This is a genomic window from Streptomyces sp. NPDC031100, from assembly GCF_055570785.1.
On sequence record NZ_JBVIGN010000003.1, the window covers coordinates 172,166 to 285,496 of the forward strand.

The following is a 113,331-nucleotide window of genomic DNA, read 5'->3' on the forward strand; positions in this document are numbered from 1 at the left end:
AGCAGCCGGCCGCTCGCGCAGAGCAGGAACAGTGAGTACGGAAAGCCCCACGGCCGCAGCGGCAGCGTGGCCTCCAGGACGCCCATGCCCGGCACGATCACCACGTCGTGCCGGCGCACCCAGGCGGCGGTCCGGAAGACGTCGACGAGTTTGCCCAGCCCCTTCGCCGCGATCGCGCCCGCACGTGACGCGGTCCGGTACTCCGCGCGGTTCCAGTGCAGCCGCGTGGCGGGGATCCCGAACCGGGTCGTCACGGCCTCGGGCCCGCCGCACAGCGCGTCCACGACCGCCTCCGGGTGCTCGGCGCGGAGGTACCCGAGGACGGCCTCGAGCGACCCGTCGTTGCCTAGGTTGCCGGAGCCGAGCAGGCCGAACACCCCCACACGTGTCGCGGCCTTCATGCCCGCCGCCCCTCTCGGCCCGCGACGAGGGCGTCGACGGAGACCGTGAGCCCGCTCGGGTCGACCGGGGCGCGGTCCTCGACGCGTTCACCGGCGCCGGGCCGGGCCCGGCTGGTCATCCAGGCGGCCAGGTGGCGGTAGCACGCGCGCCGGTCGGCCGCGGACAGCGGCGCCCGCCGGATCGCCGAGGCGAAGCCCCAGATGTACTCGGCGAGCAGCCGGGGTGTCGGGTGCATCGGGCCGGCCCGGCGCGGGTCGAGGTTGACGCACCGGGCGCGCTTGGAAGGGTTCGCCCGCTCGGCGCGGGTGGGGTGGTCGCGGCGGAAGTACAGCAGCTCCGGCACCTGGTGGAAGCGCCCGTGCAGGGTGATCTCGGCGACGTACGTGCGGTCCGCGTGGTGGTAGCTGTCCATCGGCTTCACCCGGCGCAGCATGTCGGCCCGCATCACCCCGTAGAAGTCGTCGCCCCCCGGCTCGAACAGCAGGCTGCGGAAGCGCTCCGGCGCGTGCGGCGAGTCGGTCGCGAGCCCGTACTCGTAGGGGACCTTCACCTGGCCTTCGCCGTCGATGACTGCCTGGTCGGTGTGTGCGAGGATCACGTCCGGCCGTTCGTCCAGCGCCTCCACGCAGCGCCGCAGCAGGTCGCGGCCGTAAAGGTCGTCGTGCGAGGCCCACTTGAACAACTCGCCGCGGGACTCGGCGAACACATGGTTGTGGTTCGGCGTGGCGCCGATGTTCCGGGACAGCCGGAGGTACCGGATGCGTGAGTCCTGCGCGGCGTACTTGCGGCAGATGTCCTGGGTCCCGTCGGTCGAGGCGTTGTCGGAGATGACCAGCTCGAAGTCCTCGTAGGTCTGGCCGAGCAGGGCGTCGAGCGACTCGGCGAGGTACTCCTCGCCGTTGTACACGGGCAGGCCGATGCTCAGCCTGGGTTGGGCGGTCATGGGGTCCTCACTTCGGGGATGGGGTTGTGGTGGCGCTCGCGCAGGGCGGGCCGCAGCTGCAGCCACCACACGGCCGAGCCGCTGACGGTCGCGGTGGCGACGCCCCAGGCCGAGCCGACCGTGCCTGCCATGGCCGCCCCGCCGAGCCCGCCGCCGACGTAGCAGGCGGAGGCGAACAGCTGGCAGCGCAGGCTGCGCCGGGCCGCGCCGAGCGCGCGCAGCCCGGCCGCCGCGCCGGTGCCGAGCCCCGCGCCCGCGACGCCGAGGGTGATCGGCACGATGAGCTGTGCGGAGGAGTGCCAGACGTCGCCGAGGGCGAGTTCGCCGAGCCGGTCCGGCATCAGCAGCAGCGCCGCGCCCCACAGCAGCGCGGCACCGGCCTGCCCGCCGCCGAGGATGAGGCAGAACCTGCCGAGTCGGTGCGGGGCCCGCCGCAGCACGCGTGCCGCTTCCGGGACGGTGACCAGCGAGAGCCCCATGAGCACGGCGAGGAAGGGACCCATCAGGAGCTCGGCGCCCCGCACCGCACCCACCGCACCGAGCCCGACGATCGCGCCGAGCCCGTAGGCCCGCAGCTGGCTGGCGCCGCTCAGGCTGACGTTCTCGAACAGGTAGCGGTAGCCGAGATCGCGCTGTTCGCGCAGCCACCCGCGCGCCTCGCTCACCCGGGGCCCGATGTCGGCCTGGAAGTAGCCGTACCCCGCCGCCACCGTGGCGGACGCGCCCCAGGCGAGCACGAACGCGGCCACGCTGCCCGCGCGGGCCGCCACGACCATGGCGGGGACGAGCGCGACGCCCCACACGACGTCGTTGACGAACGCCTTCCGCCCGGTGCCGGCGGCGAAGAACGCAAACCGCCAGGCGTCCTGGAGCAGCAGCCCCGGCAGCATGACGCCGAGGCAGACGAACGCGGGTCCCACGCGGCCGCCGAGACCGAGCCCGACCACCAGAGACACCGCGCCGAGGGTGGCACCGACGCCGAGCGCGGTACCCGTCGACCGGGCCACCGCCCCGCGCCAGGACGCCTCCGACACGCCGCTGAAGCGCACCACGAGCGGGTCGGTGGCAAGGCCGCGGGATACGTTGAGCACCACGCCGTACGTCACCCAGGCCAGGCTGAACACGCCGAACGCGGTGACCCCCAGCGAGCGGGCCACGTAGATGCCCACCGCGAAGTTGCTGATGCTGGAGGCCGCCTGGTCGGCCAGTCCCCAGGACAGCCGGCCGACGAGGGCCCGCTTGGCGGACCCGGCCGGTGGCGCCGTTGTCTGCGGATTCTCCCCCTGGGTGGTCATCGGCGTCATGCCTTGATCAGCCCGGCGCCGTGCAGGGCGCCGGCCGCGACGGCGACGGTGTCGAACGGCAGCCCGGACCGCTCGGCGACGTCCAGCAGACTGTGCTCGCCGTCGGAGAGGTTGAGCACCCAGAGCATGGCCATCTGGGCCTGCTTGGTGTCGCTGCGGCCGCCGAGCGCGTCGTACAACCCGCGCCGGCCCAGCTGTGGTTCGCCGTAAGGGCTGAGGTTCAGGTACGTGCGGTTGCGGTCGAGGACGGCGAACGCCTCGCGGCAGACCGCAAGGGTGTCCGCCATCGCCTCCGGGGAGACGAAGTCCGGGTTGTCCGCCGAGGTGTGGTACTCGGGGTACCCGGCGTACGGGGTCCGGCTGAGCGAGCCCACGCCGAGGTTGAACCCGGGTGAGCAGTACTGCCGCTCGTCGTAGCCGTACGGGGTGAACTCGTCGACGTGGTGCGGCCGTTCGGAGGCGGACAGCACGTGCCGCATCACCCGGTCGATCTCCGCGTCGCCGCGTCTGCTCTGTTTGTACGTCAGTTGACCTCGGTCACCGGCGCAGGCCAGCACGAGGCCGTGCTTGACCCGTTCCACCCGCTCCGCGTTGCGGGCCAGCCAGGTGATCGCGCCGATGGTGCCGGGCGCGTAGATGAACCGATAGGTGTAGTACGGCGTTTCCTGGGCCAGCGCCCGGGCCAGGAACGTCGCCACAGCGATGCCGGCCAGGTTGTCGTTGGCCAGCGACGGGTGGCAGACGTGGCAGGAGACGATCACCTCGTCGGGGACCTGCCCGGGGACCACGTGCTCGGCGTAGGTGAGGTGGCCGTCCGCGAGTGTGGAGTCGATGCGCACCTCGTACTCGCCGTCCGGCAGCACGTCCAAGGTCTCCTGGGCCAGGCAGAACCCCCATTCCGGCTTGTAGTAGCTGGTGCGGTACGGCACCCAGGACGGGTGGTCCGGCAGGGTGTGCAGGTGTTCACGCAGTTCGGTCAGCGGCATGGTCGCCGACACCGGCACGCTGTAGCCGAGCACGTGCAGGCTGGACGCGGCGAAGTCGACGACCCGGTGGCCGGCGGTGTCGGCGATGTACGCGTCGCGGATGTTCCACTCCTGCGGCACCGTCCAGTCGAGCACCTGCGTCCCGGTCGGCACCTCGTGCACCTGCAGCGGGACGTACTCGCCGACGATGTCCAGGGTGGCGCGCACGCCGTCGCCGGTGATGCTCCGGCACAGCGGGTACAGCCGCTGCACCAGAGCGTGCATCTCTTCGCCGACTGCGGTCACCGGCGCCACCGCAGGGTGTCGTCGACGGTGCCGGCGTCGGACGCCGCGCGCAGCACGGCGAGACGGGTGAAGCGCTGCTCGAAGTTCTCCCGGGTCAGGTCGAACTTCCGGTAGGCGTCGGCGAGTTCGAGCGCGCCCTGCTTCACCGTCCACTCGCATTCGAAGCCGGGGATCGCGGCGCGGAACCGGGAGAAGTCCACGCGGTACGAGCGCGGGTCGGCGCCGTTCTCCCCGGTGATCCTCACCTTCGCGCCGGACACCGCCTCGGCGACCTGCTCGGCGATCTCGGCGACCGTGACGTTGTTGGTCTCGCTGCCGATGTTGAACGCCCGGTCGTGCACCGCCTCGCGCGGCGCGACCATCGCGGCCGCGAAGGCCCGTGCGATGTCGGCGGCGTGCACCAGCGGGCGCCAGGGGGTGCCGTCGGAGAGCACCAGCACCTCGCCGGACAGGAGGGCGTGGCCCACCAGGTTGTTCAGCACGATGTCGGCGCGCAGCCGGGGTGAGTAGCCGAAGGCGGTGGCGTTGCGCATGAACACCGGGCTGAAGTCGCCGTCGGCCAGCGCGTGCAGGTCGTCCTCGACCCGCACCTTGGACTCGGCGTACGGCGTCACCGGGCGCAGCGGGGCGTCCTCGGCCACCAGGTCGTCGCCGCCGGCGGCGCCGTAGACCGAGCAGGTGGACGCGTACAGGAAGCGCCGCACTCCGGCGTCGCGGGCCAGCCGGGCCAGCCGTACGGACGCGTGGTGGTTGATGTCGTAGGTGAGCTCCGGCGCAAGCGATCCCAGCGGGTCGTTGGAGAGCGCGGCCAGGTGGATCACGGCGTCCACCCCGGCCAGGTGTTCGGCCGTGACGTCGCGCAGGTCCACCCGGTGCCCCGGCGGGTCCGCGGGGGCCGGGCCCAGCACGCAGTCGGCGAACAGGCCGGCGTCCAGGCCGACGACCTCGTGCCCGGCGGCCGCAAGGACCGGGGCCATCACGGTGCCCAGGTAGCCCTGGTGTCCGGTGAGCAGTACGCGCAAGGTTCATTCCCCCAGGTCGAGAGTGAGTTTGGTGACGGCGAACGCCTCGGCGTAGCGCGCGTGGCATTCGATGCCGCGGATCCGGGCAAGACCGAGGAAGGCCTCCCGGTCGTACCAGGGCCGGTGCCGCTGCGAGGGGTAGTGCTCCTGCAGCAGCCGCACCTTCTGTTCGGCGATCTCCGGCGACAGCGGCTGGTACGCAGCCGGACGGCCGAGATCACCGTCCCACTTGACGATCTCGTAGCCGAGGACCAGGTGGTCGCGGAATGCGGTGGGTATCAGCTTCGCCAGGCCGCGGTGATCCTGGTGCGCGTCATCAGTACGCGGGGCCAGCACGAGATCCGGCTCGGTCTGCGCGCGCAGTTCCTCGACTGCAGCCTTGGCCTCCTCCCAGTGCGCGGGCAGCCGGCCGTCCGGCAGCTTGTGCACGGTCAGCCGCAGGTCGGCGCCCGGGCAGAAGGCGGCGAGCGCGGCCTGCTCCTCCTGCTCCCGCTCGCTGCCGCCGCCGGAGAGCACCAGCGCGTCGACGCGGATACCCGGCCGCGCGTGACACAGCGTCAGCAGTGTGCCGCCGGCGCCGATGGCGATGTCGTCGCAGTGCGCGGCCACCGCGACGATCCGGTCCAGGGGCCCGCCCCCGAGGCGGATCACGCGCTGACCCCGGCGTTGTCCCGTTCCCACACGGCCCACGGGCGGTCGCCCCGGGCGTAGGCCTCGTCGAGCGCGGCCCGTTCCTTCACGGTGTCGGTCGGCTTCCAGAAGCCGCGGTGCCGGTGCGCCACCAGCCGCCCGCGCTTGGCCAGTTGGGCGCATCCGTCGGCGACCAGGTCCCCGTTCTCCGGTATGTGGTCGAAGACCTCCTGGCGGAGCACGAAGTAGCCGCCGTTCTCCCACAGCGGCAGTTCGCTCACCGCGGTGATGCCCCCCACCAGGCCGTCCTCGCCCAGGTCCACGCAGTGGAACGAGGACTGCGGCGGCACCACCATCATCGACGCACCCGCGTCCCGCCGGGCGAAGGAGTCGATCATCTCCGGCAGCGGGGCGTCGGTGAGCACGTCGGCGTAGTTGGCGAGGAACATCTCGTCGCCGTCCAGGTGGTGCCGCACCCGGCGCAGCCGCTCCCCGATCGGCGACTCGATGCCGGTCTGCGCGAACGTGATCGTCCAGTCGGCGATGTCGGTGGACAGCAGCTCGGTCCGCCCGCCCCGGAGCACGAAGTCGTTGGACGTCGTCTCCTCGTAGTTGAGGAAGAAGTCCTTGATGTGGTGAGCCCCGTAGCCGAGGCACAGGATGAACTCCCTGTGCCCGAAGTGCGCGTAGTAGCGCATGACATGCCAGATCAGCGGTCGCGGGCCGACCATCGCCATCGGCTTGGGCACGTCGTCCGCGGCACCGCTCCGCATCCGCATCCCGTAACCGCCGCAGAACAGAACGACCTTCATGCTGTGCCCTTTCTAGACGCGACCTCGACAATGCTCAGTTCCGGGATGGGAAAGACCAGCCGGCCGCCCCAGTCGTGCACGAAGGACAGCTGCTCGACCAGCTCGGCCCGCAGGTTCCACGGGAGGACGAGGACGTAGTCCGGTCGGTCGGCGGCTATCTGCTCGGGCGGCAGGATCGGGATGCGGGTGCCCGGGGTGAACCTGCCGTGCTTGTAGGGGTTGCGGTCGACCGTGTACGGGAGCAGGTCGGGCCGGATGCCGCAGTGGTTGAGCAGGGTGTTGCCCTTGCCCGGGGCGCCGTAGCCGACGACCGTCTCGCCCCGCTCGGCCGCCTCGATGAGGAACCGCAGCAGGTCCCGGCGAACCTTGGCCACCCGGGCGGAGAACTCGGTGTACCCGGACAGCTCCTGCAGCCTGGCGGCCTTCTCCCGGGCCAGCACGTCGGTCACCCGCCGGGTCGGCTCGCCGGCCACCTCGGTGGGCCGGGCCCACAGCCGGATGGAGCCGCCGTGCGTGGGCAGCAGCTCGACGTCCACGAGCGCGAGTCCGCCGCTCGCGAGGGCCCGGATCGCGGACGCGACCGTGTAGTACTGGAAGTGCTCGTGGTAGATCGTGTCGTACTGGTTCTCCTCGATCAGGGTCAGCAGGTGCTGCACCTCGATGGAGACCCAGCCGTCGTCGGCGACCAGGGCGCGCAGACCCTGGGTGAACCCGACGACGTCGGGGATGTGCGCGTACACGTTGTTGGCCACGACCAGGTTCGCCGGGCCGTGTTCGGCGCGGACGGCCGAGCCGGTGTCCGGGGACAGGAACTCCGTGAACGTGGGCACACCCGCCTCGCGCGCCGCGGCGCCGACGTTCACCGACGGCTCGATGCCGAGGCAGCGGATCCCCCGGTCCACCACGTGCCTGAGCAGGTACCCGTCGTTGCTGGCCACCTCGACCACGAAGGCGTCCGGGCCGAGGGCAAGGCGCTCCACGGCGTCGGCGACGAACGTGCGCGCGTGCTCCACCCAGGAGGTCGAGTACGAGGAGAAGTACGCGTACTCCTTGAACGTCTCCTCCGGCGTGATCAGCGGAGGGATCTGCGCCAGCCAGCAGTCGGTGCAGACCCGCAGGTGCAGCGGGTACGCGGGCTCCGGCTGGTCCAGTCGGTCCGCGGCGAGAAAGCTCTCGCAGGGCGGTGTCGCCCCGAGATCGACGACGCTCGCCAGCGCCGCCGAGCCGCAGAGTCGGCATCGTGTCATTTACTGCCCCCCATTGATTCGGTCCCCCATTGCTTCCGTCCGCCCCGCGATCGCGGTGCGGTACCCCTCCACCAGGCGCTCCAGCCCGACGGCCGGACTGAAACCCTGTTCGTAACGGAGCCGGGCCGCCTGGCCCATCTCCCGGTTGCGGGCCGGCTCGGCCGCGATCCGGCGTATGCAGGACGCGAGCGAGGCCGTCTCGCCGGGCCGGTGCAGCAACCCGGTCACGCCGTCCTCGACGAGTTCGACGAAGGCGCCGTGACCGGCGGCGACGACCGGGACCGCGGCAGCCATGGCCTCCACGACCACCAGGCCGAACGCCTCCAGCCACGTCGAGGGAGCCACCACGGCGACCGACCGCGCGATGGCCTGACGGCACTGAGCCGGGTCGTACAGACCGACGTAGCGCACGTCGTCCCGGCCCGCCGCCCAGTCGGTCACCTCTCGCTCCAGCGGCCCCGTGCCGGCGATCACGAGCGGAACGCCGACGCCGCCGCTCGCTGCGATCTCGTCCCACGCGGCCATGAGCAGCCGTACGCCCTTGGCTTCCGCGAGCCGGCCGAGATAGAGCAGGTGCTCGCCGGCGCCCGCTCGGCGGGCGTCCGGGTCCGGCACGAAGTTGTGCTTCACCGCCAGCCGTTCGGCCGGCATGCCGGATCGCACCAGGACGTCGCGCTGCGCCGCGGAGATGCAGAAGAACCGCTCCACGCCGGACCACCACCGCCGCCGGTTGACCGACAGGCTCACCGCGAGCGGCACCGTCGCAAGGCGGGAGCTGCGGTAGCAGCCGTGCCGGACGGCGGGCAGCGGCGCCGCCGACCCGACGCACTCGGTGCACGGCCGGCCGTCCCGCTGCAGCGTGCCGGGCGGGCAGACCTGGGTGTAGTTGTGCAGCGTGGCGACGGCGGGCACGCCGGCGTCGGCGCAGGCGGCAAGGACCGCGGGCGACAGGAGCGGGAAGACGTTGTGGACGTGGACCACGTCCGGCCGCTCGGTGCGCAGCCGGGCGGCGAGTTCCGTGCGGACCGCCGGGTTCCACGGCACCAGCAGCGGTACCGCGACCTTGCCCAGCAGGGACCGGGCGGCGATGTCGTCGCTGCGCCGCTCGAACACCTCGACCCGGTGGCCGGCCGCGCGCAGCAGCTCCACCTCCTGGTCGACGACCTTGTTCTCCCCGCTCGGCTGCGCCGAGGCGTAGCGGTTGTGCACCACGAGGACGTGCATGCTCAGATCACCTCCGATCTACGGGCCCAGCGCGGGATGTGTCGTCGAGGGACTTCGGGCGTCGAGAGGGGAGTCGCCGCGGCGGGTGCAGCCAACAGCGAGGCGGCCAGGGCCAGATGCAGCAGATACGGCGAGGCGTCGCCAAGACCGGCCTCGGTGTACGACGCGATCGCGCAGTAGCTGATCAGGAAGATCGCGCAGGCCCTCTGCAGCGACGGTGGCCGCAGCAACGCGACGCCGCCCAGCACGATGATGATCGCCGCGACGAGGGTGACGCCGATCAGACCCTGCTCGTTGTAGACGGCCAGCCAGCTGTTGTCGATCGGCAGCCCGCCGAACGACTTGTCGCCCAGGCCCACGCCGAACAACTGCTCCGAGGTCGACCGGGGCGCAGCCAGCAGGGCGTCCCAGACCTTGGCCCGACCGGTGAGGCTGGAGAAGTTCTCCTTGCTCTGTCCGCGCAGGAACCACGCCTGGAGTACGGAGGCGAACCCCACCGCGGCCACCACGGCGCACAGTACCGCCCAGGTGAAGAACCGGCGGGCTGCGGCGCTGGTCAGGATGAGCGAGCCGATCGCCAACACCAGCCCGATGAGCAGGCCGAGCGTGGCCGTCCGGGTGTGGGTGAGCGCGAGCAGGACGAGTGACGGCACGATGACCACCACGGCGCTGGTCCTGTCGGTCCGGCGGCCCAGTACGAGCAGCACGGTGAGTCCGGTGATCACCGCTGCGTACTGCCCGATCTGCGGCGGGGTGAGCGGCCACAACGCGCCGACAAGCCGTCCGCCGTAGAGGTCGGGCAGGGCCGCGCCCGGTGAGACGACCAGGCCGGCGGCCACCGACCCGAGCACCGCGAAGTACATCCGGATGTGGTGCCGGACGAACGTCAGGCCGCCGTCCCACCAGCGGCTGAGCAGCCACAGCGTGCCGACGAAGAGAGCCAGGCGGAAGCAGCGGAACAGCGCGCCGAACCCGGACTCCAGGTTCGCGCTGGAGATCACGCTCGCCACCAGCAGCAGGGTGAGCAGAAGCACGTAGGCGCTGGCTCGGATGCGCAGCCGGAGATTGACCGCGAGCGCCAGCGCGAACGCGGTGACCAGCGCGCCCATGGTGACCATCTGGATGAGGGAGCGGGGCAGCGGGACGATGGTCTTCGCCCCGGCGGAGCCGAGCGTGTTGAGGACCAGCAGCCCCCAGACTGTCCCGACGATCTTCGGTGTGTGGTCCGTGCTCATCTCAACCACCGTCCCCTGCGCGGAAGGTGCTGCCCGCGTCCTGCTGGTACGGCGTGCCCTGCCACTGCACGAAGTCGAGGATCCGGCTCGGGTCGTGGACGACGAACGTCCATGGTCCGAGGTAGACGTTGTCGTGCCAGCGGTTGTGCTGCTTGTGGGTGATCGCCTCGGCCACCCGCTCGCCCTGGTACGGCGACCAGCCCGGATAGGTGCCGTAGTTGGCCAGCACCGCCATGCGGTCGCACTTCTCCGTGCACTTGACGACGGACGTGTCGAGCACGAAGCGGTTGTCGTGGATGTCCACCCGCTGGGTCTTCCACCGGCAGTCGGCGTACAGCGGTGCGGTGGCGATCGCCGGCCTCGCGCAGCGGTCGGTGTCCCGCACCAGCAAGGTGCAGTCACCGGACGAGGTGTTGGCCGGGCTGTTGCAGAACCGGTCGGCGTTCTCCCACAGGGTGATCCCGGACCAGTTGTTCTCCAGCACGTTCCGGTAGATCTCGATCTTGTCGGTGCGGGCTCGGATCCGTGGTTCGCCGCCGGACTCGGACACGTAGATGGTCGCGAACGGGAAGCTGTCGCCGCGGTCGGCGTACTTGCGGCCCTCGACCCAGTTGTTCCGCCGGATCGTGTTGTTCCGTATGACCGCGTTGTAGCTGGTCTCGTAGATCAGCGCGGCACCGTCGTTGGCCTCGAATACGTTGTCCTCGATGCGGAAGTCGTTGTTGTTGGTGTCCGCCCACAACCCGGCTCCGCGGTTGTCGTGCACCCAATTACCGCGTATATCGGCGCCGTTGACGGCCCAGAACTTCACGCCCCCGGTGCAGCCGCAGCCCTTTTGCCGCCGCTCCCAGTCGGCTGTGTTGTTGCCCGCGATCTCGTTGCCCTCGACCACCAGGCCGCGGATAGGGTCGCCGTCCTTGTACGCGTTCATTCCGTACTGTCCGTTGCCGCGCAGGCAACTGGCGCGGACCTGCTGGTGGGCACCCGCCATCAGCCCGGCGCCGGAGTTGTGCTGGATCGTCGCGTGCTCGATCACCCACCCGTCGGCCGAGTCATGGTTGACCACGCCCTCGTTCTGCGGCGCGACGAAACCCTGCACGGTCAGGTAGCGGATGGTGACGTTGCGGGCGGTGCCGCCGAACGCGTACTGGTTGGTCTTCCCGCCGTCGAGCACCGCACCTGGCGCACCGAGGTAGCGGTCCCCCTTCTTGGGGATGACCTGGGCGTAGCGGTCCCGTTCGAGCCTGTGCTTGCCCGGCCGAAGCCAGAACGTGGTGTTCGGGGGGTTGCTCTTGGTCTTCGCTGCCAGGTCACCGACCACGGCAGGGTCGACCGTCACCGCGCCCGCCGGCGCCTTCGCCGGCCCGGCCGCGGGCTTGTCGCACACCCGGGCCACGGACCGGACCGCGGACGTGGAGGGCGCAGCGGCCGGCGCCGCTGCCGGGGCGCCCGGCGCGCTCTCGCAGCCGGTCGCCGCCAGCAGGGCCAGCGCCGGCAGTGCCGCCGCCAACGCCCAGTGCCGTCTCTTGATCCCCACGCGCCCCCCTAGCCGCGGAACCTGAGCACGGTGGTGAACCCCGCCGCGCCGACCGCGAAGCCGGTGCCGACCAGCGTGGTGGTGGGTTCCTTGCGCCCGAAGCCGGCGGAGTACCAGCCCAGCGGCGGGTCGGTCTCGCCGCGATGCGCCCGCCAGGACAGCTGCCCGGGCAGGTCGAGCACCGCGGAGCGGTCCTCGCCGTCCCGGGTCCAGGTGAGCTGTGCCCGGTTCCCCACCAGGTCCGCGGCGATCGCCGGGCCGAGGTGGAACGCCAGCTGCACGGCCCGGCGCGGGCTGTGTTGGCCGTGGACCTCGTCGACCACCCTCAGCTCCTGGCTCGCGGCCGTCAGCTCCACCCGGCGGCGGTGCACGGAACGCTGGTAACCGTCGTGCTCGGCGCACCAGCGGGCCACACCCTCGTCGGATGTGTCTGCGGCCAGGACGCGGCTCCTGGCCTGCCGGGTCCACAGGAACGGGCCGCCGGAGACGGACTGGTCACCGCCGTCCAGTTGCAGGGTGTTGTGGCCGAGGGTCGACCGGAAGTACTGCCGCCACTCGGGCTGCCCGTGGTAGCAGAACGTCCCCGGGTCGGCGAGCACGTCGACCCCGTCGTGCCGGACCTCCACGGACAGCGCGTCCGCGTGGGCATGCGCGGCGATGGACAGGAAGCCGTGCGGACCACCGTCGCAACGGCACCAGATCTCTCCCGGACCGCGCAGGATGGTCATGCCCGCGTCGGCGAAATGGGCCGGTCGGCTCGCCGGGCGGGTCACCGCCGGTGCAGTTCCCATTGCCGGTGTACTTCCCATTTTCGCGTACGGCCGGATGAGCGCGGCCAGCAGCGGGGTGCGCACATCGGTGCCGGTCACCGCCGGCCACCAGGCGAGCCGGCCGAACACGGCGTCCCCGGTGGCCAGCAGCGAGGCCCAGCGGTCGGTGCCCGCGCCGTCCACGACCAGACCGTGCCCGTCGTCCGCGTCCCCCTGGCGCGGTGGCCGTAACCGGCTGTCCACGACGGCAGCGAGCGCGTCGGTCATCCGCAGCAGCACCAGCCGGATCGACGCGGGGACCGGCACGCCTGCGGCATCCGCCTCAGCCACCGCGGCCAGGCCGAGTTCCAGCACGAGTCCGTGGTACTCGGTGGCCAGCTCGCGGTTGAGGCCGGAGCCGAAGGTGTTGCTGCGCAGGTGCCGCTCCAGCGACCGCAGCGCGTCGGCCCGCCAACGCGCCGAGGAGGGGAACCACCCGAACGCGCAGGCTGCGGCGAACTGCCCGGCGGCCTCGGCGATGATGTGGTTGTTCGCCGAAGACCCCCTGCTGGGGAAGGCGGCCAGCCAGCGCTGGTGGTGCCAGATCTGGTTCAGCGCCACCGGGTTGCCCTCGAACAGCCCGGCCACGCCCGGCCAGCCGTCGAGCAGCCGGCGGATCCACACCCAGGACAGCAGCCGGATCCCCAGCTCGATGCCGCTGGTCCAGTGCACTCCGCGCAGCGGCGCGTTGCCCGCCCACCACGACCGCAGGTGCTCGGCCACGCGCTCGGCGTACCGCTCGTCCCCGGTGATCGCGTAGGCGGCGGCGAGCACGGTGAGGTACTGGTGCCGGGACAGCTCCCAGATCTGCTTGATGTCCCCGACCGCGTCCTCGTTGCGGTACGGCACGTCGAAGGCGTAGCCCCACGGAGCCCGGCGCCCGGTCTTCGGGTCGTACCACCAGTCCGGGTCGGCCAGGTCGTCGCGGACCACCCCGAAATACTCGGCGTGCCCGGCCATCAGCCGGTCCGCCTCGGCGATGAGACGTTTCGCGGCGTCCGGTGGCACCGCGGCGATCGTCCCTGCGGGCAGGACCGCGGTGAACCGGGCGCCGGTCACGCTCGGGCAGTTCGGCCGCGTCGACCGCCACCGCCGCCTGCGCACCGTGTCGCCCACCCGGCCCGCGACCTCCTGCGGTCCCATCCGGGACAGCCGCCGCAGGTACCAGCCCGCGCTCATGGTCATCGCGCTCTCGCCAACGTCACCGGCGCGCCACCGGCCGGGCCGGACTGCACGGCGAGCGTGGCCGCCGTGGTGGCGACCAGCGACTGAAGCGGCACCGGCATCGGCGCGCCGGTCCGGACGGCCTTGATGAACGCGGCCAGCTCGGCGTTCTGGCCCTTGTCCCGGGCCTTGGGCAGCCGCGAACTGACCCACCGCTTGCGGCGGCCATCGTAGACAGCGGCGCGGACGAAGTCGTCGAGCCGCAGCGCACGGCCGTCCGCGACCAGGTCCAGCGTCTCCTTGGGGAAGCCGGCCGGGCCGGTGGTGACGTAGCTGATGGTGGCGGTGGACCCGTCCGGGTAGCGCAGCACGACCTGCAGGTCCTCGTTGCCGGACGTGGCGACCGCGTACACCGAGACCGGGTCGGCCTCGAGCAGCCAGCTCGCCGTGTCGATGAAGTGCCCGCCCTCGCCGGCGAACCGCGAGCCCTCGGTGCCCTGTTGGAGGTACCAGCTGCCGTGCTGCAGCCGGCCCGCGTTGACCAGGTAGCGCAGGCTCGCCGGACCGGTCCGGGCGCCGAACTGCTTCCTGGCCTCCTGCAGCAGTGGCGCGAACCGGCGGTTGAAGCCCACCTGCAGCCGGTCGTTGCCGGACTCCTCCACCGCCGCGAGCACGCCGGCCAGCTCGTCCTCGGTGAGGGCCAGGGGCTTCTCCACGAACACCGTCTTGCCGGCCAGCAGTGCTCTTCGGGTCAGTTCGGCGTGCGAGCTGTGCCGGGTGACCACGAACACCGCGTCGACGGACTTGTCGCCGAGCACGGCGTCGAGGTCGGTGGTCGCCTCGGCGAAGCCGAACTTCCGCTGCGCGTTGGCCGCGGACAGCGCCGTCGTGGTGACGACGGTCGACAACTGCACACCCTCGCGCTGTGCCAGGTGCGGCAGCAGCATCGACGTCGCGTAATTGCCGGCGCCGACGAACGCGAGGCGCACCGGCGTCTTGGCGGCCCGGGCCGGACTCCGCTGCATGCTTTTAGTGGACACAGCCACCGCGGGCACGGCCACCGCCGGGGCCGCCGCTTCCTCAGCCTTCTCCTCCTGCCCGGGGTACTGGAACAGCACGGCGACGGCCTTCAAGTCGCCGTCCTTCAGGCGCCGGTACGTCTCGACGGCGTCGTCGAAGTCGGCGACGTGGGAGATCAAGGGCTCGACGTCGACGCTGCCGCGGGCGAGGAGGTCGAGGAAGCACGCCAGGTTGCGGCGCTCGGTCCAGCGCACGTAGCCGATCGGGTAGTCCCGCCCCTCCAGCTCGTACTCCGGGTCGTAGCGCCCGGGGCCGTAGCTGCGGGAGAACCGGACGTCGAGTTCCTTCTCGTAGTACGCGTTCCACGGCAGGTCCAGGCGGCACTTGCCGATGTCGACGACCCGGCCCCGGTCCCGGCTCAACTTGGCGGCCAGCTCGACGGGTTGGTTGCTGCCGCCGCCGGCGGCCAGGTACACCTGGTCCACGCCGTGGCCGCCGGTGAGCTCGGCGACGGCGGATTCCACGGCCGCGGACGCGGGATCGCCGCAGGCCGCGGCGCCCTGGCGCTCGGCGAGTTCGCAGCGCACCGGGTCGGGGTCGACGCCGACGACTCGGACTCCCGAGGCGGCCAGAAGCTGCACGACCAGCTGCCCGATCAGGCCGAGGCCGATGACCAGCGCCACCTCGCCGAGCTGCGGCTCGCCCTGGCGGACGCCCTGCAACGCGATCGACCCGACGGTGCCGAAGGCCGCGTGCCGGGGCGCGAGGCCGTCCGGCAACGGGGCGTAGAGGTTCTTCGGCACCCAGTTGAGCTCGGCGTGCAACGCGTGCTCGTTGCCGGCGCAGGCCACGAGGTCGCCGATCTTCACATCGTCGATCCCGGCGCCGACCTGCTCGACCACCCCGCACAGCGAGTAGCCCAGCGGCGTGTAGGAGTCCAGCTTGCCCATCACCTTGCGGTAGGTGGCGGGCACCCCGTTGGTGGCCACGCTCTGCATGACCTTGGCCACCTGGTCCGGCCGGGAGCGGGCCTTGCCCAGCATCGACATGCCGGCCTCGGACACCTTCATCAGCTCGGTCCCGGTGGATATCAGCGAGTAGGCGCTGCGGACCAGCACACCGCCCGGCTTGCACCCCGGCACCGGAACGTCGAGCACCGCCAGCTCGCCGCTCTTGTAGTTCTGTACAACCTGCTTCACTCGAACTCCCCTGATTCCTAAGCCGTTTGCCGAGTGCTCTGGCGGGACCCAGAGGTCGCGTCGCGATACCAGTACTCGAGGGTCAGTACGTGCCACAGATGCTTGGAGAAGTCCTGCTGCCCGGCGGCGTCCTCGGCGACCATCCGCTTCAGGGCGTCGCGGCGCAGGATCCCGGAGCGGACGAGCTCGCCGTCGTTGACCACCTCGCGCACCAGCGGTGCCAGGTCCCGGCTCATCCAGGCCCGCAGCGGAGCGCTGAACAGGCCCTTGGGCCGGTACACGATCTCCCGGGGCAGGATCGAGGTGGCCGCTTCCTTCAGGACGGCCTTGCCCTGTCGTCCGGCGATCTTGCGGTCGCCGGGCACGGCGAACGCCGCCTTGACCACCTCGACGTCCACGTACGGCACCCGCACCTCGGTCGACGCGGCCATGCTGGAGCGGTCCGTGTACGTGAGGTTCAGGCCCGGCAGGAACATCCGGGCGTCGCCCAGGCACATGCGGTTGACGAAGTCGTCGAGGTCGTTGTCCTGGTAGATGTCCGCGTGCTCGGTCAGCACGTCCTCGACCGTCCCGGCCAGGTCCGGATCGAGAAGGGCGAGCAGCTCGTCCTGGTCGTACATGGTGTAGCTGCGCCGGAACGCGGTCTCCTCCGGCAGATCGGCGAAGGAGAGGAACCGCTTCGCGAAGCGCACCGACCGGTACCCGCGGCGGGACGTGGCGACCGGCAGCCGGTCCACGGCCGCGGAAACCCCGCGCCGAAGGAGGCGCGGGACGCGCTGGTAGCGCAGCGCGATCAGGTTGGCCAGGTGCTTGCGGTACCCGGCGAACAGCTCGTCGGCTCCCATCCCCGAGAGCATCACCTTGACCCCGGCCTCCCGGGCGGCCGAGCAGATCAGGAACGTGTTGATCGCGGCAGGGTCGCCGATCGGCTCGTCCAGGTGGTACGTCATCTGCGGCAGCAGGTCGAGCACGTTCGGGGCGATCTCGATCTCCTGCAGGTCGACGCCGAACCGCTCGGCCACCCGCCGGGCATAGCGCAGATCGTCGGGCATCGCCTCGAACTTGGCGTCCTCGGCGCGGAACCCGATCGTGTAAGCGGAGATCCCGGGTTGGTGGCGGGCCGCCAGCGCGGTCAGGTAGCTGGAGTCGAGGCCGCCGGAGAGGAACGTCGCCACGGGTACGTCGGAGAGCAGGTGGCGCCGAGTGGACTCCTCGACGAGGGCAGCGACATCCGGCCGCTCGCCGGCCCGGGCCTGCTCCCGGCCCTCGGCGGCGACGTCCTTCAGGTTCCAGAACCGGCCGCGCTCCACCCGACCGTAGGGCCGGCACCTCAGCCAGCTCCCCGGCGGCAGCTTCTCCGCCTCGCGGAACGCGCACCGTGAGTCCGGCACCCAGTAGTACAGCAGCGAGGCCACCAGCGCCGCATGGTCCACCTCCAGCGATCCGCCGGTCGCGGCGGCGAGCGCCTTGAGCTCGGAGGCGAACACCAGGCCCGCACCGCGCCGGAGCAGGAACAGCGGCTTGATGCCGAGCTGGTCGCGGGCGAGCACCAGGTCACCGGTGCGCTCGTCGAAGATCCCGAACGCGAACATGCCGCGCAGCCGGGGCAGGCAGTCCGTGCCCCAGCGCCGCCAGGCCTCCAGCAGCACCTCGGTGTCGGAGGTACCACGGAAGCGCACCCCGGCGGCTGCCAGCTCGGCACGCAGCTCGGGCGCGTTGTACAGCTCGCCGTTGTACGTCAGGACGAGGCCGCCCGAGACCATCGGCTGGGCGCCGGTCTCGGACAGGTCGATGATGGCCAGCCGGCGGTGCCCGAGGTGCACTTCGCCGTCACCGGCGGGGTGGCTGTACCGGCCCGCCCCGTCCGGACCGCGGTGGGCGAGGGTATCGGTGAGCCGGTCGGTCACGACCTTCCCGTCCGGCCATCGGTAAGTGCCTGCGATGCCACACATGTCCTACTGCGCCTCCTGGTCGCTGTCCGGGACCCGTGCGGCCCACATCGGCAGCCGCTCCGTCCGCCGCCGGCCCGTCCCCTTCTGCCGGGCCAGCCGCTCGCTATGGCCCCGCAGCGCGATGTGCAGCCCGTCCCACAGCGTGCCGTCGGTCCGGTCACGCGGATCGGGGTCGATCAGCACCACACCGATCGCCGGAATGCGCTGGTCCGCGAGCTGCCGCGCCACGGTGTGCAGCCATGCGGCGCTGCCGTGCCCGGCACGCACGACGAGCACGGTCTGGGTGCCGAGGTACTGCAGGTCGGTCCACGCCGTGCCGGGCGCCACCGAGCCGACGCCGATCCTGCGCTCCTCGGGCGACACGGCCGCGGCACGCTCGCCGCTGACCACGGTGGGGTCTCCTGGCTTCGGGCGTCGGCGTGCGAGCTGCGGGCCGGGCAGACCATCGATGATGACCACTGGCCCGTCCGCCGCCAGTGCCCTGGCGACGTTCAGGGCGATCACGCTCGTGCTGCGCGCACAGCCCAGTTCCAGCAGCGACACCGGTTCCGCGGAGCCGCGCACGGTGCGGGCCAGGGTCGCGGTGAGCCGTTCGCGTGCCGTCCGGGTCCGTCGGCGCTGCCACAGCCTGCCCGACCGGCGGGGCAGCTCCGCGATGACCGAGGCGCCCAGGTTCGCCGCGATGTCCCGGCGCAGCACGGGGCGGTCCGCCACCACCGTGCCGACCGCGGCCAGCGCGAGCCCGAGGACGAGCCCGAGGACGAGCCCGATCCCGGCGTTGGTGACAGCGGCCCTGGGCAGGGAGTGCCGCATCGCGCGCGGGGCGTCCACGATCTGCGTGCCGGCGATGATCTGGGGCGTGCCGACGCGCGCCTCTTCGGCGCGCTGGTCGAAGTCGGCGATCCGCGAAGTGAGCTCGGCCCGGCGGGCGAAGAGCGACTCCGTGCTCGCCGACGCCTTCGGGCCGCTCTCCGGCGGTCCGTCTCCGATCACCTTGTTGACCTCGGCGAGTTCCTTCCGCATGCGGTCACGCTGGTCGAGCAGGGCCTTGGCCTCGGCCTTCGCGGTCTCCTGCATCCGCCTCACATGGTCCGCGACGAACGCGTCGGCCAGCGCCTTGGCCCGGGCCACCGCTTCCGCGTCGCTGTCACCTGTCACCTCGATCTGCAGCAGGTTGTTGGTCAAGCCGGTACCGCGGTAGTCCCGCATGAAGTCTTCCGGGTTTTCCGGGGACTTGAGGGACTGCAGGGCCTTGTCGGCGATCCGCGTGGTGTGCAGCAGGGCGACGTCGGTGCGGATCAACGTTCCGGTGTCGTTCGGCTGGTCCTCCTTGTGCGTGACCAGCACCTTGGTCACCGCGGTCGGTGGCGGCGGCAGCAGGACCGCCACCGCCCCGCCGACCAGCAGCCCCAGCAGCGCCAAGGAGCACCAGAGGCGGCGGCGCCTGCGCACCGCCACGACCAGCGCCTGCAGATCCAGCAGCGGAGCGGCGGCCGACGACTCCGATGTCGTGCTCGTCGTCACACCGAACCTCCCGTCGCGTGGCCGCGAACCGCGAGCGCCAGAGTGGCCTTGTCCGGAGGGTGGTCGGCAGACCGCGTCGGACGGGCCCGGACCGTGCCGGCGACGACGATGCCGACGACCTCGTGCCCCGCGTCCGCACACGCCTCGGCGATGCCGGCGAGCTCCCCTGCGGTCCAGCTGCCCGCGCTGAGCACCACCAGGGCACCGGACTCGGTGTCGCGGTCCGGCACCAGCGGCTGGGACACCGAAACTCCCACCACGCGCAGCAGCAGATCACTCTCGGCCTCGGCGACGAGCTGCCCGGCGGCCCGGCGGGCGATCTCGTCGCGGTCCGGTACGACAACCAGCAGCCGCCGGGGAGCGGGCAGTTGGTCCCGGAGGCGAGCGCACACCCGCCGGTAGCGGATCCGCCTGTCGGCCTCGTCGCCGGACCTCTGCGGGGTCGGTATGTCCCACCGGGTGTCGACGCCGAGAAGGCGGCGGATCCAAGCCCGTGAGTCACGGCTTTCCGTCCGGTGCGCGCGCTGTTCATCCGGCACGTCGACGGTGCCGAGGAGCGCCGAGCCCAGCGCCGCGGCGATCTCCGGTTCGGTGCGCAGTCGGCGACTCACCCGGGCGGCGGCGAGATGGCCGACGACCGCGAGCAGGAAGAACAGCAGCGCCCCGGCGACGATGAGCTGCATCCTCGTCGGCGCTGCCGCGCCGGTCGGCCGGGGTGCCGGCCCCATGACGACCATGCTGGCCTTGTTGGTCGCCGGGGCGGCCTCGTCCAGCTTCTTCATGGCCTCCTGCAGCGCGGTGCGCAGCTTCTCGAGCTCGGTGCGGGCCTGCACGCTCTCCACGGTCTGCCCCGGATCGGCCGCATTGGCCAGGTCGGTGATGCGGCGGTTGGTCTCCGCCACCTTCTTCCGCAGCGCCTCGGTCCCCGTAGCCGTTTCGGGGTCGGTACTGCCGCCAGCGATCCGCGCGGCGAAGGTGACGAATTGCTGGGCCACCTGGTCGGAGAGCCGCTGCGCGCGCTCCGGGGTGTCGGCCGTACCCGAGATGTTGATGATGTTCCCGTCGGCGGCCTTGGCGCTCAGTTGATCCCGCAGCTCGGCGCCGCTGACGCCCTTCCAGCCGAGCGTGGCGGCCGCGCGGTCGACCACCGCCGAACTGGTCGCGATGTCCACCTGGGTGAGCAGTTCGCGCTCCTCCCACTGCCCCGGCAGCAGTACCGATGCCGACGCCGTGTACCGCGGCGGAAACAGCAGCACCGAGGTGCCGTAGCCGACGAGCGCGCCCACCACGGCGAGGGCGGCGAGAAGCCGCCACCGCCGACGGAGAATCCGTCCGATCGTGGCCAGGCGGATCGTGTCATCACTCAATGGCGCGGCCTCTTCCCCGTACGGACCGGCCCACCTGCCGACACCGGAGCTTGGTCCCGGCAGGCAGCGGCGTAGGCGGCGAGCAGCGAGGCTTGCGAGTTCCGCCAGGAGAGCGGCCCGCTGATCCGCTCCTGGCCGATCTTGCCCATCCGGGCCCGCTGTTCCGGATCGTCCAGCAGCAGCGCGATGAGCCCCGCGAACTCGGCCTCGTCGTCGGCGGACGCGTAGACGGCCGCGTCACCGGCGGAGACGCGCGCCTCCTTCAGGTCGAACGAGACGATCGGCCGCCCCATCGCCATGTACTCCAGGACCTTGTTCATGGTCGACACGTCGTTGAGCGGATTGCGCGGGTCGGGGGAAAGGCACACGTCCGCGGTGGACAGGTAGCGCACCAGGTCGGCGTCCGGAATGCGCCCGGTGAACTGCACCTGCTCGGAGAGACCGAGCCGCCGGGACAGCTCCACCATCGCGTCGAAGGCGTCGCCGGCGCCCACGAACACGGCATGCCAGTCGGTCCGCCCGAGCTCGTCGCGCAGCTTCGCAAGGGCCCGCAAGGCGTAGTCGACGCCGTCCTGAGGGCCCATGACACCGAGGTAGCACAGCAGATGAGGCTTGCCGCGCTTCAACTCCGGCTCGGGCGGTACCGGTTGGAACCGCTCGATCGCGGGCGCGCTGCGCACCACGAACACGTCCTCCGGCCGCAGGCCGCCACGGCGCAGCGCGACGTCCCGGTAGCTCTCGTTCGTGGCGAGCACGACGTCCGCGGCCCGGTAGGTCCGCCGTTCCAGCGCGCACACGGCGCGGTAGAGCAGGTCTTCGCCGCGGTCGAACCGGGAGAGGTACAGCTCGGGTACCAGGTCGTGCTGGTCGAAGACGAACCGTGCGCCGTGCCGCTTCAGCCACAGTGCCGGCAGGAACAGCAGGTCGGGCGGGTTGCAGGCGTGGACCACGTCGACCGGGCCGACCTTGCGGGCCAGCCGGACCGTGTGCCACAACGCCGATCCGTACTCCCGCAGGTAGCCGGCCGGACCTCCGGTCGCCGCGCGCAACGGGTAGCGGTGAATCCGCACCCCGTCGATCACCGCCTCCGGCTCCCTGTCCCGCTTCTCCCCCCGGGGACAGATGACGTTCACCTCCCAGCCCGCGTCGCGCAGCGTCGTGCACTCCTGCCACACCCGCCGGTCGAACGGCACCGACAGGTTCTCCACCAGGATCAGCGCGCGCCGGTTGGGCCCGTCGCCGCCGGTTGTGTCACCGAGCGATGTGTTACCAAGCAAGGCCTATGTACCCCGGTTCGGTCCGGCGCGCCTCGGCGTCGGGAAGGCGGATGAGGTCGACGATCACCGGGCTGTCTCCATGGGGCAGCGCCGACAGCACGGCCGGATCCCGGGTCCCGACCAGGCACGCCTCGGCGTGTTCGAGCACCTCGTCGACGGAGTCCGCGAGCAGCTGCGCAAGGTGCGGCAGCCGGCTCTCGATGTACTCGCGGTTCGCGCCGAGCAGCCGGGAGAGGCTCACATTGGCGTCGTAGATCTTGAGGTCGTAGCCCTTGCCGAAGAGCCTCTCCGCCAGCTCGACGAGCGGGCTCTCGCGGAGGTCGTCGGTGCCGGGTTTGAAGGACAGCCCGAACAGGCCCACCCGGCGCTTGCCGGTGCGCTCGACCAGGTCCACCGCGCGCTGCAGATGGTCGGAGTTGGAGGCCAGCACGTGGGAGAGGATGGGCACCGAGACGTCGGCCCGCTGTGCCGCGTGGACCAGGCTGCGCAGGTCCTTGGGCAGGCAGGAGCCGCCGAAGGCGAAGCCGGGCCGCAGGTAGGCGGGGCTGATGTTCAGCTTGCGGTCGGCCAGGAACACGTCCATCACCTGGTGCGAGTCCACCCCGAGCGCCTGGCACACCGCGCCCAGCTCGTTCGCGAAGCCGATCTTGAGGCCGTGGAACGCGTTGTCCGCGTACTTGATCGCCTCGGCGGTCGGGACCGGCACCCGGAACACCTCGCCGGGCAAGCCGTCGTACAGCTCCATCACCGCATTGCCGCTTGCCGGGTCGAGCTCGCCGATGACGGTCTTGGGCGGGTCGAAGAAGTCCCGCACGCTCGTGCCCTCGCGCAGGAACTCCGGGTTGACCGCGACCCCGATGTCCACCCCGGCCGTGCCGCCGACGTTCTTCTCCAGGATCGGCACCAGCAGGTTCAGGCAGGTGCCCGGGAGCATGGTGCTGCGGAACACGACGGTGTGCCGCCCACCCCGCTCGGCCAGCGCTGCGCCGATCTCCTCGGTGACCCGCTCCAAGTACGTGGTGCACAGGCTGCCGTTGGGCTCCGACGGCGTGCCCACGCAGACCAGCGACACCTCGCTGCCCATGATCGCCTCACGGACGTCGCCGGTGGCGCGCAACGCTCCGGTCCGCACGACCTCGGCGATGAGCTCGCCGATCCGCTCCTCGACCACCGGGGCCTTGCCGCCGTTGACCAGGTCGACCTTCACCTGGTTCACGTCCACCCCGATGACCTCGTGCCCCATGCTGGCCAGGCACGCGGCCGACACACAGCCCACGTAGCCGAGCCCGAAAACGCTGACTCTCATGACCCGTTCCTCCCCCCAGGCAGGCCCTTGCGGCCTGCGGTCCGCGCGTCGGCTGTACGACGACGCCACCCCCCGCGCATCAGTAGGCCCCCTGCCCCTGGAGCACCGCACGCAGCGTCTTCCACAAGATCACTGTGTCCAGGGCGAGCGACCAGTCCTCCACGTACCGCAGGTCGAGGCGGACCGCCTCCTCCCACGGCAGGTCGCTGCGTCCGCTGATCTGCCACAGCCCGGTGAGCCCGGGCTTGACCAGCAGCCGCCGCCGGATGTCCGGGTCGTACGCGGCGCACTCCTCCGGTAACGGAGGCCGCGGTCCGACGAGGGACATCGATCCGGTGAGCACGTTGAAGAGCTGCGGGAGCTCGTCGAGCGAGTACCGGCGCAGCACTGCTCCCACCCGGGTCACCCGCGGATCCCGGCGGAGCTTGAACAGCAGGCCTGCGCCCTCGTTGCGGTCGGCCAGCTCCGCACGTGCCCCGTGGGCCCCGGCGGCCATGGTGCGGAACTTGAGAATGGTGAACTCGCGGCCGTCCTTGCCGACCCTGCGCTGGCGGTAGAACGCCCCGCCCCGACTGTCCACCAGCACGAGCAGCCCGACGAGCACCATCAGCGGCGCGAACAGCACCAGCAGGACCGCCGCGCCCACCCGGTCGACGACCCCCTTGATCGCCCGGCGGCCCCCGGTGAAGGTCGGCATGCTGACCCGCAGCAGCGGGATCCCGAGCACCGCGTCGACGTGCAGCCGCGGGCCGGCCACCTCCATCAGCACGGGGGCCACGACCATCTCGGCGTCGCTGCCTTCGAGGTTCCAGGCCAGCCGCTGCAGCCGGTCCGGTGACCAGTGCGGGTCCGGTGTGACCGCGACGACACGGTAGCCGTCGTGGCGGACGTGCTTGGCGACGTCCCCCAGTCGACCGACGACCGGCACTCCGTCCAGGTGGTCACCGTCGAGCCCGCGACCGTCCGTCGTGCACACCGCCTCCACCCGCCAGCCGATGTGCGGGAACTTGCGGGTCCGGGTGATCAGGTCGCGTACGGTGTCCGGGCTCCCGGCAGCGAGCACCGGTCTAAGGCACTGCCCTTCGTTCCGCTGCTTGTGCAGCCACAGGCGCAGCAGATACCGCGCGGTCATGGTGACGAGCGCGATCGCGGGGATCGCGACGAATATCCAGAGCTTGATGTTGCGCGAGGTCAGGGCGATCCCGCCGAGCGCCAGGACGACGGTCGCCGTGAACAGTGAGCGTCCGAGCCGGCGGAATTCCTCGGCGCCCTGGCCCAGCACGGCCGGAGCCCACGACCGGCTCACCGCAAGCGCCCCCAGCACCAGCAGCTCGGTGCCGAATGCGAGAATTCCCCATTTCTCGTGCCAGTTGGCCGCGTCCCGGGCCCCGAAGAAGTTGCCGATCGCCGCCACCACCAAGGCGGTGGCCGCGGTATCGCTGATGATCACGGTACGGCGGTACCGCTGCTCCCAGTCGTTCGCGGGCTGGCTGATTGCCCCATTCGCCAGACGCCCGCGCTCCGACGGAAAAGGGCCGACTAATCCCCCCTGCCGCACAGAACCCCCCTGGTTCCCAGTGGTTCGACGTGTTCGCCTAACACTGTTCCTCCCCTCGGGAGGCCCCCGCCCCCCGCATGCTTCCTCCCCTCGGGAGGCCCCCCGCCCCCCGCGCCGCGCTGTTCCTCCCCGCGGGAGGCTCCCGCCCTCCCGCGCATGACATCCCGGCTACTTCAGCGCTACGTGAACAACCCGCCCCGGCCGCAGCGGACTCGCATGTCCTGCCAGACTTCCGAGGTGCGCGGGAACCCGTCGAAACCTCGGGTGCTCCCCGCACCCGAAGCCCCCTCGCGGGCTCCAGGAATTGATCACCCCCACGTCTGGCGCCGGAGACGCAGCTGCTGGCTGTCCGTAGCACCAGACCCATAGATCATCATTTGTCGCCTGGTGTCCCAGCATGTGAAGCACGGTCAATCTAGACCATCGGGGGCTGTCTGGAGAGAGGGATGTGTGGAATTTGTGCCCACGATTTGAAGCCGGGTCCACGGATCAGTGACCGCCTGCGGGTGCCTCGGCGACGAATGCGTGCCGTGTGACCTGTGATGACGGGAGTTCTCCGGGTCTGCCGGCTGGGCCGAGCACAGGGCCTGTCCGGGACCACTTCCACAGTTCTTTGGCCCGATTGCGGGTGCCCAGGCGGATCGGCCGCCCCGGTGCAGTGGTGCCGCAACCGGCCGATCAGATCGCCGAACACTGCACACCAGGCCGTCCCCGAACTGAGGAACCGCCGCCGGGGCCGGCCCGGCCAGGGTTCCTCGCTCAGGACCGGGATCGGGCGATGAGCAGCGCGACGTCGTCCTCACCACCGGGTGTGCGCAGAACTCCCAGGATGCGGTCGCAGGTGTCTTCCAGATCGTGGCCACGTGTCGCGGTGAGGGCGTCGAGGAGGGTGTCCAGGCGAGCGTCGATGGGTTCGCTTCGGGTTTCGACCAGGCCATCGGTGTAGAGGGCCAGCACATCGCCGGGGCGGAAGGCAATGGTGGTGGCCTCGAAGGGGACCCCGCCGACGCCCAGCGGTGCGCCGGTGGGCAGGTCGAGCAGCTGTGCCGCGTGGCCGAGACGCATCAGGGCCGGGGGCAGGTGGCCGGCGAGGCAGATCTCGCACTGATCCTGATGAGGGTCGTAGACACAGTAGATGCAGGTGGTGATGGTCTGCTCGACACCCTCGGTCAGGTGGTCGAGGTGACGAAGCGCCTCGGCGGGGGCGAGGCCGAGCTCGGCGAAGGCCCGGGCAGCGCTGCGGAGTTGCCCCATGGTGGCGGCGGCATTGATGCCGCTGCCCATGACGTCCCCTACCACCAAGGCGGTCCTGTTGCCCTGGAGAGGTATGGCGTCGTACCAGTCGCCGCCGATCTCGCTCGTGGCGCCGGCGGGCTGATAGCGGCAGGCAACCTCCAAGCCGGACAGGTGGGATGGGGGCTCGGGCAGCAGGCTGCGCTGGAGGGTGAGGGCCGCATGGCGCTGGGCCTGGTATCCGCGGGCGTTGTCGATGCAGACCGCGGCTCGGGCGGCCAACTCACCAGCGAGGAACGTGTCGTCGTCATCGAATGGTGCGGGATTTCGGGTGCGTTTGAGGTCGAGAACGCCGAGAACTTCACCCCGGGCCAGGAGGGGTACGGCCAGGTAGGAGTGCACCCCGGCCGCCGAGAGAAGAGCGGCGGCCTCGCGATGTCGGGCGATGCGCTCCAGATCCGCCGGGGTGGTGTGGGGCACCAGCACTGGTTGACGGGTGCGCACGCACTGGGTGATCAGGCGGTCGCTGCCGTACGAGGCGAGTCCCCCTAGTGGGTCGGCCGCGCGGACCGCTTCGGTGGAGTCGGTGGCGCTGACGGCGAGGGCACGGAAGAAGGCCGGGCCCTCGTGTGTCGCGATCCGGCCGTCAAGTGCGCTGTCGAGTACGTCCACGGCGGCCACATCGGCCAGGACCGGTACGACGACGTCGGCAAGCTCGCGCGCTGTCGTCTCCAGATCGAGAGTGGTACCCACGCAGGCGGAAGCCTTGGCGATCAGTGCCAGCCGTTGCCGGGCCTGGGCCGCCTCCGCATTGGCGCGATGACGTTCAGTGACGTCGATGACGGAGTAGGCGAGGCCCAGCACCCGCCCACCGGAGTCCTCCAGCCGGTAGTACGAGACGGACCAGGCGTGCTCGTGGTCCGGGTCGACGGGCGGACGACAGACGATGTCCCGGTCCACGACCGACTCACCCGTCTCCAGGACACGGCGCAGACGTGCCTCGGGGTCCGTGTCCAGGAAGGTCAGGACCTCGCCGACCGGCCGGCCGAGACGCTCGGTGGCGGACTGACCGGTGATGCGTTCGAGAGCGGGGTTCACGGCCAGATACCGCAGGTCCGGGTCCAGAATGGCCAGCCCGACCGGGGACTGGGACACCAGACACATGGCCAGGGCGGCATCTCGCTCGACCCGCTCCACAGCCGCCTGGTCCGCGGCAAGGCCCAGGACATAGGTGTCCCCGAGGGCGTCCAGCAGCCGCATGTTGCGGAACTCCACCAGGCGGGTGCTGCCGTCCTTGTGCCGGATCGGGTAGGCCCCGGCCCAGTCGACGCCGGATTCCATGACCTCGGCGAACTGCTTGATCACCTCGTCGCGGTGCTCCTCGTGGACCGTCAGCGGAGCCGCGTACTGACCCAGCGCTTCTGCTGCGGTGTAGCCGAACAGTTCCTCGGCCTTCGGGCTCCAGAAGACCACCTGGCCCGTCGCATTCAGCACCACTGCGGCGACGCCGAGCAGATCCAGCAGGCCAGTTGGCGGCGTGGCCGGACCCGCCGCTGACCGGCCGTCGCCTGCTCGGGGGGAATCCGTCGTGCCCATGTCTCATTTCCCTTCCCGCTCGGCGCCTTGGCTCGTGCCGTACCGGCGGGCGTACTGCCTTCATCCATGGTCGTCCCAGATCGAGGCGGCACACACCTGGACCGACTGCTGACACACCGGCCGGCCGCGGGTGATCGAGCGGGTGCGCAGAGGCAGCGCGGCGATACCTCGAGTGGCCAGGCCGGGGCCCGCTCGCCGACTCGGATTGGCATCTATCCGGTCCGCCCCGAACTGCCCAGCGTCATCGGCAGTCGTCCGTTGGATGTCCGAGTTCTCCCCCGAGAGGCCCCTGGTAGCGGCCACTCCCCGGACGGGCCCATGGTGCGACCACCGGCTGCTGGGGTCCTCTGCTCGGTCAGTGAACGGTCGGCGTCGGCCCCTCCGGAGCGTCGAGCTTGAACCTCCGTCGGATGTCCGGACGGTCGAGCAGTCTGGGCGGGTCCCGTGATGCGGCGGTGCGGTGCGCGCGAGATCATGAACGGGGTTCGGGGCGCCTCTGCAGCTACGTCTCGCTGCCCTGACTGTCCAGGCTGTGCAGGGGTGAAAGCCTTGGAATGAGGTGTCGGAGCATGGAGATCAAGGGATCGGTCGCGCTGGTGACCGGCGCGAACCGGGGAATCGGACTGGCGTTCACGCGCGCTCTGCTGGCCCGGGGTGCCGCCAAGGTGTACGCGGGTGTCCGCCGCCCCGAGGACTTCGGTGAGCCCGGCGCGGAACCCCTGCGCCTCGACGTCACCGACCCCGACCAGATCGCGGCCGCCGCTGCGACGGCGTCCGACGTGACCATCGTGATCAACAACGCCGGTATCCAGGCCGGTCCTGGCCTCCTGGAGGGGTCTTTGGAGGGGGCCCGGAAGGAGCTGGAGGTGAACTATCTGGGCACCTGGGCCGTCTCGCGGGCCTTCGCACCCGTCCTCGCCGCGAACGGTGGCGGAGCCCTGGTGAACATGCTGTCGGTGGCCTCGTGGCGAGCCAACAACCGGTTCCCCGGTTACGCGGCCTCGAAGGCCGCCCAGTGGTCGCTGACCAATGCACTGCGCATGGGGCTGCGGGAGCAGGGCACGCTGGTCGTCGGCGTGCATGTGGGCTTCGTCGACACCGATGCGACCGTGACGATCGACGCTCCCAAGGTGGAGGCTGCGGACGTGGCCGCGAAGACCATGGACGCGATCAGCCACGACGAGCCGGAGGTTCTCGTCGACGAGACGGCCCGCCGGGTGCGCGCTGCGTTGTCGGGCCCGTTGGAGCTGCTCTATCCCACCCCCTGACGATGCGCGCGCCGGATCGCGGAGGCCGACTGCATCCGAGAGCAACCGTGAGGTGGAGGGATGAGCACGGACAGTGACTTCGACGTCGTGGTTCTGGGAGCCGGCCCCGGCGGATACGTGGCCGCCATCCGCTGCGCGCAGCTGGGACTGCGCACGGCCGTCGTGGAGGGCCGGTTCTGGGGCGGTGTCTGCCTGAACATCGGCTGCATCCCCGCGAAAGCTCTGCTGCGCAACGCCGAGGTCGCGCAGTTGTTCCTGCACGACGCGGAGAAGTTCGGGGTGAAGATCAGCGGAGACGTCACCCTGGACTACCGGGCCGCCCACGAGCGGAGCCGGGTGGTGGCCGAGGGACGCTCGAAGGGCGTCACCTACCTCATGCGCAAGAACAAGATCACCCAGTTCGAGGGCAAGGGCACCTTCCTCGATCCGCACACGCTGCAGGTGCGGATGAGCGACAGCGAGGCGACGCTCTCCTTCCGCTCCTGCATCATCGCGACCGGTGCGATCGTGAAGCTGCTGCCCGGAACGGTGCCGGGCAGGCGCGTGGTCACCTACGAGGAGCAGATCCTCGCCGACAGCCTTCCGGCCAGCCTGATCATCGCCGGCGCCGGCGCCATCGGGGTCGAGTTCGCCTACCTGCTCCGCTCCTACGGCGTGGAGGTCACGCTGGTCGAGTTCCTCGACCGTATCGCGCCGCTGGAGGACGAGGAGGTCTCGGCCGAGCTCGCCAGACGCTTCAAGCGACAGGGCATCCGCGTGCTGACCTCCGCGCGCGTGCAGTCCATCGAGGAGGCCGAGGACAGGGTCCGCGTGATGGTCGAGCAGGGGGGCCGACAGCAGGTCCTGGAGGCCGAGAAGGTGCTGCAGGCCACGGGTTTCCAGCCACGGACGGGTGGCTATGGGCTGTCCAGCACCGGTGTACGGCTCACCGACCGCGGAGCCATCGACGTCGACGGGCACTGCCGGACCAGCAAGTCGCACATCTACGCGATCGGCGACGTCACGGCGAAGCTGATGCTGGCCCACACCGCCGAGGCGATGGGCATCGTGGCCGCCGAGAGCATCGCCGGCGCGGAAACCATGGAGCTGGACTATCGCATGATCCCGCGCGCCACGTTCTGCCGGCCCCAGATCGCCAGCTTCGGCTGGACCGAAACCGAGGCACGCGCCCAGGGCTTCGACGTCCGGGTGGCGAAGTTCCCCTTCACGGCCAACGCCAAGGCACACGGCTTCGGCGACACCGCCGGGTTCGTGAAGCTGGTCGGTGACGGCCGTGACGGCGAACTGCTCGGCGCCCACCTGATCGGTCCCGACGTCACCGAGCTGCTGCCGGAGTTGACCCTGGCGCAGAAGTGGGACCTGACGGTCAACGAGCTCATCAGGAATGTCCACGCGCATCCGACGCTCAGCGAGTCGGTGCAGGACGCCCTGCACGGACTTGCGGGACACATGATCAATCTCTGAGGACGTCTCCGCAGGTACGTCCACAAGGCAAAACCGTTGAAACAGGCCCGGCCCCTGCCCGACCCCGTCAGGTCAAAGCGTGTGCCGAGGCACCAGGACGCGTGTAAGCCTGTCGCGGGTCGAGAGGCTCGTGATCGGCCGTGCAGACGACGACGGCTTCCACCTGTTCGCCGCAGTCACGGTGACGTACCTCCAAGGGCGGCCCCTCCGGGTCCGCGGTGTAGCGGTCGCCCCACTGTTTGAGGGCGATCATCACGGGCCACAGATCCCAGCCCTTGCGGGTGAGCCGGTACTCGTGGCGAGTGCGGTGGCCCTGCTCGCGGTACGGGACGGTTTCCAGGATCCCGGCGGCGACCAGTTTGCGCAGCCGGTCCGCCAGCACCGCCTCGGACAGTCCCACGTGCCGGCGGAAGTCATCGAAACGGTGCACGCCGTTCATGGCGTCGCGCAGCACCAGCAGCGACCACTTCTCGCCGATCAGGTCGAGGGTGCGCTGCACCGTGCAGTTCTCGGTGCTGGTCTCCAGCCAGGTCATGCAGCCATCGTAGGCTGGCTTCGACATTGACAGCCAGAGGTCCTGCTGGCTAGCTTCGGATACTGAAGCCAGTCAGGGGAGGAAGAGGCCGATGACGAGGTCACGCACGTTCGAGTGGCAGGATCCGAGCATCTCTGCTGCCGCTGTCGGCCAGGAGAACGGTCTCGACTTCCTGCGGAGTGTGCTGAGCGGACGTCTGCCTGCCGCGCCCATCGCCGCGACCCTCGGATTCACCCTGGAACAAGTCGAGTTCGGCCGCGCCGTCTTCGCCCTGGAACCGGGAGAGGAGCACTACAACCCCATCGGCAGCGTCCATGGCGGCGTCTACGCCACCCTCCTCGACTCCGCCGCGGGCTGTGCCGTGCAGTCCGTTCTTCCGGCGGGCATGGGATACACCTCGCTCGACCTGAATGTGAAGTTCCTGCGCCCGATCACCGTCGACAGCGGCAAGGTCCGTGCCGTCGGCACCGTCCTCAACCACGGCCGCCGCACCGCCCTGGCGCAGGCCGAGCTGCTCGATTCCGAGGACCGCCTGCTCGCCCATGCCACCAGCAGCTGCATGCTCTTCCCCGTCTCTCGGAGCTAGGCAACGGCAACCGCGAGCCGCCACCTCTCCGACCTGCCGCTGTGGTGATCACGACACGCGACTGCTACGCCCCAGGTCACTTGGTTACCGTCCAAGCCTCCGGCCCACCGCCGCGCCACTCGATCAGGTCTGGGTCGTCGATCGTCGTATCGGTCTCGGGCAGACCCGCTCGGCGCAGAAACTCGATGAGATCGAGCAGGTGATACGCAGTGCCGACGTGCTCACCGCGGACCGTGACCCGCCGGCCACCGTCAGGGCCCGGCGGCTGCACAATCACAGGCGCGCCTTCCATAGCTAGTGGATGCCCCTTGCGGAGCAGCTCACACACGCGTTCGCCCAGGGCTACCGCTGCGGGATGGCGAGTTCACGGCCGCGGTAGAAGCCTTCGCGCTCTTCTACGACGTACGGGGCCATGCCGGCCCGCCGTTGCGCCTCGGACTCGGAGGCCCGCCAGGAGTCACACGCCTCCCTGGAGTCCCAGAAGGACACTCCGGTGATCTCCTCGCCGTCCTCGGACCAGTACGCGAAGGCACGGCGCAGACCCTCCGGGTAGGGGGCCGGCCGCCATGCCTTCTCGAAGTCCTCCAGGGCGCCCGCCCGGATCCGGCGCGTCGTCACCCAGACGAAGTGCTCCTCCATCACAGCCTCCTCCACTACGCCGTTTCGGCTCGTCGGCGCCACTTCGACCACCGTAGGTCCACTGCAGCGATCGCGCCTGCGCGGCGATCGCGTCGGGACACAGGAGGCGGGACATGATGGAGTACAGATGCGTTCTGCGAGGAGGCGTACAGCATGGCCGGGTCGGGCTCTGACGGCATTGAGGACGTGGCGGGCGGCAAGGCGCGGTTCGACGACATCTACGACCGGCCGGACCCGCGTGCCTACTTCAGGCGGCTGGCCCCGCTGGAGTACGAGATCCCGCACCACGCCCAGCCGGTCTTCCGGCAGGTCGCCGCCGCACGGGCTGCGCTCGACGACGGCCGCTCCCAGAGGCCGGCGGTGCTGGACGTGTGCTGCTCGTACGGGATCAATGCCGCGCTGCTCAACCACGACGTGACGCTGGCGGAGATGTACGAGCGGTACACCTCCCCCGCCCTCCGGACGATGTCGACGGCGGAACTGGCGGCACGCGACAAGGTGTTCTATGCCGAGCGGCGCCGACCGGACGCGGTGCCGGTGTTCGGCCTGGACGTCGCGGCGCCCGCCGTGCACTACGCGCTCGAGGTGGGGCTCCTGGATGCCGCCTTCACGGACGACCTGGAGCAGGGCTCACCCGGTCCCGGGCTGAGCCGCGCGCTCGCCGAGGTCGGCCTCATCACGCTGACGGGCGGCGGCAGCTACATCACCGACCGAACGTTCTCGGCGCTGCTGGACGGTGCCCGGCGACCGGTATGGCTCAGCGTGTTCGTGCTGCGAACGGTGTCATTCCACTCGGTCGTCCGGACACTGGCCGCCCACGGTCTGCGCACCACCCTCGACGTCTCCCGCACCTATCCCCAGCGCCTCTTCACCGACGAGCGGGAACGACAGTATGCGATCGCGGCGGTACGGGCGCTGGGCAGCGACCCCGCCGGGCATGAGGAGAACGGCCGTTTCCACAGCCTGCACTACGAGTCCCGTCCCGCTGCACGGTGACAGCCAAGGTGGGCAGGCCAACCGAATCCGGCCCTCACCGTGCGCAGCCGACATCCAGCACTTCGATCACGTCGCCGTGGACCGTGTAGAGCAGCCAGCACCACTCGCCGAACGCTGCCGCCAGGCTCGGGGGCCGAATCTCCGCGTCCTTGGTGACCGCGTCGATGAGCGCGATGATCTCCTCGTGCGTCTCGTCCGGTACGTCGAAGAGCACGTCGGCGGCCTGTTGGATCAGTTCGACTCGCATGGCGGCATCCGCAGACGGGCAGGAACGTCGCAGCCGACGAGGCGGCGCACACAGCCCACTCGACGGCTGGACAGAGTCCCGCATGACCACCATAGAGCCACTTTCTGCCGCACGCGGGGGCCGGGCGGGGTCAGGAGGACCGTGGCCGTCTGACCCACCCCAGGGAGCGTTCGACGGCTCGCTGCCAGTTCTCGTACTCCCACTCGCGGCGGTCGGGGTCCATGTCGGGCAGCCACTGGGCGGCCCGGTGCCAGTTACGGCGCAGAACCTCCAGGTCGGACCAGTAACCGGCGGCGAGTCCGGCCGCGTAGGCGGCGCCCAGGGAGACCGTCTCGGCGACCATGGGCCGCACCACGGGCACGTCGAGCACGTCGGCCACGAACTGCATGAGCAGGTTGTCCGACGTCATGCCGCCGTCGACCTTGAGCTGGGTGAGGGCGACCGAGGAGTCGGCGTTCATGGCGTCGACGACCTCGCGCGTCTGCCAGCCGGTGGCCTCCAGAACGGCACGCGCCAGGTGTCCCTTGGTGATGTACGAGGTGAGGCCGACGATGACCCCGCGCGCGTCGCTGCGCCAGCGGGGGGCGAACAGGCCCGAGAAGGCGGGGACGATGTAGCAGCCGCCGTTGTCCTCCACCGTCCGCGCGAGGGTCTCGATCTCCGGAGCGGTGCTGATCAGTCCCAGGCGGTCGCGGAACCACTGGACGAGTGCGCCGGTGACGGCGATCGAGCCTTCCAGGGCGTAGACGGGCTGCTGGTCCCCGATCTTGTAGGCGACGGTCGTGAGGAGTCCGTGCCGGGACCGTATGAGGTCGCTGCCGGTGTTGAGCAGCAGGAAGCTGCCCGTTCCGTACGTGCACTTCGCCTCGCCCGGGGAGAAGCAGGTCTGGCCGAAGAGGGCGGCCTGCTGGTCGCCGAGGGCGGCCGTGATGCGGACGCCCGGCAGGAGCGCGCCGGCATCGCCGTACGGTTGGGCGGACGGTCTGATCTCGGGCAGCATCGTGCGGGGCACCCCGAAGAAGGCCAGCAGCTCCTCGTCCCAGGTGAGCGAGCGGATGTTCATCAGCATCGTGCGGCTGGCGTTGGTGGCGTCGGTGATGTGCAGGCCGCCGTCGGCGCCTCCGGTGAGGTTCCAGATCAGCCACGTCTCCATCGTCCCGAACAGCACCTCTCCGTCCTTCGCGCGCTGTTCCAGCCCCTTGACGTGGTCGAACAGCCAGCGGATCCGCAGCGCCGAGAAGTAGGTCGAGGGCGGCAGGCCGCACCGTTCGAGGAAGAACTCCTCGCCGGGCCGCTGTCCGAGCTCCTCCACCATCGGCGCCGTGCGGGTGTCCTGCCAGACGATCGCCCTGCCCAAGGGGGCGCCCGTCCGCCGGTCCCAGAGCACCGTCGTCTCCCGCTGGTTCGCGAGGCCCACGGCGGCGATCTGTGCCGTGTCGAGACCGGTGTCGGACAGCGCCTCGGGGACGATGCGCTGCAGGTTGTGCCAGATCTCGACCGCGTCGTGCTCGACCCAGCCGGGCCGGGGGAAGTGCTGCTGGTGCTCCCGCTGTGCGACCGCCACTAGCCGCCCTCGCTGGTCGAACAGAATGCATCGGGTGGAGTTGGTGCCCTGATCGATGGACATTACGTACCGTTCAGCCATGATCGGGTCTGCCTTCCGACGGTTCGGGGAGCGGTGGGCCTACCAGCGCGCGGCCCCCAGGTCTCTGGAGATCGCCCGCGAGGCCTCACGGAGCAGGGTGATCAGACTGGGGCGGGGGCGGCCCTGGCTGTCACAGATCCGCTCGACCGGCCCGGACAGCCCGACGGCGCCGACGACGAGGCCGCCGTGCCCGCGGATCGGCGCGGCGAGCCCGGCCTCGCCCATGCTCATCTCCTGGATCTCGGCGGCCCAGCCGAGTTCCCGGACCTCGGCGAGCGCCCGGGTGAGCTGCTCGGGGTCGACCAGGGTGTGCCGCGTGTACGCCTCCAGACCCCCTTTCCGGTCCGGCTCCAGGGACGCGGTCCCGTAGGCCAGCAGCACCTTGCCCAGCGAGGAGGCGTGCAGGGGCAGCAGCGAGCCCACGTCCAGGGTCTGGAAGGTGTCGTCCGGGCGGAACACGTGGTGGACGACGAGCACGCTGCCCTCCAGGGGGGTGCCCAGGCGCACCGATTCCCCGCTGCGGGCGGCCAGGGCATCGGCCCAGTTGAGGGAGCGCGACCGCAGCTCGTTGACGTCCAGGTAACTCGTGCCGAGGTGCAGCAGGGCGGCCCCGAGCTGGTACTTTCCGGTCGCCGCGTCCTGCTCCACGAAGTCCACGTGCTGGAGCGTGCGCAGGATGCCGTGGGCGGTGCCCTTGGCCAGCCCGAGCGAGGCGGCCACCTCGCCGAGCCCGAGCCGGCGGGGCCCGGCGGCGAGCAGCCGCAGGATCGCCGCCGCCCGTTCGATCGACTGGACTGGGCCGGCCATGAAGCGAGCGTATTACCGCCGGGAGAGCTTCGCTCCATGGGCAGGCGGCGGTCGCCGGCCTCGGCCGGAGCCCGGGCGTTCGGTAATGCCGACCGACGTTCATTGACCTGCCGGGTATGTCTTCTTAACGTCTGTTCGAGGCCCGGAAGCGCGCTGGAAAGTGCGCCCGCCGGCAGGCACAGGCGAGGAGAGAACATGGCGGCACAGCTCAACACGCTGCTCCGGGAGGCATGCGAAGACGTGTGTCCGCTGCCGCCCGTCACCGGCGCCGTCCCAGCCGTACGCCGACGGGTGAAGGCGGCCCTCGCCGACTGGCAGGTGTCCCCGGAGATCCTCGAGGACTCGCTGCTGATGGTGTCGGAGCTGGTCACCAACGCGATCGTGCATGCCCTGCCGCCGGCGGTACTGCGGCTGTCGTGGATCCGGGCCGACGGCCTCGGCACCCTGCGCGTCGAGGTCACCGACGCGGGATGCGCGGGACGCTCACGCGCGGGGATCGACCCGTGCGAGCACGGCCGGGGCGAGATGATCGTGCACGCCCTCGCGACCCGTCACGGGATACGGGTGCACTCCGGCGGGGTCACCCGGTGGGCCGAGCTCGTCACGGCATGAGCCGGAACCGCTGACCGGACGGCACCGGGTCCGGGGCGGCCACGGCCTGCTTGCGCAGCAGGAGCAGCGCGGCGTCGTCGTGCAGCCGGCCGCCCACATGGGACAGCAGGTCGTCGTGGAGCGCGGTGAGGGTGCGGGCCGGCTCGTCGGACGCGTGCCGGGCCACCCCTTCGGCCAGCGGATAGAACGCGCGCGCGTGATCGCGGGCCTCGGTGACCCCGTCGGTGTAGAGCAGCAGTTGGTCTCCGTCGGCGAAGGGCAGGAGCTGGAGGCGGGGGGTCTGGCTCGACAGGGCGCGCAGCCCGAGCGGCGGAACGGGATGGGTGGGCTCCACCGCGACGACGTCCCCGGAGGCGGATATCAGCAGCGGGGGCGCGTGTCCGCAGTTGACCACCTCCAGGTGGCCCGGCCGCGGGTACCCGGCGACCACGGCGGTGACGAAGTCGTCGGTGCCGAGGTTGCGGGCCAGGCTCCGCTCGATCCGGGCGACGACGGCGAGGAGGTCGGGTTCGTCGTAGGCGGCCTCACGGAAGACGCCGAGCACGAGTGCGGCGGTGCTCACGGCCGGCAGCCCCTTGCCGCGCACGTCGCCGACGATCAGCCGGACCCCGTGCGGGGTGGGGACCAGGGCGTAGAGATCCCCGCCGATCCGGGCCTCCGCCGCGGCGGCGCTGTACCGGACGGCGACCTGGAAGGGGCCCACGGTCTCCGGTACGGGCTGGAGGAGGGCGTGCTGGGCGGCCTCCGCGACCGAGCGGACGGCCGCGAGGACCCGCTCCCGGCGGCCCCGCAGCGCGCTGGCCAGGCCGCTCGCCGCGGTGACGGCCAGCACCGCGCCCGGCCCGGCCACCAGCTCGCGAGCGGAAGCCCCCTCGCCGGCGCCGAGCACCACACCGAGGACGGCGGCCAGGAGGCCGACGCAGAGCACGCCGCGCGGGCCGTTGGTGGCGGCGGCCAGCGCGGGTCCGGCCGCCAGCAGCGGCAGGCAGATCATCCCGGGCGCCCCGGCGACGTCGACGAGCACGACGACCGCGACGACCAGCACCGGCATGGCGGCGGCGAGCTGCCCGGCGGCGCGCAGGCGGGCGAAGGCCCGGCGAAGGGTCAGTCGGTCGCTGGACAGCCGCGTCGGCCGCTGGTCTCGTGCCTGGCTCATGTGTCGTCCGCAGTCCTCACCGGTAGGGGGCACACACCCGGAATGTCCGTTTCATCAAGGAAACGGGCTGTTCGCAGGCGGCCACAAGGAGCGGATTTTCAGATAGTGAGCGACAGACTCCTGGTCACGCGGCTCGCGGTCGGGATCAGTCGCGCCCGGATCTCCTGAAGGCGGGCCCGCCGTTCCACCGGCAGGGAGACGCCGAGCGCGCCGAGCTTGTCCCCGCAGTAGACGGGCACGGCGACGCAGACCGTGCCGAGCGAGTACTCCTCGAGATCCGTGACGGCCGGTGCCATGGGGGACTCGTCCAGTCGGCGGAGCAGTTCCGGAGCGCTGGTGACGGTGCGTGGTGTGAGATCGGCGAGGTGGTGCCTGGAGAGATAGTCCTGGCGGGATTCGGCGTCCAGTTCGCGCAGCACGGACTTGCCCAGCGCGGTGGCGTGGCCGGCGTCCTCGAATCCGACCCACAGCTCCGCCCGCGGCGTCCGCGGGCCGTCGACGATCTCGGCGACCCTGATCTCGCCGTCCTCGTAGAAGGTGAGGTAGGTGGCGGCGGCCAGCTCGTCCCGCAGCGCGGTGAGCGTCGGGCGGACGCGGCTGAGCAGCGCCTGCACGCTGCCCGCCGCGTGCAGCGACATCAGCTTGTCGCCCAGGACGAAGCCGCCGTCGTCCAGTTTGCGCAAGTAGCCGTCGTGGACCAGGGTCCGCAGCAGGTGGTAGGCGGTGGCCAGGGGCAGGCCGGTCTCGCGTGCCAGCTGCTTCGCCGGCGCGCCGTTCTCGTGCGCGCTCACCGCCTCGAGCAGGCGCAGGGCCCGCTGCACGGACGTGATGAGCGTGGGGCTCTCCTGAGCGGCCATACGACCAGCCTGCGCCGGGCACCCGGCACCGGCAAGACAGGCCTCACTGCGCGGGCGCGGCGAGGACCGTACGGCAGTCCTGCCAGGCGTCGGTCGTCAGCAGGTGCCGGAGGCGGGTGAACAGGGCGAGGTCGTGGAAGGGGGCGTCGGGCCGGGCAAGGTCCCGGTAGGTGGCCTTGCGGTCGCAGGAGGCGTACAGGTAGACGATCTCCTCGGCCTCGGTGCCGATCACCGCCGCGAGGTCCGTACGGCGGTCCACGGGCAGCAGTCCGGTGGGAAAGCCGTCGGTGCCGTAGAAGGCGTGGCAGAGTCCCGCGAGTCGGAGGGCGGGGCGGGCCCGCCACAGCGCGAGCCGGTCCCGCACGCGGCACAGGTGGGCCGGCAGGGTCCCGCCGGGGTGTGTGATGCCGTCGGCGCCCAGCTCCCGCAGGAGGCTCATGGCGCGGTCGGCGGCGGGGGAAGCGGGATCGGTGTTCGGGTCCATGCGGGGTTTCGTCCTTCCCTGCCGTTTCATGGCGGCATCGCGCCCTGTCATGCCGGCGGAATTCCGGGCCGGAACTTGGGTACACGCACGGTGATCTTCGTGCCGGCGCCGACGCCGGTCTCGATCACCAGGCCGTGTGCGTCGCCGTAGACCTGGCGCAGGCGCATGTCCACGTTGCTCAGGCCGATGCCGGCGGACGGGCCGCCGCTGCCGCGCAGGATGTCGCGCAGTCGCTGCGGGTCCATGCCGACGCCGTTGTCCTCGATGACGACGCGGGCCTCGGTGCCCTCGTCCTCGGCGATGATCGTGATGCGGCTGCGCTCGACGGACTCCTCCAGGCCGTGTTTGAGCGCGTTCTCCACGAGCGGCTGGAGGCAGAGGAAGGGCAGGGTGACCGGCAGCACCTCGGGGGCGATCCGCAGGGTGACCTCGAGGCGTCTGCCGAAGCGGGCGCGGGCGAGTTCGAGGTACTGCTCGATGGAGCGCAGCTCCTCGGCCAGGGTGGTGAAGTCGCCGCCCCGGCGGAACGAGTAGCGGGTGAAGTCGGCGAATTCCAGGAGGAGTTCACGGGCCCGCTCGGGGTCGGTGCGGACGAACGAGGCGATGCCGGCCAGGGAGTTGTAGATGAAGTGCGGGGAGATCTGGGCGCGCAGGGCCCGGATCTCGGCCTCGATCACGCTGGAGCGGGCCCGGTCCAGTTCGACCAGTTCGAGCTGCACGGAAACCCAGCGGGCCACCTCCTCGGCGGCCCGGACCACGACGGCGGACTCCTGGTCGCCGAAGGCGGCGAGCATGCCGGGGGCCCGGCCGTCGACGCCGAGCGGTACCACGACCCCCCAGCGGACCGGGCAGGTGTCGTTGGCGCAGGACAGCGTGAAGGTCTGGGTGCGGCCGGTGCGCAGGGCGTCGGCGAGCTGTGCCTCGGCCTCGGCGCGGTGGTGGTCGCCGAGGCCGTCCCAGGCGAGCACGGACTCCTCGTCGGTCAGGGCGAGGGCGACCGTGCCGAGCAGGGGGCGCAGCCGCCGGGCCGCCTTGCGGGCGGTGTCGGGGGTGAGACCCGCGCGCAGGGGCGGGGCGGCGAGCGAGGCCGTGTGCAGGGTGTGGAAGGTGGCCCGTTCGACGGGCGTGCCGGGTCCGGCCGGGTTCTCCTGCTGCCGACGGGCGCCGGCATGGCCGAGAGCAGCGCCGAGAGCGAACAGGGCGAGCGCGACGAGGGCCAGGGTCACGGTCCCGAGCGCGCTCATACGGCCCGGTCCGGGTGGGTGTGCCGTAATGCGGCCCCGCCGGTCAGTGCCTCGGGCAGATGGAGCCGGGCCATGGTGGCGGCGGCGCTCGCGGGGACGCGGTCACGGGTGGCCAGGGAGATCAGCACCATCGCGGCGAACCCCACCGGCACGGACCAGACGGCGGGCCAGGCGAGCAGGGTGTGCAGCCGGCCGGAGCGGGCCCCGCCGGCGATGGTCACCGTCACCGCGGTGAGTGCCGAGCCGCCGCCGAGGAGCAGGCCGGCGACCGCGCCGTGCGGGGTGAGGCCGCGCCACCAGATGCCGAGGAGGAGCAGCGGGCAGAACGAGGAGGCGGACACGGCGAAGGCCAGGCCGACCGCGTCGGCCACGGGTAGGTCGCTGACCACGGTGTTGGCGGCGGTGGGCACCGCGATCGCCGGCAGCGTCGCCAGCCGGAAGTGCCGGATGCCGAGGGTCGGCAGCACGTCCTGGGCCAGCACGCCGGCGACGGACATGGTGAGCCCGGAGACGGTGGACAGGAACGCCGCGCAGGCGCCGCCCGCGACCAGGGCGCCGAGCAGGTCGCCGCCGACTCCGCCGATCAGCCGCTGCGGCAGGACGAGGACCGCCGCGTCCGTGTCACCGGTCAGCAGCAGGTCGGGGGCATACAGCCGGCCGAGCGCACCGTAGAGGGGCATCAGCAGGTAGAAGGCGCCGAGCAGGCCGAGGACGACGACGGTGGTGCGGCGGGCGGCGCGGCCCTCGGGGTTGGTGTAGAAGCGGACGACGACGTGCGGCAGGCCCATGGTGCCGAGGAAGGTGGCGAGGATCAGCCCGTAGGTGGAGTACAGGCTGTGCTGTTCGCGGCCTGCAGACAGGGGGTTGGCCCAGCTCGACGGGGCCGCGTGGTCGCCGTCCTCGTCGGGCGCGGGCACGCGGGCGCCTGCCGGGAAGCGCAGGGTGGTGTCGGCGCCGATCCGGTGGGTGCCGATGCCGAGGGTGAACGGGCCGCCGCCCAGGGGCTGTCCGTCGACGGTTCCGGTCGCGGTGACGCGGACCGGTTCGTGGACGGTGACGGTGAGCGGGCTGTCGACGCGCACCTGGGTGGAGCGCTGGAAGACGGGCCGTTCGTCCCAGGCCGGGGCGGGCGAGTGGTCCGCGCGCCAGGCGAGCAGCAGGAACACGGCGGGCACCAGCAGGGCGGTGAGCTTCAACCAGTACTGGAACGCCTGGACGAAGGTGATGCTGCGCATGCCTCCGGCGGCCACCGCCACGGTCACCACGCCCGCGACGACCAGGCCGCCGAACCAGCTGGGCGCGCCGGTGAGCAGCCGCAGGGTCAGTCCGGCGCCGCGCAGCTGGGGCAGCAGGTAGAGCCAGCCGACGCCGACGACGAGCACGCTCGCGATCCGCCGGACGGCCCGGGACTCCAGCCGTGCCTCGGCGAAGTCGGGCAGGGTGTAGGCGCCGGAGCGGCGCAGCGGGGCGGCGACGAAGGCCAGCAGGACCAGGAACCCGGCGGTGTAGCCGATGGGGAACCACAGCATGTCGACGCCCTGGGCGAGGACGAGGCCGACGACGCCGAGGAAGGAGGCGGCGGACAGGTACTCGCCGCTGACCGCGAAGGCGTTGAGCCGGGGCGGGACGCTGCGCGAGGCGACGTAGAAGTCCGAGGTGGTCCGGGAGATGCGCAGGCCCAGCGCGCCGACGAGCACCGTGGCGAGGACCACGGCCGACACGCCGGCTATTCCGTACGTCTGGTTCAACGCGCGGTCACGTCACCCTCGTTGCGCTCGGCACGGCGGACGTACCAGGCTCCCGTGCACAGCAGGGCCGGATACGGCGCCACGCCCAGGACGAGCCAGACGGCGAGCGGGACGCTCGGCCAGGAACGGGCGAGTGGAAGGACCCGCAGGAGTACGGGGAGCAGGCCGAGCGAGACGGCGAGCAGGGCGGTCGCCGTGAGGGCGGCGCGCATCTGACGGCGCATGAGCGCCGTCACGGCGGTGTCGTCGGTGTCGGGCGGGCTCTCCGGGCGGGGCTGCGGGAGGCCGGCGCGGTCGGTGCGGGGCCGTCCGGTGACCACCTCTCTGCGAGGGACGGACTCCGCACCCATGACGCACTCCCCGAGGCCGCGGTGATCACCTTGTTGCGGCGAGTGTACGCAGCGCGCCATCGGTGAGGTAGACGACGGACGAGGTTCGGCACACGCTCGGCACAGCGGCCTGACGGTCAGCGCGTCCGGCCCACCGCACCCTGGGCCTGCCGGGCCAGCAGATCGCGTAGTTCCCGGGCGTTGCGGCGGCTCACGGCGAGGATCCGGTCGCCGATCCGGACGGTCAGGTTGCCGCCGTCCAGGCGCAGTTCCTCGATGCGGCCGAGGGCGACCAGACGGCTGCGGTGGATGCGGACGAACCCGCGGGAACGCCACTGTTCCTCCAGCGCGGACAGCGGGATCCGCACCAGGTGGCTGCCGTGCGGGGTGTGCAGGCGCGCGTAGTCGCCCTGCGCCTCGACGTAGGTGATGTCGGCGATGGGGACGAACCGGGTCACGCCGCCGAGTTCCACGGGGACCTGGTCGCCGAGGGCGTGGGCGGGGCCCTGCCCGGCCCGGGTCAGCTCGGCGACGCGCCGTACGGCCTCCGCGAAGCGCTCCTTGCGCAGCGGCTTGAGCAGATAGTCCACGGCCTTGAGGTCGAACGCCCTGAGCGCGAAGTCCTCGTGGGCGGTGACGAAGACGATCAGCGGCGGGGCGGCGAAGCGGCCGAGCAGCTCCGCCAGGTCGAGGCCGCCGAGGCCGGGCATGTTGATGTCGAGGAAGACGACGTCGAAGGCCTCGGGCCCGTCCGGCCCGGCGGCCCCGGCCCGTTCGAGCAGGCGCAGCGCCTCGGTGGCGTCCAGGGCGGGCACGGCGGTGCCGACCCGAGGGTCCTCGCCCAGGAGGTAGAGCAGTTCCCCGAGCGCGGGTTCCTCGTCGTCGACCGCAAGTACGCGCAACATGTCCCGCAACTCCTCGTCTCCGCTGCCTGCGAACGCCCAGAGTGTCAGTCCGGCAGCCGCATGCGTACCCTCTCCCCCGGCCCGACCCGGACCACGCGGTCCGGCAGCCGGATGTCGATGGGTGTGGGGCCGGAGGCCTCCGGCATGGCGGCCTCCAGCTGGCCGTGGCGCAGGCGCAGGTGCACGCCCCAGTGGCCCTGGTAGCGCAGGGAGAAGCCGTAGGAGGAGAGTTCGGGGAGCGGAACCGGGTCGAGCCACAGCTCGCTGTCGCGGGTCTCCAGGCCGGTGAGGCAGCGCTGGACGAGGTCGAGGGTGCCGGCCATGGCGCCGAGGTGGATGCCCTCGCCGGTGGTGCCGCCCTGGACGTCGGCGATGTCGCCGCGCAGCGCCTCCTGGACGAAGGTCCAGGCGTCGGCGCGGCGGGCGCGGGCCAGGATCCAGCCGTGGACCAGGCCGCTGAGGGTGGAGCCGTGCGTGGTGCGGTGCAGGTAGTGGTCGACCGTCGCGGCCCACATGTCCTCGTCCAGGCGGTGGCCCAACCGGGCGAAGAGCGCGCGGAGTTCGGCCGGTGCGAAGAGATAGCCGAGCATCAGGACGTCGGCCTGTTTGGACGCCCTGTAGCGGTTGACGGTGTCGCCCTCCGCCTCCAGGATCCGGTCCAGGCGGCGGATGTCGCCGTACCGCTCGCGGTAGCCGTGCCAGTCCAGCTCGGCGAGGTCGCCGTACCCCTCGAACTGGCTGATCACGCCCTCGTGGAAGGGCACGTGGAGGGTGCGGGAGACCTCCTCCCAGCGGGCGAGTTCGTCCTCTTCGAGGCCCGTCTGCTCGGTGAGTTCGCGGCGGCGCGGCTCGGGCAGGATGTGCAGCAGGTCGAGGGTGCGGGTGAGCACCCAGGCGGCGGTGACGTTGGTGTACGCGTTGTCGTCCAGGCCGGGTCCGGGCGCGTCGGGGTAGGCGTCGTGGTATTCGTCGGGGCCGACCACGCCCCGGATGCGGTACCGGCCGAGGTGCTCGTCGTAGGTGGCCGAGTCGGCCCAGAAGCGGGCGATCTCGAGCAGCATCTCGGCGCCCTCGGTGTCCAGGAAGTCGGTGTCGCCGCTGGCCTCGCAGTACTGGACGACGTTGTAGGCCACCGCTGAGCCGACGTGCCGCTGCAGCCGGGAGTGGTCGGGCAGCCAACGCCCCGAGCGGGGGTTGAGGTGCAGTTCCTGGGTCTCCTCGCGGCCGTCGCTGCCGCTCTGCCAGGGGTAGAGGGCACCGCGCAGGCCGGCCTCGCGGGCGGCGTGCCGGGCCGCGTCCAGGCGGCGGTGGCGGTAGTGGAGCAGGGCGCGGGAGACCTCGGGCAGGTGGAGGCTGAGGTAGGGCAGGACGAACAGCTCGTCCCAGAAGACGTGTCCCCGGTAGGCCTCGCCGTGCAGTCCGCGTGCGGGGACGCCGACGTCGAGGTCGGCGGTGTGCGGGGACAGGGTCTGCAGCACATGGAAGAGGTGCAGGCGCAGGATGCGGCCGGGATCGCCGGGGACGTCGAGCTCGGCCCGCCGCCACAGCTGCTCCCAGGCCGTGATGTGCGAGGCGAGCAGCTCGTCGAAGCCGGGTGCGTCGGCGGCGCGGTCGACGGCCGCGCACAGCGGGTCGCTGATCGCGGGATCGTGGGAGGTGTGCAGGGCGACCGTCTTGTCGACGGTGGCCGTGCGGCCCGGGATCAGGGTGAGCCGCAGGCGCTGTACGGCCCGCTGCGCCTCGTGCGCGTCCGACACCGGTGCGTCCGCGGTGAGCCGCGAGGCGAGTCCGATGACGATGTCGGAGGTACGGGTGCGGCAGTGCAGCCATGCCGTGCCGGATGTGGTGCTGCCCGTCTCGATGTGCGTGAGGTGACGGCCGTCCAGGTCCCGGTAGCGCTCCACCCCGGAGTTGGTGACGCTTCCGTCGAGCGCGGCCTCGACGTCCAGTTCGGTGCCGGCGCCCTCGATGGTGAGGTCGGTGCGCAGCGCGGCGAGGTGGGGGTCGGCCATGTGGACGAGGCGGAGCTGCCGGACGAGGAGCGTGCTCTGCGGGCCGAGCCGGTAGCGGGTGCGGCGCTCCAGGACGCCCGGGTCCAGGTGGAGGGCCAGGTGGTGCTCGGTGACCGGGGTGGTGTCGGGGGTGAGCCAGTCCCCGCCGGGGAGGCGGAAGCGGAGCGGGAGCCAGTCGGGGAGGTTGACCATGTCCTCGTTCTCCACCTGGCGCCCGGCGATCTCGGAGGTGAGCCGGTTGTAGCAGCCGGCCGCATAGGTGCCGGGGTAGTGCACGGCGTCCGCGGTGCACTCGGGCAGCGCGCCGCGGGTGGCGAAGCGGCCGTTGCCCAGGGTGCACAGGGACTCCCGCAGGCGTTCCTCCGCGGGGTCGTATCCGTCGTACTCCCACAGCAGACCGGTCACCGGTGCGGTCCCTCCGTCCTCCTCGGTCCAGTCTGCCCCGAGGGCGGGGACGACGGCATGTGCGGGAGATCTTCGCTGGTCAGGCACCATACCGAAGGGCGGGGGCGCGCTCGGACAGCTCCGCGCACCCGCGCCCTCCGGGCCGGTCAGGGATAGCTGACGAGGTTCGCCACGTCGGTGGACGAGTTCGAGGGTCCTCCGGTGTTGTTGACGACGTGGCTGATGGTGCCGGTGCCGCCCAGGGAGACGGTCACCATGCTGGTGAAGCGGACGTTCGCGGTGTTCGGCGCCTCGATGGCGCGCGCGGCGGTCACGCTCGGGTCGACGTTGAAGTAGCAGTAGCTGCCGAGGCCGTAGGCCTGGTGGCCGGTGACGGAGTCGGCGACCTTGTAGGCGGCGTAGCCCTGGGTGGAGCCGTTCATCCAGGCCGACTGGTTCGGCGGGTCGTAGGGCATCTCGTTCTGGAAGAAGTAGGTGCGGCCGCCGTTGCCGTTCCAGATCACCTGGTACTTCTGGAAGTGCTCGACGAAGAGCCCGTACATCGTCACGTCGTCGCCGTTGACCACGAGCCCGGTGTCGGCGGTGTTGCTGGTCCAGCCGACGCCGCTGCCGTGGTCGGCGCGCCAGATCCACATGTGGTCGCCGATGACGTTGTCGCTGTTGACGACGATGCCGGTGGCCGCCTTGCCGACGCCCGCGCCGCCGACGCGGACGTAGACGTCGTGCAGGGAGGTCGGGTCGGCCGCGTGGGAGGCGGCGGAGCCGGCCGGTCCGACCTCGAGCAGGGTCTTCGAGCTGGTGGTGCCGGCGTCGAAGAGCAGGCCCGCGATCTTCACACCGTCGACGTCGGCGACGGTCATCGCGGTGATGCCGTTGTCCGGGACGAAGGTGGCGAGGCCGAGGCCCAGGACGACGGTGTCGGGGCGGGTCACCCGCAGCGTCTGCTCCAGGTGGTAGACACCCGGGGTGACCAGCAGGTTCTTGCCCGCGGCGAGCGCGGAGTTGATCTGGGACGCGGTGGCGCCCGGCTTGACGACGTAGAAGGTGTCCAGGGAGAGCGAACTGCCCGACGGGCTGCCGCCGGCCCAGCTGGTCGCGGTGGAGTTGGACCGCACCGACGGCACGAACACCTGGTAGGCGCCGTTGCCGTCGACGTACAGGAACGGCTTCTCCCGGCCGACCGGGCTCTGCGCGACCGTCGTGTACGGCGGGTTGGGGAAGCTGGTGGCCGGGGCGCCCTGGCTGCCGACGAAGACCATGTTCCAGTTGGCGCCGGTCCAGCCGCCGAGCTGGGAGTTGCGGGTCAGCCACTGCTGCTGGCTGCCGGAGTCGACCCGTCCGTCGACCTTGCTGTCGGCCAGGTAGCCGCCGCTGGACCAGCCGCCGTCGTCCAGGACCAGGTTGCCCCGCAGGTGCATCCGCCGGTACGGCGCCGCCTGCGAGACCGCCCAGCGGTCGCTGCCGTTCGTGGGGTTGACCGACAGGTTCTCGGCACCGCGCCAGAAGTTCTGCGTGGCGTTGCCCTGGAACCAGTCCGCCTCCGCGTGCACCGCGCCGTTGACGGAGACGGCGTCGGGGGTCAGGCCGAGGCCCAGGACCTGGGTGTAGAAGCCGACGTTGACGTCCGCGCTGTAGGCGCCTGGCTTGAACAGCACGGCGTAGCGTTGGGAGCCGAACTGGTTGGTCTCCTGCTGCTGGAAGATCGAGTTCAGCTTGCTCTGGATGGCCGTGGAGGACATCGACGGGTCGAACACGACGACGTTCGGGCCGAGGTCGGGGTTGCTGGTGGACTGGGTCACCGGGACCACCTGGAAGCGCTGGGCGGCGGTGCCGTTGCACGTGTACTGCACGAACTGCACGCTGTCCGCGAGCGAGGCGCCCGGATCGTCCAGGCACTTGCCGCTGCCCCGGTTGACGAAGCGGAAGGCGCCGCCGCCGTCGTCCACGGGCAGCCACTGCTGGTTGGCGCCGCCGCCGTAACTCCACAGGTGGACCTGGGCGTTGTCGGCGGTGGAGACGTCGGCGACGTCCACGACCTGGCTCGTGCTGTTGCCGTTGCCGATCCGGACGTAGCCGTCGCTGGTCGCGGTGAAGCTCCACTGCTGGGCCGTGGTGCCGTTGCACGCGTACTGCTGCACGACGGTGCCGTTGGCGGTGCCGGCGGCCTTGGCGTCGAGACACTTGCCGCCGGCCGCGTTGACGACGGTGGCGAAACCGGTCGGCAGGGCGGAGTTCGCGGCATGTGCGGGTGCGCCGCCGAGCAGGGACGCGGCCGCCACGGCGACCAGCGCGGCCGCGGTGGATCTGCCGCGGCGGGAGAGGGGAGGCACGGGTTCTCCTTGCAGGGGGAAGGGGGTGTCAGCCGGCGAAGACGCGGGTGTAGGTGCCGCCGCCGGTCGCGGGCGGCATTCCACTTCTGGTTGGCGGCGCCGTTGCAGTCGTAGAGCTGAACGGCCGTACCGTCGGCGGAACTTGCCCCGGCGACGTCGAGACACTTGCCGGCGAGGCCGGTGACGGCACCGGTGGCGGCCTGCGCGGGGGAAGCGGTGAGCAGGCCTGCGGAGAGGGTCAGGACGGCCAGGGAGAGTGTCGTGGGGAGAGGTCGGGCCATGTGCGGGGTGGCCTTTCGCGCGGGGGGAGGGGGGGGGAGGCACCCGGGAGCGCTTTCACCTTCTGAACGGCAGACGCACTCAAGGGGGCTGGTTGACCCGTGAACCTAAAGGTATGGACTACTTACGTCAAGAGGTGAAGTAAGTATTGACCGAAGGGACTTGGACGCACCCCCGCCGTCGCCCGGCGTTGGCGCACCCGTCATTCGTCAGCCGGACCGGTTTCGCCTCGCTCCCGGCCGCGATGTTTACCCGGGCCGAGCCGCACGCCGGGCGCCCCGGGCAACGACGAGTTCGTCACCATCCGCCTCTCCTCGCCTCTGCACGCGGACGAGCGCGCGTTCCGCTGACCCGCCCCGGGCGCCGGAGCGGTCGTCGCCCCCGTGACCCATCCGGCGCCCAGGCGTTCACTTCTCACACACGTCAGGAAGTCGCCGCCACGACCTCCGTCGCCTCGCCGTCCCGCTCGGCGAACTGCGTCCGGTGCAGCTCCGCGTACCGTCCGCCCGCCGCGAGCAGTTCGTCGTGCGTGCCCCGCTCCACGATCCGGCCGGCCTCCACGACCAGGATCTGGTCGGCGGCCCGGACGGTGGACAGCCGGTGGGCGATCACCACGGCGGTGCGGCCCTCCAGGGCCTCGGCGAGCGCCTCCTGGACGGCCGCCTCGGAGGTGTTGTCCAGGTGGGCCGTGGCCTCGTCGAGGATGACCACGCGCTGGCGGGCCAGCAGCAGCCGGGCGATGGTCATGCGCTGGCGTTCGCCGCCGGAGAGCCGGTAGCCGCGCTCGCCGACCACCGTGTCCAGACCGTCGGGCAGGGACCGGACGACCTCGGCGAGACGGGCGCGGCCGAGGGCGTCCCACAGTTCCTCGTCCGTGGCGCTCGGGCGGGCGAGCAGCAGGTTGGCGCGGACGGTGTCGTGGAAGAGGTGGCCGTCCTGGGTGACCATGCCGAGGGTGGCCCGCAGGGAGGCGGCGGTCAGGTCGCGCACGTCGGCGCCGCCGATGCGGACGGCACCGGCGCCGGCGTCGACGTCGTACAGGCGTGGCAGGAGCTGGGCGATGGTGGACTTGCCGGCGCCGGAGGAGCCGACGAGGGCGACTGTCTGGCCGGGTTCGGCGCGGAAGGAGATGCCGTGCAGGACCTCGGCGCCGCCGCGGGTGTCGAGGGCGGCGACCTCCTCCAGGGAGGCGAGGGAGACCTGGTCGGCGGACGGGTAGGAGAAGGTGACGTCCTCGAACTCGACCGCGACCGGGCCCTCGGGCACCTCGACGGCGTCCGGCTTCTCCTCGATGAGCGGCTTCAGGTCGAGCACCTCGAAGACCCGCTCGAAGCTGACCAGCGCGCTCATCACCTCCACGCGGGCTCCGGCGAGCGCGGTGAGCGGGGCGTAGAGCCGGGTCAGCAGCAGGGCGAGGGAGACGACCGCGCCGGCCTCCAGGGTGCCGCGCAGCGCGAACCAGCCGCCGAGGCCGTAGACGAGGGCCAGGGCGAGGGCGGAGACCAGGGTGAGGGAGGTGATGAACACCGACTGGGCCGTCGCGGTGCGCACCCCGATGTCACGCACCCGGCGGGCGCGGGCCGCGAACTCGGCCGACTCCTCCTCCGGGCGGCCGAACAGCTTGATCAGGGTGGCGCCGGGCGCGGAGAAGCGCTCGGTCATCCGGTTGCCCATGGCCGCATTCAGCGCGGCCGCCTCCCGCTGCATGCCGGCCATCCGGCTCCCCATGCGGCGGGCGGGCAGCACGAACACCGGCAGCAGCACCAGCGCGAGCAGGGTGATCTGCCAGGACAGGGTGAGCATGACCGCGAGGGTGAGCAGCAGGGTCACCAGATTGGTCACCACGCCCGAGAGCGTGGAGGCGAAAGCCCGCTGGGCGCCGATCACGTCGTTGTTGAGACGGCTGACCAGCGCTCCCGTACGAGTACGTGTGAAGAACGCGACGGGCATGCGCTGCACATGATCGAACACGGCCGTGCGCAGATCGAGGATGAGTCCCTCCCCGAGCGTCGCCGACAGGCGCCGGCCGAGGATGCCGAGCCCCGCCTCCGCGAGGGCGACCAGCGCGATGAGCAGGGAGAGCCGGACGACCGTCCCGGAGTCACGGCCCGCCACGATCGCGTCGACGACGCGGCCGGCGAGCACGGGGGTGGCCACGGCGAGGAGTGCGGTCACCACCCCGAGCAGCACGAAGCGGACGATGCCCGCGCGGTGCGGGCGGGCGAAGGCGGCGATGCGGCGCACCGTGGCGCGGGCGAAGGGACGGCGCTCCTGCTGCGCGGTCATCACGCTGTGCAGTTGCATCCATGCGGTGGTCTCCATGCTCATAGGAGAGAACGTAAGACCTCAAGCTTCGTTGAGGTCAATGTCCGCGCCTTTTCACCCCCACAGCCATCCCCGTACCCCAAGGTCTCCATGACTCCTCCCGCTCATCCGCTGCCCGCATGTAAGACGCCGTCCGCGCCCGCGCCACCTGCCGTTGACGCGGCGCGGAGAACCTCTCCGGATGTGACAGCGGTACGACTCCCCGACTTGCGCGACGGACGCCTGACCCGGCTCGCCCGGCGCGTCCCCGTGCGGCAGATCCTGTGTCTGCTTCCGCTCCTGCTCGTCGCGATCGTCGCCGTGCGGCACCGGTCGGTGCTCGTCGAGGGCTTCGGCCAGCTGCGGACGGCCGAGTGGCCCTGGCTGCTGGCGGCGGGCGGCGCCACCTGTCTGACGTGGGTGGCGGCGGCCGTCACCCGGCAGGGCGCCGTCGTCCAGCCGCTGCCCCGGTGGCGGCTGCTGGCCACGCAGTTCGCGGCGGGCTCGGCCAACCACCTGCTGCCGACCGGTCTGGGCGCGGGCGCGGTCAACCTGCGGTTCATGACCGTGTGCGGGGTGCCGCTCGCCCGCTCCTCCGCCGCGCTCGCGCTGTACCTGCTCGCCGAGTCGGTCGGCCGGCTGAGCCTGCTGGCCGCGCTGCTGCTCGCCTTCCCCGACGCGCTGCGGCTCGGCGGCCTGCTCCCGCACGGGGCCGTCGGACCGGTGCTGGCCGTCGCGGGTGCGGTGCTGGCGGTGGCGGTGGCCGCGCTGGCCCTCGTACGACGGCTGCGCACGCCCGTGGTCGGCTTCGTGCGCACCGCCCTGGGCGAGGCCCGCTCGGTGCACACGCGTCCGTCCCGGGCGCTCGCGCTGTGGGGCGGCTCGCTCGCCTTCCCGGCGCTCCAGGCGGCCGGCCTGGTGGCGGTCGGGCAGGCGCTGGGCCTGCCGGTGCCGCCCGCGCACATGGCGCTGGCGTACCTCGCCGCGACGGTCGCGGTGGCGCTGGTGCCCACCCCGGGCGGGCTCGGCTCGGTGGAGGCGGCGCTGATCGTGGCGCTGGTGGCGGCGGGCGGCCCGGTGGCGGTGGCCACGGCGGTGGTGCTCGCCTACCGCATCATCACCGTCTGGGTGCCGCTGGTGCCGGGGGCGCTGACGCTGGGGGCACTGGTGCGGCTGAAGGTCATCTGAGGCAGAGTGGCCCTCCGAGCCGCCCCCTGAGAAGGAGCATCCGCCGTGCCGGTCCGCGTGGAGCGCAAGGAACACGTCACCACGATCGTCCTGTCCCGCCCCGAGGTCCGCAACGCGGTCGACGGGCCCACGGCCGTGGAACTCGCCTCCGCATTCCGGGAGTTCGAGGCCGACGACAACGCGCGGGTGGCGGTGCTGTGGGGCGAGGGCGGCACGTTCTGCGCGGGCGCCGACCTGAAGGCGATGGGCGGCGAGCGCGGCAACCGGGTCGCCGAGGACGGCGACGGTCCGATGGGGCCGACCCGGATGCGGCTGTCCAAGCCGGTGATCGCGGCCGTTGCGGGGCACGCCGTGGCGGGCGGCCTCGAACTGGCCCTGTGGTGCGATCTCCGGGTCGCCGAGGAGGATGCCGTCTTCGGGGTGTTCTGCCGCCGCTGGGGCGTCCCGCTGATCGACGGCGGCACGGTACGGCTGCCCCGGCTGATCGGCACCGGCCGGGCCATGGACATGATCCTCACCGGCCGCCCGGTCCCGGCCCGCGAGGCCCACGACATCGGCCTCGCGAGCCGTCTCGTGCCCACCGGCCACGCCCGCGCCGAGGCCGAGGAGCTGGCCGCGGCGATCGCACGCTTCCCGCAGGCGTGCCTGCGCGGCGACCGGGCCTCGGTGCTGGACCAGGACGGTCTGGATGAGGAGAGCGCGATGCGGGGCGAACTCCGCTACGGCATGGACGTGCTGGCCGAGGGGCTCCAGGGGGCCGCACGGTTCGCCGGGGGTGCCGGGCGGCACGGGTCCTACACGGATCTGTGAACCGGCCAGACTCCTTCCGCCAGCCACTCCAGCACCGCACCACCCGTCTCCGCCCCGGCCCGGGTCGCCGCCCTGGCACGCTGTCCGGGGCGCAGCACGGCGCCGGCGGCGAAGACGCCCGGACGCGAGGTGTACGGGCCCGTGTCCAGCGTGATGCCGCCCCGGCGGGCGAGTTCGTCGTCGGGGACGAAGTCGCCGGTGAAGACGACCGTGTCGCAGGGCAGGGTGGCGGTGCGGCCGTCGCGGTGGCGGACGCGAACGCCGGACAGGCGGCCGTGACCGAGGAGCTCGGCGACCTCGGTGTCCGTGAGGAGCGGGACACGGCGGCCGAGGCGGGCCGACTGAGCGCGCAGCAGCGTGGCCTGGGAGCGAGAGTTGTCGGTCACCAGGGCGACCACCGCCACACCGGCCGTGCGCAGGGTGTCGGCCGCCGCGTACGACACGTCCTCGGCGCCCACCACCACCGCGCGGGCGCCGATCGACTGCCCGAACAGGTGCACCGCCTGCTGGAGTTCGCCGGTGGTGTAGACGCCGGCGGGCCGGGTGCCGGGCACCAGGCGGGCCGCACGGGGGCGTTCACGGGAGCCGGTGGCCAGGACGACGGCCCGCGCCGCGATCGTCTCGTGACCGCCGGCGCCGACCGTTGTGAGCACCGGGCCCGGCCGGCCGGCGGTGACCCGCGCCGGGCCGCCTGCGGCGCTCGTCGGCACGGGCCCCTGCCCGGCCGGAGCCGTCCACCCCGCCTCCGGCTGCCCGGAGGCGCCGGCCCCGGCCACGTACCCGCCCGTGCGGGCCGACGCGGCACCCCGTCCACCGCCCCCGGCCGACGGCCCCGTGTCCACCCAGTCGAGGACGGTGATCCCGGTCCGTACGACGGCCCCCGCCCGCTCGGCCGACTCGGTCAGCAGGCGTGCGTACCCGGGCCCGGTCAGCGGATGCGTCCATGTGCCGAAGCCGCCGTGTGCGCAGTGCCGCGGCACTCCCCCGGGCTGTGGCTCCCGTTCCAGCACCTCGATCCGGCCGGCTCCGGCGGCGGCCAGGCGCGCCGCGGCCGCGAGTCCGGCGGGACCGGCGCCGACGACGAGGACGTCGACCCGGCGGTCGGTGGTCATCTGCGCGCCTCCTCGAAGAGCTGCCGTACGGCCGCCCCGCAGGAGAAGCCGTGGCAGCGGCCCGCCCGGGCGCGGGTGCGGCGGCGCAGGCCGTCCAGGGTGCGCGGCGGGATCGTACTGGCGAGGGCGTCGCGGATCTCGCCGCGGGAGACGCGCTCGCAGTGGCAGACGAGGGTGCCGTAGTCCGGGTCGGCGGCGATGAGTTCGGGGCGCTGGTACGGGCGCGGGAAGGCCTCGCCGAGGTTGGGCATGCGCACGGGGTCCGGTTCCCGGGTCGGGCCGAGGTCGAGTCCGGTGTCGGCCAGCAGGCCCACGACATGGGCGGCGATGGCCATGGACGCGGTCAGGCCGGTGGAGCGGATCCCGCCGACGGTGACGTACGCCTGCTCGGGGTGTGCGGTGATGCGGTAGTCCTCGTGCTCGGTGGCTGCGCGCAGCCCGGCGTAGACGGCGGTGACCTCCTCCGCCGGCAGCGCCGGCAGGATGCGGCCGCCCTTCTCCCGCAGCAGGGCGAGGCCCTCGGCGGTGGAGCCGGTGGCCCGCTTGTCGTCCAGGTCCTCTGCGGTGGGGCCGAGCAGGACGTTGCCGTAGACGGTGGGGGCGACCAGGACGCCCTTGCCCAGGGCGGTCGGGACGGGCAGCAGGATGTGCCGGACCAGGGAGCGGGCGAGCTTGTCGTGGACGATGAGCTGGCCGCGGCGCGGGGTGACGGTGAAGTCGTCGTGGCCGAGGGCTCGGTCGAGGGTGTCGGCGTGCAGCCCGGCCGCGTTGACCAGGTGGCGGGCGCGCAGGGTGCCCCTGGAGGTGGCCAGGAGATGACCTCCCTCGCCCCGACTAACGTCATTTACCTCGGCGTTCAGGTGCAGGTCGACGCCCGCGCGGACCGCGTGGGTGGCATAGGCGAGGGTCGTCGTCCAGGGGCAGATGATGCTCTCGCCGGGTACGTGCAGGGCGCCGAGCGCGCCGGGGCCGAGGTGCGGCTCGCGGACGTACAGTTCGCCGGCGTCGAGGAGTCGGGTGTCCGGGCAGTCGTTGCGCTCGGCCTTCTCGGCCAGGTGCGGCAGGGCGGCCAGTTGCTCCTCGTCCCAGGCGACGAGCAGGGCGCCGACCCGTTCGACGGGGATTCCGGACTCGGCGGCGTAGGCGGCGAGGCGCCGGGAGCCCTCGCGGACCAGCCGGGCCTCCAGGGAGCCCGGGGTCGCGTCGAAACCGGTGTGCAGGATGGCGGTGTTGGCCTTGGAGGTGCCCTGGCCGACGTCGTCCTGCGCCTCGACCAGGGCGATGCGCAGACGGGGGTGGCGGGCGAGTTCCCGGGCGATGGCGCAGCCGACGACTCCGGCGCCGACGACCGCCACGTCGTACGGGTGCCCGGGCAACGACCCCTCGCCGGTGACCGTCATGGGCCGAGCAGGGCGGCGACCGCGCTGCGGAACCCGGCGAGGCGTTCGGCTGCCTCGTCGGCCGGGATGCGGGGTTCGTACACGGCGGCCGGCTTCCAGTCGGGCAGGGCGTCTTCGACGCTCAGCGTACGGTCCGCGCCGAGCCGGGCGAGGGCGGCGGCGCCGAGCGCGGTGGCGTCGGGGAGCGCGGAGACCTCGACAGGGCGTTGCAGGAGGTCGGCCTGGGTCTGCATGAGGAGGGCGGAGCGGGTCAGTCCGCCGTCGACGCGGAGCGCGTCGAGCGGGGTGCCGAGGTCGGCCGCGGCCGCCTGAGCCAGCTCGACCACCTGGGCCGAAAGGCCCTCGCACAGGGCGCGCACCAGGTGTCCGGGTCCGGTGTCGAGGCCGAGACCGGTCAGGGAGCCGCGCAGGTCGCCGCGCCACCAGGGGGCGGCGAGCCCGGCGAGGGCGGGGACGAAGGTGACGCCGCCGCTGTCGGGGACGGAGCCGCCGACCGGGTCGAGGTCGGCGGCCGAGGAGATGACGCCGAGCTCGGTGAGCCAGCGCACGGCGGAGGCGGCCGTGTACACCTGCCCGTCCAGGCAGTAGCTCGTGTCTCCGCCGAGCCGCCAGGCGACGCAGCTGACCAGGCCGGAGGTGCCGCGCCGGGGCCTGTCGCCGGTGTGCGCGAGCAGGAACGCGCCGGTGCCGTAGGTGCACTTGGCGGTGCCGGGCCCGGTGATGCGCTGGGCGAGGAGGGCGGCCTGCTGGTCTACGACGAGGCCCGTGAGCGGGATCTCGGGGCCGAATGCCCGGGTGACGCCGATGCGTTGAGCGTTGTCGACCACCTGCGGGAGCCGTTCGCCGGACAGCCCGTAGCTCTCCAGCGCCCGCGGCGACCACTCGGCCCGGTCCAGGTCGAGGAGCTGGGTGCGTCCGGCGGTGGCCGCGTCGGTGACGAAGGCGCCGGTGAGGCGGTGGACCAGCCAGGCGTCGGAGGTGGTGACGACGCCCTCGCGGGTGAGGTGGCGGCGGATCCAGGCCATCTTGGGTGCCGCGAAGTACGGGTCGAGGGGCAGACCGGTCAGCTGCCGCAACTCCTCGGCCTGCTCGGCGAGTTCCGCGCACACGGTCTCGGCGCGCCGGTCCTGCCAGACAAGGGCGTCCGTCAGCGGGCGGCCGGTCGCCGGGTCCCAGGCGAGGACGGTCTCCCCCTGGTTGGCCAGGCCCATCGCCACGACGGGCTCGCCCGCCTCGGCGAGTGCGCGCCGACCGGCGTCGAGCACCGAGGCGTACAGCTCGGCCGGATCCACCTCGACCAGACCGCCCGGGAGGTGACGGGGTGTCACTGCCGCGAACCCGGCGCCGAGGACACCGCGTTCGGGGCAGACGACCAGGGCCTTCGTGCCGGACGTGCCCTGGTCGACGGCGAGTACCGGCCCCGGCATGACACCCTCCCGCACCCTCGTCCGGATCGTCGAAGATCAGCGCGAACAGCCTGCCGCCGGGCCGCGTCCGGCGTCAAGCACCGCCGCTGGCCGATCAACTTCCCGTCCACATAGTTGCGTTGACAACAATGGCACGGCGGAAACGACGCCCCTATAGTGACCGCCGACCCGTGCGCGACCCTTCGATCACCGCCCGGAGGAGGGCTGTTGCTACCTCATCCCGCCACCCAGCCCGTCCGCGTGCGGACCGGGACGGGCGGCTGATGGCCAGAGATGGAGCACGCCCCTCCTACGACCCCGCCGGTCACGACGGCGCCCTGCGCACCGTACTCCAGGATCTGCGCACCGGGCGCTGGATGGCGATGCGCGCCCTGCTCGCGGACACCACGAGCTGGTGGCAGTGGACCCAGCGCACCCAGATCCTCGCGGCGGCCGCGGCCGGCACCGATGTGGTGCGGGCCTGGCTCCAGGAGGAACCGCGGAGCGTGCCGGCCGCGGTGATGCACGCCCGGATCGGCGTGGAGCGGGCCCTGCGGGCTCGACGCGAACGGCACCTGCGGACGCACGAGTTGTGGATCGAGGCGTGGGACGCCGCACAGTCCGCCAGCGAGGCCGCCCCGCGGGACCCGGTGCCCTGGGTGTGCCTGCTCGCCCTGGCCCAGCTGGATCCGGCACAGCGCTGGGACGAGCACCGGGAGCCGCCGCCGGAACCCACGCTGCCGCCGGGCCCCTGGGGGCTGCTGGCCGAGGCAGGCCGACGCGACCCGCACAACCGCGAGGCCCACCACCGGATGCTCCAGTTCCTGTACGCGATCGACACCTCGGACCGGCTCACCCAGGCCGCGGGCTACGCCCAGTGGGCCGTCGGCTCGGCGCCGCCCGGGTCCGCGCTGCACCTGCTGCCGCTGTACGTCCGGGTCGAGCGCTACCGGCGCGGCAGCGGGCACGACGCGGCGCTCGACCTGCACTGGGTGGCGGAGGACGCGGCCCGCGAGGCGCGCCGGGCGCTGCACTCCTGGTTCGAGCAGTCGCCGCGGGCCGAACGCTCCCTACTGGACCTCAACCACCTGGCCCACGCCCTGTGGGGTGCCCACCAGTTCCCGGATGCGGCCCGGGTGTTCGACACGATCGGCCCGTACTTCACGCCCCCGCCCTGGATGTACCGCACCCCGGACCGCGGCCGTGCCGTGGAGGTCTTCCTGCAGGCCAGGGACCGCTGCCGCGAGGGCGCCTGACGCCCCTTACCTTCCTCACCCCGGAGGTTTCCGCATGTCCCCCGATCCATCGCCCTCCCCCGCCCGACCCCAGCACGACGAAGAACGGCGCCTGCGCGAACTCGGCTACCGCCCGGTGCTCGCCCGCCGCATGGGCGGCTTCGGCAACTTCGCGATCAGCTTCTCGGTGATCTCGATCCTGTCCGGCTGCATGACCCTCTACGGCTTCGGTCTGGGCACCGGCGGGCCCGCCGTGATGCTGTGGGGCTGGGCGGGTGTCGGGCTGTTCGTGCTCTGCGTGGGCCTCGCGCTCGCCGAGGTCACCAGCGCCTATCCGACCTCCGGCGCCCTGTACTACATGGCCGACCGGCTCGGCGGCCGGCGCTGGGGCTGGTACACGGGCTGGCTGAATCTGCTCGGTCTGCTGGGCGCGATCGCCGGGATCGACTACGGCGCCGCCCTGTTCACCGGCGCCTTCGCCAACCTTCAGTGGGGCTTCGAACCGACTCCCGGCAAGACCATGCTGATCTTCTGCGCCATCCTCCTCCTGCACGCCGTGCTGAACCTGTTCGGCGTACGTCTGGTCAGCCTGCTCAACTCGGTCAGCGTGTGGTGGCACCTGGCCGGTGTCGCGCTGATCGTCGGGGCACTGGCGATCGTCCCGGACCACCACCAGTCGCCGTCCTTCGTGTTCACGAAGTTCGTCAACGACACCGGCTGGTCGAGCCCGCTCTACGTGGCGGCGATCGGCCTGCTGCTCGCCCAGTACACGTTCTCCGGTTACGACGCCTCCGCGCACCTGTCCGAGGAGACCTCCAACGCCTCGGTGTCGGCGGCGAAGGGCATCGTACGGTCCATCTGGGTGTCGTGGATCGCGGGCTTCGTGCTCCTCGCCGGACTGACCTTCGCCATCCAGGACTACGACGCCACGCGCACCACCGACACCGGCGTACCGCCCGCGCAGATCCTGCTCGACGGCCTAGGCACCGACGGGGCGAGCGCGCTGCTGCTCGTCGTGATCGTCGCCCAGTTGTTCTGCGGCAACGCCGAGGTGGCCGCGGCCAGCCGCATGGTCTTCGCGTTCAGCCGGGACGGCGCCCTGCCGGGCTCGCACCTGTGGCGCAGGGTCAGCAACCGCACCCAGACCCCGGTCGCCGCCGTGTGGTTGTCGGTGATCGTCGCGGGTGTCCTCGCCCTGCCGTCCCTGTACTCGGCGACGGCGTACGGCGCGGTGACCGCCATCAACGTCATCGGTATCACCCCCGCTTACGCGATCCCCGTCCTGCTGCGGCTGCGGGCGGGCGACCGTTTCCGGCCGGGCCCCTGGCACCTGGGCCGGTGGAGCAGGCCGATCGGCTGGATCGCGGTGGTCTGGGTGGCCTGTGTGACGGTCCTGTTCTGCCTGCCGCAGTCCTCGCCGGTCACCGTCGACACGATGAACTACGCGGCCGTGGCCCTCGTGGTCGTCCTGATCCTGGCCAGCATCTGGTGGTACGTGGCCCGTCGTTCGTACGGCACACCGACCACCGCCGCCTACGGCAGCGACCGCGACCAGGCCGACCTCGCGGAGGGCATCGTCTGAGCAGCCGGCCTGCGAGACCGGTGCGGCGCGGCATGGCCGGAATCCGTCCACGAGCCGGTCTGCCCCGCCACAACTGCCCACTGTCACGGGGCCCTTCGGTCCTACGCGGGATCTACTGCCTGGTAACTTCTGCGGATGATCCTTCCGCTCCGCTTGAACCGTCCGGCGCGCGCCGCACTGATATCCGCCCTCGCCCTGGCCGTGCTGCCCGCCGCACCCGCCACCGCCGCCGATGCACCGACCCCGCATCTCGACGCCGTGGAGCGCACCTTGCGCGAGGTCTCGCCCGGCCTCGAAGGGGACGTGTGGGAGCGGACGAGCGGCAACCGGCTCGACGCCCCGGCCGACGACCCCGCGGGCTGGCTGCTGCAGACGCCCGGCTGCTGGGGCGACGCCGACTGCAAGGACCGCGCGGGCACGCGGCGGCTGCTCGCCAAGATGACCGAGAACATCTCCCGGGCGACGCGGACCGTGGACATCTCCAGCCTCGCGCCCTTCCCGGACGGCGCCTTCCAGGACGCCATCGTCGCGGGCCTGAAGTCCTCCGTGGCCTCGGGCCACCATCTCAAGGTCCGCGTGCTCGTCGGGGCCGCACCCCTCTACCACATGAACGTGCTGCCCTCGAAGTACCGGGACGACCTGCTCGGCAAGCTCGGCCCGGCGGCCGATGCCATCACGCTCGACGTCGCCTCGATGACGACGTCGAAGACCGCCTTCTCGTGGAACCACTCCAAGCTCCTGGTCGTCGACGGCGAGTCCGCGGTCACCGGCGGCATCAACGACTGGAAGGGCGACTACCTGGACACCGCCCACCCGGTCACCGACGTCGACCTCGCCCTGACCGGCCCCGCCGCCGGCACGGCCGGCCGGTACCTGGACCGGCTGTGGGCCTGGACCTGCAGCAACAAGAGCAACATCGCCTATGTCTGGTACGCGTCCTCGGGCGGAGCGGACTGCATGGCCGCCATGGAGCGGGACACCAACCCCCGTGCCGTCCCGGCCACCGGCGACGTACCGGTGATCGCCGTCGGCGGGCTCGGCGTGGGCATCCAGGACGCCGACCCCGCCTCCGCCTGGCGTCCGGCCCTGCCGGACACGTCCGGCACCCGGTGCGTGCTCGGGCTGCACGACAACACCAACGGGGACCGCGACTACGACACGGTCAACCCCGAGGAGAGCGCGCTGCGTTCACTGATCTCCAGCGCGACCGGCCACATCGAGATCTCGCAGCAGGACCTCAACGCCACCTGCCCGCCGCTGCCCCGCTACGACACCCGCGTCTACGACGCCCTCGCCGCGAAGCTCGCCGCCGGCGTCAAGGTGCGGATCGTCGTCAGCGACCCCGCCAACCGCGGCGCCGTCGGCAGCGGCGGCTACTCGCAGATCAAGTCCCTCTCCGAGATCAGCGACGTGCTGCGCAGCCGGCTCGCCCGGGTCACCGGCGACGAGCGCAGCGCGACGGCGGCGCTCTGCTCCAACCTGCAGCTCGCGTCCTTCCGCAGCTCCCCGAGCGCGAAGTGGGCCGACGGACACGCGTACGCCCAGCACCACAAGCTGGTCTCGGTCGACGGCTCCGCGTTCTACATCGGTTCGAAGAACCTCTACCCGGCGTGGCTGCAGGACTTCGGGTACATCGTGGAGAGCCCCGATGCCGCCCGGCAGCTCGACGCCCAGCTGCTGAGCCCGCAGTGGGCATACTCCAAGGAGACCGCCACGGTGGACTACGAGCGGGGGCTCTGCAAGGTCTGAAGTCCCGCTGACCGCACGGCTCACGGTGCGAACCAGTGTGCCGGATACGGCAGGATGAACGATCGCGCCGACCGCCGCCGATCCGGCGGGCGGTGCGATCGCACATTCCGGACATCGAGCAGGTGACAACGTGACGAGACTTCACATCAGGCTCTGCGCAGCAGCTGTGCGCCCCGGGGGTGACCGGTGAACCGCGCGCTGACCCTGGACGACCTCGTCCTCGCCGGCATCGCCCTGGCCGCGGGCCTGGTGCTGGCCTTCCTGTCCCGCACGCTGCTGCGCTGGCTGGCCAAGCACGCCAAGCGGACCAAGTGGAGCGGTGACGACGTCATCGTGGACGCGCTGCGCTCCGTCGTCCCCTGGGCGGCGATCGCGGCCGGCGCCGCGGCGGCCGCGGCGGTGCTGCCCCTGACCCGCACCGTCCAGCACCACACCAACCAGATCCTCCAGGTGTGGCTGATCTTCGTGGTGACCCTGTCCGCGGCCCGGGTCGTGGCGGGTCTGGTCCGCTCGGTCACCCAGTCCCGCTCGGGCGTGGCGGGTTCGGCGACCATCTTCGTCAACATCACCCGGGTGCTGGTCCTGGCGATCGGCTTCCTGGTGGTGCTGCAGACGCTGGGCATCTCCATAGCGCCCCTGCTCACCGCCCTCGGCGTCGGCGGTCTGGCCGTGGCCCTCGCCCTGCAGGACACCCTCGCCAACCTCTTCGCGGGCATCCACATCCTCGCCTCCAAGACCGTGCAGCCGGGCGACTACATCCGCCTGAGCAGCGGCGAGGAGGGCTATGTGGTGGACATCAACTGGCGCCAGACGACGGTCCGCCAGCTGTCCAACAACCTGGTCGTCATCCCCAACGGCCAGCTCGCGAAGACCAACATGACCAACTACACCCGTCCCGAGCAGCAGTTGACGATCCTCGTGCAGGTGGGTGTGAGCTACGACAGCGACCTGGACCACGTCGAGCGCGTCACGACCGAGGTCATCGCCGAGACCATGACCGAGATCACCGGCGCCGTCCCTGACCACGAACCCGCCATCCGCTTCCACACCTTCGGTGACTCGCGCATCGGCTTCACGGTGATCCTCGGCGTCGGCGAGTTCAGCGACCAGTACCGCATCAAGCACGAGTTCATCAAGCGCCTGCACCGCCGCTACCGCGAGGAGGGCATCCGCATCCCGGCCCCGACCCGGACCGTGGCGCTCCAGCAGGGCGCGGTGGTGATCCCGCAGCAGCGCAGCGGGGAGGGCCTGCCCTCGAGTTCGACCGTGACCGACTAGGGCCGGCCGGTCCACGGGTCCGAGGGGCGGAACCCGGCCGGGTTCCGCCCCTCGGCACTGGTCAGAGCGTGGCCGAGTTCTCGTGCCAGTGGCCGCCGCGCAGCTGTGTCGGGCCGCGGAGGACGAACTGACCGGGGTGACCGTCCAGTCAGGGTGGCCGGGCATCCGCGGGGTCTTCGTGCCGTAGAGCCAGTCGCGCAACCAGCTGCCGGAAGGCGTACAGCACGAGCACGCCGCCCAGGTGGCGCCGGCTGTCGAAGAGGTTGACGGCGTCGGGGGCGGCGACCGGACCCGAGTCGTGGCGCCACTGGTCGCCGCGAGGGCCTTCGGGTCGTCGGAGTTGCACGGCAGCAGGCCGTACGTCTCGAACGGGAAGGCGCCCAGGCGGTCCGCCAGCCAGGTCACCAGGCCGGGCGTGAGGGCGAGGGCCGGTTCCAGGGCGGCGGCGCGGGCGGTGGGGACGACATCGCGCAGGGGCAGTCCGTGCGGGCCCTGGCGGTCCTTGACCACGTAGTCGCCGACGGTGATCTGGACGAGTTCGGTGGCGATCGGCGCGAGCGAGCAGTACGCGTACGCCGTACGGTGGCTGCGGGCAGATCGCGAAGCCGTCCGGGGTGGGCACCCAGGCGGTGTGCGGCAGGCTGCGGCGCGGGGCGGCGGAGTACTCGACCCGGACGGTCGCGGCCGCCTTCGCGGGAAGGGGGCCGAACGGGTGTGATGCGCAGTTTCTCGTCCGCCTGCTCCCAGAGGGCGGTGCGGCCGCCGACGCACACGGACGTATGTCGAGGCCGAGGGCGTCCAGGGAGAAGCGGGTCAGCGCCCAGGGGATGCGGATCCGCAGGGTTGGTGGCGGTGGCGTCGACCAGCCCGGTCGCGGGGTTGTAGGCGAGGTCAGGTGGTACGCCGACACGCGGTAACCGTCGTTGCCGAGGGCCGGGAATACGGGGTCGCCGAGGGTCTCCGGGCCCGGGTCCCCGTGTTCCCCTCCGCCCTTGCCGGGGCCGTGGAGCCCAGGGTCAGCGCGGTCGTCGTACCCATCAGCACGGCCGCGGGGGCCGTCACTCTGGTGCGCTATCTCATGATCCGCCTTCGCTCGGGCGGGCGGACGGACGGCCGGCCGGAGCCGGCCGCCGGGCAGTGGGCCGATCGCGCATGGCCGGTGAGCGACCAATTGTCATGACCACAGCGTTCGGCGGACTCGGTTGCACCCGCCTGGGCACCCTTTCGAGACACGACCCCTGTCGAGCCCGCCTCGATCACGAGATATCTTGATGTCGAGCAATGTTGCAGACGTGGAGCGGAGCACCCGGTGACTGACTCGACCATCATCTACACCTACACAGACGAGGCCCCGGCCCTGGCGACGCATTCGTTCCTGCCGGTGATCCAGGCGTACGCCTCGCAGGCCGGTGTCTCCGTGGACACCCGCGACATCTCGCTGGCAGGGCGCATCATCGCCGTCTTCCCGGAGTACCTGAACGAGGACCAGCGCATCCCGGACGCCCTGGCCGAGCTGGGCGAGCTGGCCAAGACACCCGAGGCCAACATCGTCAAGCTGCCGAACATCTCGGCCTCGATCCCGCAGCTGAGGGCCGCGATCGCCGAGCTGCAGGGCAAGGGCTACGCGCTGCCGGACTACCCGGACGACCCGAAGAGCGACGAGGAGCGCGAGATCCGCGCCCGCTACGACAAGATCAAGGGTTCCGCCGTGAACCCGGTCCTGCGTGAGGGCAACTCCGACCGCCGCGCCCCCGCCTCGGTCAAGAACTACGCCAAGACCCACCCGCACCGCATGGGCGCCTGGAGCTCCGACTCCAAGACCAACGTGGCGACCATGGACGCGGACGACTTCCGGTCCACCGAGAAGTCCGTGGTGATCTCCGAGGCCGGTTCGCTGCGCATCGAGCTCAAGGGCGACGACGGCTCGACCACGGTCCTGCGCGAGTCGGTCCCGGTCCTCGAGGGCGAGGTCGTCGACGCCTCCGTGATGCGCGTCGCCGCGCTGCGCGAGTTCCTGACCGCGCAGGTCGCCCGCGCCAAGGAGGAGGGCGTCCTGTTCTCCGTGCACCTGAAGGCCACGATGATGAAGGTCTCCGACCCGATCATCTTCGGTCATGTCGTGCGCGCCTTCTTCCCGAAGACGTTCGCGAAGTACGGCGAGATCTTCGCCGCCGCCGGTCTGACCCCCAACGACGGTCTGGGCGGCATCTTCAAGGGCATCGAGGCCCTGCCGGAGGGCGCCGAGATCAAGGCCTCCTTCGACGCCGAGCTCGCCGAGGGCCCGGCCCTCGCGATGGTCGACTCCGACAAGGGCATCACCAACCTGCACGTGCCGTCCGACGTCATCGTCGACGCCTCGATGCCGGCCATGATCCGCACCTCCGGCCACATGTGGGGCCCGGACGGCCAGGAGGCGGACACCCTCGCGGTGCTGCCGGACTCCTCCTACTCGGGCGTCTACCAGGCCGTGGTCGAGGACTGCCGCGCCAACGGCGCCTACGACCCGTCGACCATGGGCTCCGTCGCGAACGTCGGCCTGATGGCACAGAAGGCCGAGGAGTACGGCAGCCACGACAAGACCTTCGAGATCCCGACCACGGGCACCGTCCGCCTGGTCGACCAGGCCGGCAACGTCGTCCTGGAGCAGACGGTCTCCGCCGGCGACATCTTCCGCGCCTGCCAGGCCAAGGACGCGCCGATCAAGGACTGGGTGAAGCTGGCGGTCACCCGCGCCCGCGCCACCGGCGACCCGGCCGTCTTCTGGCTGGACGAGACCCGCGCCCACGACGCCAACCTGATCGCCAAGGTCAAGCAGTACCTGCCGGAGCACGACACCGAGGGCCTGGACATCCGCATCCTCGCCCCGGTCGAGGCCACCAAGCTGTCGGTGGAGCGCATCCGTCGCGGCGAGAACACGATCTCGGTGACCGGCAACGTCCTGCGCGACTACCTGACCGACCTGTTCCCGATCCTGGAGCTGGGCACCAGCGCCAAGATGCTGTCGGTCGTCCCGCTGATGGCGGGCGGCGGCCTGTTCGAGACGGGCGCCGGCGGCTCCGCGCCCAAGCACGTCCAGCAGCTCGTCAAGGAGAACTACCTGCGCTGGGACTCGCTCGGTGAGTTCTTCGCGCTCGTCCCCGCCTTCGAGCAGTACGCGGCGACCACCGGCAACACCCGTGCCAAGGTCCTCGCCGACACCCTCGACCGCGCCACGGCGACCTTCCTCAACGAGGACAAGTCCCCGACCCGTCGCGTCGGCGGCATCGACAACCGCGGCAGCCACTTCTACCTGTCCCTGTACTGGGCGCAGGAGCTGGCCCGGCAGACCGACGACGCCGACCTGGCGAAGGCGTTCGCGCCGCTCGCCGAGACGCTCACCGCCAACGAGCAGACGATCGTCGACGAGCTGATCGCCGTCCAGGGCTCCCCGGCCGACATCGGCGGCTACTACCAGCCGGAGAAGGCCAAGGCGGACGCGGTCATGCGCCCGTCGGCCACGTGGAACGAGGCGCTGGCGTCCCTGAGCTGACGCCCGTGGCGCCCGAGCCGCAGCCGTGAGTGAACCTCCGCCCCGGTCGTTGCCCCGACCGGGGCGGAGGCGTTTTCCGTCCTGACCGCGCACCACGCCACCGACAACGCCCCGGGAGCAGCCCGTGACCGACTCCGTGCCCTCGTTCGACCTTCTGCCCGGTGCCGCCGAGTCGCCCGTACTGCTGCATGTGCCGCACGCGGCGCGGGCGATACCGGGGGACGTGCGCGAAGGAATCGTGCTGGACAGCGCGGCGCTCGAGGCGGAGCTGGACCACATCACCGACGCGCACACCGACCGGATCGCCGAGCGGGCGGCCGGGCTGGCCGGACTCACGCCCTGGCGGTTCGTCAACCGGCTGTCGCGGCTGGTCGTGGATCCGGAGCGGTTTCCGGACGAGCGGGAGGAGATGCTCGCGGTGGGGATGGGGGCCGTGTACACGCGGACCACGCACGGGGGTGAGCTGCGGGCCGCGGGCACCGACCCGGAGCCGCTGCTCGAACGGTACTTCCGGCCGTACGCGCGGGCGATGGCCGAGGCGGTGGCCGGGCGGCTCGCCGCGACCGGGCGGGCCGTCGTGATCGACGTGCACTCCTATCCGAGCGAGCCGCTGCCGTACGAGTTGCACGGGGAGGGGCCGCGACCGCCCGTGTGTCTCGGCACGGACGCCTTCCACACGCCGTCGGACCTGGGGGAAGCCGCGCGGGCGGCCTTCGCGGGATGCGGGGAGACGGGGCTGGACAGTCCGTTCAGCGGGACCTATGTGCCGCTGGAGTACTACGGGCGGGACCGGAGGGTGAGCGCACTGATGGTGGAGATCCGCCGGGACACCTACATGACCGAGCCCGGCGGTCCGGCCGGGCCGGGCCTCGAACGGCTCGCCGCCGCGCTGGCCGCGCTCGTGGACGCCGTTTAGGGCCTGTTGCGAAAGTCCCGGCTGCCCGGGCTGCGCCTCGCGGTGCCGCCCGGGCAGGTGCGCAGGCGGCACAGGACGATGATCCGCGGGACCGCGGACGCTGCCCGTCGCCTGGTGACCCGGGGTCAGGCCCGCAGCCACTCCGTGACGATCACCGCGCCGCCGGTCCGCAGCCGCAGGGCGAACGGGCCGGTGGGCGGATCCTCGCTGGTGAAACGGCCCAGCGTGTCGACGGTGACGGGTCGGGCCGTCTGCGGGCCGCCCAGCACCTCGATGCGCGCCGACTGCGGCGGCAGCACCTGGCCGATCAGCCCCTCTCCGGTGACCTCGACGTCGACGGTCAGCTCGCCCGCGCGGAAGGTCAGCATCCGCGGCGCGTCCGGCACCCCCCTGACCGGCAGCGCGTCCACCAGCGAGTCGAAGGTCAGCTCGGCGATCCGGGCGTCCAGGTCGTGCAACGCATAGGCTTCCAAGGCGAGTTGGCGCAGACCTTCGGGGACGGGGTCCAGGGCGGCGGCCGCCTGGCGCAGCTCCTCCTCCAGGAGATCGCCGTCGAACTCCGCGTCGTCGAAGTCCTCCTCGGGAATTCCGTTCCCGTTCACGCCGCTCATGCCGCCCCCCGTGCGTCCAACCGGGCCCGCAGCCGACGCAGACAGCGCTGGCGCAGGGGCCCGATACTGCCGACCGCTATGCCGAGCGCGGACGACACCTCCAGATAGCTGGGCGGCGGCGAGGCCATCAGCACGCGCAGCAACTGCCTGCACCGCTCGCCCAGTGCCTCGAACTCCTGCCACAGCCGGCGTATCCGCTCGGCCTGGTCGGCCTCGTCCTCGGCGTCGATCACCGTCTGCTCCGGCGTCCGCTCCTCGCTGGCCCGGTCCAGCACCTGCGGGTCATCCGTCAGCGTCAGCCGGGTCAGCCCCCGGAGCACCTTCAGGCACTCGTGCCGGGCGGTGCTCGCCAGCCAGGCGCCCGCCTTGTCGGGCTCCCGCAGCCGGCCCAGATGCTGGGCGAAGCGGAACCACACGGTCTGATAGACCTCGTGTCCGTCGGCGTCCGAGAGCCGGTGCGCACGCACCACCGACCACACCAGCGGACTCATTCCTTCCACCAGTGCCTTCCAGGCCGCGGCGTCGCCGTCGACGGCCGACCGGACCAGTGCGCCGACCTCTGTTCGGTCCACGGCTCCACCCCTCGTGTACGGCACGTCATCGTACGCCGTGGAGCGGAGTGTTCCGGCCCTCATACGGGCTGAGCGGGGATCACGACGGAAACCGGTCGCCAGGTTGGCGGCCGGAGCACCGGAACCTGCGCCCCGCGCACCTCGGCGGACTCCGTGACGGAGCCCAGCAGTTGGGCGCGGGCCGCGCGCGGGTCGCGCTCCTTGTGCGCCGTCATGTGGGCGGCGACGAGCGCGGCGACGGCCGGGGTGGCGAAGGAGGTGCCGCTCCACTGCGCGAGCCCGTCGAACATCACCTGGTCGGGCTTGCCCGCGGTGCTCTCGCGCGCCTCGCTGAGCACGCCCGTGTGGCGGGGGTACTGGCAGGTGCAGGCGTACGTGCAGCCGAACCGGCAGGTGTCGTAGGTGGAGTGCTGGTAGACGTACGGCACGGGCGTCTCGAAGCCGGTGAGGGCACTGGTCAGGCGCTCGCCGGGGGCATAGACCTGCACCCAGGGGCCGTGGTTGCTGAAGCAGGCCTCGGACTCGCCGTCCCCGCGCAGCGCGCCGACCGACACCACGCTGTCCGCGTACTCCGGCAGGGACCCGTAGGCGGCCGGCCAGAACGGACTGTCGCTGCCGTTGTTGCCCGCCGCGGCCACCAGCAGCGTGCGCTGCTCCCGGAGTTCACGCATGAACGCCTCAAGACCGATCAGGCCTTCACCCGACCCGGTGGTGGTGCCCGCGGAGAGGCTGATGATGTCGGGCCAGCCGGCCTCGTCCACCGCCTCGAAGAGCCGCGCGCCGAACTCCGACTCCAGCATGGCGCCCACGTCGTTGAGCGTGCCCCGCACGGTGATGTCGGTGTTGGGCGCGACGGCCGCGACGATCCCGGCGATGAACGTGCCGTGGCCCACGTACTGGTGGAGCACTCCGTCGGCGTCGGTCTCGGAAACCTGGTGGTCGCCGGTGGTGTGGGCGAGGAGCGGGTAGGAGCGGTAGTCGTGCATCAGACCGGTGTCGACGACGAGAACGCCGACGGCGGTGTCCGGGTCGTGGAGGCCCTCCAGCGCCGCCGGGTTGGGCGGCTCGCTGCGCGGCGCGGGTACGGGCTCGTCGCCGGGGCAGGCGTTGACCGGGGCGATGTGCACCACGTGGTTGCGCCGGACCAGTCGGCGGCCCTGGCGGCCCTCGGCCTCCCGGAGGGCACGCAGGGCGTGCGGGACGACGTCATCGCCCTGGGCGGGGTCGCCGACCCGGATCCGGGTGACGCCGGTGCGGTTGGTCTCCGGGCCGACTCGGCGCACATGGTCGGGGACCAGGCCCTGGGTGTCGGTGAAGTGGGTGCGGACGGCGTCCTCCACCACCCGGGCCTCCTCGCCGTCGCGGGCGAGGACGACACCCTTCTCGTAGAGGAAGTGGGCGTCCTCGTCCGGCCCCATGGCCAGGGTGACGTCCGGCATGGACCGCTGGAAGTGGTCGAACTGTTCGTGGAATCGCTGTGGTGCCATGGGTGTGTCCTCCCCCTGCGACGGTCTCCGACAGTCAGAGTCGCCCGACGACCGATTGATACAGCCCGGACGTACCTCCGGTACAGCCCGAGGAGACCACGGAGAACCTGTGTGACGGGTTTGCCCAGGCCACTACCATGCGAGGGGTGACAGCGGGAAGCGAGACGGTCCTTGAGCTGCTGCCCATGGTGTTCGCCGATCCGGGCGAGGCCCGGGCACGCGCGGATCAGGTACTGCACACCGATCCGTCGCCGCTGCACGCCAGCGTCGCCCACCAGGTACTGGGCATCTGGCAGCGGGACTTCGGCGATCTGCGGATCGCGCTGCGCCATCTGCACCGGGCCCGGAACCTCGCCGCGCGCGCCGAGTCGGCCGAGCGGGAGGCGGACGTGCTCGCCACCCTGGGGGTCGCACTGGTGCACGCGGGGCGCACACGCCAGGGGCTCGCGTCGTTCGAACAGGGTGTCGCACGAGGCAGCGGACACACCAGGGCGCGGGTGCTGTACCGGCGGGCCTATGTGTGGTGGGTGCTGGGGCATCACCGGGAGGCGCTGGAGGACGTACGGCGGGCGCTTCCGGTGCTGCGGCAGGCCGGCGACGGCATCTGGACCGCGCGGGCGCTGACCCTGCGGGCGACGGTGCATCTGGCGCTGGGCGCGGTGGACCGGGCGGTCGCGGACTTCACGGCGGCGGAGCGGCTGTGGGGGACCACCGGCCAGGAGCACGACAAGGCGGACGCGGTGGAGAGCCGGGGCCTGGCCGCGTTCCGGTCCGGGGACATCCCGGCGGCGCTGCGGCTGCTGGACGAGGCCGAGGAGCGGTACGCCAAGCTCGGCACGCCCACGTTCATGCTGTCGATCCGGCGGTGCGAGGTGCTGATGGCGGCGGGGCTCGCCCCGGAGGCGCTCGCGGAGGCGGACGCGGCGATCGCGCTGCTGGACCGGATGGGCGGGCAGTCCACCCGCAAGGCCGAGCTGCTGCTGGCCGCCGCGCGGGCGGCCCGCTCGGCCGGGGAGGCGGACACCGCCGTCGCGCGCGCCGCCGCGGCCGTACGGCTGTTCGCGGGGCAGCGGCGCAGCTGGTGGGAGGCGCACGCCAGGCTGGTGCTCATCGAGGCGCGGGCGGCGGCCGGGCGCAGGTCGGGGCGGCTGGTCGCGGACGCCGCGGCGGTCGCCGAGCGGCTGGCGTCCTTCGGCTCGCCCGCGGCGCCCGAGGCCTCGCTGCTGGCCGGCCGGATCGCGCTCGCGCTGGGCCGGACGGCGGAGGCTGAGGGGCACCTGGCGGTGGCCGCCCGCAGCCGGCACGGCGGCCCGCCACCGGCCCGGATGACGGGCTGGGCGGCGCAGGCACTGCGGGCCAGGGCGGCCGGTTCCGGACGCGGCGTGCTGGAGGCGTGCCGGCGCGGCCTGGACGTCCTGGACGACCACCGGATGACGCTCGGCGCCTCCGAGCTGCGGGCCCGCGCCACCGCGCAGGGCGCCGAACTGGCCGCGCTCGCCCAGGAGGTGAGTCTCGCGCGCGGCGGTCCGCGGCGGCTGCTGGAGTGGAGCGAGCGCTGGCGGGCGACCGTGTTGTCCGCGCCGCCCACGCGGCCGCCCGCCGACCCGGCGCTGCTCGGCAGCCTCACCGCCTACCGGGAGATAGCGGCCCGTGCCACGGAGGCGCGCCGGGAGGGCCGCCCGGTCCCGGCCCTGGAGCGCGAACAGCGGCGGCTGGAGCGGGAGATCCGCTCCCGCACCCACCACATGCGCGGCGACTCGCCCGGCGACGGCGACCGGTTCGACGCGGGCCGTCTGCTGGACCGGCTCGGTCGGTCGCTGCTGGTCGAACTCGCGGTGGTGGACGGGCGGGTGCACGTCCTGCTGTGCGGGCAGGGCCGGGTGCGGCGGTTCGCGGGCGGGGCGCTGGCGGAGGCGGTGGCCGAGGCCGAGCATGTGCAGGCCGGGCTGCGGCGGCTCGCCCACCCCGGAGGCGAGGCGCGGCTGCCGCTGGTGGAGGCGGCGGGCCGGCGCCTGCAGGAGCTGCTGCTGGGCGGTGCCGCGGCGCACCTCGGGTCCGGTCCGGTGGTGATCGTGCCGCCGGGCGCGCTGCACCGGGTGCCGTGGGCGCTGCTGCCGGCGCTGCGGGAGCGGGTGCTCAGCGTGTCGCCGTCGGCGTCCAGCTGGCTGCGGGCCCGGGAGACCGAGCCGCCGCCCGGCGGCCGGCACGTCCTGGTGCGCGGCCCCGGCCTGGCAACGGGCGGCGCAGAGGTGCCCGAACTGGCGGACCGGTACGGCACGGCGACGGTCCTGGAGGGCGACGCGGCCCAGGTCCCCCGTGTGCTGGAGGAACTCGACGGCGCGGCCCTGGCGCACCTCGCCGCGCACGGCACGTTCCGTGCGGACAGCCCGCTGTTCTCCGCGCTGGGGATGGCCGACGGCCCGCTGATCGTGCACGACTTCGAGCGCCTGGCCCGCAGCCCGTACCGGATCATCCTCTCCAGCTGCGACACCGCCCGCCTGGCCTCGGTCGGGGCCGACGAACTCCTCGGCCTGGTCACCGCGTTGCTCCCGCTGGGCACGGCCGGGGTGGTGGCGAGCAGCGCGCCGGTCAACGACGCCGCCGTGGTCCCCCTGATGCTCGCCCTCCACAAGGGCCTCGACGCGGGCCTCAGCCTCGCCGAGGCCCTCCGCGACGCCCGGGCCGCCCAGCCCGGCGACCCGGTCCACCAGGCAACGGGCTGGGCTTTTGCGGCGTTCGGGGCGGCGTGAGTGACGCCTCGCTCACGCCGGCTCAGCCAGGTCGCTCAGCCAGGGCAAAGCACCACGATCACTCGCGCCCAGCCTGGTGTACGCGCTGTACAGATGGTTCCCGACGGTCCGTACGGACAAGGTCAGCCGCTCGGCTATCTCCCGGTTAGTGAGCCCGGCCGCCGCGAGGGTGACGATCTGCCGTTGCCGCGCGGTGAGTTCACCGAGAACGAGCCCGGCCAGTGCCGGCGTCCGCGCACCCTGGCAGCGGCGCGCCAGCGCAACCGCCCGGGTCCGGGAGAGACGCGCGGCACGCGGATCGCGGTGTGCGCGTACGGCCTGGGCGTGCGCCTCGGCCGCGAACAGCGCGAAGCCCCGCTCCTCCAGTGTCTCGGCGACCCGGTCCAGGCCTGGCCCGTCGCCCCGGGCGAGCGCCTCGGCGTGCCGGGCGAACACTCCGTCGGCCGGCAGGAGTCCGGCGGCCCGCTCGGGCACACCGAGGCGTACGGCGTCGTAGCGGGCGAACACGTCGTCCCCGGTGATCGCGGCCAGGGCGGCCGTGAGGTCGCCGCGGGCCGCCGCGGCCCACCGGTCCGCTCCCGTCGTCTCCCCCAGCTGACCCAGAATTAAGTCGAGTTCCGTTGCGCAGAGCGCGTCACCGGGCGCCGCCCGCAGGCCTTCGCGCGCCCATGCGGTCGCCTGGCGCAGCTCGCCGCGCAGCCGGGCGTACCGGGCGCGTACGACCGCGTACCCGCAAGGGACGGGCAGCCCTTCGGACAGCAGCCAGTCCCCCACCGGCGTCGGAACCGCCCGCACGTCCTGCAGCGCCAATCCGCGCTCCAGGCAGGCCTGTTCGACGTCCAGTGCCGGGCCGCACCGGTCCGGTGTGCGGGCCAGCCGGCGGGCCCGCAGCCGGCCGACGGTGGCGCGCAGGGCCGAGCCGTGCAAGGGGTGGCTCAGGGTGACCGAGCCGTGGTCGTCTACGTGGATCAGGCCCTCCGCCTCCAGGCGTTCGAGGACGTCCAGGTCGAGGTCGTCCAGGGCGATCGGCAGGGGCTCGGCGAAGGCGAGGCGGTCGAGTGTCTCGCGTTCGCCGGGGCCCGGCCGGTCCAGGACGTGGGCCAGGCGGTCGCGGACGGTCGCGGTGACCGGGACCGGGCCGCGCCACGCCCACTCGTCGCTGCCCGGGAGACGGGTCAGCCCGCCGGACCGGCGCAGCGCCCCCAGCAGATCCCGCAGCAGCCGGAGATCGCCCCGGCACATCCGGTGCAGCCGGTCCACGGTGAGCGCCTCCAGACCGGCTGCGGAGAGCAGCTGGGCGGTGTCCTCGCGGGGCAGCGGCTCCAGGGGCAGACGGGGCAGCAGCTCCCCCGTCCACAGCCGGGACACCGCCTCCGGCGCCGGCACTCCGTCGGTGGCGGTCACGGCCAGCCGGGTGCGTCCGTGCACGGCGAGCTGGTGGACGAGCGCGGCGGAGGCCTCGTCGAGCAGGTGGGCGTCGTCGACGACGAGGAGCCGTACGCCGGACAGGAGCTGCACCGCGCGGTGCAGCGAGACGGTGTCGGGCAGCAGGTGCGCGAAGGCCGCGAAGCGCAGTCCGCGGGTCTCGGGCGTGCCGGTCACCCGGGCCCGGTCGGTGCCCAGGACCGCCTCGGTGATCAGCCGGGTCTTGCCGCAGCCCGCCGGTCCGGTCACCGCTATGCCCGGCCGTCCGACCGCCAACGACCGTCTCACCAGCTCCAGTTCGTCCTCCCGCCCGGCAAAAGGCCAGGGCAGTTCGAGGGTCTTGGCGTCCTGTTCGTAAGTCGTCACACCAACTGGAGTCCGCCTACTCAGATTTGATACAGGGCGACTTGAGTAGCCCCCGACTCAGGCGTGAGACGCGCGCAGGCGGCACTCTGACAGCCCAGGCCACGGTCCGACGCCGGGGGATGCGGTCCGGCGGACGCCACCTTCGGGGGAGGGAGACGTCCGCCGGACTCGCCGTGGTGTCAGGGGAACGTCACGAGGCAGCCCGCTTGGCCGGGGAGCCGGTGTCGGGGTGGGCGAGGCCGAGGTGGTCGCGCAGGGTGGTGCCCTCGTAGTCGGTGCGGAAGACGCCCTGTTCCTGGAGGAGTGGTACGACCTTGTCGGCGAAGGCGTCCAGGCCGCCCGGCGTGATGTGCGGGACGAGGATGAAGCCGTCGGAGGCGTCCGCCTGCACGAAGTCGTTGATGGTCCGGGCGACGGTGGCGGGTGAGCCGACGAAGGTCTGCCGGTTGCCGGTGTTGATGACCAGATCGCGGATGGACCAGTGGTGGGCGGCGGCCAGCTCCCGCCACTCGCGGGCGATGGCGACCGGGTCGCGGTACATCCGGACCTGGGCGCGCCCGCGGGAGATGTGCTCGTCGCTCACCACCGGGTCGACGTCCGGTAGCGGACCCTCCGGGTCGTACGCGGACAAGTCGCGGTTCCAGACGAACTCCAGGTGCTTGATGGCGGTGGCGCCGCTGACCTGCTGCCGGCGCACCTCGTGTGCCCGTTCGGCGGCCTCCTCGTCGGTGTCGCCGAGGACGAAGGTGGCGGCGGGCAGGATGAGCAGCTGGTCGGGCCGGCGGCCGTACGCGGCGAGGCGTGCCTTGACGTCCGTGTAGAAGGCCTGGCCCTCCTTGAGGGTGGCGTACCGGCTGAAGATCGCGTCCGCGCTGGACGCGGCGAACTCGCGGCCCTCCTCGGAATCGCCGGCCTGGAAGATCACGGGGCGGCCCTGCGGGGAGCGCGGGACGTTGAACCGGCCGTGGATGTCGAAGTGCTGCCCCCGGTGCACGAAGGCGCCGGCCTTGGCGTCGGCGAGGAAGGTGCCGGTGGCCCGGTCGGCGAGGATCTCGTCGCCGCGCCAGGAGTCGAAGAGTTCGTTCGCCGTGGCGAGGAACTCCTTGGCCCGGGAGTAGCGCTCCTCCTGCGGCAGGAAGCCGCCGCGGCGGAAGTTCTCGCCGGTGAAGGCGTCCCAGGAGGTGACCACGTTCCAGGCGGAGCGGCCGTCGGAGAGGTGGTCGAGGCTGGCGAACTGGCGGGCCACCTCGTAGGGCTCGTTGAAGGTGGAGTTGATGGTGCCGGTCAGTCCCAGCCGGTCGGTGACGGCGGCCAGCGCGGCCAGCACGGTGAAGGTGTCGGGACGGCCGACGACGTCCAGATCGTATATCTTCCCGCCCTGTTCGCGCAGCCGCAGTCCCTCGGCGAGGAACAGGAAGTCGAACTTGGCGCGCTCGGCGGTGCGGGCGAAGTGCGCGAAGGAGCTGAACTCGATGTGGCTGCCGGCGGCCGGGTCGCTCCACACGGTGGTGTTGTTGACGCCGGGGAAGTGGGCGGCCAGGTGGATCTGCTTCAGCGGCTTGCTCATGGTCGTACGGTCCTTCGGCTCAGGCGACGGCAGTGGCGTAGCGGTTGGCGGGGCGGGCGAGGCCGAGCAGACCGCGCAGGGTGCCGGCCTCGTAGGCGTGCCGGAACAGGCCCCGGCGCTGCAGCTCGGGCACGAGTTCCCGGCTGATCCGGGGCAGGTCGTGGCCGAGCACGGCGGGCCGCAGCCGGAATCCCGTCAGGCCACCCTCGCTCAACTCCTTGAGCAGATCGGCGAGTTGCGCGGCCGTACCGGCGAAGATGCGCGCGTCACTCGTGTACGGCTCCCCCGCGAGGGCGTCGAGGCGCTCGCGGCGGGCCGCGGCCGCCGCCCGGTCGTCGTCGAGGAAGACGACGAGGTCGCCGAAGACGTGCAGCGGCTGGTCGGCGCGGCCTGCCGCGGCCTGCTCGGCACGTATCTCGGCGACGATCGCACGGGCCTGGTCGACGTCGTGCGGGGTCACGTATCCGATGTCGGCCTGCCGGGCCACGAGCCGGTAGGGAATCGTGTCGTGGGCCAGTGCGGTGACGACCGGCTGCCCCTGGGGCGGGCGGGGCGTGATCGAGGGGCCCTTGACGCTGAAGTGCCGGCCCGCGAAGTCGATGTAGTGCAGCCTGTCCCGGTCGACGAAGCGGCCCGTGGCCGCGTCCCGGATCTCCGCGTCGTCCTCCCAGCTGTCCCAGAGCCGGCGTACGACCTCCACGTGGTCCGCGGCCTCGTCGAACAGCTCGGCGACCAGCCCCCGGGCGAACGGGCTGTCGTAGGCGTCGATCTGGGGGAGCGTGCGGCGGCCGAAGTGGGCCGCCTCGTTCGGCCGGGCGGTGATCTGCACGCGCAGTCCGGCCCGGCCGGTGCTCACATAGTCGAGGGTGGCGATCGCCTTGGAGATGTGGAACGGCTCGGTGTGGGTGGCCACCACCGTCGGCACCACGCCTATGTGCCGGGTCAGCGGGGCGATGCGGGAGGCGATGAGCACGGCGTCGAGGCGGCCGCGAACCTGGTCGGTGCGGTCGTCCGGTTCGAGGAAGCGGGAGGACTGCGGGCCGAGGCCGTCCTCGATGGTCACGAAGTCGAGCAGGCCGCGCTCGGCCTCGGCGACCAGGTCGGCCCAGTAGCCGGCGGTGAACAGGTCCCGGGGCCGGGCCACCGGCTCGCGCCAGGAGGCCGGGTGCCAGCCGGTGCCGTCCAGGGCGACGGCAAGATGCAGGGAAGGGGAGGGCGTTGAGGACACGTGGGTGCCTTCCTGGAGGTCCGTACATGAACACCGGCTCGCGGCGTGGGGCGTCGGCGGCGGGCGAGGACGGCAGGCTGAAGCCGGGGCGTGGCTCGAACAGGAGCCGTCAGGCCGGGGAGACGTCAGGGGCGACAGAGTGCGCCGGCCACGCGCTGGAGGTCTATGTGCGGCCGGGAGTGAAGACGGACGGAGCGGTACGCGTGCGGGGCGCGCAGCGCGAGGAGACGGCTCACGGCCCACACCTCCGTCCATCGGGCGCGGCGGGCCGGGTCGGCGTCCGCCTGGCGGATCTCGTCATGAGTCGGAACGCCCGGGCGGTGCCGGATGTTCCCGTCGACCGGTCAGGAGTTGTTCAATGGCAGCCCGGGCGGGTTGACCTCGGCCTTGCCCACGGCCTCGGCGGACAGGTTGTAGGCGGCCAGCCACTTGGCGTACTGCCCGTTCCTGATCAGATGGTTGATGGCGTCCGCGATCGGCTTGGCGAGCCCGTTGTCCTTCTTCGTGGTGGCCGCGATCAGGCCCTGGAGGCCGGCGCCGGCCCCGGAGAAGGTTCCCGCACTGCGCGTCGGGTGGGGCGAGTCGGCGGACTGCTTCTCGTGGTAGGCGAGGCCGGGGTTGGCGCCGAAGTACGCGTCGATCTTGCCGCCGGTGAGGGCCAGGTAGGTGGCGTTCTTACTGGCGAAGTTCTTGACGGTGAGGGTCTTGCCCTCCTGCTTCAGCTTCGTCTGCCACTCCAGCAGGATCTTCTCCTGGTTGGTGCCGTTGTCCACCGCGACCGTCCTGCCCGCGAGGTTCTCGTAGTCGCCGTCGAAGTTCCAGGTGCTCTTCTTCAGCACTTCGAAGCCGAGGTTGTCCTTGCGGTAGGAGGCGAATTCGTACTTCTTCTTGCGTTCCTCGGTGTCGGTGATGTTGGAGAAGCCGACGTCGACCTTGCCGCTGTCGATGCCGACGAACATGTTCTCCCAGGTGAAGTTCTTCACCTCCGGCTTCAGGCCCAGGACCGCGGCGACCAGACGGCCGAAGTCGGGTTCGGCGCCGGTGAGGGACTTCTGGTCGGAGCCGACGTAGGCCAGCGGCGGGAAGCCGTCCGGGAGCGCACCGACGGCGATCTCCAGCCTGCCGGTTCTGCGGACGGACGCGGGCAGTTCGGCGCTGATCGACCTCACTTCGGAGACCTTGAGCCGGGTCTCGGTGGCCGCACCGTTGGACACCTGCCCCACGGTCACCGTACCGGCGGCGTCGGTCGTGGTCGCGGCGTCGCTGTCACCGCCGCAGGCGGCGAGCCCGGTGGCGAGGGTGGCGACGGCGGTCGCCGCGGTGATGCCGCGTGTCAGGCTGCGTCGGGAAAGGTGGCTGGGCATGGCTGTCCTTGTCGTTCGGTGGTGAAGGTGATGAGGGGTGCAACAGGGGGGAATTCAGAGGACCTTGCTCAGGAAGTCGCGGGTCCGCTCGTGCCGGGGCCGGTCCAGCACCTGGGCGGGCGGGCCCTGTTCGACGATCCGTCCGCTGTCCATGAAGACGATGCGGTCGGCGACCTCGCGGGCGAAGCCGATCTCGTGCGTGACGATGACGAGGGTGGTACCGCTGCTCGCCAGGTCCTTGATCACGGAGAGGACCTCGCCGACGAGTTCGGGGTCGAGCGCCGAGGTCGGCTCGTCGAACAGGATGATGCCGGGGCGCAGCGCCAGGGCGCGGGCGATGGCGACGCGCTGCTGCTGGCCGCCGGACAGTTGCCGCGGGTAGGCACCGGTGCGGTCGCCGAGGCCGACCCGGGTGAGCAGTTCACGCGCCCGCTCCTGTGCCTCCGCCTTGGTCAGCCGCCTGGTGGCGACGGGCGCGGCGGCGACGTTGTCGAGGACGGTCAGGTGCGGGAAGAGGTTGAAGTTCTGGAAGACGAAGCCGATCCGGCTGCGCTGGGCCAGGATGGCCCGTTCGCTCAGCTCCTTCAGCCGCTCGCCCTGCCGTCGTACGCCGATCAGCTCGCCGCCGACGCTGACGTACCCCCTCTCCGGTTTCTCCAGGTGGTTGATCACCCGCAGCAGTGTGGACTTGCCGGAGCCGGACGGGCCGAGGACGACGGTGACCTCGCCGGGGCTCACGGTCAGATCGATGCCGTCGAGGACGCGGTGGGCGCCGTACCACTTGTGGACGTCGTGGACTTCGAGAGCCGCGGGAGCGGACTCCAGGGTCTTGGTCATACGGCGGCCTCCCGGCGCAGCCGGGCCCTCAGGTCGGTGAGGCCGGCGCGCGCCTTCTGCAACGGGGTCGGCGGCAGGCCACGGGTGGCGCCGCGGGCGAAGTAGCGCTCGACGTAGTACTGGACGACGGACACGATGCTGGTGAGGATCAGGTACCAGACGGTGGCGACGAGCAGCAGCGGCACGATGTCGCCGGGGTAGGTGCTGCCCATCGTCTGCACCGAGCCGAACAGGTCGAGCAGCGAGACGTAGAACACCAGGGACGTGCTCTTGACCAGGCCGATGAGCTGGTTGACGTAGTTCGGGGTGATGGACCTCAGGGCCTGCGGGAAGACGATGCGGGTGAACTGGTAACTCTGCGGCAGGCCGAGCGCGGCCGCCGCCTCGTGCTGGCCCTGGTCCACCGAGAGGATGCCGCCGCGCACGACCTCGGCCGCGTACGCCGCCTCGTTGAGGCTCAGTCCGACGACGGCGACCGTCATGTCGGTGGCGAGCCGGGACTCGTCGAAGGTGACGAACGCCGGCCCGAAGGGGACGCCGAGGCTCAGCGTCTTGTACAGGGCCGAGAAGTTGTAGAGGAAGAGCAGGACGACGATGAGCGGTACGGAGCGGAACAGCCACGTGTAGGTCCAGCTCACCGCGCGCAGCACCGGGCTGCCGGATTGCCGGCCGAGGGCCAGCAGGATGCCGCCGAGCAGTCCGAACACGGCGCTGAGCGAGGCGACTTCGAGGGTGACGGCGAGCCCGTCGAGGATGGTGGGACGCAGGAACCAGTAGCGGAAACGGTCCCATTGATAGAAGGGGTTCGCAGCCAGTCCGTGCACGATCTGTGCGACGAGCACGAGGGCGACGGCGGTGGCGATCCACCGGCCGGGTCGGCGCAGTGGCTGAACTCGTTGTGCGGTAAGAGTTCTTGACAGGGTGTCGATGGATGGCGCCTCGACGAGGGACACGGCGGCGCCTGGGGGTTCACTCATGGCGGGCTCCGGCGGAGTCGGACACCCCGGGATCACGGCTTGTCGGCGTGGGCCACGACGGCGCTACGGCACGAACGGCACACGGGATCGCACGGGAACCGGGGGCTGGGCGGACAACGGCACACCGCACGCGGGGTGTGCGTCAGGAACGCGGGGGCTGAAAGGTGACGTCAGCCCCGGCAGCGGGCACGGCCCGGTGCGGTACACAGTGCGCTGTTGACGCGGAGCAGATCGACGGCGCGGTCGGCGACGAGGAGCCCGGCGTACGGCGCGACGCAGCTCCGGGTGCGGCTCGCGGCCGTCCTGGGAGCTGCGTACATGGCGTCACCTGTCACTGTTCCGGCCCCGCGGGGCCCTCGCGCTTACCGAAGACGTCGTCCGGTCCGGTCGTCACCTGGGGCACCCCACCGCGGTGCGAGGGTTGCCGGTCAGCGAGCCAGGGCTTGGCGCTGACGCTCATGACCGTTCTGAGCGGTAAGTAAGTCACTCGGCCGTTCGAATGTCAACGGCTGTCCGAGGATTGGACCTTGTCCGGCCCGCTCTCACCTGCGCGAAGTCCCCGTGGTGTCCGCGGCATGGCCCGTCCAGTCCAGGATCTGGACCGCGGCTCCGGCGGCCTCGAGGCCCTGGCAGTGGCCGTGGTGGCGGCGGGCGATGCCGTCGAGGTCCAGGTGGGCGCGGAAGGCGGGACGGGCAGCCAGGCGCCGGGCGTGGGCCCACACCGACGGGTGGCCGGCGATGCGCTGCACGGCGGAGGCGTCGAGGTGACAGCGGTGCACGGTGTCCAGCTGCACCAGGGCCACCCACAACTCGACGTCGGCGGCGGTGAGTCGGTCGTCGACGAGGTACTCCTCGCCCGCCAGGTACCGCTCCAGCCTGCTCAGCGTGTCCAGCAGCACATCGAGGGCCGCGGCCCGCTCGGCGGGGTCGGCGTCGGCCTGTCCGGCGCGCTGCGCGGCCTCCTGGATGCCCTCGGTACAGAGCCGTTCGACGGCCTCGATCTGGCTCTCCGTACCGCACGGATACAGCGAGAGGCGGCCGTCGCGAGGGAATCGGTCCAGGTCCCGCAGGATGTCCGGGGCATGGGTGCTGACGATGCGTCCGGACCAGTCGTCGCTGAGCACCGGCGCGAGCGCCGGCCCGGTGTAGTGGTGCGCGCTCGCCTCGTACAGCGGGCGCAGGTCCGAGTGGCCACCGCCGGGACAGTCCGGGAGCGCGGGCAGGAAGCTGACCGGACAGCTGTCGTCGAGGCCGAGGAGGCTGTGCCCGATGGCCAGGCGCAGCCCGTCGGGGCAGGCCGTGGACACATGCAGCCGGTAGCGGTGCGGCACGGCGTAGTGGCCGCTGCGCGCGTCCCGGCCGATCCGGCCCCGGAAGGCGGGCGCGGTGCGGTGGACGGACGGGACGGCGGCGAGCGGAGTGATGGACATGCGTCTCCCCTGATGCGGGCGCGCGGACGTACGCGCGGCGGAAGCGTCGTCGGTGGGTGGCTGCGCGGGGCGGACCCGGCTCGGCGGTGCGGGGCTCGCCGCGGGGACGGGCCCGGCTCGGCGCCGAGGGCGGTCTCAGCCCCGGGGGCTGATCGCGCTGCAGACACGCAGCAGGTCGATGTGCAGGCGGGAGGTGAGAAGGGGTGCGTACAACGGCGTACGGCCCGCTCGGCCGGCGACCGCTTCGAGGCGCACCATGGTTCCCTACCTATTCACTAGGATTCCCTCCCTGGAGTGTCGATCCGGCGTCGCACGACGTCAAGGGGGCGTCCACGCCTGGGACTCCGGGTGGGCGACAGCCGCCGAGCCGCCCCGACTGCGACTGCGACTGCGACTGGGGGGTGATCTACATCAAGGTCTCCGGCTACCTGCCGATGTGCGGGCACGGCACGATCGGTGTGGCGACCGTGCTGGTCAACGGCGGCAACTTCTACGCCATCCTGCCGCTGGAGGAGTTCGGGCTGCCCTTCGACCGTGCCCGCAAGGACGGCATCCTCGCCGCCGGAGCCGGTCCACCCGGAGGACCCGTCCATCCGCGGCTGCCATCACGTCCACCTGCTGGCGCCCGGCGTCAACCGCCCGCCACTCCCGGCATGCGATGGCCATCCATCCCGGCTGGTTCGACCGCTCGCCCTGCGGCACGGGTACGAGCGCGCGCATGGCGCAACTGTATGCGCGGGGCGAACTTCCCTTGCACGCCGAGTTCGTGAACGAGTCCTTCATCGGCGCCCGGTTCACCGGACGGCTGCTGGGCACGACCGAGGTCGCCGGCCTGCCCGCCGTCCTGCCGAGCTTCACCGGCCGCATCTGGATCACCGGCACGGCCCAGTACCTGCTCGATCCGACCGACCCGTTCCCGGAGGGCTTCGTCCTCTAGCCACGGATTAGACTTCGATGATGCGTGACATGGCACAGCGCCCGCAGCAGGCGAACCCACCCGCACTCCCCCGGCTGGGCGGCCGGCGGAGCAGCTTCCGCGAGCGGGTCGCCGACGCGCTGCGGGCCGCGCTGATCGCGGGCGAGCTGCTGCCGGGCGAGGTCTACTCGGCGCCGTCGCTCGCGGCCCGCTTCGGCGTCTCGGCGACGCCGGTGCGGGAGGCGATGCTGGACCTGGCCAAGGAGGGTCTGGTCGACACCGTGCCCAACAAGGGCTTCCGGGTCACCGCGGTCTCCGACAAGCAGCTGGACGAGTACACCCACATCCGTGCGCTCATCGAGATCCCCACGGTGGTGGACCTGGCCCGCACCGCCGACCGGGTCTCCCTGGAGGCGCTGCGCCCGGCGGCCCGGGAGATCGTCACGGCCGCGGCGGCGGGCGATCTGATCGCCTACGTCGAGGCCGACACGCGCTTCCACCTCGGCCTGCTCGCCCTGGCCGGCAACGCGCACCTGGTCGAGGTGGTGGCGGACCTCCGCAAGCGCTCCCGCCTCTACGGCCTCACCGCCCTGGTCGAGGCGGGCCGCCTGCTCGCCTCGGCCGAGGAGCACCTGGAACTCCTGGACGCCCTGCTGGAGCGCGACGAGAAGGCCGTACGGGAGATCATGACCCGTCATCTGGGCCATGTGCGCGGCCTGTGGGCGGCCCGGGACTGACCCCGCATGCTCAGCCGGGAGCGGCGGGAAGGTCGTCGAGGAAGGTCGCCGTCGGTACGTGGAACAGGCACCCGGTGACGGCCGTCGAGTAGTCGAGGATGCGGTCGTGCGCGGCCCGCCCGTCGCCGAGGAACATGTTCCTCAGCATGTGTTCGGTCACGTCCGGAGTACGTGCGTAGCCGATGAAGTACGTGCCGAACTCGCCCGTTCCCAGCGTGCCGAAGGGCATGTTCTCGCGCACGATCTTGCGCTCGTTGCCGTCCTCGTCGGTGATGGTGTTGAGCGCCACGTGGGAGTCGGCGGGCTTGACGTCGTCGGGGAGTTCGACGTTGGCGAGCTTCGTCCGCCCGATCACCTTCTCCTGTTCCTCCGCCGGTAGCGCGTCCCAGGCCGTCATGTCGTGCAGGTACTTCTGCACCACCACATAGCTGCCCCCGCGGAAGCCGGGGTCCTCGTCGCCGATGAACACCGCGTCGTTCGCGCGCCGGCCCCCGGGGTTCTCGCTGCCGTCGACGAACCCGAGCAGGTCGCGCTCGTCGAAGTACCTGAAGGCATGGACCTCGTCGACCACCGTGACCGCGCCGCCCAGGCACCGCGTGATGAGCCGGGCCAGTTCGAAGCACAGGTCCATGCGGCGGGCGCGGACGTGGAAGAGGAGGTCTCCCGGGGTGGCCGGGGCCCGGTGGCGCTCGCCGTTGAGTTCCACGAACGGGTGCAGGTGCCGTGGGCGCGGTCCGCGAAAGAGCCGGTCCCAGGCGTCCGACCCGATGCCGACGACGCAGGTCAGCCGGTCGTCGGGGGCGCGGAAGGCGACCGAGCGACACAGGCCGGAGAAGTCCTCCAGCAGGTCACGGACGGTCCCTTCACCACCGGGCGCGATGGTGACCACCAGGAACACGGCGGCTCTGGCGGGTTCGACGATCACGGCCTGCGACTGGGGCACGACCCGGCCTCCTCATGAGTGCGGCTCCGTCCGTCACGCGAGGGACCGTCCGTCCCTGGTCCCATCCTGCTGCGTCCGGAGCGAAACCGCGCGAGAACGTCACCCGCTGACGAACTGCACGACGAGGCTGATGGCGGTGGCGAGGATGCTGGTGCCGAAGACGTACGACAGCAGGGTGTGCCGCAGCACGATCGAGCGGATGGCCGTACTCGACACGGACGTGTCGGACACCTGGTAGGTCATGCCGAGGTTGTAGCTGAAGTAGAAGAAGTCGCGGTACGCCGGTGGCCGGCCGGAATTGAAGTCGATGCCGCCGGCGGCGGAGTAGTAGACGTAGGCGTAGCGGGTGGCGTACATCAGGTGCAGGGCGGCCCAGGCCATGAACACCCCGAACAGGGCCATCCCGGCGCCGATGTGGCCGGTGTCGGACCTGCCGACCAGGAGCAGCAGCACGATGGCGAGCAGTCCGCACGCGGCGACCGCCACGACCACGAGTTCGTCGAGGAGGGGCCGCAGGTCCTCACGCCGGGCGTTGCGGTGGGTGGCCGTGGCGTCCATGGGCCACAGCACGATCCAGCCCGCGAGGACGAAGGCCAGTTGCGTCGCGGCGATCCCGGCCAGCGCGCCCAGCGCCGGCCGGGTCGTCAGCCCGACGGTCGAGCCGACCACGGCTCCGACGGCGACCGCACCGGCCAGCCGGGGCACGGCGTCCAACGGCAACGAGATGCTCATGCGCCAGCAGAGTAGTCCGTGACCGGCGTGCGGCCCGCTGGACGGCGAAGGGTCGTGCAAGAAACCTCTTGCACGACCCTCGACCTGCGTTTCGCACGTCGGGACGACAGGATTTGAACCTGCGACCCCTTGACCCCCAGTCAAGTGCGCTACCAAGCTGCGCCACGTCCCGTTGCGACCTCACGCGGGGTGTCCCGCGTGATCACGCAGGTCAACCCTACCGCACGCGCGCGGGTGCCCGTGTCGCCCCCGCCGGAACGGCATCCGCCGTACGGCTCGTGCGGCGGACCGGGACGAGGAGGGCGGCGCCGGTCGCGGCCAGGCAGAGGAGGGCGAGCAGGGCCCAGCCGTGGGTGTAGCCGGAGGCGTAGGGCAGGCCGGAGGGCTGGAGGCGGCCGGTGACCAGGACGCTGGTGAGGGCGGCGCCGATGGAGCCGCCTATCGTGCGGATGTTGGCGTTCATGCCGGTGGCCGCGCCCGTCTGCTCGGGAGGGACGCTGCCCACGATCAGGTTGGCCATGGAGGCGAAGGCGAGTCCGATGCCGAAGCCGAACAGGCCCGCGACGACGGCGATCTGCCACTGCGCGTCATGCCAGAGGGTCAGGAAGCCGCAGGCCAGGGCGCCGAGTGCGGCGCCCGTGGTGAGCAACGCCTTGGCGCCGACGCGGGGTTCGAGCCGTCCGGACAGGACGCCCGACAGGAACATCGCGAGGAGCATGGGCAGCATGAGCAGGCCGGAATCGGTGACGCTCGCGCCGAAGCCGTAGCCGGCCGCGGACGGCGTCTGGACGAAGCCGGGCAGGAAGGACCAGATCGCGTACATGCCGGCGCCGAACAGCAGGGCGGCGGCGTTGGTCGTCCACACGGCGGGCAGGCGCATCACGCGCAGGTCGATGAGGGGGGTGCGGGAGCGGGCCTCGGTGGCCAGCCACAGCGCGAACAGCACCGCGGCGGCGGCGAACAGGCCGAGCACCTTCACCGAGCCCCAGCCCCATCGGCCGGCCTGGCTGAGCGGGAGCAGCAGGGCCACCAGCCAGGCCGACAGCAAGGCAGCTCCGAGCCAACTGACCTGCCCCTTGGCCGGGTTGGGCGACTCGGGGACGTAGCGCAGGGCGATCAGGACGGTCGCGGCGACGACGGCCACCGGGATCCAGAAGAGCCAGCGGTAGTCGAGGGCGGAGACGATGGGCCCGGCGGCCACCACGCCCACGCCGCCGCCCGCGGCGATCACGGCGGACAGGTTGCTGATGGAGCCGCTCACCTCGGACGGGGCGAACTCGTCGCGGATGATGCCGAAGGAGAGCGGGAAGAGGGCGCCGCCGACGCCCTGGACGACGCGGGCGACGATCAGCACGCCGATGGACGGGGCGAGCGCGGCGAGGAGACAGCCGGCGAGGACGGCCACCAGGACCGCGACGAGGGTGCGTTTCTTGCCGACGAGGTCGCCGACGCGGCCGAGGATCGGGGTGAAGACCGAGGCGGACAGCAGATAGGCCGTCATCACCCAGGTCGCGGTGGACTGCGAGGTGTGCAGCGCGTGCTGGACGGTCGGCAGGGCCGGTGCGATCAGCGACTGCAGCATGGCGAACACGCCGGCACCGGTCGCGAGGACCGCGAAGGTGAGGCGGCTGGACGTGCGGGGCATGAAGAAGCCTCTCCGGAATCCGTACGCGGAGGGTGGGAAGTCTGAGATGTCGGGCGGTGCGCCACGCGCAGGGCCCGTACCGTCGGGGTGCCGGGGAGCCGGCGCCGGGACGCGTCCGTCCACGGCGAAGCCACCCCCGCACTGCTAAAGTGGAGGTACCCCTCCACTGTAACGGAGGCATACCTCCGGTTCAACCGATTCCCTTCCGGGAGGCAGCTGTGACGGCCACGCCGTTCCCCGTCAGCGAGCTCGTCGCGGCCCGCCGGCCGCACCGCAAGGACGCCGCCCGCAACTACGACGCCCTGCTCGTGGCCGCCCGCGAGGCGTTCGCCGAGCACGGCGCGGAGGCTTCCCTGGAGGACATCGCCCGCCGCGCGGGCGTCGGCATCGGCACCCTGTACCGGAACTTCCCCACCCGCCGCGACCTCTTCGAGACCGTCTACGCGGACGAGGTCAACGCCCTGTGCCGGGCCGCGATCGAGCTGACCGACCGGGAACCGTGGGAGGCGCTCACCGCCTGGCTGGACCGGTTCACCGGCTACATGGTCACCAAGCGCGCGATCCGTGAGGCCCTGAACGACGAGTCGGACATCTTCGTGGCCTGCCGCGAGTCGATGTACGCGGCCGGCGGCCCGCTGCTGGAGCGCGCCCAGAAGGCGGGCGTGGCCCGGACGGACATGGACTTCGGCGATCTGCTGCGGATGGTCGCCGGCATCACGGCGACCGCGTTCGACGACGACGCCCAGCGCGACCGGGTGCTGTCCATCGCCCTGGACGGGGTGCGTACCGGCCGCTGAGGTCAGCCCTTCAGCGGGTGGCCGGGCGCCGGCGCGGCCGCGATGCGCTCGGTGATCGTCTGGGCCGTGTTGCCCTCGGGCGCCTTCTGTCCGACCATCGTGGACACGGCGATGGCCAGCCGCTTCTCGGGCAGATAGGCCTGTACGGCCGCGAAGCCGGCGAACGACGGGTTCTGCAGGACCCAGCCGTGCTGGTAGACGACGCCCACCCCGGGGCGGTGGTCCAGGACGGGTCCCAGTAGGTGGCGTCCTCGTAGGGGCCGCGTTCGTCGTCTGCAGCGCTGTGGCGAGCAGCGCGGCGGCACACAGGGGGCCGTACGGGCCCGGCGCGAGCGCGACCGTCGCACGCCCCGGGAGGCCACTGCGTCCCGTGCTGCGCCGGAAGCCGTACGGCCCACCGCACCCGGCATGCTTCCAGGGTGCGCCCGTGGTGTCCGGCCCGCAGCACGAGGAGCTTCAGGTGCGTTCCAGTACGAGGTCGAAGCGGGCGTGCCGGAACGGGTTCGGTACGCCGAACTCGCGGGCCAGCGACGGGTCGTCGGTCGGGGTGAAGTCCTTGACCAGGCTGTCCTTCACGGCGAACACCGCGTCCGAGTCGAGGTGGGCGCCGCCCGCCACGAAGAGGTGGGTGGTGACCGGGGCGTGGCCGTCGGCCGTCGCGAGGAAGTGGATGTGGGCCGGGCGGTACGGGTGGCGGCTGGTGGCCGCCAGCAGGGTGCCCACGGGGCCGTCGGTGGGGATCGGGTAGGTGCCGGGCACGCAGGTGCGGAACCGGAAGGCGCCCTCGGCGTCGGCGGTGAACAACCCGCGTCCGTTGCCGGGCGGTTGCAGGTCCGGGCGCTGCACGTCGTAGCAGCCGTGCCCGTCGGCCTGCCAGACGTCCAGGACCGCGCCGGGCAGCGGCGTGCCGTCGGCGGAGCGGACCCGGCCGCTGACCACGCAGGGTTCGCCGTCGCCCACCAGGTCGATACTGTCGCCGAGTTCCCGGGCGGGGGACTTGGCCAGGTGGAAGGGGCCGAGGACCGTCGACTCGGTGGTGCCGGGCGCGCTGTGGCCGTGCAGCGTCTCCACCAGCATGGACAGGCCGAGGACGTCCGAGAGGAGGATGAACTCCTGCCGGGTGTCCGTGCAGGCCCGGCCCGTGGCCGTCAGGAAGCCGATGGCCTGCTCCCACTCCGCCTGCGTCAGCCGGGTCTCGTGGACGAAGGCGTGCAGATGCCGGACGAGGGCGGTGAGCAGGTCGCGCAGCCGGGGGTCGGCGGTGGTGCGCAGGCTGTCGAGGGCCTGACGGGTCACGGCGTCGGCGTCTGTCTCGGGCGCCGCGTCTTTGGAGGTCATACCGACTCCATGCCCAGCGGCCCACCCGTCGCCTACTTGATGAGCGCGTTGGCCACCACCACGACCACCCCGAGCACCGCGTCCACGAGGCCGATGAGGGCGGCGGCCGGCCAACTGCGTGCCGACCAGCGAGCGGTGACCAGGCCGAGGGTGAAGAGGATCGCGATGTTCAGGGCGAACACCGGATACTCGACGCCCTTCGGGTGCCACCAGCCCCAGCCCGCGCCCGCGAGCAGGAAGACCGTCGGCAGGACGGCCGTGACCAGCGGCCACTCGTCGACGAGGCTGCGCAGCACGTCCCAGCGGCGGTGCGGGGCGCGCTCGGCGATGTAGTGGGCGTAGCCGTGGGCGAGGGCGATGGGGGTGCCCCCGCGTGAGCTCGATTCGAGCGTGGGGGAGAACGCGGTGACGAGCAGCCAGAGGGCGTCGTAGCGGCGGCTGATGGCGGAGCTGTGGCCTTCCTGGCTGAGGGCGGCGACCATCGAGCTGGCCAGGACGGCGCCGTAGACCCCGCCGAACAGGACGGCCTCGTGCGTGTCGTGCTGCCGGTGCGGCGCGGCCGCGGCCGCCGAGGAGTCAGCCATGCACCCAACGATCACCCGCGCCCCGCGCCGCCGCCAGTCCGGGCGGCCCGACGAAGTGTCCTCCCACCAGCCCCGATGCCGCACACTCTGTCGACGGCGAGGCGGGCCCGACGCTGGTTAGGGTCGCCCCATGACGCACAGCTTCGCGCTCCACATCCCCGACGCCGACCTCGAACCCGAGCCCCTCGACCCGGCGCAGATCGTCTCCGGGAACCCGGAGGTGACCGGGAAGGTGGTCTGGGAGTCGGCGGACGGCCGCCAGATCCGCGGGATCTGGCAGATCACGCCGGGCGTGGTCACGGACACCGAGGCGGACGAGCTGTTCGTGGTGGTCAGCGGTTCGGCGACGATCGAGGTCGAGGGCGGGCCGACGCTGCGGGTGGGGCCGGGTGACATGGCGGTGCTGCGCGCGGGCGACCGTACGACGTGGACCGTGCACGAGACGCTGCGCAAGGCGTACGCGATCAACCTGTGAGGTCTGGGGGCGCCGCGGTGGTGCCCCGGATCTCCAGCGTCGGTACGGCGAGGTGGACCCGGCCCGCTCCCCCGGGCGTCTCGAAGCGGTCCAGGAGGCAGCGGGCGGCGCGTCGGCCGACCTCGTGCGGCGCGGTGTCGACGGTGGTCAGCCAGACGTGCCGGAGGCGGGAGATGCTGGTGTTGTCGTATCCGGCCACCGACAGGTCGTACGGCACGCGCAGGCCCAGTTCCGCGGCTGCCGAGAGCGCGCCGACGGAGGCCATGTCGTTGACGGCGAACAGGGCGGTGGGCCGGTCGTGGCGGCTGAGCAGGCGTACGGTGCCCCGGTAGCCGCCCTCCTCGGTCAGGTCGCCGGGCTCGACCAGCGGCTCGGCGCCGTGCGCTCGCATGGCCGCCTCGAAGCCGTGCCGGCGCAGCTCGCCGACGGCGCCGTGGCCCGCGAGATGGGCGATCCGGCGGTGGCCGAGTCCGAGCAGATGCTCGGTGGCCAGCCGGGCCCCGAGTGCGTCGTCCCCGGCGACGACGTCCACGCCCGGCGGCTGCGGCTCGCGGGCGCCCGCCACGACCACCGGCATCCGCCGGGCGAGCGCGCCGAGCCCGCCCGCGCCCGGGACCGTGCCGACCACCACCAGGCCGTCGGCGCCGAGGTCCAGGAAGGGTTCGGCCAGGTCGTGGCCCATCCGACGGTTCAGACGGGCGTCGGCGAGCAGCATGTGGAGGCCGGCCGCGTGCAGCAGGGAGTTCAGGCCGTCGAGGAGGTCGACGAACCAGGGGTTGCGCAGGTCGTCGAGGAGGACGCCGACGGTGCGGCTGCGCTGCTCGCTGAGGCTGCGCGCGGCGGCGTTGGGCCGGTAGCCCAGCTCGCGTACGGCCTTCAGGACGGCGTCCCGTTTCTCGGCGCGGACCTGGCCCGAGCCGCGCAGCACCAGGGAGACCAGCGATTTCGACACTCCGGCCCGTTCGGCCACATCGCGGATCGTCGGCGGTCTCATGGGATGGACCGTTCCATGCGCCGTACCGGACTGTCAAAGGGTTGACACGGAACCATTCTCCCTTACCGAAGGGTTGACTCGTGCGCCATGTCCGTACAAAGGTGGCCCGGACAGGATGTGGACCGGTCCAAAGAGGGGCTGTCATGGTGGATGCGCTCGGTGTCGCCGTCGTCGGGTTCGGCTGGATGGGGCGGGTGCACACCCAGGCCTACGCCCGCGTCCGGCACCACTTTCCGCAGCTGCCCCTGCGGCCCGAGCTGATCGCGGTCGCCGAGGAGGTGCCGGGCCGGGCCGAGGAGGCCGCCGAGCGGTTCGGGTTCGCCTCCGCCACGCGCGACTGGCGCGAGGTGGTCGCCGACCCGCGCGTGCAGGCCGTCAGTGTCACCGCGCCCAACTTCCTGCACCGGGAGATCGGCGTGGCGACGGCCGAGGCGGGCAAGCACCTGTGGATCGAGAAGCCGGTGGGCCTGACCGCTGCGGACGCCCGCGCGGTGGCCGACGCGGTGGCCAAGGCGGGGGTCCAGGGAACGGTCGGCTTCAACTACCGCAACGCGCCCGCCGTGGAGGCCGCCCGCGACCTGATCGCCGCCGGGGAGATCGGCACGGTCACGCATGTGCGCATCCGCCTGTTCAGCGACTACGCGGCCCACCCGGACGGCGCCCTGACCTGGCGGTACGAGCGTGAGCGCGGCGGCAGCGGGGTGCTCGGGGACCTGGCCTCGCACGGCGCCGACCTGGCTCGCTTCCTGCTCGGGGACATCGCCTCCCTGACCGCCGACACCGCGATCTTCGTCCCGGAGCGGGCCCGCCCGGCAGGCGCCACCGCGGGTCACGCACTTGCCTCCGGCGGCGAACCTGGCCCGGTCGAGAACGAGGACTACGTCAGCTGCCTGCTGCGCTTCGCCTCCGGCGCGCGCGGTGTCCTGGAGGCCTGCCGGGTCTCGGTCGGCGAGCAGAACAACTACGGCTTCGAGGTGCACGGCACCAAGGGCGCGGTGTTCTGGGACTTCCGCAGGATGAACGAGTTGGCGGTCAGCCGCGGCACGAGCTACCAGGACCAGCCGGTGAGCACGGTGTATGTCGGCCCGGGCGACGGCGAGTTCGCCGCGTTCCAGCCGGGCGCGGCCAACGCGATGGGATACGACGACCTGAAGGTCATCGAGGCGTACCGCTTCCTGCGCTCGATCGCCGAGGGCACCCCCTGTGGCACCACCCTCGCCGACGCGGTGCACAGCGCGGCCGTGCTCGACGCCATGACGGAGTCGGCCGCGCGCGGGGCGTGGGTCAACCTGTCGGTGTCGTAGGCATGTTGTAGGGGGTGACCACCTGGATCGCGGACGGCAGGACCGGTCCGGCGGGCGGCAGGGCGCCGTGGAAGCGCATCACCTCGTGACAGGCCTCGCGCAGGTCGTGCCGCAGGTCGTGGTGGAGGACGGCGGACAGGCGGTGCTCGCGCAGCAGGCGGGTGTTGTCGTGGTCGAGGTCGTGCGCGACGAACACCGCGCAGTCGCGGCCGAGGTCGGCGAAGGCGCGCAGGGTGGCGTTGTTGCCGCCGCCGATGGAGTACACGGCGCGGATCTCCGGGTCGCGTTCCAGGGCGGCACGGACGAGGTCGTACTGGCTGGCGTCCAGGCCCTGTCCCTCGGCGATCTCCACCAGGGTGCGCTCCGGGTGCCGGGCCCGCATGACGCTCCGGAAGCCCATCTCGCGCTCCTCCTCGTTGCGGAAGAAGCCGCTGCTGAGGCTGGTGAGGACGTTGCCGGGCCGGTCGCCGAGCCACTGGCCCATCAGGTAGGCGGCGGTGGCGCCCGCGGCCCGGTTGTCGATGCCGACGTAGGCGAGGCGGCCGGTGGCGGGCAGGTCGGTGACCAGCGTGACGACCGGGATGCCGGCCGCGGTGAGCCGGCCGACAGCGGCGGTGACCTCGGGGACGTCCGGTGCCTTGAGGATCACGCCCTGCGAGCCCCGGCGGGCGATCCGGTCCAGCGTTCTGACCTGCTCCGCCGCCGGGCCGGTCTCGCGGAAGTGGAAGCGGGAGCGGACCACGGCCGGGTGCAGCGAGGGCAGCTCGGCCTCCAGGGCGGCCCGCACGGCCCTGGTGAACCGCTCGGGTGCCTGCACCACGATGTCGACCATGAACGTACGGCCGACCAGCCGGACCTGGGTGCGCTGCCGGTCCAGGTCGGCGATGGCCCGGTGCACCTCCCGGGCGGTGCTCTCCCGCACCCCTCCCCTGCCGTTCAGCACCCGGTCGACCGTGGCCTCGCTGAGCCCTGCCTGACGTGCGATTTCCCGGAGGGGGAACGGGTGGCCCATGGAACGGCTCCTTGACGGGTTTTTGATGGCTGCCTGCTGGTTGTTCGAGGGGTTTGTACTGACAAGAATGACAGGGCCGCGTCGCTCCCGTGACCGAAAGAAGGACACCGATGTCCCTCACCACTGCCGCAGGCCGGGCCCGGCTGTCCGAGGAGGACTGCGACCTCGATGCCTTCCGTGCGCTGGTCGGGAGGACGACCGATCTCGCCGCGTACCCGCATGCCACGTCCGTGGCCGAGAACGTGCTCGTCTACGACGGCGAGCGGCTGCGGGCGGCCGGCGACCGACGGGCCCTGATGGCCGAGCTGGTACGGGCCCTGGCCGACGGCCCCGGGATCGTGGTCGTCCGGGGTGCCTTCCCGGACCCGGCGGTGGTGGACCGGGTCACGGCCGTGTTCGAGGCGCTGATCGCCGAGCAGCGGGCCTCGGGCGCGCAAGCCGGGGACCACTTCGCGAAGGCGGGCGCCAACGACCGGGTGTGGAACGCGCTGGAGAAGACGGCCCTGTACGACCCGGAGGGGTTCGCCGACTACTACGCGAACGACGTGCCGGCCCTGGTCGCGGCGGCCTGGCTGGGCCCCGGCTACCAGGTGACCTCACAGGTCAACGTGGTCAACCCGGGCGGCGCGGGGCAGACCGCGCACCGCGACTACCACCTCGGCTTCCTGAGCAACGCCGTGGCGGCCGCCTACCCGGCGCACGTGCACCGCCTCTCCCCCGTGCTCACGCTCCAGGGTGCGGTCGCCCACTGCGACATGCCGGTGGAGTCCGGTCCGACGCTCTACCTGCCGTACTCCCAGCTCTTCGAGCCGGGCTGTCTGGCCTGGCGGCTCCCGCAGTTCCGGGCCCACTTCGAGGCGCACCACGTGCAGCTGCCGCTGCCCACGGGCGACGCGGCCCTTTTCAACCCGGCGCTCTTCCACGCCGCCGGGACGAACCGGACGGTGGACGTGCGGCGCACCGCCAACCTGCTCCAGATCTCCTCGGCCTTCGGGCGCGCCATGGAGACGGTGGACCGGGAGGCGGTGGCGAACGCGGTCTTCCCGGTGCTGCTGCAGCGCAGGGCCGGGGGCGCGGGCGAGGAGTGGCTGGAGAACGTCGTCGCGGCGAGCGCCGAGGGCTACCCCTTCCCCACCAACCTCGACAGCGACCCGCCGGCGGCGCTCTTTCCGGGCCGGCTCCGCCGTCGCAGGCGGACGTCGTGCGGCGGGCGGTGTGCGAGGAGTGGACGCCGAACCGTCTGAGAGCGCAGCTGCGGGCCGGCGCCGAGCGGCGCGAGAGCTGAAAGGGCAAGGACATCATGGGACTTCACGACGGACTTCTGCGCGACAAGGTCGTCCTGGTCAACGGTGGCAGCCAGGGGGTCGGCGCCGCGATCGCGCGGGCCGCCGTCCGTGCGGGCGCCGTCGTGGCCGTCACCGGGCGCCGCCCCGAACCCGGTGAGGGGCTGGTGGCCGAGCTGGCGGCGGCCGGCGCCAAGGCGATGTACGTCCGTGCCGACCTGGCCGACGCCGATCAGGCGAAGGCGGCCGTGGCCGAGGTGGTCGACGCGTACGGCCGGATCGACCGCCTGGTGAACTCGGCGGGGCTGACCTCGCGGGGCACCCTGCTGGACACGACGCCGGAGCAGTTCGACGCGCACATCGCGATCAACCTCAAGGGGCCGTTCTTCGCGATGCAGGCGGCGGTCTCCGACATGGTGTCCCGCAAGGCGCCCGGCACGATCGTCAACATCATCACCTCGTCGGCGCACGGCGGTCAGCCCTTCCTGGCGCCGTACGTCGCCGCGAAGGCCGGCCTCGTGGGCCTGACCCTCCCCCACGCTCGGCTTCGCTCGCGCGGGGGCACCCCCATCGCGGCGCACGCCCACCGCTTCGACCGGATCCGGATCAACGGCCTGAACATCGGCTGGACCGCGACGGAGGGCGAGGACGCCACCCAGCGTTCCTTCCACGGCGCCGGCGACGACTGGCGGGAGCAGGCCGCCGCGCGGCTGCCGATGGGCAAGCTCGGCCAGCCGGACGAAATCGCCGACTTCGTGGTCTTCCTGCTCTCCGACCGGTCCGGGGTGGTCACCGGTTCGGTGATCGACTGGGACCAGAACGTGGTCGGCGGCCTCGACTAGTGCCCCGGCAGGCAACGTTTGCCCGACGGGCGAACGTCGCCTGTTGGGGCACTGGCTCTCCCCTTCAGCACCATCGCACCTTAGGAGCTGCACCCCATGCGTATTGGAATCCTCGGCCTCGGCCGCATCGGCGCCTTCCACGCCGAGACCCTCTCCGGGCTCGACGCCGTCGAGTCCCTCGTGGTCACCGACCCGTTCGCGGACGCGGCCAAGGCCGCGGCCGAGCGGTTCGGGGCCGAGGTCGCCGACTCGCCCGAGGCGCTTTTGGCCGCCGGCGTGGACGGCATCGTCGTGGCAGCCGCGACCGACGCCCACCCCGCGCTGATCCGGGCCGGCGTCGAGGCGGGCGTCCCCGTCTTCTGCGAGAAGCCGGTCGCCCGCACCATGGCCGAGGGCGTCGAGGTGCTCAAGGCCGTGCAGGGCTGTGACGTGCCGATCCAGATCGGCTACAACCGCCGCTTCGACGCGGGCTTCGTCGCCGCGCGGGCCGCGGTCCAGGCCGGCGAGCTGGGCACGCTGCACACGGTCCGCTCGACGACCCTGGACCCGGCGCCGCCTCCGGCCGCGTACATCGCCGCCTCCGGGGGCATCTTCCGCGACTGCTCCGTCCATGACTTCGACATCATCCGCTGGGTCACCGGCCGCGAGGTCACCGAGGTGTACGCGGTGGGCGGCAACCGGGGCGCCGACTACATCAGGGAGGCGGGCGACGCCGACACCACCGGCGCGATTCTCACGCTGGACGACGGCACGATCGCGGTGGTCTCCAACTCCCGCCACAACGCCCGCGGTTACGACGTCCGCATGGAGCTGCACGGCTTCCAGGACTCGATCGCCGTCGGCCTGGACGACAAGCTGCCGCTCCGCTCGGTCGAACCCGGCGTGACCTTCCCGTCCGGCACCCCGCACGACTTCTTCATGGACCGCTTCACCGCGGCCTACCGCGCCGAACTCACCGCGTTCACCGAGGTCGTGGCCGGCTCCCGCCCGTCCCCCTGCACCATCGAGGACGCCTTGGAGGCCGGCTGGATCGCCGAGGCCTGCACGCTGTCCCTGCACGAGCACCGTCCGGTGACGATCGCGGAGGTGCGGGGGGCCTGACGGCCGGGGCACGGCCCACCGTGCCCCACCCGCACGCCTGCGGGCCGGGCCCCTGCAAGGGGCGCCGGCCCGCAGCCCGTCCGCCGGTCTCCGCGTGGATGACCTCGGCCACGCCGAACTCGAGGCGGACGTACCTGGGGACCTCCTCGACGGCCCTCGGTGACCACCATCGGAACCCCACCGAGAAAGCCCACCGAGAAAGCCCACTTGCCGCTCAGGCGGCGCCGTCCCGCTCAGTGCGGCTCAGAGGCAGTACCGCACCAGCCACTCGTCCGCGCTGTAGCGGTCGCGCGCCGGGTCGGGCAGGGTTGCCGGCCTGGTCTCCACCATGTCCTCCGGGCGTATCCGCTCGGGCAGACGGGCGAAGCGGCCGTGGCGCGCGGCGCCGGCCGCCTCGGTGGCCGGCTGTGGCGTCTCGGTGGCCGGCTGTGGCGTCTCGGCGGCCGGCTGGGGCGTCGTCTCGTGGAGTTCCGTACGGTCTGCCATGTCGTCCTCCCGTCCTCGCGGGCGTTCCCCCGTCGTTCTCAGAAACGCCCGCACGCCCCCGTTCGTTCCCGCCCCGCCCCGGACCGAACCCCTCAGGCGCCGCAGGACCTCAGGAACCTGCGCGTCCGGACCGCGATCGGCAGCGGCCTGTCGGGCTCGCACGGGTACATGTCCTGCTCGACGATCGCGAACAGCTCCACGCCGAGCCCCTGGGCCGCCTGCAGGACCGGGCCCAACTCCGGGATCCCGGACGGCGGTTCGCACATCACGCCCCGCTGCACCGCGGGCCCGAACGGCACCTCGTTCGCCACGACCTCGGCCAGGATCTCCGGGTCGACCTGCTTGAGGTGCAGGTAGCCGATGCGCTCGCCGTAGGTCTCGATCAGATTGACGCTGTCACCGCCGCAGTAGGCGTAGTGCCCGGTGTCCAGGCAGAGGTTGACCAGCTCGGAGTCGGTGGAGTCGAGGAAGCGCTCGACGTGGTCCTCGGTGTCGATGTGCGTGTCGGCGTGCGGGTGGACGACGATGTCGAGGCCGTACGTCTCCTTGACCTCGTGGCCGAGGCGCTCCATCCCCTTGGTCAGGTGCGCCCACTGCTCGGCCGTCAGCTCCGGCGGCTCCAGGATCTCGGCGGTCTTGTCGTCCCGCCAGAAGGAGGGGATGACGACCAGGTGCCGCGCGCCCATCGCCTGGGTGAGGGAGGCCACCTGGCTGACGTGGGCCCACGTCTCCTCCCACACGGAGGGGCCGCGGTGCATGCCGGTGAAGACCGTGCCCGCGGACACCTTCAGGTTCCGCCGCACCAGCTCGTCCGTCAGCCGGGCCGGGTCGGTGGGGAGATAGCCGTACGGGCCCAGTTCGATCCAGTCGTACCCGGCCTCGGCCACCTCGTCGAGGAAGCGTTCCCAGGGGACCTGCTGCGGGTCGTCCGGGAACCAGACACCCCAGGAGTCGGGGGCCGAGCCCACCCTGATGCGGTCCAGAGGGGTCGGGTTCGCCATGTCAGGTGGTCCTTTCCTGGGGGTTCGCCACGGGTGCGGTGAGGTCCTCCTCCTCGGGGAGTTCCTCCACGTCGACGCCCCGTACCTGCGACAGCTCGTGCTTGAGGGCCGCGAGTTCGGCGCCGCCGGCCATGTGGTTGGTCAGCTCCTCCAGGCTGATCTCGCTGCGCTCGGCGCTGAGTTCGAGGGTGCCCAGGCGCAGCACGGTGAAGTGGTCGCCGACCATGTAGGCGTGGTGGGGGTTGTGGGTGATGAAGATGACGCCGAGGCCGCGTTCGCGGGCGGCGGCGATGTACTTCAGCACGACACCGGACTGCTTGACGCCGAGCGCGGCGGTGGGCTCGTCCAGGATGAGGACGCGGGCGCCGAAGTAGACGGCGCGGGCGATCGCCACGCACTGGCGCTGGCCGCCGGAGAGCGTGCCGATGGGCTGCTCGAGGTCGTCCAGGACGATGCCCATGTTGCGCAGTTCCTGGTCGGCGGTCTTCTTCATGCGGTCGATGTCCAGGCGGCGGACCGGCCAGGGGCCCTTGGTCATCTCCGAGCCGAGGAAGAAGTTCCGCCACACCGGCATCAGGGGCACGGTGGCGAGGTCCTGGTAGACGGTGGCGATGCCCTTGTCGAGGGCCTCGCGCGGGGTGGTGAAGCGCACCGGGGTGCCGTCGACGAGGAACTCGCCCTCGGTGTGCTGGTGCAGCCCCGAGATGATCTTGATGAGGGTGGACTTGCCGGCGCCGTTGTCGCCGAGGACGCAGGTCACCTGGTTCGCGTGGACCGTGAGGTCGACGCCGTGCAGGGCGCGGATGTTGCCGTAGGACTTGCCCGCGCCGCGCAGTTCGACGATCGGGCCGTCGTGGGCGGGCGCGGCGTCCTGAAGGACGGCGCCGTGGGTTCCGGTTCCGTTCGTGGTCATCGGTGTCACCTCCGCGTCGCCGTGCGCTGGACCCACAGATTGATCAGGACGGCGCCGAGCAGCATCACGCCGAGGAAGGCCTTGAACCAGTCGGGGTTCCAGCCGGCGAAGACGATGCCCTGGTTGACCATGCCGAACATGAACGCACCGAAGACCGGGCCGATCGCGGAGCCGGAGCCGCCGGTGAGCAGACAGCCGCCGATGACCGCCGCGGCGATGTAGATCAGCTCCTGGCCGACGCCCTCACCGGACTGCACGGTGTTGAAGGAGAACAGCTGGTGCATGCCCACGAACCAGGCGCCGAGGCCGACCAGCATGAACAGCGAGATCTTGGTGAAGGTGACCGGGACACCGACGGCGCGGGCGCTGTCCTTGTTGCCGCCGACGGCGAAGATCCAGTTGCCGTACTTGGTGCGCAGCAGCACCCAGGTGGCCAGGGCCGCGAAGACCAGCCAGTAGAAGACAGTGATCTTCACCTCGACGCCGCCGATGTCGAAGGACGACGCGAAGATCTTCTTGGCCTGGTCGAAGCCGTCCATGTTGCTGATGTCGTCGGTGGCCACGTTGGTGGTGACCAGCTTGGTCACCGCGAGGTTGGCGCCCTGCAGGATCAGGAAGGTGCCGAGGGTGACCAGGAAGCTGGGCAGCCCCGTCTTGACCACCATCCAGCCGTTGAACGCGCCGATGGCGAGCGAGAGGACGAGGGCGACGATCACCCCGGTCCACACGTTCACGGTCAGCTGGTAGCTGAGCATGCTCGCGGTGAGCGCGGAGGTGATCACGGCGACGCCGGAGGACAGGTCGAACTCGCCGCCGATCATCAGCAGGGCGACCGGGAGGGCCATGATGCCGATGGTCGAGGACTGGTAGAGGACCGTCGCGATCGAGCTGCCCTGGCGGAGCGAGGGCGCCATGATCAGGAAGAAGGCCAGGACGGCCATGGCGCCCAGGAAGACTCCGACTTCGGGCCGGGCCAGCATCCTCAGGGCGAGGGGGCGCCGGGCGGTGCGGCCGTCCTTCTCCTCGGGGCCGGACGCCGGCGGCCTCCCGACCGCCGGCTCAGCCTGCTGGGTCATGCTCATCACCGGGTGCCCTTCGCGGCGAACTGGGCGACCTGGTCGACGTTGGACTTGTCGACGAAGGCCGGGCCGGTGAGCACCGGCTGCTCGCCACCGCCGCTGTAGTTGCCGTTGTTCTTGTACAGCCACAGGGAGTCGATCGCCAGGTAGCCCTGCAGGTACGGCTGCTGGTCCACCGCGAACTGGATGGTGCCCTTCTGAATGGCGTTGGTCAGGTTCTTGTTCAGGTCGAAGGTGGCGACCTTGGCCTTGCTGCCCGCGTCGCCCACCGACTGCACCGCGGTCAGCGCGAAGGGGGCGCCGAGCGTGACCACGTAGTCGATGGCGCTGTCCTGCTTCAGCTTGGCCGTGATCGTCGACTTCACGGACGGCATGTCGGTGCCGTTCACGTACAGCGTCTCAGTCGTGCCGGAAAACGTCTTCTTCACGCCGTCGCAGCGCTGGGTGAGGCCGATGTTGCCCTGCTCCTGGATCACACAGACGGCCTTCTTGGCGCCGACCTCGTTCAGCTTCTTGCCGAACGCCTCGCCCGCCACCGACTCGTCCTGCCCGAAGAACTCCAGCAGGCCGAGCTTCTTCCAGTCGCTGACCCCGGAGTTCAGGCCGACCACGGGGATCTTGGCCGCGGTGGCCTTGTTGACCACGTCCTTCATGGCGTCCGGCTTGGCCAGGGTGATCGCGATGCCGTCGACCTTCTGGTCGACCGCGTTCTGCACCAGGTTGGACTGGTTGCCGGCGTTCGGGTCGGCGGAGTAGATGAGCTTGACGTTGTCCTTGGCGGCGGCGGCCTCGGCGCCCTTGCGGACGATGTCCCAGAAGGTGTCGCCCGGCGACTGGTGGGTGACCAGCGCGACGGTCATCCGCGGGGTGTTCGCCTTGCCCGCCGAGGCGTTCGCCCCGCCCTCTTCAGACTTCTTCCCCCCGGAGCTGCTGGAGCAGCCGGCGAGGGTGAGTGCTGCCGCAGCGGCCATGGCGACGACGGGGGCCAGTCTGCGGGAGCGGGAGTGAGAAGAGCGGTCCATCGTTCCTGCACCTCACTGTGGATCGGGGGGAAGGACGCTGTTGCGTTGGGACGGGATACAAGTCCCTGCAGACCTCGCTGTCAATACTTTGTTAAGACATCATTTCACAAGCAGGTCCGAATGTAAGTACAAACCATTGACAGTGCCGCCCGTCGGAACCTAGACCTGGGAGGCATGAGCCACTCGACGAGTGACACGACGAGCCGTCCGACCGTCGCCCAGGCCCTGGCGCGATTCCTGTCCGCCCAGTACACCGCACGCGACGGCGAACGGCACCGGCTGATCGCATGCATCCGGGGCATCTTCGGACCCGTCGGACACGCCCGCCGGCCCGACCGCCTCTCGGCGCAGGCCGTGACGACGTCCACCGGCCCCGGCGCGACGAACCTGGTCACCGGCGCCGCCCTCGCCACCGTCAGCCGGCTGCCCGTACTGCTCCCGCCCGGCGACTACTTCGCCACCCGCTCGCCCGATCCGCTGCTGCAACAGCTGGCGCACCCCGGCCAGTTCGACACGTCGGTCAATGACACCGTGCGCCCGGTGTCCCGCTCCTTAGACCGGATCACCCGCCCCGAGCAGCTGATCCCGTCCGCGCTCCAGGCCATGCGCGTCCTCGCCGACCCGGCCGAGACCGGCGCCGTCACCCTCGCCCTGCCGCAGGACGTGCAGGCGGAGGCGTACGACCGGCCGGAGGAGTTCTTCGCCGACCGCACCTGGACCGTGCGCCGGCCCGCCCCGGACCCGGCGGAGCCGGCCGAGACCGTCCCGTCGATCTGGGAGGCCCGCAGGCCCCTCGTCATTGCGAGCGGCGGTGCCCATGACAGCCGCGCCGAGGACGCGCTGCGGGTCCTGGTGGACGCCACCCGCATCCCGGTCGCCGCCACCCAGGCCGGCAAGGGCTCCCTGCGGCACTACGACCCCGCCGACCTCGGCGGGATCGGCCACACCGGGGTCGCCGACGCCCTCACCCGCACCGCGTACGAGGCCGAGTACCGCGCAGGCGACGAGAACGCCGTACCGACCCGACCCGGACGCAGGTGCTCGGCGCGCTGGACGGGGCCGTCGGGGACGAGGACGTGGTCATCAACGCGGCGGGCTCGCTCCCCGGCGACCTGCACGAACTGTGGCGGGCCCGGTCGCGGCGCCAGTACCACCTGGAGTACGGCTACTCGTGCATGGGCTACGAGATCCGGCCGCGATCGGCGTCCAGCAGGCGGCACCGGACACGGTGGTGTGGGCGCAGGTCGGCGACGGCACCTGTCTGATGATGCCGACCGAGATCGTCATCGCCGCAGCCGGAACGGCTGCCCGTCAAGCCGGCCCTGGTCCGGAACCACGGGTACGCCGCCATCGGCGGCCTGTCCGAGTCGGCCGGCGGCGAGCGCTCCCCCGGCGGAGGCCTGGTGGGACGTACCCGTCGCCGAGACCGCCACCCGCGCGAGGCGGCCGTACACGCCCCCGAGGACTACGACCGCCAGGTCGCCGACCGCCGCCGGCACCTGTGAACCGCCCTACCCTGCCCGCGATATGGAAGAAGGTGCCCCGTGGCGAGGACCGGTGACTCCGCTCGTCCCGTGACCGTCTCCCCTCTCGACACCCTGGACTTCGACCTGGACCGCACCAGTCCGGTGCCGCTCTACTACCAGCTCGCCCAGCAGCTGGAGGCGGCCGTCGAACACGGGATCCTCGCCCCGGGGAACCTCCTGGGCAACGAGGTCGGCCTGTCCGCGCGCCTCGGCCTGTCCCGGCCCACGGTCCGACAGGCGATCCAGTCCCTGGTGGACAAGGGGCTGCTGGTGCGCCGCCGCGGTGTCGGCACCCAGGTCGTGCACAGCCAGGTCAAACGGCCCCTGGAACTGAGCAGCCTCTACGACGACCTGGAATCGGCCGGGCAGGGCCCGACCACCCGGGTACTGCGCAACGAACGCGTCCCGGCGACCCCGGACGTCGCCGCGGCCCTCGGCGTCGCGGAGGGCGCCGAGGTCGTCGTGCTGGAGCGGCTGCGCTGCACGCACGGCCGGCCGGTGGCGTTCCTGTGCAACTACCTGCCCGCGGGCCTGCTCGAACTCGGCACCGAGCGGCTGGAGTCGACGGGTCTGTACCGGATGATGCGCTCCGCGGGCATCACCCTGCACAGCGCCCGCCAGACGGTCGGCGCCCGCAGCGCCACCGCCGAGGAGTCCGCCCTGCTGGACGAGAAGGAAGGCGCGGCCCTGCTCACCATGCAGCGCACCGCCTACGACGACACCGGCCGGCCGGTGGAGTACGGCACCCATGTCTACCGGGCCTCGCGGTACGCCTTCGACTTCCAGCTACTGGTCAGACCCTGACAGCCGCTGGTCAGACCCTGAAGCGGAACCACTCGTGTTCACACAGCCCCCGCGGCCGCGGCTGCCGCGGGGGCCGTTTTGCCTGTCCTGCACCAACGGCGCAGGTGACGGTGACGATTACGTTTCGGGCAAGAGACACCCCAGTGCGACCGGAGCTATTGACGCATGAGCGGACATGGGGCTGTTATTACGCCCACGATGTTCGGTCGAGTTGGTTTCTGATCGGTTTCGAGGACCTTTCGGTGATCGGCTCATCCCCTTGACCGAACCCTGTTTCCTCAGGAGCCGCCATGCGCCTCTCCCCCTCCGGTCTTTCCGTCCCGGGTCCCAGTCGCCGCTCGCTGCTGCGCGGAGCGGGCGGTGCCGCCCTCCTCGCCGGCGCCGGCATACCCCTGCTGTCCGCCTGCGGCGGCAGTGGCTCGTCCTCCGACCCGAAGACCGTCACTCTCGGCTCCAACGCCTCGGACGCGGTGCCGAAGAAGGCCTTCGAGAGCGTCTACGCGGACTTCAAGAAGCAGTCCGGCATCACCGTCGATGTGAACACGAAGGACCACAACACCTTCCAGGAGCAGATCAACTCCTACCTCCAGGGCACGCCGGACGACGTGTTCAACTGGTTCGCCGGTTACCGCATGCAGTTCTTCGCGGCGAAGAAGCTGGCCACGCCGATCGACGACGTGTGGGCGAAGATCGGGGACAACTTCCCCGAGGCCATGAAGAAGCTCAGCAAGGGCGAGGACGGCAAGTACTACTTCGTGCCGCTGACCACGTACCCCTGGGCGGTCTTCTACCGCAAGAGCGTCTTCCAGCAGCACGGTTACAAGGTCCCCGCCACCTGGGACGAACTGGTCGCCCTGTGCAAGCAGATGAAGAAGGACGGCCTGGTCCCGATCGCCTTCGGCGACAAGGACGCCTGGCCGGCCATGGGCACCTTCGACCAGATCAACTTCCGCCTCAACGGCTACGACTTCCACGTCCAGCTGATGGCGGGCAAGGCCTCCTGGACCGACGCCAAGGTCCGGGCCGTCTTCGACCACTGGGCCGAGCTGCTCCCCTACCACCAGGAGGGCTTCATGGGCCGCACCTGGCAGGACGCCGCCCAGTCGCTGGTCTCGAAGAAGGCCGGCATGTACCTCCTCGGCTCCTTCGTGGCCCAGCAGTTCACCAACAAGGCCGACCTGGACGACCTCGACTTCTTCCCCTTCCCGGAGATCAACTCCGCGTACGGCCAGGACACCGTGGAGGCGCCCACCGACGGCTTCATGGTCAGCAAGAGCCCGAAGAACCACGCCGGTGTCGTCAAGCTGCTGGAGTACCTGGGCTCCCCGGCGGCCGAGCAGGTCTACCTGAAGACCGACCCGAGCGTGGTGGCCGCCTCCTCCAAGGCCGACACCTCCGCGTACTCGGCGCTGCAGAAGAAGGCGTTCGACATGATCAGCGGCGCCAAGACCCTGACCCAGTTCATGGACCGCGACTCCCGCCCGGACTTCACCTCCACGGTGATGCAGCCCTCGCTGCAGAAGTTCCTCCAGAACCCCAAGGGCGTGGACAGCCTGCTGTCGTCCATCGAGCGCCAGAAGAAGCAGATCTTCGCGTCCTCGTGAGCAGCCCGATGACGACGGACACGACGACGAAGTCCCCGGAGGCGGCCGCCGTGCCGCCTCCGGGCGCTGCTTCCCGCACTCCGCGGGCCACGCAGGGCCACCGGCGCCTGCTGACCCGCCGTGACCGGTTCACGCTCGCCCTGATGGCGGGCGTGCCCACGGTCCTGCACGTGATCCTGGTCTGGGTCACGGCCCTCGCCTCCATCGCGCTGGCCTTCACCACCTGGGACGGCATCGGGTTCGACTCGATCAAGTGGGTGGGCCTCGACAACTTCAAACAACTCTTCAGCGACAACCCGCAGTTCTGGCCGGCCGTCCAGCACAACGTCATCTGGTTCGTGGTGCTGATCCTGATCCCGACGCCGCTCGGGCTGTTCCTGGCCGTGCAGCTGGACAAGAAGATCCGGTTCAGCCGCGTCTACCAGACCGCGTTCTTCCTGCCGGTCGTCATCTCGATGGCGTGCATCGGCTTCGTCTGGCAGCTCGTCTACAACCCCGACACGGGCCTGATCAACAGCATCATCGGCGCCAACAAGCCCGGCCACTACATCGACTGGATCGGCGACCCCAAGCTCAACCTGTGGGCCGTCCTGATCGCCGCGTCCTGGCGGCACACCGGCTACATGATGATCCTGTACCTGGCCGGCCTGAAGAGCGTCGACCCGTCGCTGCGCGAGGCGTCCGCGCTGGACGGTGCGGGCGAGTGGCAGACGTTCAAGAACGTCATCTTCCCGACCCTGCGCCCGACCAACACGGTCGTCCTCGTCGTCACCATCATCGAGGCGCTGCGCGCCTTCGACCTGGTCTTCGTCTTCAACAAGGGCGCACAGGGCACCGAGTTGCTGTCGATCCTGGTGACGAACAACATCATCGGCGAGTCCAGCCGCATCGGGTACGGATCGGCCATCGCCGTCGTGCTGCTGGTCATCTCCCTCGCGGTGATCATCCCGTATCTGATCGCCACCTTCCGGAAGGAGCGGCGCGCATGAGCACCGTGAGCGCGCTCGGAAAGCAGCGTGCCCCGATCCGGCCGGCCCGGATCCTGCTGCACGTCTTCCTCGCGGGCACCGCCCTGGCCTGGCTCGCCCCGCTGCTCTGGGCGATCTTCTCGGCCCTGCGCCCGTACAGCGAGACCAGCGCCAAGGGCTACGTGTCCTGGCCGGACACGCTGAACCTCGACAACTTCAAGAACGCGTTCACGCAGTCCGACATGCTGCACTACTTCGGCAACACGCTGGTCATCGCCGTACCGGCCGTGCTGCTGACGCTGTTCCTGTCGTCGATGGTCGCGTTCTACGTCAGCCGGTTCGACTTCCGTCTCAACCTGGCGCTGCTGCTGGTCTTCACGGCCGGCAACCTGCTCCCGCAGCAGGTCATCATCACCCCGCTGTACCGGCTGTACCTGCTCACGGACCTGCCCGGCATCACGGCGAGCGGCAAGCTGTACGACTCCGCGCTCGGCCTGGTCCTCATCCACGTGGCGTTCCAGTCCGGGTTCTGCGCGTTCGTGCTGAGCAACTACATGCGCTCGCTGCCGCACGAGCTGACGGAGGCCGCGCTGGTCGACGGCGCCTCGGTGTGGCGGCTGTACTGGCAGATCACGCTGCCGCTGTGCAAGCCGGCGATGGCGGCCCTGGCCACCCTGCTGTCGATCTGGATCTACAACGACTTCTTCTGGGCCCTGGTGCTGATCTCGACCGGCGAGAACATGCCGATCACCTCGGCGCTGAACAACCTCTCCGGCCAGTACTTCACCGACCCCAACCTGGTGGCCGCGGGCGCCCTGCTCACCGCGATCCCGACGCTGATCGTGTACTTCGCACTCCAGCGCCAGTTCGTCAGCGGCCTGACCCTGGGCTCCAACAAGGGCTGAGGCGCGCGTACTTGAAAGAGAACGAAGAAAACCCAGTGAAACGCACCCTGTCCGTCCCCGGCCTCGCCTACGGCGGCGACTACAACCCCGAGCAGTGGCCCGAGGAGGTGTGGGCCGAGGACGTACGCCTGATGCACGAAGCGGGCGTGAACATGGTCAGCGTCGGCATCTTCTCATGGGCCCTGCTGGAGCCGTCCGAGGGCGAGTACGACTTCTCGCGCATGGACCGGATCCTGGACCTGCTGCACGAGAACGGCATCGCCGCCGACCTGGCCACGCCCACCGCGGCGCCGCCGGCATGGTTCTTCCGCGCCCACCCGGAGGCGCTGCCGGTCGACCGTGACGGCCGCACCATCTCGTACGGCAGCCGCCAGACGTTCTGCCCGTCCAGCCCCGCCTACCGCGAGGCCGCCCTGCGCATCGCGGGCGCGCTGGCCGAGCGGTACGCCGGTCATCCGGCCGTCGCCATGTGGCACGTGCACAACGAGTACGGCTGCCACAACGCGGCCTGCTACTGCGACACCAGCGCGGCAGCCTTCCGCCGCTGGCTGCGGGCCCGCTACGGCGACGACCTGGCAGCCCTCAACGACGCCTGGGGCACGACCTTCTGGTCCCAGTGGTACTACGCCTGGGAGGAGATCCTGCCGCCGCGCGCCACCGGCGCCGTACCCAACCCGACACACCAGCTGGACTGGCGCCGCTTCTGCTCGGACGAGCTGCTGTCGCTGTACACGGCGGAACGGGACGCGCTCCGGGCAGCGGCCCCTTCGCTCCCCGCCACCACCAACTTCATGGTGATGGCCACCTTCGACGCCCTCGACTACTGGCGCTGGGCACCGGAGCTGGACATCGTTGCCAACGACCACTACCTGATGTCCACCGACCCCGAGTCGGAGATCGACATCGCGCTGAGCGGCGATCTGATGCGCTCGCTGGCCGGCGGGCCGTGGCTGCTGATGGAGCACTCCACCGGCGCCGTGAACTGGCAGCCGGTCAACCGGGCGAAGAACCCTGGTGAGTTGCGTCGCAACGCGCTGGCCCATGTGGCGCGCGGAGCCGACGGCATCGCGTACTTCCAGTGGCGGGCGGCGAAGGCGGGCGCCGAGCAGTGGCACTCGGCGATGCTGCCGCACGCGGGCACCGACAGCCGGATCTGGCGGGACGTAGTGCGCCTGGGCGCCGACCTGAAGGCCCTGGCCGAGGTCCGCGGCAGCACCGGCACGGCGGAGGTCGCGATCGTCTGGGACTGGAACGCCCGCTGGGCCCTGGAGCTGCCCTCCCAGCCGAGCGGCGAGCTCCGCTACCTGGACCTGGTCCGGGCCTGGTACGAGCCGCTGTGGCGCGCGGGCGTGGGCGTGGACTTCGTACCGCCGGGAGCCGATCTCTCCGCCTACCGCCTGGTCCTGGCCCCGAACCTGTACCTGGTCGACGACGCTGGCGCCGCGAACCTCACGGCGTACGCCGAGCGCGGCGGCACCCTCGCCGTCGGCTTCCACAGCGGGGCGGTGGACGAGAACTGCCATGTACGGCTGGGCGGTTACCCCGGGGCGTTCCGGGACGTGCTGGGCGTCCGCTCCGACGAGCCCTTCCCGCTGCTGACCGGACAGCAGGTCGCTCTGACCGGTGCGGTGCCTCAGGGGGCGACGGGCACCCTGTGGTCGGAGCACCTGCGGCTGGAAGGCGCGGAGTCGCTCGCCGCGTACGCGGACGGTCCACTGACCGGAATCCCGGCGGTCACCCGGCACGCGTACGGCACGGGCGCCGCCTGGTACCTGGCCACGCTTCCCGACCCGGCCACGCTGACCGCTCTCCTGGACCGCATCCGTACCGAGGCGGGCGTGGAGCCGGTGCGGACCGCCCCGGCCGGTGTGGAGGTGGTCCGCAGGCGCGGCCCGGAGGCTGACTACGTCTTCCTCATCGACCACTCCGGGCGGGGCGCGCAGGTGCCCGTCGCCCCGGGTGCCACGGACCTCCTCACCGGCAAGGAGACGGCCGGCTCGGTCACGGTCGCGCCCGGGGACGTGGCGGTCGTACGGGAGCCGCGCGGTCAGTGAGCGAAGTCCAGCCGGGCGCGCTGCTCCTCTCCTCCGGCTGGGCCACCGAGGAGGCCCCCGGCGAGCTGGAGGACCGATGCCCGGGCTGCCCCTCGCGGCACCGCTGGACATATCCCGGCGGAAGGCACTTGCCGGCGCATTTTTTGCGGCTTACGCAGGGCCTGACGACACAAGAAGCGGCGATTTGTTCGCAGGTCAGGGCATCGCTGACCATGGGCTCGCCCGGCGATCCCGGGAACTCCAGTTCGATGAGAGGTACACCCACCCATGCACGTCACCGGAACCGCCCAGCAGCCGGCTCCGGCCCCCTCGGCAACCCCCGAGGTTTACGCCGAGGACTCCCACGGCAGCACCGACAGGCACGCCCGCCGCTTCGGACTGCCCGTCGCGACCGCCCTGGTCATGGGCAACATCATCGGCGGGGGGATCTTCCTGCTCCCGGCCTCCGTCGCCCCCTACGGCACGGTCGGCCTGGTCGCCTTCGGTGTCCTCACGGTCGGCGCCATCGCCCTCGCCCTGGTCTTCGGCCGGCTCGCCGAGCGCGACCCGCGCACCGGCGGCCCCTACGTCTACGCCCGGGAGGCCTTCGGCGACTTCGCCGGCTTCCTCGCCGCCTGGGCGTACTGGATCACCACCTGGGTGTCCAACGCAGCGCTCGCCGTCGCCGCCGTCGGCTATCTCGACGTACTGGTCCCGGTCAACGACCACCGCTGGACCGCGTGCCTGGCCGCACTGACGCTGCAGTGGCTGCCCGCGCTCGCCAACTTCGCCGGCACCCGATATGTAGGCGCGGTCCAACTGGTCTCCACCGTGCTGAAGTTCGTGCCGCTGCTGCTCGTCGCGGTCGGCGGGCTGTTCTTCTTCGACCCGGAGAAGCTCGGCCCGTTCAACGCCACCGGCGGCAGCGCCGTCGGCGCGGTCTCCGCCTCCGCCGCCCTGCTGCTCTTCTCCTACCTCGGTGTGGAGTCCGCCGCCGTCAGCGCGGGCGAGGTGAAGAACGCCCGCCGGAACGTGGGGCGCGCCACCGTGATCGGTACGGCCGGTGCCGCGCTCGTGTACCTGCTCGGCACGCTGTCCGTCTTCGGCACGGTCGCACACGACCGTCTGGTGACGTCCACCGCGCCCTTCTCGGACGCCGTGAACACCATGTTCGGCGGCACCTGGGGTGGTTGGGCCGTCGCACTCGCCGCGCTGGTGTCGATGACCGGCTGCCTCAACGGCTGGACGCTGCTGAGCGCCCAGACCCCGTACGCCGCCGCACGGGACGGCCTGTTCCCGGCAGCCTTCGCGCATCGCCGCCGGGGCGTGCCGACCGTCGGGGTCGGTGTCACGGTCGCCCTGGCCTCGCTGCTCACTGTCTACAACTACCTGTCGGGCTCGGCGAAGGTCTTCGAGGTCCTGGTCCTCGTCACGACGTTCACGGCGACCGTGCCGTACCTGCTGGCCACGGCCGCCCAGGTCTTCCACCTGGCCACCGGCCGACGCAAGGCGGTCGACCGGGCGCGGTTCGTCCGTGACTCCGTGATCACCGCGACGGCGGCCGCCTTCTCCATCTGGCTCGTCGCGGGCGCGGGCTACGCGGCGGTGTATCAGGGCGTGCTGTTCCTGTTCGTGGGGATCATCGTCTACGCCGTGATGGCGGGCCGACGCGGACGGAAGGCGTGATCCGGCCACGGCGTTGACGCCCCATGCCGTCGATCGGTCCCCGAAAACGATCGAGGGGCCGTGTCAGATCCCTCTGACACGGCCCCTCGACTCACGTTGCCGCAAGTCGGGACGACAGGATTTGAACCTGCGACCCCTTGACCCCCAGTCAAGTGCGCTACCAAGCTGCGCCACGTCCCGATGCGCTCACTCGCGGTGACCCGCGTGATCGCGCGAACAGAACTTTACCCCATGGGCGGGGGTGCGCCGAAGAGGGACCGGGGCAGGGCGGGGACAATCGGTCGTATGGGAAACGCGGGCGCAGCGGCAGGGCGGTCGGAGAGCAGTCGGGAGCGGGACGTGGCGGGGGTGTCGCAGGGCGGCCGGGACCGGGACGTGGCGGGGCGGGCGCGGAGCGCGCGGCCGCGGGACGGGCTGGGGCGGCCGCTGTCGTACGGGGCGCAGGGTGTCGCCCGGCAGCCGGAGGGGGTCGTGCGGACCCCGCAGGAGACGGTGACCGAGGCGCAGGCGCTGCTCGACGCGGGTAAGCCCTTCCACGCCCACGAGGTGTTCGAGGACGCCTGGAAGTCGGGTCCCGAATCCGAGCGGACGCTGTGGCGGGGGCTGGCCCAGCTGGCGGTGGGCCTCACGCACGCGGCTCGCGGCAACGCCACCGGCGGGGCACGGCTGCTGCGGCGCGGCGCGGGCGCGATCGAGGAGTGGGCGGCCGAGAAGGGCGAGGCACGGCCGTACGGGATGGATCTCGCCGGGCTCACCGGGTGGGCACGGGCGCTGGCCGTGCGGGTGGCGGGAGGGGAGGGGCCTGTCGACGCCGGGGCCGAGGCGCCGCGGCTCGGTTGCTGAGCCGGGTCGGCGCGGGGCACGCGGAGGCGGTGGGCTCACCGTCAGTGGCATGCGGCAGACTCGGGGTGTGCGAAAGATTCATGTCATCGGTATCGGTGCGGGCGATCCTGACCAGCTGACCCTGCAGGCGGTCAAGGCGCTGCGGAGCACGGACGTGTTCTTCCTGCTCGACAAAGGCGAGGTGAAGAGCGATCTGACCCAGCTCCGCCTGGACATGCTGGACGCACACCGGCCCGAGGGCGGGTATCGGGTGGTGGAGGCCCGGGACCCGGAGCGGGACCGCGCGGCGGGCGGGGCGTCGTACTCGCCGGCCGTGGAGGACTGGCGCAGTGCGCGCGCCGGGATCTACGAGCGGCTGATCGCCGGGGAGCTGGGCGAGGACGGCACCGGGGCGTTTCTGGTGTGGGGGGATCCGTCGCTGTACGACAGCACGCTGGCGATCCTGGAGGAGGTGCTGGAGAGAGGCGCGGTGGAGTTCGAGTACGACGTGGTGCCCGGCATCAGCAGCGTCTCCTCGCTGGTCGCCCGGCACCGCACGGGTCTGAACCGGGTGGCGCGGCCGGTGCAGATCACCACGGGGCGCCGGCTGGCCGAGGGCTTCCCGGAGGGGGTGGACGACGTCGTCGTGATGCTGGACGCACACCAGACCTTCCGGCAGTACGCCGAGGAGGACATCGACATCTACTGGGGCGCGTACATAGGCACACCGGACGAGATCCTCGTCTCCGGCCCGATCGCCGAGGCGGGCCCGCGCATCGAGCGGCTGCGCGCCGAGGCCCGGGAGCGCAAGGGGTGGATCATGGACACGTATCTGCTGCGCAGGCATGCCGATCCCGAGAGACAGGGTGAGCAGCAGCCTCGGTGATCAGGGGCCGTCGAAGCCCAGGCGGTGCAGTGCGGTCGTCACGTCCGGTACCGGCGTCACGCCGTCGGGGAGCGGGGGGCGTCGTACGACGACCACGGGCAGCCCGAGTTCCCGTGCCGCCGTCAGCTTCGCGGCCGTCGCCTCGCCACCGCTGTCCTTCGTCACCAGCACGTCGATGCGGTGGGCGCGCAGCAACTCGGTCTCCTCGGCGAGGGTGAAGGGGCCGCGGGCCAGGATCACCTCGGTGTGCGGCGGCAGGGGCGCTTCGGGCGGTTCCACGGACCGCACGACGAAGTGCAGGTGCGTCAGGTGCGCGAAGGCCGCGAGGCCCAGGCGGCCGGTGGTGAGGAAGACCCGGCGGCCCAGGCCGGGCAGGGCCGAGGCGGCCGAGGCCAGGGATTCGGCGTCGTACCAGCGGTCCTCGGGGCCCGGCCGCCAGCCGGGGCGGCGCAGGACGACCGCCGGAACCCCCGTGGCCGCCGCCGCGCGGGCGGCGTTCGCCGTGATCGACTCGGCGAAGGGGTGCGTCGCGTCGACGACGGCGTCCACCTCGTGCGCGCGCAGCCAGTCGGCGAGCCCCTCCGCGCCGCCGAAGCCGCCGATCCGTACCTCGCCGGCCAGCGCTCCCGGGCGGGTGACCCGACCCGCCAGCGACGTGGTGACCCTGACTCCGGGGCGGGCCGCGAGGTCGGCGGCGAGGACGCGGGCCTCGGTCGTGCCGCCGAGGATCAGGACGTGCGGGGACATGAGGGTGAGCGTAGGGGATGCCCTGATGTGCCTGGATCCGCGGGGAGCCCCCACCCGCTAGGGTCCGGGCATGGCTTCCGTGGCGTCCGTGCGTGCCGTGCTCATCGACATCGACGGGGTGCTCACCGTGTCCTGGCGGCCCCTGCCGGGCACGGTGGAGGCCCTGCGGGCGGTCCGGGAGGCCGGACTTGGGGTCGCGCTGGTGACCAACACCACCTCCAGGACGCGTGCGTCGATCGCCGAGACGCTGTCCGCTGCCGGTTTCGACGTGACCGCACAGGACGTGCTCACCGCGCCCGCGGTGACCGCGGCTCACCTCGCCGAGCACTTCCCCGGCGCCCGCTGCGCCCTCCTCAACAGCGGGGACGTCCGGGAAGACCTCGCGGGCGTCACGCTGGTGGACGAGAGTCCCGATGTGGTCGTCGTCGGAGGCGCCGGTCCCGAGTTCGGCTACGCGGAGCTGAACCGGGTGTTCGGACATCTGCAGCGGGGTGCGCGGCTGGTGGCCATGCATCGCAACCTGTACTGGCGGACGGACGCCGGTCTGCAGTTGGACACGGGTGCCTTCCTCGTCGGGCTGGAGAAGGCCGCGCGGGTCGAGGCGGAGGTCACCGGCAAGCCGTCACCCGCGTTCTTCGAGGCGGCACTGGCCCGGCTGGGGGTCGGCGCCGACCGGGCCCTGATGGTGGGCGACGACATCGAGTCGGACGTACTGGCGGCGCAGCGGGCCGGGATCACCGGTGTCCTGGTGAAGACGGGCAAGTACCTGCCGGAGACGCACGAGAAGGCGAGCGGTACCCCGGACCACGTCGTGGACTCCTTCGCGGACCTCCCGGCGCTGCT

General features: G+C 71.7%; 96 protein-coding genes, 2 tRNA genes, 4 pseudogenes and 1 riboswitch (2 of these 103 only partly in view). Of the genes and pseudogenes, 32 read left to right on the forward strand and 70 right to left on the reverse strand.

Annotation, left to right across the window (positions count from 1 at the left end; translation table 11 throughout):
- From ACZ5DS_RS08595 to ACZ5DS_RS08690, 20 genes are all read right to left on the reverse strand, one after another.
- Positions 1-401, reverse strand: partial view of a polysaccharide pyruvyl transferase family protein gene (locus tag ACZ5DS_RS08595; protein WP_468235247.1) — the start only. The gene continues 826 nt to the left of window position 1, outside the view; the window shows 401 of its 1,227 coding nt (coding positions 1-401); it begins with the start codon at positions 399-401; its stop codon lies beyond the left edge, outside the window.
- Positions 398-1,345 (reverse strand): glycosyltransferase family 2 protein, encoded by a 948-nt coding sequence (locus ACZ5DS_RS08600; protein WP_468235248.1) that lies wholly within the window; start codon positions 1,343-1,345, stop codon positions 398-400. The genes ACZ5DS_RS08595 and ACZ5DS_RS08600 overlap by 4 nt, the downstream gene beginning before the upstream one ends.
- Complete coding sequence (locus tag ACZ5DS_RS08605) at positions 1,342-2,649, reverse strand: hypothetical protein (RefSeq protein ID WP_468235250.1); 1,308 nt, start codon at positions 2,647-2,649, stop codon at positions 1,342-1,344. The genes ACZ5DS_RS08600 and ACZ5DS_RS08605 overlap by 4 nt, the downstream gene beginning before the upstream one ends.
- Entirely contained in the window at positions 2,646-3,929 is a 1,284-nt protein-coding gene (locus tag ACZ5DS_RS08610; RefSeq protein WP_468235251.1) for a DUF4910 domain-containing protein, read from the reverse strand. The genes ACZ5DS_RS08605 and ACZ5DS_RS08610 overlap by 4 nt, the downstream gene beginning before the upstream one ends.
- Entirely contained in the window at positions 3,917-4,942 is a 1,026-nt protein-coding gene (locus tag ACZ5DS_RS08615; protein ID WP_468235252.1) for an NAD-dependent epimerase/dehydratase family protein, read from the reverse strand. Before ACZ5DS_RS08615 ends, ACZ5DS_RS08610 begins: the two co-directional genes overlap by 13 nt.
- Positions 4,943-4,945: 3 nt before the next feature.
- Positions 4,946-5,593: a PIG-L deacetylase family protein gene (locus tag ACZ5DS_RS08620; RefSeq protein WP_468235254.1), complete on the reverse strand. Its 648-nt coding sequence runs from the start codon at positions 5,591-5,593 to the stop codon at positions 4,946-4,948.
- A complete protein-coding gene (locus tag ACZ5DS_RS08625; protein WP_468235255.1) occupies positions 5,590-6,384 on the reverse strand; it encodes a glycosyltransferase family protein in 795 nt (264 codons plus the stop codon). The genes ACZ5DS_RS08620 and ACZ5DS_RS08625 overlap by 4 nt, the downstream gene beginning before the upstream one ends.
- The gene (locus ACZ5DS_RS08630) at positions 6,381-7,631 is read right to left on the reverse strand and encodes a class I SAM-dependent methyltransferase (protein WP_468235256.1); all 1,251 of its coding nucleotides are present in this window, start codon (positions 7,629-7,631) and stop codon (positions 6,381-6,383) included. The genes ACZ5DS_RS08625 and ACZ5DS_RS08630 overlap by 4 nt, the downstream gene beginning before the upstream one ends.
- Positions 7,632-8,855, reverse strand: a complete 1,224-nt coding sequence (locus ACZ5DS_RS08635; RefSeq protein WP_468235258.1) for a glycosyltransferase — start codon at positions 8,853-8,855, stop codon at positions 7,632-7,634.
- A 2-nt stretch (positions 8,856-8,857) separates the two neighbouring features.
- Positions 8,858-10,090, reverse strand: a complete 1,233-nt coding sequence (locus ACZ5DS_RS08640) for an O-antigen ligase domain-containing protein (protein ID WP_468235260.1) — start codon at positions 10,088-10,090, stop codon at positions 8,858-8,860.
- Between the two features lies 1 nt (position 10,091).
- Positions 10,092-11,627: a right-handed parallel beta-helix repeat-containing protein gene (locus ACZ5DS_RS08645; RefSeq protein ID WP_468235261.1), complete on the reverse strand. Its 1,536-nt coding sequence runs from the start codon at positions 11,625-11,627 to the stop codon at positions 10,092-10,094.
- Positions 11,628-11,635: 8 nt separating this feature from the next.
- Positions 11,636-13,621 carry an alginate lyase family protein gene (locus ACZ5DS_RS08650; protein ID WP_468235263.1) on the reverse strand — a complete coding sequence of 662 codons (1,986 nt, stop codon included), beginning with the start codon at positions 13,619-13,621 and terminating at the stop codon, positions 11,636-11,638.
- Entirely contained in the window at positions 13,618-15,819 is a 2,202-nt protein-coding gene (locus ACZ5DS_RS08655; RefSeq protein ID WP_468235264.1) for a bi-domain-containing oxidoreductase, read from the reverse strand. The genes ACZ5DS_RS08650 and ACZ5DS_RS08655 overlap by 4 nt, the downstream gene beginning before the upstream one ends.
- 17 nt (positions 15,820-15,836) lie before the next feature.
- Complete coding sequence (asnB, locus tag ACZ5DS_RS08660) at positions 15,837-17,771, reverse strand: asparagine synthase (glutamine-hydrolyzing) (RefSeq protein ID WP_468235266.1); 1,935 nt, start codon at positions 17,769-17,771, stop codon at positions 15,837-15,839.
- 3 nt (positions 17,772-17,774) lie between these two features.
- Positions 17,775-19,295, reverse strand: coding sequence for a Wzz/FepE/Etk N-terminal domain-containing protein (locus tag ACZ5DS_RS08665; RefSeq protein ID WP_468235267.1), 1,521 nt, complete (start codon positions 19,293-19,295; stop codon positions 17,775-17,777).
- Entirely contained in the window at positions 19,292-20,662 is a 1,371-nt protein-coding gene (locus ACZ5DS_RS08670; protein WP_468235269.1) for a Wzz/FepE/Etk N-terminal domain-containing protein, read from the reverse strand. Before ACZ5DS_RS08670 ends, ACZ5DS_RS08665 begins: the two co-directional genes overlap by 4 nt.
- Positions 20,659-21,939, reverse strand: coding sequence for a glycosyltransferase family 4 protein (locus tag ACZ5DS_RS08675; RefSeq protein WP_468235271.1), 1,281 nt, complete (start codon positions 21,937-21,939; stop codon positions 20,659-20,661). Before ACZ5DS_RS08675 ends, ACZ5DS_RS08670 begins: the two co-directional genes overlap by 4 nt.
- Positions 21,929-23,245 (reverse strand): nucleotide sugar dehydrogenase, encoded by a 1,317-nt coding sequence (locus ACZ5DS_RS08680; protein WP_468235273.1) that lies wholly within the window; start codon positions 23,243-23,245, stop codon positions 21,929-21,931. Before ACZ5DS_RS08680 ends, ACZ5DS_RS08675 begins: the two co-directional genes overlap by 11 nt.
- A 79-nt stretch (positions 23,246-23,324) precedes the next feature.
- Positions 23,325-24,803, reverse strand: a complete 1,479-nt coding sequence (locus tag ACZ5DS_RS08685) for a sugar transferase (RefSeq protein WP_468235275.1) — start codon at positions 24,801-24,803, stop codon at positions 23,325-23,327.
- 759 nt (positions 24,804-25,562) lie between these two features.
- On the reverse strand, positions 25,563-27,632 hold the full coding sequence (locus tag ACZ5DS_RS08690) for a SpoIIE family protein phosphatase (protein ID WP_468235276.1): 2,070 nt from the start codon (positions 27,630-27,632) through the stop codon (positions 25,563-25,565).
- A 569-nt stretch (positions 27,633-28,201) separates the two neighbouring features.
- On the opposite strand from ACZ5DS_RS08690, the gene ACZ5DS_RS08695 reads away from it, so the two are divergent.
- Positions 28,202-28,900, forward strand: a complete 699-nt coding sequence (locus tag ACZ5DS_RS08695) for an SDR family oxidoreductase (protein ID WP_468235278.1) — start codon at positions 28,202-28,204, stop codon at positions 28,898-28,900.
- Positions 28,901-28,960: 60 nt separating this feature from the next.
- Entirely contained in the window at positions 28,961-30,364 is a 1,404-nt protein-coding gene (gene lpdA, locus ACZ5DS_RS08700; RefSeq protein WP_468235279.1) for a dihydrolipoyl dehydrogenase, read from the forward strand.
- Between the two features lie 67 nt (positions 30,365-30,431).
- Here the strand turns inward: lpdA and ACZ5DS_RS08705 are convergent, their stop codons facing one another.
- Complete coding sequence (locus tag ACZ5DS_RS08705) at positions 30,432-30,899, reverse strand: winged helix-turn-helix transcriptional regulator (RefSeq protein ID WP_468235281.1); 468 nt, start codon at positions 30,897-30,899, stop codon at positions 30,432-30,434.
- Positions 30,900-30,990: 91 nt separating this feature from the next.
- Here ACZ5DS_RS08705 and ACZ5DS_RS08710 point away from each other — a divergent pair, with 91 nt between their 5' ends.
- Positions 30,991-31,485: a PaaI family thioesterase gene (locus tag ACZ5DS_RS08710; RefSeq protein ID WP_468235283.1), complete on the forward strand. Its 495-nt coding sequence runs from the start codon at positions 30,991-30,993 to the stop codon at positions 31,483-31,485.
- Between the two features lie 76 nt (positions 31,486-31,561).
- On the opposite strand, the gene ACZ5DS_RS08715 is transcribed toward ACZ5DS_RS08710, so the two are convergent.
- Positions 31,562-31,777 carry a hypothetical protein gene (locus ACZ5DS_RS08715; protein ID WP_468235284.1) on the reverse strand — a complete coding sequence of 72 codons (216 nt, stop codon included), beginning with the start codon at positions 31,775-31,777 and terminating at the stop codon, positions 31,562-31,564.
- Positions 31,778-31,827: 50 nt separating this feature from the next.
- The gene (locus tag ACZ5DS_RS08720; RefSeq protein WP_468235286.1) at positions 31,828-32,124 is read right to left on the reverse strand and encodes a hypothetical protein; all 297 of its coding nucleotides are present in this window, start codon (positions 32,122-32,124) and stop codon (positions 31,828-31,830) included.
- A 153-nt stretch (positions 32,125-32,277) separates the two neighbouring features.
- Here ACZ5DS_RS08720 and ACZ5DS_RS08725 point away from each other — a divergent pair, with 153 nt between their 5' ends.
- Positions 32,278-33,120: a hypothetical protein gene (locus ACZ5DS_RS08725; RefSeq protein ID WP_468235287.1), complete on the forward strand. Its 843-nt coding sequence runs from the start codon at positions 32,278-32,280 to the stop codon at positions 33,118-33,120.
- A gap of 34 nt (positions 33,121-33,154) precedes the next feature.
- On the opposite strand, the gene ACZ5DS_RS08730 is transcribed toward ACZ5DS_RS08725, so the two are convergent.
- The 3 genes from ACZ5DS_RS08730 to ACZ5DS_RS08740 form a co-directional block, all read right to left on the reverse strand.
- Positions 33,155-33,367, reverse strand: a complete 213-nt coding sequence (locus ACZ5DS_RS08730; RefSeq protein ID WP_468235289.1) for a hypothetical protein — start codon at positions 33,365-33,367, stop codon at positions 33,155-33,157.
- A 130-nt stretch (positions 33,368-33,497) separates the two neighbouring features.
- Complete coding sequence (gene glpK / locus ACZ5DS_RS08735) at positions 33,498-35,012, reverse strand: glycerol kinase GlpK (RefSeq protein WP_468235290.1); 1,515 nt, start codon at positions 35,010-35,012, stop codon at positions 33,498-33,500.
- 39 nt (positions 35,013-35,051) lie between these two features.
- On the reverse strand, positions 35,052-35,819 hold the full coding sequence (locus tag ACZ5DS_RS08740; RefSeq protein ID WP_468235292.1) for an IclR family transcriptional regulator: 768 nt from the start codon (positions 35,817-35,819) through the stop codon (positions 35,052-35,054).
- 195 nt (positions 35,820-36,014) lie between these two features.
- On the opposite strand from ACZ5DS_RS08740, the gene ACZ5DS_RS08745 reads away from it, so the two are divergent.
- Entirely contained in the window at positions 36,015-36,431 is a 417-nt protein-coding gene (locus ACZ5DS_RS08745) for an ATP-binding protein (RefSeq protein ID WP_468235294.1), read from the forward strand.
- Here the strand turns inward: ACZ5DS_RS08745 and ACZ5DS_RS08750 are convergent.
- The 11 genes and pseudogenes from ACZ5DS_RS08750 to ACZ5DS_RS08800 all read right to left on the reverse strand — a co-directional run bounded on the left by ACZ5DS_RS08750 (position 36,421) and on the right by ACZ5DS_RS08800 (position 50,508).
- Positions 36,421-37,482, reverse strand: coding sequence for a PP2C family protein-serine/threonine phosphatase (locus ACZ5DS_RS08750; protein ID WP_468236374.1), 1,062 nt, complete (start codon positions 37,480-37,482; stop codon positions 36,421-36,423). The two genes, ACZ5DS_RS08745 and ACZ5DS_RS08750, sit on opposite strands and share 11 nt — an antisense overlap.
- 203 nt (positions 37,483-37,685) lie before the next feature.
- The gene (locus ACZ5DS_RS08755; RefSeq protein WP_468235295.1) at positions 37,686-38,444 is read right to left on the reverse strand and encodes an IclR family transcriptional regulator; all 759 of its coding nucleotides are present in this window, start codon (positions 38,442-38,444) and stop codon (positions 37,686-37,688) included.
- 43 nt (positions 38,445-38,487) lie between these two features.
- Positions 38,488-38,928, reverse strand: coding sequence for a DUF6817 domain-containing protein (locus tag ACZ5DS_RS08760; RefSeq protein ID WP_468235297.1), 441 nt, complete (start codon positions 38,926-38,928; stop codon positions 38,488-38,490).
- Between the two features lie 47 nt (positions 38,929-38,975).
- The gene (locus tag ACZ5DS_RS08765) at positions 38,976-40,172 is read right to left on the reverse strand and encodes a sensor histidine kinase (protein ID WP_468235298.1); all 1,197 of its coding nucleotides are present in this window, start codon (positions 40,170-40,172) and stop codon (positions 38,976-38,978) included.
- Entirely contained in the window at positions 40,169-41,920 is a 1,752-nt protein-coding gene (locus tag ACZ5DS_RS08770) for a sodium/solute symporter (protein ID WP_468235300.1), read from the reverse strand. The genes ACZ5DS_RS08765 and ACZ5DS_RS08770 overlap by 4 nt, the downstream gene beginning before the upstream one ends.
- Complete coding sequence (locus tag ACZ5DS_RS08775) at positions 41,917-42,270, reverse strand: hypothetical protein (protein ID WP_468235302.1); 354 nt, start codon at positions 42,268-42,270, stop codon at positions 41,917-41,919. Before ACZ5DS_RS08775 ends, ACZ5DS_RS08770 begins: the two co-directional genes overlap by 4 nt.
- A 116-nt stretch (positions 42,271-42,386) precedes the next feature.
- Complete coding sequence (locus ACZ5DS_RS08780; RefSeq protein WP_468235304.1) at positions 42,387-43,154, reverse strand: LytR/AlgR family response regulator transcription factor; 768 nt, start codon at positions 43,152-43,154, stop codon at positions 42,387-42,389.
- A gap of 44 nt (positions 43,155-43,198) precedes the next feature.
- Complete coding sequence (locus tag ACZ5DS_RS08785; RefSeq protein ID WP_468235305.1) at positions 43,199-45,571, reverse strand: glycoside hydrolase family 65 protein; 2,373 nt, start codon at positions 45,569-45,571, stop codon at positions 43,199-43,201.
- Positions 45,572-45,717: 146 nt separating this feature from the next.
- On the reverse strand, positions 45,718-47,901 hold the full coding sequence (locus ACZ5DS_RS08790) for an RICIN domain-containing protein (protein ID WP_468235307.1): 2,184 nt from the start codon (positions 47,899-47,901) through the stop codon (positions 45,718-45,720).
- Between the two features lie 83 nt (positions 47,902-47,984).
- A pseudogene (locus ACZ5DS_RS08795) lies at positions 47,985-48,182 on the reverse strand (RICIN domain-containing protein); the annotation flags it as partial.
- Between the two features lie 421 nt (positions 48,183-48,603).
- Complete coding sequence (locus ACZ5DS_RS08800; RefSeq protein WP_468235308.1) at positions 48,604-50,508, reverse strand: ABC transporter ATP-binding protein; 1,905 nt, start codon at positions 50,506-50,508, stop codon at positions 48,604-48,606.
- A gap of 180 nt (positions 50,509-50,688) precedes the next feature.
- Here ACZ5DS_RS08800 and ACZ5DS_RS08805 point away from each other — a divergent pair, with 180 nt between their 5' ends.
- Both ACZ5DS_RS08805 and ACZ5DS_RS08810 read left to right on the forward strand, forming a co-directional pair.
- Complete coding sequence (locus ACZ5DS_RS08805; RefSeq protein WP_468235310.1) at positions 50,689-51,672, forward strand: lysylphosphatidylglycerol synthase transmembrane domain-containing protein; 984 nt, start codon at positions 50,689-50,691, stop codon at positions 51,670-51,672.
- Positions 51,673-51,717: 45 nt separating this feature from the next.
- On the forward strand, positions 51,718-52,482 hold the full coding sequence (locus ACZ5DS_RS08810) for a crotonase/enoyl-CoA hydratase family protein (protein WP_468235312.1): 765 nt from the start codon (positions 51,718-51,720) through the stop codon (positions 52,480-52,482).
- On the opposite strand, the gene ACZ5DS_RS08815 is transcribed toward ACZ5DS_RS08810, so the two are convergent.
- Genes ACZ5DS_RS08815 through ACZ5DS_RS08825 form a run of 3 tightly spaced genes read right to left on the reverse strand, consistent with a single transcriptional unit; the run spans position 52,467 to position 56,421 of the window.
- Entirely contained in the window at positions 52,467-53,594 is a 1,128-nt protein-coding gene (locus ACZ5DS_RS08815) for an NAD(P)/FAD-dependent oxidoreductase (RefSeq protein ID WP_468235313.1), read from the reverse strand. The genes ACZ5DS_RS08810 and ACZ5DS_RS08815 overlap by 16 nt on opposite strands.
- Positions 53,591-54,994: an FAD-dependent oxidoreductase gene (locus tag ACZ5DS_RS08820; RefSeq protein WP_468235315.1), complete on the reverse strand. Its 1,404-nt coding sequence runs from the start codon at positions 54,992-54,994 to the stop codon at positions 53,591-53,593. Before ACZ5DS_RS08820 ends, ACZ5DS_RS08815 begins: the two co-directional genes overlap by 4 nt.
- Positions 54,991-56,421 (reverse strand): FGGY family carbohydrate kinase, encoded by a 1,431-nt coding sequence (locus ACZ5DS_RS08825; protein ID WP_468235317.1) that lies wholly within the window; start codon positions 56,419-56,421, stop codon positions 54,991-54,993. Before ACZ5DS_RS08825 ends, ACZ5DS_RS08820 begins: the two co-directional genes overlap by 4 nt.
- 263 nt (positions 56,422-56,684) lie before the next feature.
- On the opposite strand from ACZ5DS_RS08825, the gene ACZ5DS_RS08830 reads away from it, so the two are divergent.
- From ACZ5DS_RS08830 to ACZ5DS_RS08845, 4 genes are all read left to right on the forward strand, one after another.
- Positions 56,685-57,656 carry a hypothetical protein gene (locus ACZ5DS_RS08830; RefSeq protein ID WP_468235319.1) on the forward strand — a complete coding sequence of 324 codons (972 nt, stop codon included), beginning with the start codon at positions 56,685-56,687 and terminating at the stop codon, positions 57,654-57,656.
- A gap of 34 nt (positions 57,657-57,690) precedes the next feature.
- A complete protein-coding gene (locus ACZ5DS_RS08835; protein ID WP_468235320.1) occupies positions 57,691-59,217 on the forward strand; it encodes an amino acid permease in 1,527 nt (508 codons plus the stop codon).
- Between the two features lie 135 nt (positions 59,218-59,352).
- Positions 59,353-60,966, forward strand: coding sequence for a phospholipase D-like domain-containing protein (locus ACZ5DS_RS08840; RefSeq protein WP_468235322.1), 1,614 nt, complete (start codon positions 59,353-59,355; stop codon positions 60,964-60,966).
- A gap of 186 nt (positions 60,967-61,152) precedes the next feature.
- Complete coding sequence (locus ACZ5DS_RS08845) at positions 61,153-62,244, forward strand: mechanosensitive ion channel family protein (protein ID WP_468235324.1); 1,092 nt, start codon at positions 61,153-61,155, stop codon at positions 62,242-62,244.
- 148 nt (positions 62,245-62,392) lie between these two features.
- Here ACZ5DS_RS08845 and ACZ5DS_RS08850 read toward each other — a convergent pair whose 3' ends face one another.
- Complete coding sequence (locus tag ACZ5DS_RS08850) at positions 62,393-62,590, reverse strand: hypothetical protein (RefSeq protein ID WP_468235326.1); 198 nt, start codon at positions 62,588-62,590, stop codon at positions 62,393-62,395.
- A 963-nt stretch (positions 62,591-63,553) separates the two neighbouring features.
- On the opposite strand from ACZ5DS_RS08850, the gene ACZ5DS_RS08855 reads away from it, so the two are divergent.
- Positions 63,554-65,773, forward strand: coding sequence for an NADP-dependent isocitrate dehydrogenase (locus ACZ5DS_RS08855; RefSeq protein WP_468235327.1), 2,220 nt, complete (start codon positions 63,554-63,556; stop codon positions 65,771-65,773).
- A gap of 124 nt (positions 65,774-65,897) precedes the next feature.
- Positions 65,898-66,689: an N-formylglutamate amidohydrolase gene (locus ACZ5DS_RS08860; RefSeq protein ID WP_468235329.1), complete on the forward strand. Its 792-nt coding sequence runs from the start codon at positions 65,898-65,900 to the stop codon at positions 66,687-66,689.
- A gap of 125 nt (positions 66,690-66,814) precedes the next feature.
- On the opposite strand, the gene ACZ5DS_RS08865 is transcribed toward ACZ5DS_RS08860, so the two are convergent.
- The 3 genes from ACZ5DS_RS08865 to ACZ5DS_RS08875 are packed head-to-tail and all read right to left on the reverse strand — an operon-like array spanning position 66,815 to position 69,359.
- Positions 66,815-67,300, reverse strand: a complete 486-nt coding sequence (locus tag ACZ5DS_RS08865; protein WP_468235330.1) for a hypothetical protein — start codon at positions 67,298-67,300, stop codon at positions 66,815-66,817.
- Positions 67,297-67,935 (reverse strand): RNA polymerase sigma factor, encoded by a 639-nt coding sequence (locus ACZ5DS_RS08870; RefSeq protein WP_468235331.1) that lies wholly within the window; start codon positions 67,933-67,935, stop codon positions 67,297-67,299. The genes ACZ5DS_RS08865 and ACZ5DS_RS08870 overlap by 4 nt, the downstream gene beginning before the upstream one ends.
- The gene (locus tag ACZ5DS_RS08875) at positions 67,932-69,359 is read right to left on the reverse strand and encodes a S8/S53 family peptidase (protein WP_468235333.1); all 1,428 of its coding nucleotides are present in this window, start codon (positions 69,357-69,359) and stop codon (positions 67,932-67,934) included. The genes ACZ5DS_RS08870 and ACZ5DS_RS08875 overlap by 4 nt, the downstream gene beginning before the upstream one ends.
- A gap of 137 nt (positions 69,360-69,496) precedes the next feature.
- On the opposite strand from ACZ5DS_RS08875, the gene ACZ5DS_RS08880 reads away from it, so the two are divergent.
- On the forward strand, positions 69,497-72,109 hold the full coding sequence (locus tag ACZ5DS_RS08880) for a CHAT domain-containing protein (RefSeq protein WP_468235335.1): 2,613 nt from the start codon (positions 69,497-69,499) through the stop codon (positions 72,107-72,109).
- A 12-nt stretch (positions 72,110-72,121) separates the two neighbouring features.
- On the opposite strand, the gene ACZ5DS_RS08885 is transcribed toward ACZ5DS_RS08880, so the two are convergent.
- The 10 genes from ACZ5DS_RS08885 to ACZ5DS_RS08930 form a co-directional block, all read right to left on the reverse strand.
- Positions 72,122-73,900: a LuxR family transcriptional regulator AbsR2 gene (locus ACZ5DS_RS08885; protein ID WP_468235336.1), complete on the reverse strand. Its 1,779-nt coding sequence runs from the start codon at positions 73,898-73,900 to the stop codon at positions 72,122-72,124.
- Between the two features lie 190 nt (positions 73,901-74,090).
- The gene (locus ACZ5DS_RS08890) at positions 74,091-75,467 is read right to left on the reverse strand and encodes an NtaA/DmoA family FMN-dependent monooxygenase (RefSeq protein WP_468235338.1); all 1,377 of its coding nucleotides are present in this window, start codon (positions 75,465-75,467) and stop codon (positions 74,091-74,093) included.
- 19 nt (positions 75,468-75,486) lie between these two features.
- Entirely contained in the window at positions 75,487-76,695 is a 1,209-nt protein-coding gene (locus tag ACZ5DS_RS08895) for an LLM class flavin-dependent oxidoreductase (RefSeq protein ID WP_468235339.1), read from the reverse strand.
- A 125-nt stretch (positions 76,696-76,820) separates the two neighbouring features.
- Entirely contained in the window at positions 76,821-76,940 is a 120-nt protein-coding gene (locus ACZ5DS_RS08900) for a putative leader peptide (protein WP_468235341.1), read from the reverse strand.
- Positions 76,941-77,039: 99 nt separating this feature from the next.
- The gene (locus ACZ5DS_RS08905; RefSeq protein WP_468235342.1) at positions 77,040-78,059 is read right to left on the reverse strand and encodes an ABC transporter substrate-binding protein; all 1,020 of its coding nucleotides are present in this window, start codon (positions 78,057-78,059) and stop codon (positions 77,040-77,042) included.
- Between the two features lie 54 nt (positions 78,060-78,113).
- On the reverse strand, positions 78,114-78,896 hold the full coding sequence (locus ACZ5DS_RS08910) for an amino acid ABC transporter ATP-binding protein (protein WP_468235344.1): 783 nt from the start codon (positions 78,894-78,896) through the stop codon (positions 78,114-78,116).
- Positions 78,893-79,873, reverse strand: a complete 981-nt coding sequence (locus tag ACZ5DS_RS08915; protein WP_468235345.1) for an amino acid ABC transporter permease — start codon at positions 79,871-79,873, stop codon at positions 78,893-78,895. The genes ACZ5DS_RS08910 and ACZ5DS_RS08915 overlap by 4 nt, the downstream gene beginning before the upstream one ends.
- Positions 79,874-80,043: 170 nt before the next feature.
- Positions 80,044-80,193: a hypothetical protein gene (locus ACZ5DS_RS08920; protein WP_468235346.1), complete on the reverse strand. Its 150-nt coding sequence runs from the start codon at positions 80,191-80,193 to the stop codon at positions 80,044-80,046.
- A 33-nt stretch (positions 80,194-80,226) separates the two neighbouring features.
- Positions 80,227-80,337, reverse strand: a riboswitch (SAM riboswitch).
- A gap of 78 nt (positions 80,338-80,415) precedes the next feature.
- The gene (locus tag ACZ5DS_RS08925; protein ID WP_468235348.1) at positions 80,416-81,303 is read right to left on the reverse strand and encodes a glutathione S-transferase C-terminal domain-containing protein; all 888 of its coding nucleotides are present in this window, start codon (positions 81,301-81,303) and stop codon (positions 80,416-80,418) included.
- Positions 81,304-81,438: 135 nt separating this feature from the next.
- Positions 81,439-81,561, reverse strand: a complete 123-nt coding sequence (locus ACZ5DS_RS08930) for a putative leader peptide (RefSeq protein WP_468235349.1) — start codon at positions 81,559-81,561, stop codon at positions 81,439-81,441.
- Positions 81,562-81,659: 98 nt separating this feature from the next.
- Here ACZ5DS_RS08930 and ACZ5DS_RS08935 point away from each other — a divergent pair.
- Both ACZ5DS_RS08935 and ACZ5DS_RS08940 read left to right on the forward strand, forming a co-directional pair.
- Positions 81,660-82,240, forward strand: a pseudogene (locus tag ACZ5DS_RS08935) (proline racemase family protein); the annotation flags it as partial.
- Between the two features lie 17 nt (positions 82,241-82,257).
- On the forward strand, positions 82,258-82,956 hold the full coding sequence (locus ACZ5DS_RS08940) for a GntR family transcriptional regulator (RefSeq protein WP_468235351.1): 699 nt from the start codon (positions 82,258-82,260) through the stop codon (positions 82,954-82,956).
- A 10-nt stretch (positions 82,957-82,966) separates the two neighbouring features.
- On the opposite strand, the gene ACZ5DS_RS08945 is transcribed toward ACZ5DS_RS08940, so the two are convergent.
- From ACZ5DS_RS08945 to ACZ5DS_RS08960, 4 genes are all read right to left on the reverse strand, one after another.
- Complete coding sequence (locus tag ACZ5DS_RS08945) at positions 82,967-83,899, reverse strand: Dyp-type peroxidase (protein WP_468235352.1); 933 nt, start codon at positions 83,897-83,899, stop codon at positions 82,967-82,969.
- 99 nt (positions 83,900-83,998) lie between these two features.
- Positions 83,999-84,631, reverse strand: a complete 633-nt coding sequence (locus ACZ5DS_RS08950; RefSeq protein WP_468235354.1) for a DUF1345 domain-containing protein — start codon at positions 84,629-84,631, stop codon at positions 83,999-84,001.
- A gap of 98 nt (positions 84,632-84,729) precedes the next feature.
- Positions 84,730-84,803 (reverse strand) — tRNA-Pro (locus tag ACZ5DS_RS08955).
- A 45-nt stretch (positions 84,804-84,848) separates the two neighbouring features.
- On the reverse strand, positions 84,849-86,276 hold the full coding sequence (locus tag ACZ5DS_RS08960; protein WP_468235356.1) for an MFS transporter: 1,428 nt from the start codon (positions 86,274-86,276) through the stop codon (positions 84,849-84,851).
- Between the two features lie 218 nt (positions 86,277-86,494).
- Between ACZ5DS_RS08960 and ACZ5DS_RS08965 the strand changes: the two genes are divergently transcribed.
- Positions 86,495-87,073: a TetR/AcrR family transcriptional regulator gene (locus ACZ5DS_RS08965; RefSeq protein ID WP_468235358.1), complete on the forward strand. Its 579-nt coding sequence runs from the start codon at positions 86,495-86,497 to the stop codon at positions 87,071-87,073.
- Between the two features lie 2 nt (positions 87,074-87,075).
- On the opposite strand, the gene ACZ5DS_RS08970 is transcribed toward ACZ5DS_RS08965, so the two are convergent.
- From ACZ5DS_RS08970 to ACZ5DS_RS08980, 3 genes are all read right to left on the reverse strand, one after another.
- The gene (locus tag ACZ5DS_RS08970; protein WP_468235360.1) at positions 87,076-87,282 is read right to left on the reverse strand and encodes a hypothetical protein; all 207 of its coding nucleotides are present in this window, start codon (positions 87,280-87,282) and stop codon (positions 87,076-87,078) included.
- A gap of 247 nt (positions 87,283-87,529) precedes the next feature.
- On the reverse strand, positions 87,530-88,411 hold the full coding sequence (locus ACZ5DS_RS08975; RefSeq protein WP_468235361.1) for a dioxygenase family protein: 882 nt from the start codon (positions 88,409-88,411) through the stop codon (positions 87,530-87,532).
- 32 nt (positions 88,412-88,443) lie between these two features.
- On the reverse strand, positions 88,444-88,995 hold the full coding sequence (locus tag ACZ5DS_RS08980; protein WP_468235363.1) for a hypothetical protein: 552 nt from the start codon (positions 88,993-88,995) through the stop codon (positions 88,444-88,446).
- Between the two features lie 130 nt (positions 88,996-89,125).
- Between ACZ5DS_RS08980 and ACZ5DS_RS08985 the strand changes: the two genes are divergently transcribed.
- Positions 89,126-89,470, forward strand: coding sequence for a cupin domain-containing protein (locus ACZ5DS_RS08985; RefSeq protein ID WP_468235365.1), 345 nt, complete (start codon positions 89,126-89,128; stop codon positions 89,468-89,470).
- Here ACZ5DS_RS08985 and ACZ5DS_RS08990 read toward each other — a convergent pair.
- Positions 89,460-90,464: a LacI family DNA-binding transcriptional regulator gene (locus ACZ5DS_RS08990; protein WP_468235366.1), complete on the reverse strand. Its 1,005-nt coding sequence runs from the start codon at positions 90,462-90,464 to the stop codon at positions 89,460-89,462. The genes ACZ5DS_RS08985 and ACZ5DS_RS08990 overlap by 11 nt on opposite strands.
- A 143-nt stretch (positions 90,465-90,607) precedes the next feature.
- Between ACZ5DS_RS08990 and ACZ5DS_RS08995 the strand changes: the two genes are divergently transcribed.
- Positions 90,608-91,768 (forward strand): Gfo/Idh/MocA family protein, encoded by a 1,161-nt coding sequence (locus ACZ5DS_RS08995; RefSeq protein WP_468235368.1) that lies wholly within the window; start codon positions 90,608-90,610, stop codon positions 91,766-91,768.
- On the opposite strand, the gene ACZ5DS_RS09000 is transcribed toward ACZ5DS_RS08995, so the two are convergent.
- Positions 91,749-92,780, reverse strand: coding sequence for a LacI family DNA-binding transcriptional regulator (locus ACZ5DS_RS09000; protein ID WP_468235370.1), 1,032 nt, complete (start codon positions 92,778-92,780; stop codon positions 91,749-91,751). The genes ACZ5DS_RS08995 and ACZ5DS_RS09000 overlap by 20 nt on opposite strands.
- A gap of 110 nt (positions 92,781-92,890) precedes the next feature.
- On the opposite strand from ACZ5DS_RS09000, the pseudogene ACZ5DS_RS09005 reads away from it, so the two are divergent.
- From ACZ5DS_RS09005 to ACZ5DS_RS09015, 3 genes and pseudogenes are all read left to right on the forward strand, one after another.
- Positions 92,891-94,065, forward strand: a pseudogene (locus ACZ5DS_RS09005) (phytanoyl-CoA dioxygenase family protein).
- A gap of 15 nt (positions 94,066-94,080) precedes the next feature.
- Complete coding sequence (locus tag ACZ5DS_RS09010) at positions 94,081-94,905, forward strand: SDR family oxidoreductase (RefSeq protein WP_468235372.1); 825 nt, start codon at positions 94,081-94,083, stop codon at positions 94,903-94,905.
- A gap of 96 nt (positions 94,906-95,001) precedes the next feature.
- Positions 95,002-96,006 carry a Gfo/Idh/MocA family protein gene (locus ACZ5DS_RS09015; RefSeq protein WP_468235374.1) on the forward strand — a complete coding sequence of 335 codons (1,005 nt, stop codon included), beginning with the start codon at positions 95,002-95,004 and terminating at the stop codon, positions 96,004-96,006.
- A gap of 243 nt (positions 96,007-96,249) precedes the next feature.
- On the opposite strand, the gene ACZ5DS_RS09020 is transcribed toward ACZ5DS_RS09015, so the two are convergent.
- The 5 genes from ACZ5DS_RS09020 to ACZ5DS_RS09040 all read right to left on the reverse strand — a co-directional run bounded on the left by ACZ5DS_RS09020 (position 96,250) and on the right by ACZ5DS_RS09040 (position 100,507).
- A complete protein-coding gene (locus ACZ5DS_RS09020; RefSeq protein WP_468235375.1) occupies positions 96,250-96,492 on the reverse strand; it encodes a hypothetical protein in 243 nt (80 codons plus the stop codon).
- 92 nt (positions 96,493-96,584) lie between these two features.
- The gene (locus ACZ5DS_RS09025; RefSeq protein ID WP_468235376.1) at positions 96,585-97,493 is read right to left on the reverse strand and encodes a sugar phosphate isomerase/epimerase family protein; all 909 of its coding nucleotides are present in this window, start codon (positions 97,491-97,493) and stop codon (positions 96,585-96,587) included.
- A 1-nt stretch (position 97,494) separates the two neighbouring features.
- Complete coding sequence (locus tag ACZ5DS_RS09030) at positions 97,495-98,406, reverse strand: ATP-binding cassette domain-containing protein (RefSeq protein ID WP_468235377.1); 912 nt, start codon at positions 98,404-98,406, stop codon at positions 97,495-97,497.
- A gap of 5 nt (positions 98,407-98,411) precedes the next feature.
- Positions 98,412-99,488, reverse strand: a complete 1,077-nt coding sequence (locus ACZ5DS_RS09035) for an ABC transporter permease (protein WP_468235379.1) — start codon at positions 99,486-99,488, stop codon at positions 98,412-98,414.
- Entirely contained in the window at positions 99,488-100,507 is a 1,020-nt protein-coding gene (locus tag ACZ5DS_RS09040) for a sugar ABC transporter substrate-binding protein (RefSeq protein WP_468235381.1), read from the reverse strand. Before ACZ5DS_RS09040 ends, ACZ5DS_RS09035 begins: the two co-directional genes overlap by 1 nt.
- Positions 100,508-100,681: 174 nt before the next feature.
- Here ACZ5DS_RS09040 and ACZ5DS_RS09045 point away from each other — a divergent pair.
- The 7 genes and pseudogenes from ACZ5DS_RS09045 to ACZ5DS_RS09075 form a co-directional block, all read left to right on the forward strand.
- Positions 100,682-101,892: pseudogene (locus ACZ5DS_RS09045) on the forward strand (thiamine pyrophosphate-dependent enzyme); the annotation flags it as partial.
- 159 nt (positions 101,893-102,051) lie between these two features.
- Positions 102,052-102,837 carry a GntR family transcriptional regulator gene (locus ACZ5DS_RS09050; RefSeq protein WP_468235382.1) on the forward strand — a complete coding sequence of 262 codons (786 nt, stop codon included), beginning with the start codon at positions 102,052-102,054 and terminating at the stop codon, positions 102,835-102,837.
- 290 nt (positions 102,838-103,127) lie between these two features.
- Positions 103,128-104,441: an ABC transporter substrate-binding protein gene (locus ACZ5DS_RS09055; protein WP_468235384.1), complete on the forward strand. Its 1,314-nt coding sequence runs from the start codon at positions 103,128-103,130 to the stop codon at positions 104,439-104,441.
- A gap of 8 nt (positions 104,442-104,449) precedes the next feature.
- Positions 104,450-105,430: a carbohydrate ABC transporter permease gene (locus tag ACZ5DS_RS09060; RefSeq protein ID WP_468235386.1), complete on the forward strand. Its 981-nt coding sequence runs from the start codon at positions 104,450-104,452 to the stop codon at positions 105,428-105,430.
- Positions 105,427-106,314, forward strand: a complete 888-nt coding sequence (locus ACZ5DS_RS09065; RefSeq protein WP_468235388.1) for a carbohydrate ABC transporter permease — start codon at positions 105,427-105,429, stop codon at positions 106,312-106,314. Before ACZ5DS_RS09060 ends, ACZ5DS_RS09065 begins: the two co-directional genes overlap by 4 nt.
- Before the next feature lie 35 nt (positions 106,315-106,349).
- Positions 106,350-108,368 carry a beta-galactosidase gene (locus ACZ5DS_RS09070; protein WP_468235390.1) on the forward strand — a complete coding sequence of 673 codons (2,019 nt, stop codon included), beginning with the start codon at positions 106,350-106,352 and terminating at the stop codon, positions 108,366-108,368.
- 267 nt (positions 108,369-108,635) lie between these two features.
- Positions 108,636-110,033 (forward strand): amino acid permease, encoded by a 1,398-nt coding sequence (locus ACZ5DS_RS09075; RefSeq protein ID WP_468235391.1) that lies wholly within the window; start codon positions 108,636-108,638, stop codon positions 110,031-110,033.
- 106 nt (positions 110,034-110,139) lie between these two features.
- Here the strand turns inward: ACZ5DS_RS09075 and ACZ5DS_RS09080 are convergent.
- Positions 110,140-110,213 (reverse strand) — tRNA-Pro (locus tag ACZ5DS_RS09080).
- Between the two features lie 105 nt (positions 110,214-110,318).
- On the opposite strand from ACZ5DS_RS09080, the gene ACZ5DS_RS09085 reads away from it, so the two are divergent.
- Both ACZ5DS_RS09085 and cobF read left to right on the forward strand, forming a co-directional pair.
- The gene (locus ACZ5DS_RS09085; RefSeq protein WP_468235392.1) at positions 110,319-110,876 is read left to right on the forward strand and encodes a DUF309 domain-containing protein; all 558 of its coding nucleotides are present in this window, start codon (positions 110,319-110,321) and stop codon (positions 110,874-110,876) included.
- A 67-nt stretch (positions 110,877-110,943) separates the two neighbouring features.
- On the forward strand, positions 110,944-111,741 hold the full coding sequence (gene cobF, locus ACZ5DS_RS09090) for a precorrin-6A synthase (deacetylating) (protein ID WP_468235393.1): 798 nt from the start codon (positions 110,944-110,946) through the stop codon (positions 111,739-111,741).
- Here cobF and ACZ5DS_RS09095 read toward each other — a convergent pair whose 3' ends face one another.
- Positions 111,742-112,488 carry a cobalt-precorrin-6A reductase gene (locus tag ACZ5DS_RS09095; RefSeq protein WP_468235395.1) on the reverse strand — a complete coding sequence of 249 codons (747 nt, stop codon included), beginning with the start codon at positions 112,486-112,488 and terminating at the stop codon, positions 111,742-111,744.
- A 79-nt stretch (positions 112,489-112,567) separates the two neighbouring features.
- On the opposite strand from ACZ5DS_RS09095, the gene ACZ5DS_RS09100 reads away from it, so the two are divergent.
- A protein-coding gene (locus tag ACZ5DS_RS09100; protein ID WP_468236376.1) for a TIGR01458 family HAD-type hydrolase crosses the window boundary here: on the forward strand, positions 112,568-113,331 show its 5' portion. 16 nt of this gene lie beyond the right edge of the window; 764 of the gene's 780 nt are visible here — the first part of the coding sequence; the start codon lies at positions 112,568-112,570; the stop codon falls past the right edge of the window.

Excerpts from the sequence above, each read along its gene's own strand:
- ACZ5DS_RS08650 (WP_468235263.1), bottom strand. The coding sequence starts at position 13,621 with ATGACCATGAGCGCGGGCTGGTACCTGCGGCGGCTGTCCCGGATGGGA.
- ACZ5DS_RS09095 (WP_468235395.1), bottom strand. The coding sequence starts at position 112,488 with ATGTCCCCGCACGTCCTGATCCTCGGCGGCACGACCGAGGCCCGCGTC.
- ACZ5DS_RS08635 (WP_468235258.1), bottom strand. The coding sequence starts at position 8,855 with ATGCACGTCCTCGTGGTGCACAACCGCTACGCCTCGGCGCAGCCGAGC.
- ACZ5DS_RS08740 (WP_468235292.1), bottom strand. The coding sequence starts at position 35,819 with ATGGCCGGCCCAGTCCAGTCGATCGAACGGGCGGCGGCGATCCTGCGG.
- ACZ5DS_RS08960 (WP_468235356.1), bottom strand. The coding sequence starts at position 86,276 with ATGCCCCGCACGTCCAGCCGCCTCACCTTCGCGGTCCTCGCGACCGGT.
- asnB (WP_468235266.1), bottom strand. The coding sequence starts at position 17,771 with ATGTGTGGCATCGCAGGCACTTACCGATGGCCGGACGGGAAGGTCGTG.
- ACZ5DS_RS09055 (WP_468235384.1), top strand. The coding sequence starts at position 103,128 with ATGCGCCTCTCCCCCTCCGGTCTTTCCGTCCCGGGTCCCAGTCGCCGC.
- ACZ5DS_RS08745 (WP_468235294.1), top strand. The coding sequence starts at position 36,015 with ATGGCGGCACAGCTCAACACGCTGCTCCGGGAGGCATGCGAAGACGTG.
- ACZ5DS_RS08715 (WP_468235284.1), bottom strand. The coding sequence starts at position 31,777 with ATGGAAGGCGCGCCTGTGATTGTGCAGCCGCCGGGCCCTGACGGTGGC.
- ACZ5DS_RS08690 (WP_468235276.1), bottom strand. The coding sequence starts at position 27,632 with ATGGGCACGACGGATTCCCCCCGAGCAGGCGACGGCCGGTCAGCGGCG.
- ACZ5DS_RS08910 (WP_468235344.1), bottom strand. The coding sequence starts at position 78,896 with ATGACCAAGACCCTGGAGTCCGCTCCCGCGGCTCTCGAAGTCCACGAC.
- ACZ5DS_RS09010 (WP_468235372.1), top strand. The coding sequence starts at position 94,081 with ATGGGACTTCACGACGGACTTCTGCGCGACAAGGTCGTCCTGGTCAAC.
- ACZ5DS_RS09020 (WP_468235375.1), bottom strand. The coding sequence starts at position 96,492 with ATGGCAGACCGTACGGAACTCCACGAGACGACGCCCCAGCCGGCCGCC.
- ACZ5DS_RS08995 (WP_468235368.1), top strand. The coding sequence starts at position 90,608 with ATGGTGGATGCGCTCGGTGTCGCCGTCGTCGGGTTCGGCTGGATGGGG.
- ACZ5DS_RS09000 (WP_468235370.1), bottom strand. The coding sequence starts at position 92,780 with ATGGGCCACCCGTTCCCCCTCCGGGAAATCGCACGTCAGGCAGGGCTC.
- ACZ5DS_RS09085 (WP_468235392.1), top strand. The coding sequence starts at position 110,319 with ATGGGAAACGCGGGCGCAGCGGCAGGGCGGTCGGAGAGCAGTCGGGAG.
- ACZ5DS_RS09030 (WP_468235377.1), bottom strand. The coding sequence starts at position 98,406 with ATGACCACGAACGGAACCGGAACCCACGGCGCCGTCCTTCAGGACGCC.
- ACZ5DS_RS08890 (WP_468235338.1), bottom strand. The coding sequence starts at position 75,467 with ATGAGCAAGCCGCTGAAGCAGATCCACCTGGCCGCCCACTTCCCCGGC.
- ACZ5DS_RS08865 (WP_468235330.1), bottom strand. The coding sequence starts at position 67,300 with ATGAGCGGCGTGAACGGGAACGGAATTCCCGAGGAGGACTTCGACGAC.
- ACZ5DS_RS08680 (WP_468235273.1), bottom strand. The coding sequence starts at position 23,245 with ATGAGAGTCAGCGTTTTCGGGCTCGGCTACGTGGGCTGTGTGTCGGCC.
- ACZ5DS_RS08875 (WP_468235333.1), bottom strand. The coding sequence starts at position 69,359 with ATGGCACCACAGCGATTCCACGAACAGTTCGACCACTTCCAGCGGTCC.
- ACZ5DS_RS09075 (WP_468235391.1), top strand. The coding sequence starts at position 108,636 with ATGCACGTCACCGGAACCGCCCAGCAGCCGGCTCCGGCCCCCTCGGCA.
- ACZ5DS_RS08755 (WP_468235295.1), bottom strand. The coding sequence starts at position 38,444 with ATGGCCGCTCAGGAGAGCCCCACGCTCATCACGTCCGTGCAGCGGGCC.
- ACZ5DS_RS08980 (WP_468235363.1), bottom strand. The coding sequence starts at position 88,995 with ATGGCTGACTCCTCGGCGGCCGCGGCCGCGCCGCACCGGCAGCACGAC.
- ACZ5DS_RS08780 (WP_468235304.1), bottom strand. The coding sequence starts at position 43,154 with ATGTTGCGCGTACTTGCGGTCGACGACGAGGAACCCGCGCTCGGGGAA.
- ACZ5DS_RS09015 (WP_468235374.1), top strand. The coding sequence starts at position 95,002 with ATGCGTATTGGAATCCTCGGCCTCGGCCGCATCGGCGCCTTCCACGCC.
- ACZ5DS_RS08630 (WP_468235256.1), bottom strand. The coding sequence starts at position 7,631 with ATGACACGATGCCGACTCTGCGGCTCGGCGGCGCTGGCGAGCGTCGTC.
- ACZ5DS_RS08905 (WP_468235342.1), bottom strand. The coding sequence starts at position 78,059 with ATGCCCAGCCACCTTTCCCGACGCAGCCTGACACGCGGCATCACCGCG.
- ACZ5DS_RS08600 (WP_468235248.1), bottom strand. The coding sequence starts at position 1,345 with ATGACCGCCCAACCCAGGCTGAGCATCGGCCTGCCCGTGTACAACGGC.
- ACZ5DS_RS08710 (WP_468235283.1), top strand. The coding sequence starts at position 30,991 with ATGACGAGGTCACGCACGTTCGAGTGGCAGGATCCGAGCATCTCTGCT.
- ACZ5DS_RS08840 (WP_468235322.1), top strand. The coding sequence starts at position 59,353 with ATGATCCTTCCGCTCCGCTTGAACCGTCCGGCGCGCGCCGCACTGATA.
- lpdA (WP_468235279.1), top strand. The coding sequence starts at position 28,961 with ATGAGCACGGACAGTGACTTCGACGTCGTGGTTCTGGGAGCCGGCCCC.
- ACZ5DS_RS08920 (WP_468235346.1), bottom strand. The coding sequence starts at position 80,193 with ATGTACGCAGCTCCCAGGACGGCCGCGAGCCGCACCCGGAGCTGCGTC.
- ACZ5DS_RS08950 (WP_468235354.1), bottom strand. The coding sequence starts at position 84,631 with ATGAGCATCTCGTTGCCGTTGGACGCCGTGCCCCGGCTGGCCGGTGCG.
- ACZ5DS_RS08720 (WP_468235286.1), bottom strand. The coding sequence starts at position 32,124 with ATGGAGGAGCACTTCGTCTGGGTGACGACGCGCCGGATCCGGGCGGGC.
- ACZ5DS_RS08695 (WP_468235278.1), top strand. The coding sequence starts at position 28,202 with ATGGAGATCAAGGGATCGGTCGCGCTGGTGACCGGCGCGAACCGGGGA.
- ACZ5DS_RS08800 (WP_468235308.1), bottom strand. The coding sequence starts at position 50,508 with ATGAGCATGGAGACCACCGCATGGATGCAACTGCACAGCGTGATGACC.
- ACZ5DS_RS08750 (WP_468236374.1), bottom strand. The coding sequence starts at position 37,482 with ATGCCGGTGCTGGTCGTCGCGGTCGTCGTGCTCGTCGACGTCGCCGGG.
- ACZ5DS_RS08925 (WP_468235348.1), bottom strand. The coding sequence starts at position 81,303 with ATGTCCATCACTCCGCTCGCCGCCGTCCCGTCCGTCCACCGCACCGCG.
- ACZ5DS_RS08880 (WP_468235335.1), top strand. The coding sequence starts at position 69,497 with ATGCGAGGGGTGACAGCGGGAAGCGAGACGGTCCTTGAGCTGCTGCCC.
- ACZ5DS_RS08775 (WP_468235302.1), bottom strand. The coding sequence starts at position 42,270 with ATGGGTGCGGAGTCCGTCCCTCGCAGAGAGGTGGTCACCGGACGGCCC.
- ACZ5DS_RS09025 (WP_468235376.1), bottom strand. The coding sequence starts at position 97,493 with ATGGCGAACCCGACCCCTCTGGACCGCATCAGGGTGGGCTCGGCCCCC.
- ACZ5DS_RS09035 (WP_468235379.1), bottom strand. The coding sequence starts at position 99,488 with ATGAGCATGACCCAGCAGGCTGAGCCGGCGGTCGGGAGGCCGCCGGCG.
- ACZ5DS_RS08835 (WP_468235320.1), top strand. The coding sequence starts at position 57,691 with ATGTCCCCCGATCCATCGCCCTCCCCCGCCCGACCCCAGCACGACGAA.
- ACZ5DS_RS08975 (WP_468235361.1), bottom strand. The coding sequence starts at position 88,411 with ATGACCTCCAAAGACGCGGCGCCCGAGACAGACGCCGACGCCGTGACC.
- ACZ5DS_RS09065 (WP_468235388.1), top strand. The coding sequence starts at position 105,427 with ATGAGCACCGTGAGCGCGCTCGGAAAGCAGCGTGCCCCGATCCGGCCG.
- ACZ5DS_RS08830 (WP_468235319.1), top strand. The coding sequence starts at position 56,685 with ATGGCCAGAGATGGAGCACGCCCCTCCTACGACCCCGCCGGTCACGAC.
- ACZ5DS_RS08985 (WP_468235365.1), top strand. The coding sequence starts at position 89,126 with ATGACGCACAGCTTCGCGCTCCACATCCCCGACGCCGACCTCGAACCC.
- ACZ5DS_RS08990 (WP_468235366.1), bottom strand. The coding sequence starts at position 90,464 with ATGAGACCGCCGACGATCCGCGATGTGGCCGAACGGGCCGGAGTGTCG.
- ACZ5DS_RS08870 (WP_468235331.1), bottom strand. The coding sequence starts at position 67,935 with ATGAGGGCCGGAACACTCCGCTCCACGGCGTACGATGACGTGCCGTAC.
- ACZ5DS_RS08765 (WP_468235298.1), bottom strand. The coding sequence starts at position 40,172 with ATGAGCGCGCTCGGGACCGTGACCCTGGCCCTCGTCGCGCTCGCCCTG.
- glpK (WP_468235290.1), bottom strand. The coding sequence starts at position 35,012 with ATGGCTGAACGGTACGTAATGTCCATCGATCAGGGCACCAACTCCACC.
- ACZ5DS_RS08820 (WP_468235315.1), bottom strand. The coding sequence starts at position 54,994 with ATGACGGTCACCGGCGAGGGGTCGTTGCCCGGGCACCCGTACGACGTG.
- ACZ5DS_RS08705 (WP_468235281.1), bottom strand. The coding sequence starts at position 30,899 with ATGACCTGGCTGGAGACCAGCACCGAGAACTGCACGGTGCAGCGCACC.
- ACZ5DS_RS08760 (WP_468235297.1), bottom strand. The coding sequence starts at position 38,928 with ATGGACCCGAACACCGATCCCGCTTCCCCCGCCGCCGACCGCGCCATG.
- ACZ5DS_RS08640 (WP_468235260.1), bottom strand. The coding sequence starts at position 10,090 with ATGAGCACGGACCACACACCGAAGATCGTCGGGACAGTCTGGGGGCTG.
- ACZ5DS_RS08930 (WP_468235349.1), bottom strand. The coding sequence starts at position 81,561 with ATGGTGCGCCTCGAAGCGGTCGCCGGCCGAGCGGGCCGTACGCCGTTG.
- ACZ5DS_RS08625 (WP_468235255.1), bottom strand. The coding sequence starts at position 6,384 with ATGAAGGTCGTTCTGTTCTGCGGCGGTTACGGGATGCGGATGCGGAGC.
- ACZ5DS_RS09040 (WP_468235381.1), bottom strand. The coding sequence starts at position 100,507 with ATGGACCGCTCTTCTCACTCCCGCTCCCGCAGACTGGCCCCCGTCGTC.
- ACZ5DS_RS08915 (WP_468235345.1), bottom strand. The coding sequence starts at position 79,873 with ATGAGTGAACCCCCAGGCGCCGCCGTGTCCCTCGTCGAGGCGCCATCC.
- ACZ5DS_RS09060 (WP_468235386.1), top strand. The coding sequence starts at position 104,450 with ATGACGACGGACACGACGACGAAGTCCCCGGAGGCGGCCGCCGTGCCG.
- ACZ5DS_RS08730 (WP_468235289.1), bottom strand. The coding sequence starts at position 33,367 with ATGCGAGTCGAACTGATCCAACAGGCCGCCGACGTGCTCTTCGACGTA.
- ACZ5DS_RS08825 (WP_468235317.1), bottom strand. The coding sequence starts at position 56,421 with ATGCCGGGGCCGGTACTCGCCGTCGACCAGGGCACGTCCGGCACGAAG.
- ACZ5DS_RS08940 (WP_468235351.1), top strand. The coding sequence starts at position 82,258 with ATGATGCGTGACATGGCACAGCGCCCGCAGCAGGCGAACCCACCCGCA.
- ACZ5DS_RS08725 (WP_468235287.1), top strand. The coding sequence starts at position 32,278 with ATGGCCGGGTCGGGCTCTGACGGCATTGAGGACGTGGCGGGCGGCAAG.
- ACZ5DS_RS08815 (WP_468235313.1), bottom strand. The coding sequence starts at position 53,594 with ATGACCACCGACCGCCGGGTCGACGTCCTCGTCGTCGGCGCCGGTCCC.
- ACZ5DS_RS08605 (WP_468235250.1), bottom strand. The coding sequence starts at position 2,649 with ATGACGCCGATGACCACCCAGGGGGAGAATCCGCAGACAACGGCGCCA.